Origin of the sequence: Pseudomonas sp. D1-36, from assembly GCF_051132205.1 — a bacterium.
In the GTDB taxonomy this organism is placed as follows: domain Bacteria; phylum Pseudomonadota; class Gammaproteobacteria; order Pseudomonadales; family Pseudomonadaceae; genus Aquipseudomonas.
Window position 1 is genome coordinate 458,843 of sequence record NZ_CP071674.1, and the last position, 115,343, is coordinate 574,185.

Sequence of the window (115,343 nt, forward strand, 5' to 3'; positions counted from 1 at the left end):
ATGCGCGGTCCGTTGGCTGAAGCCGCCGGTGGAATCACCGAGGGTGACGACGGAGCGCCGCCTCCGATCGAAGACACCAGCGACGTGCCACCTACTGTGACCACCACCGCGCCGCCTGCGGGCGTACCGGCCGGCCCTGCGCCGACGCCATCGCCGGCTCCGGCCGCCAAGCCGACCCCTGCGCCTACTCAGGTCGCCACCGCCAAGCCTGCTCCAGCACCTGCGCCAGCGGCCAAACCGGCGGCGCCAGCACCCGCGGCCAAGCCTGCTGCCCCGGCCAAGGCCGCGGGCGGTAGCTGGTACGCCGGCCAGGCTCCGGGCAACTATGTGGTGCAGATCCTCGGCACCAGCTCTGAAACCGCCGCGCAGAACTTCGTCAAGGAGCAAGGCGGCGAGTACCGTTATTTCAAGAAAGTACTCAACGGCAAGCCGCTGTATGTCATCACTTACGGCAGCTTTGCCAACCGTGACGCAGCCGTTTCCGCCATCAAGGCCTTGCCAGCGAAGGTTCAGGCTGGTAAACCTTGGCCTCGCACTGTCGCCAGCGTCCAACAGGAACTGGCAGCAACTCGCTGATGATTCGGCGGCCTTACCCAGGCCGCCTCTCCCGGCAACCTCAAAATTTCCGCAAGGGCGGGCGGCCTTTCAGGCCGCGCGCCTTGTGGTGTCTGCGTCACAGTAGTGTTTGAGTCGTAGCGGTCGAACCCAAAAAAGTTTTGACTAGCACAGCATATAGCTTTAAACCTTTCACAAATGCGACATGGATTTGCGACAGTTCGTCGTCAAATTTGTGGGCCTCTGTGTCGGTGTGTACAATGACCTCCCTTTTGCCCCCGCAAAGCTGGCGTACGTTCGGCGCGGTATGCAACTGGTTGAATTGAAAAGAAATTTGCCTCGTTAAGAGGCAGCCTGGTGAGAAAGTGTCTATGAAAGCAGGTCTGTACCAACCAGATGAATTCAAGGATAACTGCGGTTTCGGCCTGATAGCCCATATGCAGGGCGAGCCCAGTCATACCCTTTTGCAAACGGCCATTGAGGCCCTGACCTGCATGACCCACCGTGGTGGGATCAACGCCGACGGCAAGACCGGTGACGGTTGTGGCTTGCTGATTCAAAAGCCAGACGAGTTCCTGCGTGCCATTGCCCAGGAAACGTTTGGCGTGACCCTGCCCAAGCAGTACGCCGTGGGCATGGTGTTTTTCAATCAGGACCCGGTCAAGGCCCAGGCCGCTCGCGAGAACATGAACCGCGAGATCCTGGCCGCCGGCCTGCAACTCGTCGGCTGGCGCAAAGTGCCGATCGACACCAGCGTCCTCGGCCGCCTGGCCCTCGAGCGCCTGCCGCTGATCGAACAGGTGTTCATTGCCGGTGAAGGCCTGAGCGACCAGGAAATGGCGATCAAGCTGTTCAGCTCCCGTCGTCGTTCGTCCGTGGCCAACGCCGCCGACACCGATCACTACATCTGCAGCTTTTCCCACAAGACCATTATCTATAAAGGCCTGATGATGCCGGCGGACCTCACCGCCTTCTATCCGGACCTGAGCGACGAGCGCCTGAAAACCGCGATCTGCGTGTTTCACCAGCGCTTCTCCACCAACACCCTGCCGAAATGGCCACTGGCCCAGCCATTCCGCTTCCTCGCCCACAACGGCGAGATCAACACCATCACCGGCAACCGTAACTGGGCCCTGGCCCGTCGCACCAAGTTCGCCAACGATTTGATGCCGGACCTCGAAGAGCTTGGCCCGCTGGTCAACCGCGTCGGTTCGGACTCCTCGAGCATGGACAACATGCTGGAGCTGATGGTCACCGGCGGCATCGACCTGTTCCGTGGCGTGCGCATGCTCGTGCCGCCTGCCTGGCAGAACGTCGAGACCATGGACCCGGACCTGCGGGCCTTCTATGAATACAACTCCATGCACATGGAGCCGTGGGACGGCCCGGCCGGTATCGTCATGACCGACGGTCGCTATGCGGTGTGCCTGCTGGACCGTAACGGCCTGCGCCCGGCGCGCTGGGTCACCACGACCAATGGTTTCATCACCCTGGCCTCGGAAATCGGTGTCTGGAACTACCAGCCCGAAGACGTCATCGCCAAAGGCCGCGTAGGCCCTGGGCAGATCTTTGCCGTGGACACCGAGACCGGCCAGATCCTCGACACCGACGCCATCGACAACCGTCTCAAGTCCCGTCATCCATACAAGCAATGGCTGCGCAAGAATGCCCTGCGCATTCAGGCGACCATGGAAGACAACGACCACGGTTCGGCCTTTTATGACGTCGACCAGCTCAAGCAGTACATGAAGATGTACCAGGTGACGTTCGAAGAACGTGACCAGGTGCTTCGTCCGCTGGGCGAGCAGGGCTACGAAGCGGTCGGCTCCATGGGCGACGACACGCCGATGGCGGTACTGTCCCAGCGCGTGCGCACGCCGTACGACTACTTCCGCCAGCAGTTCGCCCAGGTGACCAACCCGCCGATCGACCCGCTGCGCGAAGCGATCGTGATGTCCCTGGAAATCTGCCTGGGCGCCGAGCGCAACATTTTCCAGGAATCGCCAGAGCATGCCTCGCGGGTGATCCTCAGCTCGCCGGTCATTTCGCCGGCCAAGTGGCGCTCGTTGACCAACCTCGAACGCCCTGGCTTCGAGCGTCAGGTCATCGACCTGAACTATGACGAAAGCGTCGGCCTGGAAGCAGCGATCCGCAACATCGCCGACCAGGCTGAAGAAGCCGCGCGCGCCGGCCGTACCCAGATCGTGCTGACTGACCGTCACATCGCCCCGGGCAAGCTGCCGATCCACGCCTCCCTGGCCACTGGCGCGGTGCACCATCGCCTGACCGAGAAAGGCCTGCGCTGCGATTCCAACATTCTGGTGGAAACCGCTACCGCACGTGACCCGCATCACTTTGCGGTGCTGATCGGCTTCGGCGCTTCGGCGGTCTATCCGTTCCTGGCCTACGAAGTGCTGGGCGACCTGATCCGTACCGGTGAAGTGCTGGGCGACCTCTACGAGGTGTTCAAGAACTACCGCAAAGGCATCACCAAGGGCCTGCTCAAGATCCTGTCGAAGATGGGCATCTCGACCATCGCTTCGTACCGTGGCGCGCAATTGTTCGAGGCCATCGGTCTCTCGGAAGAAGTTTGCGAACTGAGCTTCCGTGGCGTACCGAGCCGCATCAAGGGTGCGCGTTTCGTCGATATCGAAGCCGAGCAGAAAGCCCTGGCGGCCGAAGCCTGGAGCCCGCGCAAGCCGATCCAGCAAGGCGGCCTGTTGAAGTTCGTCCACGGTGGCGAATACCACGCCTACAACCCGGACGTGGTCAACACCCTGCAAGCGGCCGTGCAACAAGGCGACTACAGCAAGTTCAAGGAATACACCGCGCTGGTGGACAACCGTCCGGTGTCGATGATCCGCGACCTGCTCAAGGTCAAGACCCTCGACACGCCGCTGGACATCAGTGAAGTGGAACCGCTGGAATCGGTGCTCAAGCGCTTCGATTCGGCCGGTATCTCCCTGGGCGCGTTGTCCCCGGAAGCCCACGAAGCCCTGGCCGAAGCCATGAACCGCCTCGGTGCGCGTTCCAACTCCGGTGAAGGTGGTGAAGACCCGGCGCGCTACGGCACCATCAAGAGTTCGAAAATCAAGCAAGTGGCGACCGGCCGCTTCGGCGTTACGCCGGAATACCTGGTCAACGCCGAAGTGCTGCAGATCAAGGTTGCCCAAGGCGCCAAGCCCGGCGAAGGCGGCCAATTGCCCGGTGGCAAGGTCAACGGCCTGATTGCCAAGCTGCGCTATGCGGTTCCCGGCGTGACCCTGATCTCGCCACCACCGCACCACGACATCTACTCGATCGAAGACTTGTCGCAACTGATCTTCGACCTCAAGCAGGTGAACCCGAAGGCCCTGGTCTCGGTGAAACTGGTGGCGGAAGCGGGCGTAGGCACCATTGCCGCCGGCGTGGCGAAAGCCTATGCCGACCTGATCACCATCTCCGGCTATGACGGCGGCACCGGCGCATCGCCGCTGACTTCCATCAAATACGCTGGCGCGCCGTGGGAACTGGGCCTGGCCGAAACCCACCAGACCCTGCGCGGCAACGATTTGCGCGGCAAGGTCCGGGTGCAGACCGACGGTGGCCTGAAGACCGGCCTGGACGTGATCAAGGCCGCCATCCTCGGCGCCGAGAGCTTCGGCTTCGGCACCGCGCCGATGATCGCCCTGGGCTGCAAATACCTGCGCATCTGCCACCTGAACAACTGCGCCACCGGCGTGGCGACCCAGAACGACAAGCTGCGCAAGGACCACTACATCGGTACCGTCGACATGGTGGTGAATTTCTTCACCTACGTGGCCGAAGAGACCCGCGAGTGGCTGGCAAAGCTGGGCGTACGTTCGCTGGAAGAGCTGATCGGCCGTACCGATCTGCTGGAAGTGATCGAGGGCCAGACCGCCAAGCAGCATCACTTGGACCTGACCCCGTTGCTGGGCAGTGATCTGATTCCGGCGGACAAGCCACAGTTCTGCCATGTCGATCGCAACCCGCCGTTCGACAAGGGTGAGCTGGCCGAGAAGATGGTCGACATGGCCGCTGCGGCGATCAACGACCTGAGCGGTGCCGAATTCGAACTGGACATCTGCAACTGCGACCGTTCCATCGGCGCGCGGATCTCCGGGGAAATCGCTCGCAAACACGGCAACCAGGGCATGGCCCATGCGCCGATCACCTTCCGCTTCACGGGCACGGCCGGGCAAAGCTTTGGCGTCTGGAACGCTGGCGGCCTGAACATGTACCTGGAAGGTGATGCAAACGACTACGTGGGCAAGGGCATGACCGGTGGCAAGCTGGTCATCGTTCCGCCCAAGGGCAGCGTCTACAAGACCCAGGACAGTGCGATCATCGGCAACACCTGCCTGTACGGCGCCACGGGCGGCAAGTTGTTTGCCGCCGGCACCGCAGGCGAGCGTTTCGCCGTGCGTAACTCCGGCGCCCACACCGTGGTGGAAGGCACCGGGGATCACTGCTGCGAGTACATGACCGGTGGTTTCGTCTGCGTATTGGGCAAGACCGGTTACAACTTCGGTTCTGGCATGACCGGCGGTTTCGCCTACGTGCTTGACCAGGACAACACGTTCGTTGACCGGGTCAACCATGAACTGGTGGAAATCCAGCGCATCAGCGGCGAGGCGATGGAGGCCTACCGTAGCCACCTGCAACGCGTGCTGAACGAGTACGTCGAGGAAACCAACAGCGAGTGGGGTCGTGAACTCGCCGAGAACCTCGATGACTACGTGCGTCGTTTCTGGCTGGTCAAGCCGAAGGCGGCCAACCTGAAATCGTTGCTTTCCAGCACCCGTGCCAACCCGCAGTGATATGCGCCTGAAGAGTTTGATGAGGTTTTAACAATGGCTGAACGTCTGAATAACGACTTCCAGTTCATCGATGTCGGGCGCAAGGATCCGAAGAAGAAACTGTTGCGTCAACGCAAGAAAGAGTTCGTGGAAATCTACGAGCCTTTCAAACCCCAGCAGTCGGCCGACCAGGCCCACCGTTGCCTGGGTTGTGGTAACCCGTACTGCGAATGGAAGTGCCCGGTGCACAACTTCATTCCCAACTGGCTGAAGTTGGTGGCTGAGGGCAACATCCTCCAGGCCGCCGAGCTGTCCCACCAGACCAACACCCTGCCGGAAGTCTGCGGCCGGGTGTGCCCGCAGGATCGTCTGTGCGAAGGTGCCTGCACCCTCAACGACGGTTTCGGCGCGGTGACCATTGGTTCGGTGGAGAAGTACATCACCGATACCGCGTTTGCCATGGGCTGGCGCCCGGACATGTCCAAGGTCAAGCCGACCGGCAAGCGCGTGGCGATCATCGGCGCGGGCCCGGCGGGCCTTGGCTGTGCCGACGTGTTGGTACGTGGCGGCGTGACCCCGGTGGTGTTCGACAAAAACCCAGAAATTGGTGGCCTGCTGACCTTCGGCATCCCCGAGTTCAAGCTGGAAAAGACCGTGCTGAGCAATCGTCGCGAAGTCTTCACCGGCATGGGCATCGAGTTCCGCCTGAACACCGAGGTGGGCAAGGACGTGACCATGGAGCAACTGCTCGAAGAGTACGATGCGGTCTTCATGGGCATGGGCACCTACACCTACATGAAGGGCGGTTTTGCCGGTGAGGACCTGCCGGGCGTCTACGACGCGCTGGACTTCCTGATCGCCAACGTCAACCGCAACCTGGGCTTTGAAAAGTCGCCGGAAGATTTCGTCGACATGAAGGGCAAGAAGGTCGTGGTGCTCGGCGGTGGCGACACGGCGATGGACTGCAACCGCACGTCGATTCGCCAGGGCGCCAAGTCGGTGACCTGCGCCTATCGTCGTGACGAAGCGAACATGCCAGGCTCGCGCAAAGAGGTGAAGAACGCCAAGGAAGAAGGCGTGAAGTTCCTCTACAACCGCCAGCCGATCGCCATTGTCGGTGAGGACAAGGTCGAAGGCGTGAAGGTGGTCGAGACCCGTCTCGGTGAGCCGGACGCCCGCGGTCGCCGCAGCCCCGAGCCGATCCCCGGTTCCGAAGAGATCATCCCGGCGGACGCCGTGGTCATCGCCTTCGGCTTCCGCCCGAGCCCGGCGCCATGGTTCGAGCAGTTCAGCATCCAGACCGACAGCCAGGGCCGCGTCGTTGCCCCGGAGCAGGGTCGGTACAAGCACCAGACCAGCAACCCGAAGATCTTCGCCGGCGGCGACATGGTCCGGGGTTCCGACCTGGTGGTGACGGCGATCTTCGAAGGCCGCAATGCGGCGGAAGGGATCCTGGATTACTTGCAGGTCTGAACGCGATCCCGAGTTGAAATGCAGTAACCCTGTGGGAGCGAGCCTGCTCGCGAAAGCGGTCTGTCAGCCAACTTCAATATTGGATAGACCGACCTCTTCGCGAGCAGGCTCGCTCCCACAGTCGTTTTGTGGTGCTGCTGAAGTTGCTTGGCACCGCGACAAATTGCCCCGATAGATAAAAGGCACGGCTCTTGCCGTGCCTTTTACGTCGCGCTCTGAGAAAATGCCCGCACTTTTTTTCCGGATGCCGACATGACTGCCCTGAAGAACGACCGCTTCCTTCGCGCCCTGCTCAAGCAACCCGTAGACGTCACCCCTGTGTGGATGATGCGTCAGGCCGGTCGCTATTTGCCGGAGTACCGCGCCAGCCGCGCCAAGGCCGGTGACTTCATGAGCCTGTGCATGAATCCGCAGTTCGCCTGCGAAGTCACGATGCAGCCGCTGGACCGCTACCCGCAACTGGACGCGGCGATCCTGTTTTCCGACATCCTCACCATCCCCGACGCCATGGGCCAAGGCCTGTACTTTGAAACCGGCGAAGGTCCGCGCTTCAAGAAAGTCGTCAGCACCCTGGCCGACATCGAGGCCCTGCCGATCCCCGATCCGCAGAAGGACCTGGGCTACGTCATGGACGCGGTCAGCACCATCCGCCGTGAACTCAACGGTCGCGTCCCGTTGATCGGCTTTTCGGGCAGCCCTTGGACGCTGGCGACGTACATGGTCGAAGGCGGCTCGTCGAAGGATTTCCGCAAGACCAAGGCGATGCTCTACGACAATCCGCAAGCCATGCATCTGCTGTTGGACAAGCTGGCGCAGTCGGTCACGTCGTACCTCAACGGCCAGATCATGGCCGGTGCCCAGGCGGTGCAGATCTTCGATACGTGGGGCGGCAACCTGTCGGCGGCGGCATACCAGGAGTTCTCCCTGGCCTACATGCGCAAGATCGTCAGCGGCCTGATCCGAGAGCACGAAGGTCGCAAGGTCCCGGTGATCCTGTTCACCAAGAATGGTGGGCTGTGGTTGGAGAGTATCGCCGATGCCGGCGCCGATGCCTTGGGCCTGGACTGGACCTGCGACATCGGCAACGCCCGCCAGCGTGTCGGTCACAAGGTCGCGCTGCAAGGCAACATGGACCCGACCGTGCTGTATGCCAAGCCTGAAGCCATCCGTGCCGAAGTCGGACGCATCCTCGCCAGCTATGGCAAGGGCAGTGGCCACGTGTTCAATCTCGGCCACGGCATCACGCCGGAAGTCGACCCGGAACACGCCGGCGCTTTCCTGCGCGCGGTGCATGAGTTGTCGGGCCAATATCACGACTGATTTCAGCCCTGTCCTACCCGCCTGTCCGGCCCCTACCGGACAGGCTTTTTTATGTCTGGCTGTTTATGTGTTGCTCATTTCCCGGCAGCAGCGGCAGTTTCGCCAGTTTCACCGCCACCAACAATGCAATCACCAGCAACGTCCCGATGAACACGCCGACACCGTTCCAGCCTCCCAGGTGCCACGCCACGCCGCCCGCGGTGCCCGCGACGCTGGAGCCGGCGTAGTAGCTGAACAGATAAAGCGACGACGCCTGCCCCTTCGCCTTGAGGGCGCGACGGCCAATCCAGCTGCTGGCGACCGAGTGCGCCCCGAAGAAACCGAAGGTGAACACCAGCATGCCGATGACCACCAGCCATAGCGGCGAGAACAAGGTCAGGACGAGGCCCGCCAACATCAGGGCGATGGTCGCCCAGAGCATCTTGCGACGCCCGAGCTTGTCGGCCATGGCGCCCACCTTCGCCGAGCTGTAGATGCCGGAGAGGTACACCACTGAAAGCAGCCCGACGAATGCCTGGTCCAGGTGATAAGGCGCGGCCAGCAGGCGGTAGCCAATGTAGTTGAACAGCGTCACGAACGCGCCCATCAACACGAAGGCTTCAAGAAACAGCAGCGGCAGGCCGGCGTCGCGAAAGTGCATGATGAAACCGTCCAGCAGACTGCGTGGATGCAGCGACCGGGGGCGGAAATTGCGCGATTCAGGAAGAATCCGCCAAAACACCGCCGCCGCGATCAGGGCCAGGCCGCCGATTACCAGCATTGCGGTGTGCCAGCTGACGAAGTCGATCAACACGCCGGCGATCAGGCGCCCGCTCATGCCGCCAATCGCGTTGCCGGCGATATACAGCCCCATTGCCAGGCCGATGTGCTTGGGATGAATTTCTTCGCTCAGGTACGTCATCGCCACCGCGGCCAAGCCACTGAGCGACAACCCCACCAAGGCGCGCAGGACAAGGACGCCTTGCCAAGTGGGCATCATGGCACTGGCGATTGTGCAGAGCGCCGCGGCAAACAGCGCCGCCACCATGACCGATTTACGACCGATACGGTCGGAAATCGGGCCGGTGATCAACAGGCCGATGGCAAGCAGGCCGGTCGCCACCGACAGGATCAAGCTGCTCTGGGCGGCGTTGATTGAAAACTCCAGGGACAGCAGCGGCATCATCGGCTGCACGCAATACAGCAGGGCGAACGTCGCGAAGCCGCCACAGAACAAGGCGAGCACCGTACGCATGAACATCGGCGTGCCTTTTTCAATGAAGATGTCTTTGAGTTCGGCGCCGACGTTGTCCTCTGTGCGAGACGGGACTTCATGGGCCAGTGGAGCGGTAGCAGTTTTCACGGTGGACCTCGGGAGCACGACCAGGCAGGCGTTGAAAAAAGCATATAGCCGGCTAATGTTTCTATCCAATATATTATTCGACCTGTTTAAGACGTTTTGCGACCTATTGGATTACCCATGGAATTGCGCCACCTGCGTTACTTCATCGCCGTTGCCGAAGAATTGCATTTCGGCCGCGCCGCGCTGGCCCTGGGCATCTCTCAACCGCCCTTGAGCCAGCAGATCCAGGCGCTGGAAGAAGAAATCGGCGCGCGGTTGTTCGAGCGCACCAATCGTCGGGTCGAACTGAGCGAGGCCGGGCGGCTGTTCCTGGAAGAAGCCAGACGCGTGCTGGCGCAAGTCGACAAGGCGGCCGACGTAGCGCGCCGTGCCCAATTGGGAGAATTGGGCGAGCTGAAAATCGGTTTCACGTCCTCGGCACCGTTCAATTCGACCATTCCCCAAGCGATCTTCAATTTTCGCCAACGCTTCCCGGCTGTCCACCTCAACCTGCGAGAGATGAGTAGCACCCAAGTTTCCGATGCGTTGGTGGATGAAACCATCGAGGTGGGCATCATGCGGCCGTTGCCGTTGCCCGATTCACTGGTGGAAATCGAGCTCAGCCGCGAGCCCTTGGTGGCCGTGCTTGGCGCCAAGCACCCGCTTGCCCAGGGCAGCGACGAAGGCTTGTATCTGTCGGCGCTGGCCCACGAGCCTTTCGTATTTTTCCCACGAAGCTACGGCAGCGGTCTTTACGCCCAGCTATTGAATCTGGCCCGCGACGCCGGTTTCAGTCCGCACTTCGCCCAGGAAGCAGGGGAGGCCATGACCATCATCGGCCTGGTGGCGGCTGGCCTCGGGGTCTCGGTGTTGCCGGCGTCTTACCAACGCATGCGTATCGACGGCGTGGTCTATCGGCCGCTGCTAGACCCGGCGGCGGTTTCGGCGGTGTGGCTGGTCCAGCGCAAGGACCAGCGTTCGCCGATGGCCGCGGCGTTTGTGGCGTTGTTGACCGACGGAGCGGATTCACCCGGATCCTAGGCTCTGTACGCAATGTATCCGCGGTCCACGGGCTGACCTGGCACTCTTGCTCAATCCCCCCAGACCGTAGCGTTTCGGGTCGCGTGATAGTCGTAAAAACCTTGGAGAGTCCAGGTATCGCCGTGACGTTCGAACGCGGCGCGCCATGCGCCTCTTCCTCCGCCAAAACCCAACTGGGCCATGTCGTACCAGTAATATCGGTTGATTTTTTTTGTGGTGATCCTGCCGGCACGGAGGTCATCCATGATCTCCATGACCTTCACCCTGGCGGTTCCCGGGAAATTGTCATATGACATCTGCGCCTCAGCCAACGGGCTGATCGTCACCGTGTACCTGGGAATAACGGTGGGAGCCTGCGGCGTGATAGCGGCTGGAGCAGAAGCGGAGGCCTGCCCGGTGACCTTGTTGGAGGCGGCTTGGGTGACCAGCTCGATATCGAAAGGGCTGTAGTTTTCAAGGGTTCTGGTGAAATTGTTGATGTCTTCTTCAGTGGTGAAAAATGCGCTTCGCTGGGTCTTGCCTCGGTTGACGATAATGTAGGGGATCTTGAAATTCCTGATCTCGGTGAGTAACCCGGGTCTGTGTCGACGGGCCCTTTCTTTCCTGAATTCGTCGATGATCTTGGCCTGATACTCCGGCGAATCCAGGTACGCTTGCCTTGCGGCCGCCACAGCTGGCCCGTCCCCGGTAAACATCGTGTCCAACTTGGCGTCCATGGAGTTTTCCACGTACTTCACCGTGTCGGTAATATCCTTGGCTATCCTGTCGGCAGCCTCTTTTTTCTTTCCCGTTTTCGGGACGATCACAATGTATTTCGCACCCGTGACGTTGTCGGGCAATATCGTTGTGCTTACTTTGAGTTGATGGTCGAGGGTGAACTCATCCTTGTGCTTGACCAGCGTCTCATACAGCCGCATTTTTTGCGGCGGGGTGAGGGAAAAGTGTTTTCCTTTTTGAAGATTGTCATTCGTTCGCTCAACCAGTTCCCAAATACAGATTTTATTGGCCAGGTTCTTACGGTGAGCTTTATGCCTGGCAAAATTCTGTCGATTTACGGTTCTCATCAACGAGCGGTAAGTCTCGACGTCGGTCGCGCCAACGTCATCGATACTTTCCTTGAGTATGCGTTCGGCCAAGGTCTCAGGCATCGTGCGGACGACACGCTTCGTCATGTCGACGACTTCGCGAGGCAGGTCATGCCCGTTGGGCAGCACGCCCTCCACCAGTGCGTTGAAGGTTCGATCTTCGGCTCGCTCCGGATCCCGGCTGAAATACCCGCCTCCGCCGAGCAGACGCTGCCGCTCCTGCACGGTCCATTGGCCGTTTTCCCACGTCACTGCGCGCTGGTCCGTGCGGTTGCTCGGTGTGTAGATGACTTGTTCGCCGTTCTGGAAAGCCGTTTTGAAGTAATCCTTCCCGAGCTTCAGATAACCCTGTCCCTGCACATCCCTATAGAGGCTGCGCCCCTCGGGCAGCAGCCCCTTGCCATCGAAGCCTTTGAGCTGGAACGGCTTTAGCTGCGGGTCCGGCATGCGAGGCAGCGATGCCAAGGCCGGATGGACCTTGCCCCGACGCCGTGTCGCGCGGGCCATGATCAAGTCTTGCCCGCCCTCGGCCAGCACCTCACCCAGCCCGCGGATGAAATCGCTCGTCCACTGGCCGACGCTGCCGTCTTCATCCTGTATCGCCGAGACGGCGGCACCGCCTGCCAGGGTCGGCAAGATCGCTCGTCCCAATATCCCACCCAAGCGGCCCACCGGAACCATGGACATAGCCCCGGTCAACAGGGCTACACCGTTGCGACGCCCTTCCCGAGCCGCTGCGCTGTCGCGTTCGGCGTTGCTCACTGTCAGGGTCCGTACCGTTTTGAGGACATGGGTTATCTGCGTTTCATGCAACGCCTTCAACAGGTCTCCCTCGACCACGGGCGAAGTGACTTTGAAGGCGAAATCGTTTCGAGTCCTGTCCCTTGTCCATTTGAAAACCGATTGCGTAACCTTTTTTATTTTCGCTTGGACGGTCAGGTCATCTTCTGCCGGCAACATGCCTGCGACCTGAGCGGCTTGCTCCGGCAACGGAAGATGGGAGATCAGCCAGCGGGTCATCTCCGGGGTGGCCGTGAGGGTCTGCGCCAACGCTGTTTGCAACGCCCGTCCGCTGCCTGATGCATCCACGTCCCTGAAAGTTTTTCCGTCCGGCGCACCCGGCGTGTACAAGGTCAACGAAGGACGGCTGGCGAATGACTTCACTCCGAACGCAAGCAGGTCCTTCAACACGCTGTCGCCCCAATGCAATTGCCGGACGACCACTTCATGCCCGTTGACCTTGCCACGTCCCGCCGATCCAGGGCGGTCCAGTGCCGCCAGGACCAGCTTCAAGCCGGTGTTGTCCTTGTCGTGTCGCAGGTCTCCCGAGATATGGGCCGCCCACACCTGGGCCCGCATGTGCTTTGCTTTCACACCCATCCATTGAGTCTGTCGCTCCCGTGCCATGCGTTGCAGCACAGCCGGAAGGCGCGCACCCACGTCGGCCCGCTCGATGACATCGACAATCTGTGCAAAGCTCAACGGGCCAACGACGGTGTGGTGGGCTGCCTGGCGCTCATCATCCGTCAGGTTGGACATCGCCCAGTCCGTCAGCAAGCGCGTGTCGTCCTGGAACGCTTTGGCACTGCCCATTGAGACCCCAGACCCGAACGGTGAATGGCCCGTCGGCGCGTGCGGATCGACTGTCTCTTTTCGGATACTCAAGGTTATGTCGTCAGGATCTGCCGCTGGGTACTTCGCTTTGATGAAGCCGGCCAGCAGTGTGCGAGCCTGGTCCCGAATGGCCTGCGCAGTGCCCATTGAAACCGGGTCCGGCGGCGCCGCCATATCGGTGAGGGTTTCTTGTAAGGCCTGCGTCGCCTGCCACCACGCCAGACGGTCGCTGCCGATGATATGGGGGCTGGCGTGCAGCCAATGATGCAGGCTCTTGAGCTTCAGCCGAAACTCACGTTCGTCCAGGGCGCTTGCCAGATCCAATCGCATTCCAAGGTCCGCTGCGGCGTCCAGCCGATGCATCCAACCGGAGATGTTTTCCCCGTCGACAACATCGCTCGACAAGGCATCGCGGATGGCGGCTTTTTGCGTTGTCCGCACGTCCGTGACCAGACGCGTCAGGAAGTTTTGCTCCATCGGCACGAGTTCCACCTCATCTGCGGTGCTGTCGCCTATGAAGGAAATCTTCAGTTGCTTTGAGTCTTCGTAGACCTCCAACGGCCTACCGGGACGGTACAGCACGGCACCTCCCCAATCCACGTCCGCGTCATGTCGCGACAGGACAGCGGCGCTGGTTACCGGAACGGACAATCCCCAATCATTGAAAGCGGCGATCAGGCTGTACACCCCGGGCCTGGTACCCTCCGCCAGCTGGTTACGAGACGCCGCGTCCGGCGCCGACAGCGAATCCATTATCGCCTTATGCATCGGCGGGCTCAGCGTTTTGTCATGCAGATGAAGGTTCGCCAGTGCCGTGAGTTGCGCAGCGAGTTCGTTCGCCAACCAGTCACTGACGTTTCGTCCCTGGCTGAACGCGGCCGGCGTATCCCAGAAGTCATCCAGCGCTGTCATGAGCAGCTGTTCATAAGCGACTGGCGTGGTACCGAGCAGTCGCTGGAATTGTTTTTTCGCCGCGGGACTGTTCAGGGCGGTGGGCACTCGCTTGGAGCCGTCCATTTCCACGACTATTTCAAGGCTGTCCAGATCAGCAAAGCTATCGCTGATATCTACCTGGCCGGCAATGGCGCGCCAGAAAAAATGTTCAAGGCCGGCAATATCTTCTTTTTTTTGTCTGGAGCTCTGCCCGTTGGGTTCACGTTCCGATTGAGAGAGCCGGGCCTTCTGCGATGTGCGCACGAAAAGCTGATCGACCGTCATATCGCCCGCGACGGTGGGGAAGGTTCGCTTGAACCAATATTCCAAGTGTTGCCTGGTGACCCGGCAAGGACGTGGCGCGGCCTTGCTCAGGTTTATCATTTGCCGCTGCGAGGCGCTGACCTGGCGTGTCGATTCGGCACTGGGATCGCTGGCGCCATTGCCCTGTGGGATGTTGGGCTGGGGCGGTGAGTCGTTATCCAACATGGGCTCTTCCTGGGAAAGTTTCGGAAGAGGCAAGCTATTGGAGAACGCCGACGCAGGAGCGGTAAATAAATACCGCACGATGGGAAGGGCGACGGTGCAGTCGTCAGCTTCGGGTTACGAATTTCGGGGATGTGGAAATTCCTTGTATTGCAGGAATGCCAGAATTGCGTCGCGAGTAGCTTGCGGTTGCTCTTCAAGGAGCCAGTGCCCGGTATTTTTCAATATCAGCGAGTGTGGTTGCGCGGCAATGCAAGCGGCCTGCTCGGTCAGCGTCCGCCCTCGGGAATGATCGCCGCCGATGGTGAGTACCGGACCCGTCAGCTTGTTCCTGGAAAACTCCAGGTTGTCCTTGGCGTCGTATTCCACCCAGGCTGAGTAAAGTTTGAATGCGGCCTCCATTCGGCCAGGCCGGGCGTAGTCCGTTATCAGGGCCTGGCGCACTTCATCCGGCACTTTGTCGTTGCCTTCGAAGACAAAGTCATCGAAGAACATGTCCAGGTAGGTTCTTTCCTGCCCCTTGATCAAGGTGATAGCTGTTTTGCCAAAAAACCGGAAATGCCATTTGCTCGCGATGCCGGTTGACGGGTCGCCGTTGTAGGCACTTTCCCAGCCGGGAATACCGGGAAGGAATCCGTCCATCAATATCAGGTGCTTGGTGTCATCTGGATAAAGCGCGGCGTAGGCGTAGGCAATGATCAACCCCATATCGTGGCCAATGATATCGACTTGCTTGAGCTTCAGATGCATCACCAATTCGTGCAGGTCATGGGCCATGTTTTTCTTGTCATACCCGGCGCTGGAAATATCCGTTTCACCCGCGCCGCGATAGTCAGGAACGATGGGGGTAAAACCCGCCCGCACCAACGGCCCGATCAACGGCTCCCAGTTGCGCCAACTGCCCGGAAACCCATGCACCAGCAGGACCGGCTGCTCACCATCGCCGCAGATCACATAGTGCAGGCATATTCCATTCACATGTGCGTAAGCGTGCGTCAGCTTCACATCGTCAACCACCACGTTCTGCTCCCCGGCCGTGGTTGCGCTGTGGGGTGAGGAAGACGTGGAGACGACGCCCGACCAGGTTATCGTGTCCATCAATTTCTTATCCATCGGCGGGCCGTAGTTGTTAGAGATCAACATACGAGTGGTGGCTCGGAGGGCGAACAGCCGGCCGAACGTTGACCTAAAACATCCTTGGGGTTGAGGAATGTTTTTCGTGTTTAGAATCTGGAACCGCTTTGAAGCTTTTGGATACTGTCAGAGTTGACAGGTCCGACGGGCGGTGAATTCATGGCGAGATTTGGATTTTTGGCTGGTGGTCGGGAACGTGACCCTAGCGCGAGGTTCAAGGGTTTTGTTGTGGGAAGTTTCGGAAATTATGTACTCCGATTTCTGATCTTTGCTTGGCGTCTCCTGGCCCGAGGTTGAGCGCGAGAGCGCTGCTCAGCACGATGATCGCCCTATGATGATTATTGTGGACGGACGTTCAGCCAGCATCATTAAGGCCATCAGCAGAGTGGTTGGCGGTACCAGATAAAGGGCCATGGATGCCCAGCACATGTTGCACCTCGTTCGGCAGGCTCGGTGCGAATGTGTCGGAGAAGGAGTTTGAAAGGGGGGCCAGTTAGTCTGCTGGGGGCCGCTGCGCAGCCCAGCGGGAGCAAGCTCCCTCGCCACAAGGGCGCGTCTGGGTAGAGGCCTGTGGGAGCGAGCTTGCTCGCGATGACGTCAGTAGATCCGGCATCACCGGTACTGATTCACCGCTAAGCTCGCTGCCACAGTGGATTTAGCTATGTAAGCCCCAAATCCTGACTACTGCACCTTCGCCAGATCCCCTTTCAACGCAACCCCGGCCATGATTGCCCCAGCGTGGCATTCATAGGTCGTGGGGTCCTTGCGCTCGTTGCGCTTGTAGAAGCTGACGATGTTGGTGACGGCGTTGGCGCCGGCGTTTTTCGCGGCCTCGTGCAGGCTGATCAGGGCTGATTGCAGTACCCATTCGCAGGCCGCTTCGTCGGACTTGTTGAACGCGTTGGTTTTCTTGTTGGTGACCGCTCCCGGGCTGACCACGGAGACGTTGCCGGCCGGTTTGTGGCCGGCCAGGTAGAACTTCACGCTGCCGTCGATCTTGCCGGTGCGGATGGCTTCGGCGACCACTTTGTCGAATGGCAGGTACAACGCGGTATCACGGGCCTGGCTGAGGCTTGGCAAGGTGCCGAGCAACAGGGCGGCGGTTACAGCGATTTTCTTCAACGGCATCATGGTCTCCTTGACCAGAGGATTGATGGGAATCAATGCCAGCGACGGAAAATCAGCGAGGTATTGACCCCGCCGAAGGCAAAATTGTTGTTCATCACGTATTCGTTGCTCATCGCGCGAAACTCACTGCGCAAGTAGTCGAGTGTGCCGCATTCGGGGTCGACCTCATCGAGGTTGAGCGTGTGTACATACAGGTCGCGGTTGAGCATTTCGATGCTGAACCAGGACTCCAGCGCACCGCAGGCGCCCAGGGTGTGGCCCAAAAAGCTTTTCTGCGAGCTGATGGGCATGTGTTCGCCGAACAGGCTGCTGGTGGCCAGGGTCTCGGCGACGTCGCCCTGCTCGGTGGCCGTGCCGTGCCCGTTGACGTAGCCAATGGCGGCCGGTTCGAGGCCGGCATCCTCCAGGGCCAGTTCCATGGCCCGGCGCATGGTGCTCAACTCGGGACGGGTGGCGTGCTGGCCGTCGGCGTTGCTGCCAAATCCGACGATTTCGGCATGGATCCGTGCGCCACGGGCCAAGGCATGTTCCAGTTCTTCGAGCACCAGCATGCCGGCGCCTTCGCCGATCACCAGGCCATCGCGGCCCTTGTCGTAGGGGCGCGGGCTGGTCTGCGGGGCATCGTTTTTCAGGCTGGTGGCGTAGAGCGCATCGAAGACCATCGCTTCGGTCGGGCACAGTTCTTCCGCGCCGCCGGCGAGCATCAGCGGCAAGCGGCCGAACTTGATTGCCTCGTAGGCATAGCCGATGCCGTGACTGCCGCTGGTGCAGGCACTGGACGTTGGGATCAACCGTCCGGTCAGGCCGAAGAAGATGCTGATGTTGGCCGCCGTGGTGTGGGGCATCATCCGCACATAGGAGTTGGCGTTCAGCCCTTCGGCCACGCTGTTGAGCAGCATGTTGCCGAAGGCCTTGATCTCATCGGTGCTGCCAGTGGACGAGCCGCAGGATACGCCCATGCGCCCGTCCTTGATCGACGGGTCGCCCAGCAGGCCAGCGTCGGCCAGGGCCTGCTCAGCCGAGGCCACCGCCAGGCGTGAGACCCGGCCCATGCTGCGCAACTGCTTGCGCGTCCAATGGGCCGGGACCTGGAAATCGTCGATGGGCCCGGCCAGGCGAGTGTTCAGTTCGGTGAAACGGTCCCACTCATCCATGCGCCGGATGCCGCTGCGGTTGGCGGCGAAGTTGGCGGCGATGGTCTCCCAGTCGCTGCCGATGGAGGTGATGCCGGCCATGCCGGTGACGACGACGCGCTTCATCAGCACAAGCCTCCGTTGACGGCCAGGACTTGCCGAGTGATGTATCCAGCTTCGGCGGACATCAGGAAGTTCACCGCGCCGGCGACTTCTTCCGGGGTGCCCATGCGCTGGGCGGGGATCATCTTCATCAATTCTTCCACGGGTACGTTTTCATCGAGCATGGCGGTGTCGATCAACCCCGGCGCGACGCAATTGACCGTGATCTTGCGCTTGCCCAGTTCGATGGCCAACGCCTTGGCCGCGCCGATCAAGCCGGCTTTCGAGGCGCTGTAGTTGACCTGGCCACGGTTGCCGATCAGGCCGGACACTGACGTGATACAGACGATTCGTCCCGCGGCGCGGCGTCGGATCATCGGCATCATCACCGGGTGCAGCACGTTATAGAAACCGTCGAGGTTGGTGCGCAGCACGCTGTCCCAGTCGTCTTCGCTGAGGGCCGCAAAGGCGCCGTCGCGGGTCAGGCCGGCGTTGAGCACTACGCCGTAATAGGCGCCGTGGGTTTCGACGTCGGCTTCGAGGGCGGCCTTGCAGGCGGCGCGGTCGGACACGTCGAATTGCAGGACGCGGGCGTTGCGGCCCAGCGCTTGGATGTCTGCCAGGACCGCTTCGGCTTCGGCGCGGCCGCTGCGGCAATGCAAGACGATATCGTGCCCGGCCTGGGCCAGGCGCAAGGCGATGGCGCGGCCGATGCCACGGCTGGAGCCGGTGACCAGTACGGATTCAGTCATGGCTGGGTTCCTGTTGCGGAAGTTTCATTGAGGTACTGGGCAGCATGGGGCGGACGAAATACGTTCAGTCGCGCCGTGGCATGGATGCCCGGCGCGTGGATGTGGCATTCGAACACACCCATGCCGTTGTCGTCTTCCAGGGAGCGCACGCCATGGATGGCCAGTTCAGTGTCGAGAGGGAAATGCTCGACGTTGCATTCGAACTTGCGGGTCCCGAGCAAAAAGCCCAGCTCCACTGCATCGCCGCGCTGGCGAGCGTGGCAACCGGCGAACGCCGCGACGCTCTGGGCCATCAATTCGATGCCGACCCAGGCCGGCAGCGCGCCGTCTTCACGGTTGAACAAGCCGCCGGGCTTGACCGTGGCGAGTGCATGGATCTGTTCGTCATCGAAGGACACGACCCGGTCGATGAGAATCATGTCGCCCGCATGGGGCAGCAATTCGGCGAGCGGCCAGTCGATCATTGGGCGTCTCCGATAATGAGGCTGACGTTGTTGCCGCCGAAGGCAAACGAGTTGCTCATCAGGCGTCGGGGGAAGGTCGGGTTCAGGCGGGCACGGCTATCTATCCAGTCCAGCGCCGGCAGCTCGGGGTCCGCCTGGCCGTCCCAAAGGTGGGGTGGCAAGGCCTGGGCGACGTTGTCAGGGCTCAGGGTCAGCCAGCAGAAAGCCGCTTCCAACGCGCCCGCCGCCCCAAGCGTGTGGCCAGTCATGGGCTTGGTGGACGAGCAGGGCACGCCCGCCGGAAACAATCCAGCCACCGCATGGCTTTCCATGGCGTCGTTATGTTGCGTGGCGGTGCCGTGCAGGTTCAGGTAGTCGATCTGGCTGGCGTCCAGGCCGGCACAGCGCAGGGCTTTTTCCATCGCCTGGCGGGCGCCGCGACCGCTGGGTTCCGGCGCGGAAATGTGGTGCGCGTCAGAACTGGCGCCATCCCCGAGCAGGGCGATCGAATGGCCGTCGCCTGGCGTCTTGCTCATGAGAAACAGCACAGCCGCCTCGCCAATGTTGATACCGCTGCGGTTCACCGAAAACGGGTTGCAGCGCTCGTTCGACACCGCTTCCAGCGCAGAGAAACCGTTCAAGGTCAGTTTGCATAAACTGTCCACGCCACCGCACAGCACCGCATCGCACAAGCCCAGGTCCAGGAGGCGACGGGCGCTCATCAAGGCCCGCGCGCTGGAGGTGCAGGCGGTGGAGATCACATAGGAGGGCCCGCTCAAGCCAAGCCAGTCGGAAAGGAAATTGGCCGGCGCGCTGAGTTCTTGTTGCTGGTAATCGTAGCCTTCGGGGAACCGCTGCTCGCGCAGGTAATGGGCAATGCCCTGGCTGGCCTCGTCGATGCCCGAGGTGCTGGTGCCCAGAACGATACCGATGCGCGCGGGGCCGTACGCCTCGATGGCCTGGTCGATGTCAGCACGAATCTGCAACCCCGCTTCGAGCAGCAGTTGATTGTTGCGGCTGCGTTGCGCCGCCAGTGCCTCGGGGATGGGGGCCAGTTCTCCCCTTACCGCAGCCACCGGCAATGCCCGCTCGGCCACCCAGCCGGCTTCGACGCGCACGCCCGAGCAATCGCCGGCAAACAGGTTGCGCGCGACGTTTTGTTTGTCCCGGCCCAAGGAGCAGATGACCCCGAGGGCGTTCAGATAAGCGGTCATGGTGCGCTCTCGGTCAGCGGTGTGATGCGGTAGTGCGGGCCTTGGGGCAGGCGCAGCTCAAAATCCAGGGGCCGTTTGTAGCGCACCTGCCAACGCGCATCGAGGGCTCGTTCGACACCGTGTTGCCGGGCGACGGGGTAGCGATCGGCAAGCTCGGTTTCCGGGGTCAAGGCGAACAATAGCGCAGCGAACAATTCCCGCGCCTCGGCATTGGGCGGCAGCAGACCGTCGGCTTGCCATTGGTTGTCCACCAGGCGCTGGCGCGCCAGGGGAATGCCCAGCGGGTCCATCATCGACCAGCGTATGCCGGTGTTTTCACGCTGGATCACCAACAGCCAATCCTGGCGCTGGCCGTCCAGTTGCCGCTCGATGTGCAATTGCAGCGGCAGCGCCAGGGTTGGCATGCGCTCGGGCAGCGGCGCGTGGCTGGCGCAGGCACTGAGCAGCAGCAGGCAACCGATCAACAGGCAGCGGATCATGTGGCGGTCCCTTCGAGCGGCTTGCGTGCCACCACGTTGACCAAGGTTTCTTCGCGCTCGCCGAACGGCTTGGGCCGGCGCAGGCCCCAACGCTCCAGGAGGCCGAAGTCCTTGGCGCGGCTCCACCACAGGTACGGATAGGACACGTTGCGGTCCTCGAACTGGAAGCCTTGGTTGCGGATCATCGCCAAGTATTGCGCGGCGCTTTTCTGCACGTGCATGGGATGGCGGAACAGCCAGCGGATCACCCAGGTATCGATGTAGGCTTCGGTGGATTCGGCAAACAGCAGGTAGCCGCCGGGCTTGAGCACCCGATAGAACTCGGCGAGGGCTTTTTCCTGTTCCACCAGGTGGTGAAAGGTCTGGTGGCAGAACAGCAGGTCGACGCTGGCATCGGGCACGGCCAAGGTCGCGCAATCGCTGCCGATCAGTTCCACGGCCATGCCCTGGCGAGCGGCTTCTTGGGCGCTCAGGTCCAGGCTGTGGGGGTCGGCGTCCACGCCAATCAGGCGTTGCGGCGCGAATGCCTGGCGCAGGTACTGGAACGACTTGCCCTGGCCGCAACCGGCATCCAGCAGCACCGGATTGGAAGGCGGCGCGGTATTGAACAGACCGCGCAGATCCTCGACCGCCACGCGCAGCACATGATGCTGCCAGGTGTGGCTGCGCAGGAACCAGAAGCCGAAGCGGGTTTCTTGGACGTAGTTATCGCTCAGGTAGCTCATGGTTGTTTGCTCATGGCGCTGGGCTCGCGCAGATTTCCGAGAGCACGCGCAGGCGCCGCTTGGGTTCGCTGACGAACGGGTTGCGTTGATCCCAGGCATAGCCGGCGAGGATCGAACTGATCATCCGGCGGATGTCGGCGGAGCCTTCGGTGTAGTAGATCACGTCCTGGAACGTGCCGGCATACCAGCCTTCGACGTAGCAGCGGAACGTGTCGACGCCGCGTTTCAGTGGCTCGGCGAATTCGCCCTGCCAATCCACCTGCTCGCCTTGCAACTGACGATGCAGCACGCCGGCGGCCATGCTCGCCGAGCGCATGGCGATGGTCACGCCGGAAGAAAACACCGGATCGAGGAATTCCGCGGCGTTGCCCAGCAGGGCAAAGCCAGGGCCGTGCAGGGTCTTCACGTTGGCCGAGTAGCCACCGATGGTCCGCGCCGGAGTATCCCACGCAGCATTGGCCAGCACGCCGGACAGGCTTGGGGTCTCGTCGATAAAGCCGCGCAGGCAGGCATCGAGGTCATTGGTGCGGCCCGCGAAATGTTCCGCTGCCGCGACCACGCCCACCGAGCAACGCCCATCGCTGAAGGGGATGGTCCAGAACCACACGTCGCGTTTCGTCGGATGGGTGGTGATGAGGATCTTCTCGCGATCGAATACCGGGCTGTCGATGCGGTCCTCGATGTGAGTGAACACGGCCTGGCGCACCGGGAAATTGGACGGCGCCTCAAGGTCCAGCAGGCGCGGCAGGACCCGGCCATAGCCACTGGCGTCAAGGACGAAATCCGCCTCGACCCGGTACTCGCTGCCATCCTCGCGCTGCACGCCCAGTTGCGGCCTGGCGAGGCTGAAATCAACGTTGGCAATGGCCTGGCCGTAGCGAATTTCCACCCCTTGCAGGGCCGCCTGGTCGGCCAGCAACTTGTCGAAGTCGGCGCGCTGGACCTGGAACGTAGTGGGCTTGCCCTCGCTGAAAGTGTCGCCGAAATCGAAGGCGCTGTAGCGCTCGCCCCAGGCGAATGCAGCGCCGTTCTTGCGCTGGAACCCAGCGGCATTGACCGCGTCGAGCATGCCGGCTTCTTCGACAAAATCCAGACAGTGGGACAACAGGCTCTCGCCGATGGAGAACCGCGGGAAATGCTGGCGCTCGATGACCAGCACATCATGCCCCTTGCGCTTGAGCAGCGCGGCGGCGATGGCGCCGGAAGGGCCTGCGCCAATGATGACGACCTGTCGACGTTCCATTTCAACTGTTGACACTGGGGCTCCTGGCCGGGACGGCGTGCGAAGGAATACGGTGAAAACCGGCCAGGGCCGGCAGCAAAGTCGCGATCAAACCCATCAGCATCAGCGCGAAGTACAGCGCGTGGCTGATGAGTTGTTGTTGCAGCAGCAGATTGAGGAAGACGATTTCACTCAAGCCGCGAATATTCAGCAAGATACTTTCCCGCACGCGGCTGGCGCCGGCGAAGGACGCCCCGGCCCAGCCGAGCCCAAGCCAGTTGCCCAGCAGTTTGCTGGCAATGGGCAACAGCAGCAACGCCCCCAGCTGGGCCCAGCCGAGGCTGTCCATCGCGCTGTGCACGTTGATCTGCACGATACCGAACGTCAGGATCAACGGGATGGCCAGGTAGGTCTGCAACCTGTTCATCCACTCGGTGCCGAGGGGCAATACCAGCGGCACCTTGAGCGCGGCCATGCACAGCAGGTAGCCGATGCCGACGATGAGCGCATTGAGTCGGTAATGTTCGGCCACCACCAGCAGGGCGAAGAACAGGCCGCTGTGCAGCAACGGTTGGCGCAGGCCCGCCAATCGCAGCAGCATCGGCAGGCAGGCACCGGCCAGCGGCAGCAACAGGTTGCCCAGGTGCAGGCTGCCCTGGGCCAGGGCGAACAGGCTCCAGCAGATCAGGTCGATCAGGATGGCCGTCTGTACCAATCGGCGAGTGGCGGCGGGCGGGTAGGCGATATGGCGCAGGTACAGGTACAGCACCGGTATCGCCGTGATCGCGAACAGCAGCCCCACCGCCAGCGAGCTGATCCAGGGCTGGGGTGGCAGCAGCCAGAACGCGGTCGCCAAGCCACAGGCAAACGGTACGCCAAAGCTTGGCAGGGCAATCTTCACGCTCTGGCGGTCCAGGCGCAGGTCGATCACATCGCTGAGGATATGCCCCAGCAACAGGGCGAAGGCGAGGCTGTAGAGATTCTTCAACCACACGGGCTCGACCAGTTGCGCACCGCTGAGGTGCCAGCCCGGCTCGATCCAGCCATACATCAACAAGGGCAGGCCGAACGTCGCCAGCAGCAATTGGCTGACGATGGGGATCAGCCCGAAGCGTCGCCCGGCCAGCGTCGCCACGGCGAACAGCGCCAGGGCCATGACCCAGAACAGCGCCGTCATCATTGGACCGGCTCCGCAGCGCTGGACCCATGGGGTTGACGCCCGGCCCACGGTGCAAGCAGGAAGCTGAACGCCAATCCGAGGCTTACCGCCAGGCCGAAATTACTCACCGCCGGTGTGCTGGAAAGCGCCAGCAGGCCGAACGACAGCCAGGTGGTGATCGCCGCCAGCAGCGTACCCAGCAGGCTCACGGCGGCTCCGCCAATCTGCTCACGCATCAGGATCGCGTAGTCGACGCCGATGGCGGTCACCAGCAACAGGCCGAACAGGCTGAACAGCGTCAGCGGCTGTCCCAGCCAGCCGAGGCTCGCCAGACTGCACAGCGCTGCCAGGAGCGGCAGGGCGACAACGCGCAACGCGCCGCCAGCCCCGAACGGCCAGATCAGCACCAGGACGATCAGCACGCAGGAGGCCAGTTTCAATTCGGCGGCGCTGACCTGCGTGGCGGCAAAGACGCGATTGAGGTCACCCAGGCGATCGACCAATTGCACGCCGGGCAAGTCAACCGCCTGCACCCGCAGCAACGCGGCATCGTTCAAGCCTTGCAGGCTGACCACCGCCGCCACGCCTTGCGCTGTCGGGCCGAGCCAGAGGGTGCGATAGGGTTCTGCGAGCGGGCCGGTCAGCGCGGCGTCGATGTCGGTCACTGGCAGGGCCTGCAATTGCTGCAACTGCGCTTGCAACGCGGCAACCGGCACGCCGACGTCCAGCAATGGCTGCCAGAACGCCGGCAACCGGGCCAGGGCCTCACGGATTTTTTGTTGCTCGGCGGGCGGGCTGACCAGTTGATTGAGGGACAGGTAGCCCTGGAGTTTTTCCAAGCCGATCAACTGGTCCAGCCGCTCGTTGAGGGCGGTCTGGCGCTCCAGCAGTTGCGCTTGGTCGTCGGCACGGATCAGGAAAAACTGGCTGGTGGGCTGGAAACCGGTGATGCGAGCCACATCGCGGGCTTCGTCGGTCAGGTGCTGGGGCGTGCCGATCCACTGGCGGATGTCGTTCTTGCTGCTCAGTTGCCATAGGCCACCGCCACAGAAGGCCAACAGCAACGCCAACAGGACGGGCGTGCGCACCCGGGCCAGCAGCGCTTCTCGGCACTGGAGCATGGCTTCGCACACCCGCAGCGGCCACTGTGCGGGACGCAAGTCCGCCCGCTTGAGCAACGCCGGCAACAGGCAGACCGCCGTCAGGTAGGCGCCGACCAGGCCTGCGGCGGAGAAGATGGCGATCTGGGTCAGGGCCGGGAAAGGTGTCCAGGCCAGTGCGAGGTAGCCGATGCAGGTGGTCGCCAGGCTCAGGCTCAGGCCCGGCAGGGTCAAGCGCAGCGCCGGCCAGCTGCGCCACGGCTTGAGGCTCCAGCTCTTGGACAGATAATGCAGTGGGTAATCCACGGCGACGCCGATCAAGCTCGAACCCAAGACCAGGGTCATGACGTGCATGCGACCGAACACCGCCACGCAGGCCACCGCGCCGAACAACATGCCCACCAGCACCGGCACGAACGCCAGCCACACGGCAAAGCGGCGGAAGGCCAGCAACAACAACAACAGGATGCCCACCGTTGCGCCGCCGCCGACCCAAGTGATTTCCCGCGAGGCCTGTTGCTGTCCGCTGGCGGCGTAAAGCAGGCCGCTGGCCGCCAAGAGATTGCCCTGGGCCTGGCTCGCGTGCTCGCGGCTGCGTTGCAGCAGCTCGGCCACCTGCAGGGGCAGGTTCATGTCGAAGGCATTGCCCTGGGTGCGTGCCCGCAACATGACCCAATGCTTGCCGTCGGCTTCGGCAACCAGCGCACCGCTGCCGACGTCCAGCTCGATGGCGCCGCGCTGGGGCTGGCTGTTCTGGATGCGCCCGGTCAGGCCTAGCCAGTCGTCCTGGCTCGGCACCAGGCTGAAGCCACTGAACGGGTCGAACAGCGCTTGCACCCGTTGCTGGATAAATGCCTCGGGCTGGTCGATCAACTGTTGCCGATCAGTTGCCGACAGCATGGCCAGCCGGCCGTCGAGCAATTGCCTGCGCAGCGCAGGCAGGTCGGCTTCAAGCGTCCACTGGACCTTGTCGAACAGGCCGCTGGCCTGCCATTGCTCGCCCAGGCTGCGGGCCAGGGCGATGGCTTGCTGGCGGTCGGCGTGGCCGACGAGCACCAACACTTCGCGGTTCAGTGGTTCCTGCATGCGTTGTTCAGCGATCAGCTCCAGCGCATCCGGCGATGTGCCCGGCACCAGTTCCATCAGGTTCGCCGACAACGGCGCACCGTTGCGCCATTGCCAACCGGCGAGCGCCAGCACTGCCAGCAGCAGGATCAAGAACAGCCACGGCAGCCTCCGTTCACTCGGAAAAGTCATGTTGCTCCGCTTCGCTCAAGGGTTGCGTGCTGGTGCTCTCGCGCATAAGCAGGACGGTACTGTCGCCTTGGGCTTCCAGCAGTTCAATGCGCTGGACCAATTGGCCGCCGTCAATGTTGATCTGGTGGAAGACCTGCTTGAGCAGCGCCGAGCGTGGGGTCAGGGTGAGTCTCCATTGTTGCGGCTCCCCCGACAGGTTCAGTTCAAAGTCACGCTGCAAGCCACTGCTGTCGCCCTGCAACACCGCCAGGAACAACCGGTTCTGCTGGGCGCCGGCGCTTTTGTTCGGCAGTATCTGCCAGGTGCTGCCGTCCCGCCGGGCTATGCCTTTGGCGGTGATGCGATAGTCCTGTTGCAGCGGCGTTTGCAGCAGCCACAGCAGGCCCTGGTTTTTCGCCAGCACGAAGCGGCCCTTGCTGACGAGGGGCTGGGGCAGGGCGCGCAGGTGTTTTTCCTGGATGAACTGGCCGTGGATCACGTCCGGGCGCGCCAGTTGATCGCTCAATTGCTGCAGGTCGAACGCCTGGGCCAGCGGCGACAGGCTGCACAGCAGCAGCCAGGTGAGCAGGCGCTTCATGACAGTTTCCTCTCGACCGCTTCGACAAACACCCGAGGCGAGGCCAGCAGCATCTCGCGAGTGGCCATGTCCACGGCCACTTGCACGGAACTGGCGCGGGTGAAGCGTTCGCCGGTTGCGGCGTCACTGATCAGGTAGTTGATCTTCAGCCGGTTTTCCCACTCCACCAGACTGGCGCGCACGGTCAGGGTCTGGCCGAACACGGCACCGCGTACGTAGCGCAACTGCAGGTCGATCACCGGCCACGCATGCCCCGATTCGAGCATGTCGTTGTAGTTGTGGCCGATCAGGTCGAGCAGGGCACAGCGGGCCACTTCCAGGTATTTGACGTAGTGGCCGTGCCAGACCACGTTCATCGAGTCGACGTCAAAAAACGGCACCACGATCTGGGTGTCGACGTGCAGAACGCCTTGGCTACGCATGCAGCCTCCAGTGTTGTTCGGCAATGCGTTGCAGGCACAGGCGCAGTTCGCCTTCCAGGGCGCGGTCTTCAATGACCGGCGGGAAATCCTCGGTCAGTTGCTCGTGCATCGTGGCCAGGGCCGGTGGCAGCGGTCGTGCGTCTTCGGCGCGGCTGCGCAGCCAGACGCCCTGGTTGGCGGCCAACAAGGTGGCGGCGGCGACCTGTTCGGTCAGCTCCAGCACGCGGATCGCGTCTCGGGCAGCGATGGTGCCCATGCTCACCTTGTCTTGGTTGTGGCACTCGGTAGAGCGCGAGAACACGCTGGCCGGCATCGTGTTTTTCAGGGCTTCGGCGGTCCAGGCGCTGGTGCCGATCTGCACGGCCTTGAAGCCGTGGTTGAGCATCGCCCGCTCGGCGCTGGCGCCGGACAGGTTGCTAGGCAGGCCATGGTTGTATCGCTCGTCCACCAGCAGGGCGAGCTGGCGATCCAGCAGATCGGCGACGTTGGCCACCAGATTCTTCAGGCTGTCCATGGCGAAGGCGATGTGCCCACCGTAGAAGTGCCCGCCGTGGAGCACGCGCTCGGCTTCGGCGTCGATGATCGGATTGTCGTTGGCGCTGTTGAGTTCGGTTTCGATGAACCCGCGCAGCCAGCCCAGGCTGTCGGCCAATACCCCGAGCACATGCGGGGCGCAGCGCAGGGAGTAGCGATCTTGCAGACGATGCAACGGCGCGGTCGGGGCGTCGATGGCCAGGTCCTTGCGCAGCCACGCGGCGACCTGCATCTGCCCCGGGTGCGGCTTGGCGGCGAACAGGCGTTCGTCGAAGTGTTCCGGATTGCCTTGCAGGGCGACCACGTTCAGCGCGGTGATGCGGGTCGCCAGTTGCAGCAGGTAGTCGGCGCGGGCAAAGGCCAGGCAGGCCAGGCCGGTCATCACGGCGGTGCCGTTCATCAGCGCCAAGGCTTCCTTTGGCCGCAGCACCAGCGGCGTCCAGCCCAGCTCGCGGTGCACGTCGGCGGCCAGGCGGCGTTCGCCACGGAACATGACTTCCCGTTCACCGGACAACGTAGCGGCGACGTAGGACAGCGGAGTCAAATCGCCACTGGCGCCCACCGAACCTTCTTCCGGAATCAGCGGCAGGATGTCGTGCTTGAGGAAGGCCTGGAGCCGTTCCAGCAGTTCCACCCGCACCCCCGACACACCGTGGCACAGCGACTGCAAACGGGCCGCGAGCACGGCGCGAGTGGCTTGGGCATCGAGCAGTTTGCCCAGGCCGCAGCCGTGGAAGGTGTAGAGGTGACGGGGCAGGGCCTCGACGTGGTGCAACGGCACGGCCACCACGCAAGAGTCGCCGTAGCCGGTGGTCACGCCATAGATGACGCCTTCCTTGTCCAGCAGGGAATCGAGGAACTGCGCACCCTTGGCAATGCGCTGGCGGAACGTCGGATCATCCTGCAATTGCGTCGGCGCCTGACGGTTGGCCAGGGCCAGCACATCTTCAATGCGCAGGGGGCGTTCGCCGAAGGTTACCGGCTCAAGAGTGGGCATCGTCATCGGTCTTCCAGAAAGGGTAAAAGTTGAACCACTGTTGTGGCCCCTGGAGGCAGTATTGCGACAGGCGTTCGGCGTACAAGCCGGCCCAATGGGCAATCACGTGGTCGCGTTCGTTGCGCTTCCACACCACGGCATCGGCGAACGGTTCGAGGGTGACCCGATAGTGTCCTTCGTGCTTGAGACACATCAGCAGGTTGACCGGGCATTTCAGCAGGCCGGCCAACAGCCAGGGGCCTTGCGGGAATGCCGCCGGATACCCCATGAAGTCCACCGTCACGCTGCGCCCGCCATGCAGCGGTACGCGATCGCCAGCGATCGCCAGCCACTCGCCGCGCTCCAGGCGTTCGCTCAGTTGCAGCATGATCACCGGGTTTAGCTCGCTGACTTGGATCAGCCGCAAGTGCGTGGCGCCGGCTTCGCCCAGCAAGCGATTGAATTGCTCGGCGTGCTTGGTATGCACCAGCACGTTCATGGTGACCTTTTCACCCAGTTCGGCCAGGGCTCGGCACATTTCCAGGTTGCCCAGGTGTGCGCCGACCAACATCTGCCCGCGCGTGTCGCGCAAATGGTTGCGCAGCAGCGCCGGGTCGACGATTTCGATCTGCTCGATGCTTAGCTTGCCGTTCCAGACGTCGAGCTTGTCCAGCAGGGAGTCGGCGAAGGCCATGAATTGCCCAAAGACTCGACGGTGGGTCGGGCGCAACTCGGGGCGGCCGCTCCAGTCGGCGAGGCGCTGCTGATACTGCCAGGCCGCCTGCCGGGCGCTGCGACCAAAAACGAAGAAGTACAGGACGATGCCGTACAGCACCGGTGTCAGCAGCCGACGGCCCAACACCTTGGCGGCAAACGCGGTGAGTTTCATCAGCCAGAAACTACCGCGCTCCTGGCGATCCGCCCAGTGCTGCTGGTCAGTGTTCATGGGCGCCACCGTTGCCAGAGAATCACCGGCAAGCGCACCAGCATGCCGAAGAACAGCCGGGTGTGCATGCGAGAAATCAGCACATTGTCGTGGAACAGGCGAAAGTGCGAGACCCCGTCCAGAGGGTAATGGACCCGCGTGCGCAGCCAGCGCATCGGCTGGTTGCGCCAGGACAGGCGCACGAGGATGTCCGAGTCGAAATCCATGCGTTTGCCGATGTTTGCCGAGTCGATCAGTGCCAGGGTCGGTGCCAGGGGATAGACCCGGAAACCGCACATCGAATCGCGGATCTGCAGGGACAGGCTGTTGATCCAGACCATCACGTGGGTCAGGTAGCGTGCGTAAAGGCGGCCTTTCGGCACGCTGGCGTCGTACAGGGGGTAACCGCAGATCAGCGCGTCGGGATGAGCGCTGGATTGTTCGATGAAGGTGCGTACGTCGCCCAGGTCGTGCTGCCCGTCGGCGTCCACCTGCAAGGCGTGACTGAAACCCAGGCGCGCGGCCTCCCGCAGCCCGGTCATCACCGCGCCGCCCTTGCCCTGATTGACGGCCAGCCGCACCAGGTGAACCCGTTCGTTTTCAGCCAATTGTTCGAGCACCGCCGCGCAAGCCGCGCTACTGGCATCGTCCACCAGCACGCAGGGCAAGCCGTTGCCGAGCAATGCGTGGACCACCGTTGCGATGGCGGTTTCGTGGTTGTAGACCGGGATGACGGCGCAGGGGTTATGCATATTCTGCTCCTTCCACGGTTTCACTGTGCACAACCTTCCTGTGGCGAGGGGATTTATCCCCGCTGGGTTGCGCAGCGACCCCAAATTCTGTGCAACGACACAGACTGATGGTGAGCGCTTCGCACTCGAGCGGGGATAAATCCCCTCGCCACAGAAGCACAGCGGTGCGGTTAGTCATCGGCCACCCCCAACACAATCCGCCCACTGGAGCACGCCGCTGTGTCATTGCGAAAGGCAAAGTACAACTTGCCGCGCTCACGATCGAAGCGCAGGTGCAGCTGGATTTCATCACCGGGTCGCACCAGTTGCTGGAATTTCAGCACCTCCATGCCGACGAACCGGGGCGGCAAGTCCAGCAGTCGACGGCCCAGGTTCAAGGCCCAATCGACTTGCACCACCCCCGGAAGGACCGGCGCGGTGGGAAAATGGCCGCTGAAGTATGCAAGGTCGGGGGGCACCGCCAGGCGCAGGCTCCATTCGCCGTCGGTTTCAATTTGCTCAAGCACCTCAGGGGCTTTTGGACGCGGCGCCATCAACACGGCTTCGACTTCGGCCTGGGGCAGCTTGCCCTGTGCGTTTAACGGCAGTTGCCGCAGCCAGCGCCAGCGCCGGGGCAGCGCCAAGGTTTCACAGTGCCCGCTCAAGTGCTGGCGCAGGGCTTGGGTCACGGCCCGCCGGCCCAGATTGCGCAGGGCCAGCAAGCCGGCTTCGCTGAGCGCCAGCAGGGCACCGAGGGAGGCTCGGTTCTCCTGCACGACGCCCAGCCGTGCATCGCTGACCCATTCGTGGGCCGTCAACGCCTGTTCCAGCATGGGCAGCGAGATGCGCTTTTCTTCGAGCTTGACGATGCGGTCCAAGCGGCCGAGCAATTGGAAGCGCCCATCCGCCGCGATCCGCGCCGCGTCGGCGGTGTGTTCCACATGACCGGCCGGCAAATAAGGCGAGGCGATCAGCAAGGCGCCGTCACTGTCCTGGCTCAGCTCGACACCGGCGAACGGTTGCCACAAGTCGCCGCCCTGGCGCCAGGCAATGCCGCCGGTTTCCGAGCTGCCGAAAATTTCCGTCGGCCATTGTCCCAGGCGTTGTTCGAGACTCTGGGCCGCGTCGGCAGGCAAGGCGCCCCCAGAGGAAAACACTCGGCGCACGCTGCCCAAGGCTGGCCAGTCGAGGTTATCGCCCATGCGCTTGAGCAGCGCCGGGCTCGCGACCCAGGCAAACGCCGGATGCTCGCGACTGGCGCGCTGCATATCCTCCGGGAAGGCCAGTTGCCGACGAACGAAGGTGCGCCCGGCGCACAGCGGCCACAGCACCCGGAACAGCAAGCCGTAGATATGCTGGGCGGCGACGCTGCCGATCATGCAGGCGTCCGGGCCAAGGTCGGCACCCCACAACTGCTCCAGCGCCTGGACTTCATTGCTCAGCTGGCGCAGGGTTTTTTCGATGCGTTTGGGCTCGCCACTGGAACCGGAGGTGCACAGGGCCAGCCAGCATTGATCAAGATCCAGCTCAGCGGCTTCCAGCGGAGCCTGTCGCAGGTCATTGGGTTGGGTGTCGCCGGGCAGGTCGGTCAGCCACAAGTCGACATCGGCCGACCAGCGCTGGCGGGTCTGCGGTTGCAGGTCAGCGGGCAGCAGCACGCGCGCGCCGGCGCGCCAGGCGCCGAGCAGGGCAACCGCCAGGTCCGCTGCATCATCCAGATGCACGGCCAGGCGCCGGATGCCCCGGGCTTGCAATCCGGCGGCCAGGCTGAGCGCGTCTGTGCGCAGTTGCGCGTGGTCCAGTCCCGGCCCGACCGCTACCGCGCGGCCTGGCTGGGCCTCGAGCAGTATCTGCTCAAGCGTTATCCAATTCATGGGCGGCCTCTTACCCGTTGTCGTATGAGCCATTCAATGGCAAACAGCAGCCCCATCAATCCGTAGGAAATCAGGCCGGTGTACAACATCCACCAGCTCAGCGGCGCCCAAAGGGTCAGGGCGGCGGCGAGCAAACCGTTACACAGGAAAAACACACTCCAGGCCACCGTGACCTGGCGGGTATAAACCACCGCCTTGGCCGGCAACCGTGGTTCGCGCAGGCGGGCCAGACGCTCGATGATCGGCGGGCCGTACTTCAGGCTCAGCGTGAACAGCGCGAGCATGAACGCGCTGATCAACACCGGATACCAGCGCAGCAAGAGCGGGCTGTCGAATACCGCGAGCAACACGCAAAAAAAGATCGCCGTGACCGCCATCCAGCGTTTGCCGGGCCCGGCCTTGCCGAGGAACGCCCGGGCCAGCCACAGGCAGCCCAATAGAAGCCCGAACTGCCAGGGGGCGAAGTGCTCCATGCCGAAATACACCGCAAAAGGGTATAGCAGGCCCGCCAGCAGCAGGCCGAGGCCAATCAGCCGGCTCATGCGGCCGGCTGGACCAGTCGATAGACCGCCTCGACTACATCGTTGACGGTGCGCACCGATTTGAATTCTTCAGCGGCGATTTTCTTGCCGGTCTGGCGCTTGATGTGGTCGATCAGGTCGACTGCATCGATGCTGTCGATTTCCAGATCCTGATACAGGTTCGACTCCAGCGTTACACGCTCAGGGTCCAGCTCGAAGAGCTCGACCAGGGCATTGCGCAGGGTGTTGAAAATATCGTCACGAGTTTGCATGGTCGGTCTCAGGCGCTTTTTGCAGTGACGAAGGCCGCAAGGCTTGCCACGTTGCTGAAATGGTTACGGGTGTCCTTGGCATCGGCGTCGATCTTGATGCCATATTTTTTCTGGATCGCCAGGCCAAGCTCCAAGGCATCCACCGAGTCCAGGCCAAGGCCGTCGCCGAACAGGATCTGATCGTCGCCGATGTCGTCGATACCGATGTCCTCCAGGCCGAGGGCCTCGATGATCAGTTGTTTGATGTCACGGTGCAGATCGCTCATCTTCGGCGAGCTCCTTGATGAAATAGTGATGCAAATAATCGTTAAGCCGGCGTGAAGCCTGTGGCGCGGGGCCCAGCGCGGCGAAAGCCTGTGGGTCTATATCGGCACCGACGCGAAAACTGAAGTGCACGCGGCGCAGGGGGATGCGGTACCAGGGCTCGGCCTTGGTCAAGGTCGTGGGGCTGACCTTGATCGTCACCGGTGTGAGGATTTTCGCACCCCGCAGGGCAATGGCGGCGGCGCCTCGATGAAAGGCCGGCGCTTGGCCCGGCTGGGTGCGCGTGCCTTCGGGAAAAACAATCAGGCATTGGCCATCCTGCAGGGCGTTGCTGGCGGCATCGAGCATGTCCATGCTGCCGTCGTTGCTGATGTATTGGGTCGAACGCAGTGGGCCACGGGTGAAAGGGTTGTCCCACAGGCTTTGCTTGACCACGCAGTTGGCGTCGCGCACCAGCCCGATCAGGAACACCACGTCGATCAGCGACGGGTGGTTGGCGATGATCATCTGCCCCGGGCGGCCGAGTTTCTCCGCGCCATCGATCTGATAGGTGAGCACACCGGTGCGGGCCATGAATCGAATGAAGAACCAGAACAGGCGCCCGACTGTTCTACGGGCTCGCTGCCGATGGGTCTGCGAGTCGCCGGGCAGCGCGTTGAGCAACGGAAACACCAGCAACCGCAGGCACAGCCCACCCAGCCCGAAGAGAGCGAAGCTTGCGGCGGTCGCGAACAAGCGCCAGTAGTAGGCGTCGCGATGTTTACTGGTCACCGGTTGCGTTGCCAGGTCCATAGACGATTCTTCCAGGCATGTTGGCAGGTGAGTTGGTTGCCCAGCAGCGTACGCAACAGATCCAGGGCATGGGGCCAGTCGCTGACCGGCAGCGGGGCCGGCGGATTGGCTAATTGCAGTTGCCAGTCGTCGCCACGGGTCAGCAACAGCCCCACTGCGTAGGGAAACGGTACGTCGTCGACCCAAGGCGCGTAGACGCTGGGCGGTTGCTCTTCGGTGATGACCAGCAACACCGCTGGCGTGCCCTCGTCGAGCAAGGCGGCGGCCTCCAGCATGCCGTGTTCAAGGCCATCGCCCGTCGCGGCCAGGGCCGTCATCTCGCTGGTTTCGCCGCGCATGATCGACCACAAGCCAATCACCGCGTTGTGCACCGACAGGCTGAACTGGGTAGGAGACAGCGGTTGATCCCCGGCCAGGTCCTTGAGAATCTCAAAAGTGCGCGGGGTTTCGCCATGGCGGGAAATAAAGACCAACGGTAGGTCCGGTCGCCCCTCGGCCAGCGGCCAGGCGACACTGAAGGCCATGCGGGCCAGGCGGCTGAGGCGTCGGCGTTGCATGGCGGGCAGGAACGACACGTCAGGGGCCGCATCGCTGACGGGCGGCACGACCGGTTGTCGGCTCCATGCCTGCCAATCGTCCACGCTTTCGAGCCCAGGGGCCCACGCGCGCCATTGGGCGATATTGAAATTGATCACAGACTCATCCCACCCCTGCGGGCTTTTATTGTCACGGTTCAGTGGTTTGACCCGCGTCCAACCCTGCATGGCCTTGCGACCCAAGTGGCGCGCATTATCCCGGTGCGGTTGGCTTGTAGCAAATACTGGTTACATTTCGTCCAGGCAAAATCATCAAGGAACCAGACCCAACACGGGACCGCCATTGTGACGGTTAAAAAGTGATTGTCTGTCAGGCGCTTCCTTCATATACAGGCGAATTGACGCTCGGTTGTCTGAAAAAGCCACCGACGCCGTAATCCGATCATGGGGAAGGTAGCGAAGCGGTGTGTTGCGCTACTACACTCGGGAATCTTTGATACACGGAGGTTTTGTCATGCGGCGTGTGGTGTTCAATCAGAAAGGTGGCGTAGGCAAGTCCAGCATCGCCTGTAATCTGGCGGCGGTCAGCGCCAGCGAGGGGTATCGCACGCTATTGGTCGACCTGGATGCCCAGGCCAACTCCACTCAATACCTGACCGGCTTGACCGGCGATGACATTCCCGTGGGCATCGCGGATTTCTTCAAGCAGACCCTGTCGTCGGGGCCTTTCTCGAAAAAGAACAGGGTCGATATCTACGAAACGCCCTTCGACAACCTGCACGTCATCACGGCCACCGCAGAACTGACCGATCTGCAGCCCAAGCTCGAGGCAAAACACAAGATCAACAAGCTACGCAAGCTGCTCGAAGAGCTGGACGAGGATTACGACCGGATCTATCTGGATACTCCGCCGGCCCTCAACTTCTACGCGGTTTCAGCGTTGATCGCGGCAGATCGGGTATTGATTCCTTTCGACTGTGACAGTTTCTCCCGCCAGGCACTGTATGGCCTGCTGTCGGAAATCGCCGAGCTCAAGGACGATCACAATGAAGAACTGGAAATCGAAGGCATTGTCGTCAACCAGTTCCAGGCCCGCGCCAGCCTGCCCCAGCAGATACTCGACGAATTGATCGCCGAAGGCTTGCCGGTGCTGCCCGTTTACCTGAGCAGCTCCGTGCGCATGCGTGAGTCTCACCAGGCGAGCCTGCCACTGATCCACCTGGACCCACGGCATAAACTGACCCAGCAGTTCGTGGAGTTGCATGGGTTGCTGGAGAACGCCTGATTCAAATCCCCTGGCCGCGCAGCCAGCTCATCAACTGCGGCAAGGGGAACGCGCCGCTTTGGCGTGCTACTTCTCGGCCGTCCTTGAACAAGATCAGGCTGGGTATCGAGCGAATCCCCAACTGCGCCGACAATTGTTGATTGGCTTCGCTATCGAGCTTGGCCAACCGGCACTTGCCGGCCAGCTGCGCGGCGGCCTGTTCGAACACTGGCGCGAAGGATTTGCACGGGCCGCACCAATCCGCCCAGACATCTATCAATAACGGCAGGTCGCCCTTGATCTGGCTGGCGTAGTCGCCTTGCTTGAGTTCGAAGGGTTTGCTCGATAACACCTGGGCCTTGCAGCGCCCGCACTTGGGCTGGTCGCCCAGGCGTTCGGCGGGTATGCGGTTGAGCCCGTTGCAATGGGGGCACGGGATGAGCATCGGGTCGTCTCCTGGAATTTGGTTACTCAGGTTGGACACTATATAGAAACCAACACAAAAACCTGTGGGAGTAAGCCTGCTCGCGATGACGGTGTGCAGTCAGGAATCCTGGACTGGCAGACCGCTATCGCGAGCAGGCTCGCTCCCACAGGGTATCGGTGTTGCTGATTATTTGGCCTGGGTCAGCGTGTTGTAGCTGGTCATCAGGTTGCGGTAATCCGGGATGTGGTTGGAGAACAAGGTTGCCAGGCCTTCCACGTCGTTGCGCCAGTCGCGGTGCAGTTCACAGGCCAGGCCGAACCAGGTCATCAATTGCGCACCCGAGGAGGACATGCGGTCCCAGGCCGATTGGCGGGTCAGTTCGTTGAACGTGCCGGAGGCATCGGTGACCACGAACACATCGAAACCTTCGGCCAGCGCGGACAGTGCTGGGAAAGCTACGCAAACTTCAGTCACTACGCCGGCGATGATCAGTTGCTTCTTGCCGGTGGCCTTGATTGCCTTGACGAAGTCTTCGTTGTCCCAGGCGTTGATCTGGCCAGGGCGGGCAATGTACGGCGCGTCCGGGAACAGTGCCTTGAGCTCGGGTACCAGCGGGCCGTTGGGGCCGGTTTCGAAGCTTGTGGTCAGGATGGTCGGCAGTTCGAAGTACTTGGCCAGGTCCGCCAGGGCCAGCACGTTGTTCTTGAAACGGTCCGGGTCGATGTCGCGTACCAGCGACAGCAGGCCAGCCTGGTGGTCCACCAGCAGAACGGCGGCGTTATCTTTGTCGAGACGGTTGTAGGAAGTGGTCATGGCGTAGCCCTCATTAAGTTTTGGTTGCCGAAGGTTCGGCGTGGTTAAGGTTTTTAATGTCGGTACAGCGTTTATTCGGGATTCATCTGGCCGAAGCGCCGGCTTCAATCCGTGTTGCGTTTCGATGTGTGTAGATTAAAACTGGCACCTTTGACGCGCTAGACTGCAAAAATCAGCCTTAGCGTTCTATTTGGAGAACGATCATCGAAGACCTCAACACGCTGTACTACTTCACCCAGGTGGTTGAGCACCGTGGATTCGCCGCAGCGGGCCGGGCGCTGGACATACCCAAGTCAAAGCTCAGCCGGCGTATCGCCCAGTTGGAAGAGCGGCTAGGGGTGCGCTTGCTCCATCGCACAAGCCGGCATTGCACGTTGACGGAGATCGGCCAGGCCTATTACCAGCGCTGCCTGGCGATGCGTGTCGAGGCCGAGAGCGCCGCCGAGGTGATCGAGCGCAACCGCTCCGAGCCCCAGGGCCTGGTGCGCATCAGTTGCCCGACGGCGCTGCTCAACAGCTGGGTCGGGCCGATGCTGACCCGCTACATGCTCAAATATCCGCGGGTGGAGTTGTTCATCGAGAGCACCAACCGCCGAGTCGACCTGATCCACGAGGGGTTCGATATAGCGCTGCGGGTGCGCTTTCCGCCGCTGGAAAACACCGACATGGTCATGAAGGTACTGAGCAACAGCACCCAATGCCTGGTGGGCAGCCCTGCATTTGTAGAGCGATTGTCTTCGCCGGCTTCACCGGCGGACCTTAACGGCCTGCCCAGCGTGCATTGGGGCGGTGCGCAACGGGAGTATCAGTGGGAGTTGTTCGGGCCGGATGGCACCCGAGCGTTGATCCGACATGAGCCGCGCATGGTCACCGATGACCTGCTGGCCCTGCGGCACGCGGTGCTGGCTGGCATTGGTGTCGCTCACCTGCCGACCGTGGTGGTGCGCGAAGACATCGCCGCCGGGCGTCTGGTGGAGTTGGTCCCCGGCTGGACGCCGAAATGCGGGATTGTTCATGCAATCTTTGCGTCGCGGCGTGGGTTGCTACCGTCGGTGCGCACGTTGATCGATTTCCTGGCCGAGGAATTCAGCCACAGTGATATGGCTTAGTGCATTGGCCTCGGGTTGCCATTCATCAGGTGCGCCGCACTGACGGCGCGCCGCGCCCTCAAAACCATACCTGATCACAACCAGGAGGTCCCATGAGCATCCCTCAAGACCCAACCACCCCCAAGACACTGGACAACCCCAACGATGATGGCTTCGTCCTGGGCACCGCTGGCCGCGACGAAGACCCCAACGCCGCCCCGGCCTATGCCGTTGACAGTCGTCACGATCGGGACGAATTGACCCCGGATGACGCGCGTGGCATGCCCGGTTATCCGGAGGAAAAACCGGCAGCGCCGGCTGGGGAAGAGCCAGAATCAGGCATCGAGACGCCCGAACAGGGGAACGATAAGGCGGGATGAGCAGGCTGCGTTGACCTTCGCCCAGCCAATCTTTCACCCGTGGCGAGGGAGCTTGCTCCCGCTCGGCGGCGCAGCCGTCGTAAAACCGGTTGACGCGGTCAGTCTGAAAAAGCGCGTCAGTCCATTCTGGGGCCGCTTCGCAGCCCAGCGGGAGCAAGCTCCCTCGCCACAGGGTTATGTGTTTGGCGGGAGGGTTACGACGAGCAACTGATCTCCAGATGCTTGCCCCATTCCGGCGGCCGCTCGGCGTAGCTGCCCATCCCCGATTGTTCTTCAAAAGGATTGCTCAGCACGCTGTGCAGGCGGCGGACTTCTTCGTAATCGCCTGACTCGGCGGCGTCGATGGCTTTCTGGGCCAGGTAGTTGCGCAGCACGTAGAGCGGATTGACGGCGTGCATGCGAACGCGGCGCTGGTCCTGGTCGACCGGGCCCTCGCGGTTGACGCGGGCGACGTACAGCTCGGCCCAGGCATCGAAACCCTTGAGATCGACGAAGTCGTCGCGCAAGGCGGCAACGGCTTGTTCCGGAGCCTGGTCGCCCAGCCGGCGGAAGAACAGGCTGTAGTCGACGCCGCTGTTCTGCATCAGTTGCAGCAGGCGCTCCACCAGTTTCTGGTCCTCTTCTTCGGCGACGGTCAGGCCGAGGCGGCGGCGCATCAGGTCCAGGTAGTGGGCCTGGTACAGGGGAAGGTACAAGCCAAGGGTCTCGCGCAGGGCATCGACGCTGATAAAAGGCGTCAGGGCTTGGGCGAGGGCGCTGAGGTTCCACTGGCCGATGGGCATCTGGTTGCTGAACGAGTAACGGCCCTGGTCATCGGAATGGTTGCAGATGAAGTTGGCGTCGAAGTCATCAAGGAAGGCGAACGGCCCGAAATCGAAGGTGATGCCCAGGATCGACATGTTGTCGGTGTTCATCACGCCATGGCAGAAACCATAGGCCTGCCATTTCGCAATCAGTTCGGCGTTGCGCTCGACGATCTCGCGGTACATCGCCAGGTAGGGCTCGGGCTGCTCCCGGCATTGCGGAAAATGCAGGTTCAGCACGTGCTCGGCCAAGGCAGCATGCAGCTCCGGCTTCTTGGTGTAGTAGAAATATTCGAAGTGCCCGAAGCGCACATGGCTGGGGGCCAGGCGCAGCACCATGGCGGCGCGCTCCTGCTTTTCGCGCCACACCGGGGTGTCGGAGCCGATCACGCACAACGCGCGGGTGGTGGGGATGCCCAAGGCGTGCAGGGCCTCGGAGGCAAGGAATTCGCGAATCGAAGAGCGCAGCACCGCGCGCCCGTCGCCCATCCGGGAGAACGGCGTCTGGCCGGCGCCCTTGAGGTGCAGGTCCCAGTGCTCGCCGGCCTCGTTGTACACCTCGCCCAGCAGCAACCCGCGGCCGTCGCCCAGTTGCGGGTTGTAGTGACCGAATTGATGCCCTGAGTACACCATCGCCCGGGGCTCGGTTTCGGCCCACAGCTTGTGGCCGCCAAAGATCTCGGCGAACAGCGGTGTCTCGGCTTCTGCCGGCTCCAGGTCCAGCAGCGCCATGGCCGCCGGGCTGGCAACCACCAGCCGCGGGTTGTCGATGGGCTCGGGCAGCACATGGGCCGAGAAACCGTCGCCCAGGCGGGCGAAGCGGTTATCGAAGGTCAGCGTTTCCAGCGTTTTCATGGCCGTCTCCGACGGGCCGCCCGCAGGCAACCCGCTGTCAGTCGAGGGTGCCTTGCGGAGGCTCGGGCATCGGCTTGATGCTGGCGACCGTTGAAGGCACGGGCGTGATGGTCTTTTTGTCAGGCTCGGCAGGCACGAGCTTGTATTCCTGGCCTTGCAGGTTCTTCAAGTAGATTTCCATCTGCCGGAAGGAGATGTTGATGTGCTCCTTCTTGAATTCCCGGTTGATGAACCGATTGATCTCGTCCAGCACCGGGTTTCGATCACCGAGGTCGCGCACATGCATGCGCAGCTCATGGTCCAGGGTGCTTTCACCGAAGTTCAGGAAGTACACGATCGGCTCCGGTTCCTTCAGCACGCGGGGGTTATCGCGAGCGGCCTTGAGCAGCAACTCGCGCACCCGGTCCAGGTCCGAGCCATAGTCCACGCCTAATTTCAGGGTCACCCGGGTTACGGTGTCGGTCAACGACCAGTTGATCAACTGCCCGGTGATGAACGTCTTGTTCGGGACAATGATGTCCTTGCGGTCGAAATCGGTGATGGTGGTCGCGCGAATGCGGATCTTGCTCACGGTGCCCGACAGGTTACCGATGGTGATGGTGTCGCCGATGCGCACCGGGCGCTCGAACAGGATCATGATGCCGGAGATGAAGTTGGCGAAGATCTCTTGCATGCCGAAGCCCAAGCCTACCGACAGCGCCGCCACCAGCCATTGCAGCTTGTCCCAGCTCACACCCAGGGTGGACAGCGTCGTGACGAAGCCGACGCCGGCGATCACGTAGGACAGCAAGGTCGTGGTGGCATACGCGCTGCCCTGGGCCAGGTTCAGCTTCGACAGCACGAACACTTCCAACAGGCCCGGCAGGTTGCGGGCCAACGCGAAGGTGATACCGATGATGATCAGTGCCCCGAGCATGTCGCCGATGCTGATGGGCACCATGCTCATGTTGGCGCCGGTGCCGCTGGTGTATTCGTAGAGGGTGATGTTGTCCAGGTAGGAGAACACACTGATCAGGTCCGACCAGACCCAGTACAGCGCGGCCATGAAACCGCCCAGCAGGGCCAGGCGGATCAGGCGCAGGGACTGTTCGTTGACCTTTTCGATGTCCAGGGTCGGTTCCTCGACCACCGCTTCGCCGTCGCCGACCTCCTTGGCCGCCTGGCGCTTGGCCAGGGCACGCTGGTAGGCAAGGCGCCGCGCCGCGACCGAGAGGCCACGCACGAAGGTGGCCTCGATCACCAGCCAGAACATCAGTAGGTACAGCGTGTTGATCAAGCGGTCGCTGAGTTTCAGCGCGGTGTAGTAGTAGCCGAAGCAGACGGCGACGAACAGCGCGATCGGCAATGCGGTGAACAGCACGCCGACGGCCTTGCGGAACAGCGATGTGTTCTTGTGCGTCGGACTGCTGAGCAACAGCCGGCTGAGTAGCCAGGCCATCGAGGCGTAGCAGGTCAGCACCACCGGCATGCCGAGTACGTCATCGGCCAGGGCTGACGGCTGCAACTCCGCCACGGCCACCACGGCCACCAAGGCCAATACCACCAGCCCGAGCCGACGGATCCAGCCCTGGAGAAATTCGACCTGGGGTTTTTCCCAGCGGAAATGCAGCTCGGCAACGCCGCCTGGCGAGAGGATTCGATAGGCGGTGTAAAACACCAGCCAGGCCTGCCCGATCTGTAGCAAGGCCGCGCCGAGGTTGGTGTTCTGGCCGCGGGCGTCGATCTGCAAGGCGTAGCCGCACAAGGCAAGCGCCAGCGCCACCGGCATGGCCAAAAGGATGTTGATCAGGATCGCCTGGGGTGTGTGCCACTGGCTGTCGCGCTTGAAGTGGCCGACATCCTGGTGAACCTTGTTAAGGCGCGCATAGAGATTCTTGCGGCGCCACAGCAGCGCGCCGATCAACAGCGCCAGGGGCAGGAACAGCAGCGGCCGCTGGGTCAGGCCGTCAGCCAGTTCGCTGAGGCTCGAGGCCCAGGGCAGCGAATCGACTTGTTTTTCCAGGCGGGCCGGCACGCCACGCATCCACTCGAAATCCAGCGGTTTGTTGCTGGGAATCCAGAACATCTGTTCTTCAAGGGTGGCCCGCAGATTCTGTGCGGTGCTGAGCAGTTGTTTCTGGTTGAGCTGCAGCGTGATGGACTCGTTGAGCACCGCGCTCAATTCACGGTTCAGGCGGTCCAGCAGGTCGACCCGGGTCAGGGCCAGTTCAAGCAGGGTCTTGCGCAGCTGTGGGGTGACCTGCTCGGAGGGCTGGGACGCCAGCAGGTTGTCGACGTAGGCTGCGGGATTGTTCAGCAATTCACGTTGCTGGCTGACTTCGAACTGATACAGGCGGATGTCGGCGATCTGGTCGGCCAGGTTCTGGTCCAGCTTCAGGCGCGGCAAGGTCTGGCGCTGCTTGTAAAGAATCTTGGAGAGCAGCAGGCTGCCCTTGAGCACGCTGATCTGCTCGTCCAGGGCGGCATCGGTCTGGGTGACGCTGTCCAGCAGTTGCTTGGTCTGCAGGTTCTGCTGGGTGACCTCGTTGAGGCGGTCGGTGCTCTTGAGCAGATAATCGGAAAGCTTGAGGTTGGCCGTGCTTTCGGTCGCCAGCAGGCTGCTGCCGCCGGCTTTCTGCGCTTCGATGGATTGCTGCGTCACCGTTTCCTGGGACTGGGCCAGGCGTTTCTGGTTGATCAGGTTCTGCAGGTCCTGGATTTCCCGCTCCATGCGGTCGATCTTTTCCGAAAGCAGATCGTGCTGGCTATTGCCCAGGTCTTGCAGTTGGCTGTTGCCGGCCAGTTCCTGGCGGCGCAGTGGAATCAGCGCGTTGAGGGCCGCCAGTTCCGCATTGAGCTGGTCGCGCTGCTCGGCGCTCAGCGCCTTGCCCGCATCCCGTCCGGCTTTGAGGATGGCGTTGATCTGCTGGATCCGGGTCTGGCTGGCGGAGATTTCCGCCTGGGCGCGCTCGGGGCGGGTCTGGGCGGTGATGACCAGGCTGTTGGCGTCGGCCAGGGCCTTTTGCAGATCGCTCTGCTGGGTAGAGCGTTCCGTCAGCATTTGCTCTAGCTGGGGAATCGGCAGGTTGGCGTAGCGTTGCGCCACCGGCACCACATTGGTGCCCTTGAGCCGCGCCAGTTCGCGCTGGTTCTCGATGTTCTGTTTGGGCGCGTTGGCGAGTTGCTGCTTGAGGGCGAGCAGTTTCTGTTCGTAGTCGGCCTTGTTGGTCAACTGGGTCAGGGTGTTTTGCAACACGGCCTGCAAGGCTTTCTGGTCGGCTTCCGGGAGCTTGCGGTCGGCGATCTTGTCCAGGCTGGCCTGGACCGAGGTGCTGGTCGGAGGCTCAGCAGCCTGGACCGTGCAGATGGAAAGACCCAGGCCGAGCAGGGCGATGGCGAATAAGGAGCGCAGGGTAGGCATAGAGACCGGTCAAGCAAATGAGAGTGGGAGCAGTTTAGAGGAACAAGCCGGGACCCGGGCGACTTCCTTCGGGGAATCTGACGCCCACTTTGCCAATCTTGTTCCCGTCCATGGCCGCGACGGTCCACAGGGTGTTGTTCCAATCCACCTGGTCGCCAACCACGGGTGCACCGCCGACTTTCTGGGCAATGAAACGGCCCAGGGTCATGTCCGGATCGATGCCGTCCAGCTTCAACCCATACAGCGTGGCAACCGCGGCCAGCTGGGCGTCTCCTTCGAGTACGAAGTCGCCGAAGAAGCGCAAATCCAGGCCCCGTTGCGGTGCCTGGCTGAACAGTTTTCCAAGGGCTGGCAAATCATGTTCATGGCCGATCACGCAGAGCAAATCGTCCACTTCCAGCACCGTACTACCCGACGGATGGAGCAATTGCTGGCCCCGAAACAGGGCCGCGATGCGCGTTCCGTCGGGCATTTTCAAGTCCCGTAGAGGCGAACCGATGCACCACTTTTCCGCACCGAGGCGGTAGATAAACAGTTCCCACTCGCTCGTCACATGTACTTCCAGCGCCGCCCGGGAAATGGGCAGCGGTTCTGGCGGGACGGTCACGTGCAGCAGCTTGGCGACCCAGGGCAGGCTGGTGCCTTGTACCAGCAGTGACACCAGCACGATAAAGAACGCGAGGTTGAAATAGAGCTGCGCGTGAGGCAGGCCGGCCATCAGCGGGAACACCGCTAGGATGATCGGTACGGCGCCCCGCAGGCCGACCCAGGAAATGAAAGCCTTTTCGCGACCATGAAACGCCTTGAACGGCAACAGCCCGACCATGACCGACAGCGGGCGCGCGATCAGGATCATCCACAACGCCAGGCCCATGGCGGGTAAGGCGATGGGCAACAGGTCATGGGGCGTGACCAATAGCCCCAGCACGAGGAACATGCCGATCTGGGCGAGCCAGGCCATGCCGTCGAGCATGTGCAGGATGCCGTGGCGGCTGCGCACCGGGCGATTACCCAGCACGAGGCCGCACAAGTACACCGCCAGGAAGCCGCTGCCGTGCAGGGCGTTGGTCAGGGCGAACACCGCGAGGCCGCCGCTGATGACCAGGATCGGGTAGAGGCCGTTGGCCAGGTTGATGCGGTTGACCAGCTGCAGCATCAACCATCCGCCGCCCAGGCCGATCACCGCGCCGATGCCGAACTCGCGCACCAGATGCCCGAGCAGGCTCCAATGCAGCCCGGTCTCACCGCTGGCAAGCATGCCGATCAGGGTCACGGTGAGGAACACCGCCATGGGGTCGTTGCTGCCGGACTCGATTTCCAGGGTGGCGCTGACCCGCTCGTTCAGGCCTTTGCCACCGAGCAACGAGAACACCGCAGCGGCGTCGGTAGAGCCAACAATCGCGCCGATCAGCAAGCCTTGGATCAGGTTCAGGTTGAACAACCACGCGGCGGCCATGCCGGTCAGCCCGGTGGTGATCAACACGCCCACAGTGGCCAGCGACAACGCCGGCCACAGTGCCACGCGAAAGCTCGAGACCCGCGTGCGCAACCCACCGTCCAGCAGGATCACCGCCAACGCGAGGTTGCCCACCAGATACGCCGTGGCGTAGTTATCGAAAAGAATACCGGCGCCGTCGACGCCGGCAAGCATGCCCACGGCGAGGATGATCACCAGGATCGGGATGCCCAGGCGCGACGAAAGAGAACTCACCAGAATGCTCGCACCCACCAGCAACGCGCCGATCAAGAACAGGCTGTTGATGGTCGTCGCGGTCAAAGGCAGTACTCCGAAAAACTGAGGGCGGGCACAAACTGACCATGCAGTCTGCGTGCCAGCGATTCTAACCTGTTGAAATGTGATGCTGTCAAAAAAGGTTGGGGGACCGATAGGCATCGGCTCCCTTGAGCGGAAACATTGTGGCGAGGGAGCAAGCTCCCTCGCCACAAAAGCCAGGCGGAGGATTGCTCACGGTCTGTGAGCAGTCATCGTTACGTGGGTTAAAGGCTGAACCGCCCAACCATGCTGTTCAAATCCACCGCCAGGCGCGATAGCTCGGCGCTTGCAGCGCTGGTCTGATTCGCACCGGTGGCCGTCTGCACCGACAGGTCGCGGATGTTCACCAGGTTGCGGTCCACTTCGCGGGCCACCTGGGCCTGTTCTTCGGCGGCGCTGGCGATGACCAGGTTGCGTTCGTTGATCTCGACGATGGCCGTGTTGATGGTGTCGAGGGACATGCCGGCGCCGCGGGCGATGTTCAGTGTCGATTCGGCGCGTTCGGTGCTGTTGCGCATCGAGTCCACGGCCTGTTCGGTGCCGCTCTGGATGCTGCCGATCATGCGTTCGATCTCGCTGGTCGACTGCTGGGTGCGGTGGGCCAAGGCGCGGACTTCGTCGGCGACCACGGCGAAACCACGACCGGCTTCACCGGCACGGGCAGCTTCGATGGCGGCGTTCAGGGCCAGCAGGTTGGTCTGGTCGGCCAGACCGCGGATCACGTCGAGCACCTTGCCGATGTCTCGCGACTCATCGGCCAGGTTGCCGATCAGCGTGGCGGTGCTCTGGACGTCGGCGCTCATGCGCTCGATGGCACCGACGGTTTCCTGCACCAGGTCGCGACCGTCGCCAGCGGACGTGGTGGCGTGTTTCGACGCTTCCGACGTGCTGACCGCGTTGCGGGCAACTTCTTCCACGGCGCTCGTCATCTCGTTGACCGCGGTGGCGGCCTGCTCGATTTCGTTGTTCTGCTGGGTCAGGCCACGGGCGCTTTCGTCGGTGACGCTGTTGAGCTCTTCGGCGGCGGAGGCCAGTTGCGTGGCCGAGCCGGAGATCCGTTGCAGGGTGTCGCGCAGTTTTTCCTGCATGGTCGACATCGCCCGCAGCAGTCGGCCAGCCTCGTCGCTGCCGTCAACGGTGATCGGCCGGGTCAGGTTGCCCTTGGCGATTTCTTCGGCGGCATCCAACGCGTTGGCGATCGGCTTGGTGATGCTGTTGGTCAGCAGCCAGGCGAACAGCAGGGTCAGGCCGGTGGCGATGGCCAGAAGGGTGACGACCCAGATGAAGGCTGTGGAATATTGCTGTGCTGCGTTTTTGTTGAATGCTTCCGCTTGCTGGTTGTTGATGTCCGACAGGCGAGCGAGCGCTGCGTTGATAGCGTCGGAGTTGCTCGTCAACTCAGCGTTGAGCAGCGCTTGCAGTTCGTTGAGCTGATTGTTGCGCGACAGGGTTTTCATCCGCTCTTCGAGCTGACGGTACTGATTGAGCAGCTGCGTGAGTTGCTCATACGCGGACCGTTCTTCAGGCGCACTGATGAGTTTCTCATAAGACATCTGGGCGGCCCGGACCTGCTGGTTGCGTTGCTCGAACAGGTCCAGCGTTTTTTGCTGGGTATCCGCTTCGCGGTTGATCAGCAGGCGATAGGACAACACGCGCAGGCGCAGGGTGAGCTGGGTGACGTCATTCAGTGCTTTGATACTGGGCACGCTGTTCTGAGCGATGTTTTCGCCGGACGCGCGAATCTTGCTCATCTGGCTCAAGGCAAACACGCCGAGGGCCAGCATCAGGGCGCCGATCAGGGCAAACCCCAGGAACGCCCGCGGCGCGATGTTCATATTACGTAGGGACATGGAAGTTACCGTGAAGAAGCGCGTCCGTGCGGGGCTGTGACTGGTTTCAATGACTTATCGGTCTTGCGACTGAAGTCTTGAGGGCGCTGCGTGCTTTTGTCGCACTCCACCGGCAACGGCGCGACGAAGGGTCGGAACCAGATTCCTTGTTCGCAGTCTCTACAGCTCGCCAGTGGTGCGCCGCTGTTCTCTGAGTCGTGGCGTTGACGATGACTTTTCTTTATCGTACGCGCCCCTTGAAAAACCCTGGAAATCAATATGTTGGAAACATCCCTCAGCCAGCTGGAGCAATTGGTCAACGACCTGGTGCAACAGAACCGTCACCTCGCCGGCCTGAATGAAACCCTGGGCGCCGAACTGGCGAAGGCCAAGGATGAAAACGAAAGTCTGCAATTGAGCCTGATGGAGCAGGAAGAACTCCACGGCACCACCACCGCCCGGATCCAGGCGCTGATCGAGCGCGCCAGCACCGCAACGGCCAGCGCATGAGTCAACGTGTCGATGGGGTGACAGTCGTCTCGATTCTCGGGGAGGACTATTCGATCAAGGCGCCGGCCGGGCAGGAGCAAGCGTTGCTGGACGCTGCTTCGATGCTCAAGGCGGCCCTGGCCGATACCAAGCGTAAATACCCGACCTTGATCGGTGATCGCCTGCTGGTATTGGCGGCCATGAATTTGTGTTCGCAACAGATCGAAATGCAGAAGCAGCATCGGGCGGAACTCGACCGTTACCAGGAGCAGGTCAGCGCCACGGTCGAAGTGATCTCCAAGACGATTCAGCAGGCCTGAGGCCACGGTCCGGCTTATAAGCGGCGTTGCCCGCACTTAAGTCATCGCGAGCAGGCTCGCTCCCACATGGGGGCTAAGTGAACACGAAACTGCGTTCACCGCCGATCATTGTGGGAGAGAGGCTGCTCGCGATTGGATGTCAGCCGCGCTACAGGCGCTGGCTCAGAACCATTCATCCCGCATTCCCAGGCAGGTGTCATCCCGCGCTTCGAGCAGCGTCAGCTCATGCTGGCAACCCGGCACTTCCCAGGTCAGGAAGTAGCGCGCCGCTTGCAGCTTGCCTTGATAGAAATCGACATCCGCCGCGTTCCCCTTGGCCAAGCCTTCCTCGGCACGAATCGCCTGTTCCAGCCAGCGCCAGCCGATCACCATGTGCCCAAACACTTTTAGGTACAGCGCCGAATTGGCCAGGCTATCGTTGACCTTGCCTTGGGCCAGGTCGGTCAGCAGGCCGAGGGTGACTGTTTGCAGGCGTGCCACCAAGGCTTCCAACGGCTGACGCAAGGGTGTCAGCGATTCGTACGCTTGGGCGCGCTCAGTGGTGTCGGCCACCAGGCGGATCAATTGCTTGAGCCCGGCACCGCCGTTCTGCGCCAGTTTGCGCCCCAGCAAGTCCAGGGACTGGATACCGTGGGTGCCCTCATGGATGGGATTCAGGCGGTTGTCGCGGTAATACTGCTCAACTGGGTATTCGCGGGTGTAACCATGGCCGCCGAGAATCTGGATGGCCAGCTCGTTGGCCTTCAGGCAGAACTCCGAGGGCCACGACTTGACGATGGGCGTGAGCAAGTCCAGCAACTCATGGGCGCGCCGACGCTCGGCTTCGCTTTCCAGCGTGGTGGTGTCGTCGAACAGGCGCGCCGCGTACAGGCCCAGGTCGAACGAACCTTCCACGTAGGCCTTTTGGGTCAGCAGCATGCGGCGCACGTCGGCGTGCTGGATGATCGCCACGGGGGCGGTGGTCGGGTCCTTGCTGTCAGGCACGCGGCCCTGCGGGCGTTCGCGGGCATATTCAAGGGAATACAGGTAGCCGGCGTAACCCAGCATCACCGCCCCCATGCCGACGCCGATGCGAGCCTCGTTCATCATCTGGAACATATAACTCAGGCCGTGGTGCGGTTTTCCTACGAGATAACCCACGCATTCGCCGTTGTCGCCGAAGTTCAGCGCCGTGGATGTGGTGCCGCGCCAGCCCATCTTGTGGAACAGACCGGCCAGCAGCACGTCGTTACGCTGGCCGAGGCTGCCATCATCGTTGACCAGGAACTTCGGTACGATAAACAGCGAAATACCCTTCACGCCCGGCGGCGCATCCGGCAGTTTCGCCAAGACCATGTGCACGATGTTTTCCGACAACGGATGGTCGCCGCCGGAAATGAAAATCTTGTTGCCCTTGAGCCGATAGGTACCGTCGGACGCCGGCTCCGCGCGTGTACGAATATCCGACAACGATGAACCCGCATGGGGCTCGGTCAGGGCCATGGTGCCGAAGAAGCGACCATCGATCATCGGTTGCAGAAAGCGCTGTTTCTGATCATCGCTGCCGAAGCTTTCGATCAGGTTCGCCGCGCCCATGGTCAGGAAGGGGTAGGACGTCGAAGCGGCGTTGGCCGACTGGAAGTGCGCAAAGCAAGCCTGGGACAGCAACGTTGGCAGTTGCATGCCGCCGGCCTCGAAACTGCGTGCGGCGTTGAGAAAACCAGCCTCCAGGAACGCATCCACCGCCGGCTTCACTTCCGGGATCAGGATCGCCTCGCCGTTTTCATAGCGTGGTTCGTTTTCGTCGTTCTTGCGGTTGTGTGGCGCGAAATGCTTTTCGGCAATGTTGCGTGCCGTGCCGATGGCCGCCTCGAAGGTTTCGCGATTGTGCTCGGCAAACCGTTCGCGCTGGGTCAGGCCTTCGGCATCAAGGACTTCATACAGCTCGAAAGCCAGATTGCGGGAACTGAGCAGCGTCTCGGACATGGCGGCCTACCTTTTCTTGGGATGGGCCGAGTCTAGGTCTGGGAATGGAGGCTGAACAGGATGATTGATTTGGGTGATGGAGCAGAAGGGGCGACGCTAATCTGAAAATGTGGGAGCGAGCCTGCTCGCGATAGCGGTGGGTCAGTCAGAGATGATTTCAACTGGCACACCGCTATCGCGAGCAAGCTCGCTCCCACAGGGATTTCGACGACCAGGCACCTATTGCAGATGCCTGGTTTGCAGCGTTTAGCCGATGGTCATCAGGCTGGCGTTACCACCGGCCGCGGCGGTGTTGACGCTCAGTGCCCGTTCGATGACCAGGCGCTCCAGCGCGATGTTGGTTTCGCCTTGGGACAAGCCATGCACGCCGACGATGGCACCGGCTCGCTTGGCCACTTGCTGGCAGACACCGCGCAGTTGATCCGAATCGCCGTGATGCAGGACGGCGTCGAACAGCACGTCGTCCTTGGTCCAGTCGGCAACGCGCTGGATGCGTGCCTGGATTTCCTTCGGCAAGCGTGCGAACACGGCCTTGCTGGTGTCGGACTCCGGCCATACCGCCGAGCCGCCGACGGCCAGTACGGCTGCCAGTTGTGTAAGCAAGTCGCCTTCCACATCCGCCAGGCACAGCACGTGCTCGCGGGGCAGGATGGCGTAGCTGTTACGTTCGCCTGTCGGGCCGGTGAGCTGGCGGGTGATGCCGCTTTGCGACTGGGCGGCGAACTGCACGCACAGGGCGCTCAGTTCGGCAAGCTTCTGGCTGTCGGCCCAGGTTTGCAGGGCGGTCAGCGGCTTGCTCATGGCGTCGCGCAGGCGCAGGTCTGGCGCGGCCAGGGCGTCGCCACGTACGAAGGATTGCTGGATCGCATCGGTAGGACGGGTCGACAGCAGGCGGTACAAGTACAGCGGGCCGCCGGCCTTCGGACCGGTGCCCGACAAGCCTTCGCCGCCGAACGGCTGCACACCGACCACCGCACCGACGATGTTGCGGTTCACGTAGACGTTGCCGGCATGAACGTTGTCGATCACCTTGGCGATGGTCTCGTCGATTCGGGTGTGCACGCCCAGCGTCAGGCCGTAGCCGGAGGCGTTGATCTGGTTGATCAACTGGTCCAGCTCCTTGCGCTTGTAGCGAACCACGTGCAGCACGGGGCCGAAGATCTCCCGTTGTAGCTCATCGAAGCTTTCCAGCTCGATCAGCGTCGGCATCACGAAGGTGCCGCGCTTGCATTCGTCGCTGTCGGCAATCGCCATCTGGTACACAGTGCGACCTTTATCGCGCATGGCCTGGATGTGCTTCTCGATACCAGCCTTGGCTTCGGCGTCGATCACCGGGCCGATGTCCACCGACAGACGCTCCGGGTTGCCGAGGCGCGATTCGGCCATGGCGCCCTTGAGCATTTCGATGACGCGGTCGGCGGAATCTTCCTGCAGGCACAGCACGCGCAGGGCCGAGCAACGCTGGCCGGCGCTGTCGAAGGCCGAAGACACCACATCGATGACCACTTGTTCGGTCAGCGCCGAGGAGTCGACGATCATCGCGTTCTGGCCGCCGGTCTCGGCGATCAGCGGGATTGGACGGCCCTGGTTGTCCAGGCGCCCGGCGATGTTGCGCTGCAACAGGCGGGCGACTTCAGTAGAGCCGGTGAACATCACGCCTTTGACGCGATCGTCACCCACCAGGCGGGCACCAACGGTTTCACCGCGGCCCGGCAGCAATTGCAGGACGCCTTCCGGAATACCGGCTTCGAGCAACAGGCGTACAGCCTGGGCCGCTACCAGCGGAGTCTGCTCGGCGGGCTTGGCCAGTACCGGGTTGCCGGCGGCCAATGCGGCGGCGACCTGGCCGCTGAAGATTGCCAGCGGGAAGTTCCACGGGCTGATGCAGACCACTGGACCCAGGGGGCGGTGGGCATCGTTGGTGAAATCGTTGCGGGCCTGCACCGCGTAGTAACGCAGGAAGTCCACGGCTTCGCGTACTTCGGCGATGGCGTTGGCGAAGGTCTTGCCGGCTTCACGGGCCAGCAGGCCCATCAGCGGCTGGATCTCGGCTTCCATCAGGTCGGCGGCGCGCTCGAGGATGGCGGCGCGTTCGGCCGGTGGCGTCGCCTGCCAGATTGGCGCGGCGTTGAGGGCGCATTGGATGGCGTTGTCGACGTCTTCGACCGTGGCTTCCTGGACGTGACCGACCACATCGCGATGATCGGCCGGGTTCAGCACCGGCGCCGGCGCTTCTTCGCTAGCGGCGCAACCGAGCATCGGCGCGGCTTTCCAGTTGTTGTGAGCAGTAGCCAGCAGGGCGCAGGACAACGAGGCCAGGCGATGTTCGTTGGCCAGGTCGATGCCGCTGGAGTTGGCGCGTTCGCTGCCGTACAGGTCGCGTGGCAGCGGGATGCGTGGATGCGGCAGGCCAAAACCGCCTTCCAGGGTAGCCATCTGCTCAATGCTTGCCACCGGATCGGCCACCAATTCCTGAATGGAAATGGACTGGTCGGCGATGCGGTTGACGAACGAGGTGTTGGCGCCGTTTTCCAGCAAGCGACGCACCAGGTAGGCCAACAGCGTTTCGTGGGTGCCGACCGGAGCGTACACACGGCACGGACGGTTCAGCTTGCCTTCGGAGACTTTACCTACAACTTGCTCGTACAACGGTTCACCCATGCCGTGCAGGCACTGGAACTCGTACTGGCCCGGGTAATAGTTCTGACCGGCGATGTGGTAGATGGCCGACAGGGTATGGGCGTTGTGCGTGGCAAATTGCGGGTAGATGACTTCTGGCACCGACAGCAATTTGCGTGCGCAAGCAATGTAGGAAACGTCGGTGTAAACCTTGCGGGTGTACACCGGGTAGCCCTCCAGGCCTTCGACCTGGGCGCGCTTGATCTCGCTGTCCCAGTACGCGCCTTTTACCAGGCGGATCATCAGGCGGTGACGGCTGCGACGGGCGAGGTCGATCACATAGTCGATTACGTATGGGCAACGCTTCTGGTACGCCTGGATCACAAAGCCGATGCCGTTCCAGCCGGTCAATTGCGGCTCGAAGCACAGGCGCTCGAGCAGGTCCAGGGACAGTTCGAGGCGGTCGGCCTCTTCGGCGTCGATGTTGAGGCCGATGTCGTATTGCTTGGCCAGCAGAGTCAGCGACAGCAGGCGCGGGTACAGCTCGTCCATCACCCGCTCGTACTGGGCGCGGCTGTAGCGCGGGTGCAGGGCCGAGAGCTTGATGGAGATGCCCGGGCCTTCATAAATCCCACGGCCATGAGACGCTTTGCCGATGGAATGGATAGCCTGTTCGTACGAGGCCAGGTACTTCTGGGCGTCATGCTCGGTGAGTGCGGCTTCACCCAGCATGTCGTAGGAATAGCGGAAACCCTTGGATTCGAACTTGCTGGCGTTGGCCAGGGCTTCGGCAATGGTTTCGCCGGTAACGAACTGCTCGCCCATCAGGCGCATGGCCATGTCGACGCCCTTGCGGATCATCGGCTCGCCGCTCTTACCGATGATGCGGCTCAGGGACGAGGTCAGGCCCGCTTCGTTATGGGTGGCGACCAGTTTGCCGGTCAGCAGCAGGCCCCAGGTAGCGGCGTTGACGAACAGCGACGGGCTGTTGCCCAGGTGCGGCTGCCAGTTGCCGGTGCTGATCTTGTCGCGGATCAGCGCGTCGCGAGTGCCCTTGTCCGGGATACGCAGCAACGCTTCGGCGAGGCACATCAGTGCCACGCCTTCCTGGGACGACAGGGAAAATTCCTGCAGCAAGCCCTGAACAATACCGGCACGACCGCCGGCACTCTTCTGGTTACGCAGCTTCTCAGCAATAGAAGCCGCCAGCTTGTTGGTGGCTTCGGCCATTTCGGCCGGCAGGCGCGCTTGCTCGATCAGCATCGGCACCACTTCCGGCTCTGGGCGACGGTAAGCGGCGGTGATGGAGGCGCGCAGGACCGATTGCGGCAGGATGCTCTCGGCGAATTCCAGGAAGCATTGATGAGCGTGGTCCGCTTGGACTTCGCCGGCATCGTCATTGTCGGCGCGGCTTGAACCGTTCAGCTCGGTCAGGGTTGCACCACCCTCGAGTTTCTCCAGGTAATTGAAAATTGCCTGCTTGATCAGCCAGTGCGGCGTGCGATCAATCGAAGTCGCGGCCGCCTTGAGACGTTCGCGGGTCGGGTCGTCGAGTTTGACCCCAAGGGTGGTGGTAGCCATATTTTTATCCTCATGTTTGCCACGTACCGCGTGGCATCAGCTGGCGGCAAGATTAGCTGCGAGCCGGGGGAGGTGCAACCGGGTGCAACCGGTTTTTTGTCGAAATTATGAGCAGTTCATCCGGATGGTCTGTAGTCCCTTTCATGAGAGCACCTGTTTGGTGCGAAAAATCTTGCAAAAGCTTCCTTCGATGCACCAATAGCGGGCAATAATTGCCATCCGTACGATTATTCCGACTGGGTGCAACTTATTTGAACGAAACTGGTTGCACCTTATTTGGATTGTTGAATAGCATTCGCGGCCAAGGTGCAACCGGTTCTGGGTACAAAAACCGGGTCGAGCTGCATCGGCTGATGGCTTTCCTGGGGAAACATCAGTCATAAAATTCGCGGGTCCACAAAACGTCCGCACAACGTTCGCGTTGTCGACGCTTTCAACTGCCACCGCACCATAAAAACAAAGCCAGGGCGTAACTCATGAGTGTTAGCAATCCCACCCTGATCACCTTCGTGATCTATATCGCAGCCATGGTCCTGATCGGCCTGATGGCTTATCGCTCCACCAACAACCTTTCCGACTACATCCTGGGCGGTCGCAGCCTGGGCAGTGTCGTGACGGCGCTTTCTGCCGGCGCTTCCGACATGAGCGGCTGGTTGTTGATGGGTTTGCCCGGTGCAATCTACATGTCCGGCCTGTCGGAGAGCTGGATCGCCATCGGCCTGATCATCGGTGCCTACCTGAACTGGCTGTTCGTGGCCGGTCGCCTGCGGGTCCAGACCGAGCACAATGGCGATGCGTTGACGCTGCCGGATTATTTCTCCAGCCGTTTTGAAGACACCAGTGGCTTGCTGCGGATCATCTCTGCGGTGGTGATCCTCGTGTTCTTCACCATCTATTGCGCTTCCGGCATCGTGGCCGGTGCACGCTTGTTCGAAAGCACCTTTGGCATGTCCTACGAGACGGCGCTGTGGGCCGGTGCTGCCGCGACCATCGCCTACACCTTCATCGGTGGTTTCCTGGCGGTCAGCTGGACCGATACCGTACAAGCCACGCTGATGATCTTCGCGCTGATCCTGACGCCGATCATCGTGCTGCTGGCCACGGGCGGCGTGGATACCACGTTCCTGGCGATCGAAGCGAAAGACCCGACTTCGTTCGACATGCTGAAAAACACCACCTTCATCGGGATCATCTCGCTGATGGGCTGGGGCCTGGGCTACTTCGGCCAGCCGCACATCCTGGCGCGCTTCATGGCGGCGGATTCGGTCAAGTCGATCGCCAAGGCGCGTCGCATCTCCATGGCCTGGATGATCCTGTGCCTGGGTGGCACCGTTGCCGTTGGCTTCTTCGGTATCGCGTACTTCTCGGCTAACCCAGAGGTGGCCGGTCCAGTGACCGAAAACCCTGAGCGTGTATTCATCGAGCTGGCGAAAATCCTGTTCAACCCATGGGTTGCCGGTGTACTGCTGTCGGCCATCCTCGCGGCAGTCATGAGCACTCTGAGCTGCCAGTTGCTGGTGTGCTCCAGCGCCCTGACCGAAGACTTCTACAAGACTTTCCTGCGCAAGAGCGCTTCCCAGGTAGAGCTGGTCTGGGTCGGCCGTGCCATGGTGCTGCTGGTGGCCCTGATCGCCATCGCCCTGGCCGCGAATCCGGAAAACCGCGTTCTGGGCCTGGTGAGCTACGCCTGGGCCGGTTTCGGTGCCGCCTTCGGTCCGGTGGTCCTGATCTCCGTGGTCTGGAAGAACATGACTCGCAACGGCGCCTTGGCCGGTATCCTGGTCGGTGCGATCACCGTGGTGGTCTGGAAGCATTTCGAGCTGCTGGGTCTGTACGAAATCATTCCGGGCTTCATTTTCGCCAGCCTGGCCATCTACTTCGTCAGCAAGATGGGCACGCCCACCACCGGCATGCTGCAGCGCTTCGAAGCGGCTGAGAAAGATTTCCGCTTGAACCAGTAAGGCTTTGGCGAGCCTGCAATGGCTCGCTCAAAACAGTAAAAAACGGCCCGCCTCCATTGGAGCGGGCCGTTTTTTATGGCTGAGGGTCCAAGTTGTCGGGCTGGTTGAGAAAAATCAGTACGCCCAGCAGCGCCATGTAGAACCTGAACGCGGCATCCTGGCCATTCCAGATCTCGGATTGCCACATCAGGAACCACTCGCCGCCAACGACCATGAAGCCGAAAAACCAGACGAAGAATCCGACCGTCAGCCCAACGATGGGCCATTTTTTTGCCCGATTGAAAGCCAGGCCATCCGCCCTGCGTGCCCGCCAGAGTGTCAGCCCGCCATAGGCCAGCAGCACGGTGGTGATTGCTTCGCCGAGGATGATCAGCCCATAAGCCCCGTGCCACATCCAGGGCTTGTCAATGGCCCGATATCGGGCGGCGTTGTTGGGAAAGGTGGTGTCCATGCTCAGCACATGCTGGACGAAATTGAAGTTGGAGCTGTAGTCCGTGACGTTGTTGAACACGGTCAGGAAGGCGAAGGCGGCAAGCGCCAGGATCATGGCGATTTTTGTATAGCGGAGGGTCATGGTTGCGTCCTTGGCTTTTACGACCAAACGACGTTATCACGCCTTTGCTCGATAGAAGGCCGGTCGCTGTGTAAGAAGCAGCTGATTACTTCGTACGAAGGCTTTCAGGATCGCGGTGTATGGATTGTCCATCGGAAAATGCAGCGTGCCTTGCAGCTTTTTGACTCTTGGGTGTAGGGGAAATCTGTTTTTCCTGACAATGGATCAACACTGCCAGTGGCTCGTGCAGAATCGCCCGTCTCATTCAGCAGAGGCACATCGGATGTTCGCGCCTGCCAATTCACCACGTTTCACGCTGGCGTTCGACAGCGGGCCAAATGACCTCAAGGTGCTTGAGTTCAAGGGCAAGGAAGCCATCAGCCAACCCTATTGCTTTGATCTGGAGCTGGTCAGCGATCGGCCCGACCTGGTGCTGGAGGACCTTCTGCATCGCCAGGCTTACCTGGGTTTCGATCACCGCGGCGGTGGGATACATGGCCAGGTCTACAGCGTGGCCCAAGGCGACTCGGGCAAGCGCCTGACCCGTTACCAGATCACCCTCGTGCCACGCCTGGCGTACTTGCGCCACCGCATCAACCGGCGAATTTTCCAGCATCTGAATGTGCCCGCCATCGTTGGCCTCGTCCTGAAGGATCACGGCATCCTGGCCGATGCATTCCAGTTCAGTCTGGGTGGGCAATACCCCGAGCGTGAATATTGCGTGCAGTACGGTGAAAGCGATCTGGACTTCATCGAGCGGCTATGTGCCGAGGTCGGCATCCATTACCACTTCCAGCACAGCCCTGACGGGCATCTGCTGGTGTTTGGCGACGACCAGACGATGTTCAAGCGTTTACCCGAGTCTACGCCGTACCTGCCGGGCAGCGGGATGGCTGGCGCTGCGCCGGCCATCAAGCGCTTGGCGGTACGGCACCAGGCGCGAACCACTGCGGTGACGCTACGCGACTATGACTTCCGCAAGCCTGGCCTGCTGCTGCAAGCCGGTCTCGGTGGGCAAGCGCCAGCTTCGCTTGAGGATTATCAATATCCCGGCCAATTCATCGACCGTGCCGATGGCAGCCACCTGGCCCGACGTTCCCTCGAGCGACACGGCGCGGACCACCTTTTGGCGGAGGGCAGCAGTGACGACAGCGCTTTCGCCAGCGGACATTTCATGCGCATCGAGGAGCATCCCCGCCCGCAATGGAATGATCTCTGGCTGTTGACGCAGGTCGATCACCGTGGCCGGCAGCCGCAAGTGCTGGAAGAGAACGCTTCGGTCGGCCCGGGTGAATTCCAGGGCTACGGCAATACCTTCCTGGCGACGCCCTGGGACGTTTTTTTCCGTCCGCCTTTGCAGCACAAGAAGCCGTCGATCAGTGGCTACCAGTCAGCGGTAGTGACCGGACCGGTGGGCAGCGAGATCCATTGCGATGAGTTCGGGCGGGTCAAGGTGCAACTGGTCTGGGATCGCGACGGTGCAGGTGATGAGCATTCCAGCTGCTGGCTGCGCGTGGCCACCGGCTGGGCGCACGATCGTTACGGCAGTGTGATGATTCCTCGGGTCGGCATGGAAGTGCTGGTCGGGTTCATGGACGGCGACGTCGACAAGCCGCTGGTGGTCGGTTGCCTGCCGAACGGAGCCAACCCGCTGCCGCTCGACCTGCCGGCCGACAAGACCCGCAGTATCCTGCGCAGCCAGAGCAGCCCCGGTGGTAGCGGCTATAACGAATTGCGCATCGAAGACCGCAAGGGCGCCGAGGAGATCTACCTTCGAGCCCAGCGCAACTGGACCCAGCATGTGCTGCATGACCAGCGCGTGCAGGTCGATCATGAGCGCAGCATCTTCGTTGCCGGCTTGTCCCGGCACGAACTCAAGGACGGCGAGCAGCGCATCACCCGGGGGCGACGGCAGGTTGAAGTTCGCCAGGACGATCACCTGATGGTGACGGGCGACCGGCATATCCGCGTCGCCAACCAGGCCCTGAGCGCTGCTGGGCGGTTTCATGTCAGCGCCGGCCAACAGATCGTGCTGGAGGGCGGCGCCACTGCGACCATCCAGGCCGGCGGGCACTGGATCAACATCGGACCGGGCGGAATCTTCAGCAGCGTACCCATCCAGGTCGGCGGCGCGCCGATGGTGGCGATGGGCGCCGAACCCGTTGCAGCGGGCGCTCCGGATAAACTTGCCGCCGCGCTGGCGCCACCGCTGTCCTTGGCGCAAATACTCAGTTTGAAAAGTCCTGCGCCGTTCTGTGAGGAGTGCGAACGCTGCAAGGAGGGTTCCTGTGCCGTGCCGTTGGCTGCGCTTGGGAGATAAGTTCAGAGATGCGCAGTGCAGCGTGAGCAAGCTCCCTCGCTACGGGGCGCTGTTCGTCCACTCGGCCGCCAACCCCTGACGTTGGGCGCGCTTCGAGGTAAACTCGTCGCCCTTCGCAGGAGCCGCCATGAATTATCGCCACGCCTTCCACGCCGGCAATCACGCCGATGTGTTCAAACACCTGACCTTGACCCGCCTCATCGCCTTGATGTCGCGCAAGGAGCAGCCCTTCGCCTACCTCGATACCCACGCAGGCATCGGGCTTTACGACTTGCAGGGCGACCAGGCCAGCCGTACCGGTGAATACCTGGAAGGCATCGCACGGTTGTGGGACCAGGACGACCTCCCGCCCCTGACCGCCGATTACATGAAAGTGCTGCGCGAGATGAACCCGGACGGCCAGTTGCGCTATTACCCGGGCTCGCCGGAGTTGGCACGGCGCCTGACCCGACCGCAGGACCGAGTATTGCTCAACGAGAAGCATCCGGAGGACGGCGTGCTGCTCAAGGACAACATGAAGGGCGACCGTCGCGTGGCGGTCCACTTGGGCGAAGGCTGGCATGTTCCTCGTGCGTTGTTGCCGGTGGCAGAGAAGCGCGCTCTGATGTTGATCGATCCGCCGTTCGAACAGCTGGATGAGATGCAGCGTTGCGCCGCGTCGCTCAAGGAAGCCGTCAGTCGGATGCGCCAGACCGTGGCGGCGATCTGGTACCCGGTAAAGGACCAGCGCATGTTGCGTCGTTTCTACCAGGACTTGGCCGGCACGGGCGCGCCTAAATTGTTGCGGGTGGAGTTGCTGGTGCACCCGCTGGCCACGCCCAACAGCCTGAACGGCTCGGGCCTGGCCATTGCCAATCCGCCGTGGGGGCTTGAGGAGGAACTGCGCGAGCTGCTGCCGTGGTTGTCCAGGAAACTTGGGCAGACCCAGGGTGGGTGGCAGATGGATTGGTTGATTGCTGAAAGCTGATCGCTGAGCCGATGCATTCAGGTCGTCAGGCAGGACGCCTTCGCGAGCAAGCCCGCTCCCACATGGGGTGTCGAGGTGTACGCGACATCTGTGTCCGCCCCGGGCCCCTGTGGGAGCGAGCTTGCTCGCGATGGCGGCGGCACATCCAACATCACCGCCCCAGATCCACCGCTATCGCGAGCAAGCTCGCTCCCACATGGGGATCTGAGGCGTACGCAAGAGTTATGTACGCCACCGGACCTGTGGGAGCGAGCTGGCTCCGGGCGGCGATCCGACGAAGCTTTTCAGGGCCCGACCGTCAGATCGGGCAGGTCACGCCCGTGCCGCCAATCCCGCAATAGCCTTCAGGGTTCTTCGCCAGGTATTGCTGGTGATACGCCTCGGCAAAGTAAAACGTCGGCGCTTCGTCGATTTCGGTGGTGATTTCTCCCAGCCCGGCCTTGCCCAGCTCAGCCTGGAACACTTCCTTGCTCTTCTTCGCCGCTTCCAGTTGCTCGGGCGTGGTGCAGTAGATCACTGAGCGGTACTGGGTGCCGATGTCGTTGCCCTGGCGCATGCCCTGGGTCGGGTTGTGCAATTCCCAGAACATCTTCAGCAAGTCGTCATAGCTGACTTTCTCCGGCTCGTAGACCACCAGCACGACTTCGCTGTGGCCGGTCAGGCCGGAGCATACTTCTTCATATGTCGGGTTTGGCGTAAAGCCGCCCGCATAACCCACCGCCGTGCTGACAACGCCTTCCCGTTGCCAGAACCTGCGCTCCGCGCCCCAGAAGCAGCCGAGGCCGAAGATGGCGAAGTCCACATTGGTGACGAATGGGCCCAACAGCGGCGCGTCGAGGACAAAGTGTTTTTCCGGCACGGCCATTGGGGTTTCACGGCCAGGGAGAGCTTGATCGGGAGTAGGAAGCACGTTTTTGTTCACCAGAATTTCCGAGCGCAAGACCATCATCAGTCCTCTCAGTCAGATTGAGTTGAGCGAAATAGACCGTCAGTGTGCCTCACAAAAGCCGCTGCAAGCTATAAGCGGCTGTCAGACCAGCGGACCGCGCGGGTAGCGCTTGAGCTTCTCGACGAGCTCTGCGCCGGGGATCGGCCGGTCGAAGAGGTAGCCTTGGCCGACGTCACAGCGGTGGCGCCGCAGGAAGGCGAGCTGCTGGGCGGTCTCGATGCCTTCGGCCACGACCTTGAGCTTCAGATTGTGGGCCATGGCAATCACCGCGGAGGTGATCTCCATGTCGTCCTGGTTGTCCGGGATTTCATGGATAAAGCTGCGATCGATCTTGATGATGTCGATCGGGAATTTCTTCAGGTAGCTCAGGGATGAATAACCGGTGCCAAAGTCATCCATCGCCAGGGTCAGGCCCAGGCGCTTGAGCTGGTCGAGTTGCAGGTGGGTGTCTTCGGTGGCTTCGAGCAGCAGGCCTTCGGTCAGTTCAAGTTCCAGCAGCCGCGCGGGCAATTGTTCTTCCTTGAGGATGCTGGCGATCGAGGCCACCAGGTCCGGGTCGGAAAACTGCTTGGGCGACAGGTTGATCGCCACTTGCAGATTGCCCAGGCCAGCCGCGGTCAGCTGTTTGCTCATGCGGCAGGCCTGGCGGGCGATCCATTTGCCGATGGGGATGATCAGGCCGGTTTCCTCGGCCACGCTGATGAACTGGTCAGGACGGATCATGCCTTTTTCCGGATGATTCCAGCGCAGCAGCGCTTCCATGCCCAGCAAGCGACCGCTGCGCAGACACAGCTTGGGCTGGTAGAACACGTCCAGTTCGTTCTGGGTCAAGGCGCGTCGAAGGTTGTTTTCCACGAACAGCTTGTAGCTGGCCTCGGCGTTCAGCGCCTCGGTGAACACCTGGACCTGGTGCTTGCCGTTGGCCTTGGCCTTGTGCAGAGCGAGGCCGGCGTTGCGCATGAGGGTCTGTGGGTCGCGGCCATGCAAAGGCGCGCAGGCCAGGCCCACGGAGCCGGTCACGCTGATCAACTGGTTATCGACGAACATCGGCTTGTCGAGCGTCATCAGCAGCTGGCTGGCGATCTGTTGGCCGGCCTCAAGGTCGGTGTCGTCCAGCAGCACCGCAAATTCGTTACTGGCGAAGCGCGCCAGGCTGCCGCTGGAGCTCAGGCTATTGCGCAGGCGCCGGGCCAGGCTGATCAGCAGTTTGTCGCCGGTCTGATGGCCGAGGCTGTCGTTGATGCGCTTGAAGTTGTCGATGTCCACCAGCAGCAGGCTGATGGGCGAATTGCTGTCGCGGGCGAAGCGTTCATCCAGGTTGCGGATAAAAGCCGGACGGTTGCCCAGGTTGGTCAGGTTGTCGGTGTAGGCCAGGCGTTCGATGCGCTGCTGGGCCAGTTTGGTCTGCGTGATGTCTTCGTAGATGCCGATGTAGTGGGTCAGCTCGCGGTTGTCGCCATAGACCTTGGAGATCGACAACTGGCCCCAGTAGGGTTCGAGGTTCTTGCGTCGGCTCTTGAATTCGCCCTGCCAGCTGTTGCTCTGGGCCAGGGCCGATGGCGCATCGAACAGCAGTTCGCTGAGGTTCTCCAGGGCCGGCAGTTCCGAGAGGCGCTGGCCGTGGACTTCTTCGGTGGTGTACTGGGTGATGGCGGTGAAGCTTGGGTTGACGTACTCCACCACACCGTCGCAATTGACCAGCAGGAACGCGTTGGCGCTCTGTTCCACGGCGCGCTGGAACAGGTGCAGGGCGCTGGTGGCGGTGCGGCGATTATGGTTGTTGATGACTTGGGCGAATTGGTCAGCCAGTTCGCCGGCGAAGGCGATTTCGTCCGACTGCCAGGCGCGGGTCGCGCCTACTTGCTCCAGGCAGAGCACCCCGACGACTTGCCCGTCGATACGGATGCTGGCGTCGAGGATGGCATTGACGTCCCGGGCCCGGAGGTTCTCGGCCAATTCCCGCGTGCGAGGGTCGCGCATCGCGTTATGGGCATCGATGGCGCGGCAGGTCTGCAACGCTTCCATGTAGTCTGGAAATTCGCTGGCGTTGATCACCTTTGGCAGGAAATGTTCCTGGGAGGCGCGATTATAGGCGGAGATCGGCAGCAGCTTGCCATCCTCCAGATTCCAGATGCTCGCGCAATCGATCTGGTAGATGTCACACGCGCTGCGCGTAATCAGCTCGGCGGCTTCTTGCAGGGATTTGTTGGCGCTGTAGCGCTGGCGAGTCAACAACAGGATCAGGTCTTGCTGGGCGCGGACCCGGTCCAGGTGCTGGAGTTGCTCCTGCTGCGCGCGTTGATTCAATTCCAGGGCGATCTGGAGCCTGGAGTTCTGGGTTTCCAGGTCCACGGCAGGCATGGATGGCCCGTCCTGCAGCAGGTCGTCCACCACCATCAGATAGCCGCGCAGCAGATGGCGATTGTGCTGCCTGTAGGCTTCACCGGTCTCCAGCAGGTTCATCGGCCCTTTGGCGGTGTGCAGTGTGTAGCGGATCAGATAGTGGGACGCCTGGGCCAACTGCTGTTGGATCGCGTCATGCAACTGATAGCGCGCTTCAGGCTCCATCAGGCTGGCGAAGGGAGAGCTGACCAGCGAGCAAAGCTCAACGGCCGGCAGGCCGAAGTAGCGTTCGCAGTTTGGATCGAGGAACAGCAACGCCCAGCTTGCTTCATTCAGCCGTTCGAAACGCAGCATACCGAGCCGCGAGGGCACCGGTAACTGCGTCACTACCTCGGCCGCCATACGACTGGCGGCATCGGGTTGGCTTTTCATGGGGAGACTCGCTTCGAAAATGCTGATCGCGCCGGGCTGACGCCCTCGTTATTACGGATTGCCGCAAGGTTGCATCATTGCGGCACTGGCTGACAAGAGACATGAAGGCCAAGTGCTATAAACCTTTTATCGGCCGACGAGGGGATTTCTCCAGTTGTCGGCCGATCAGAGGTGTTCCCTGGGCTACGCAAGCTCAGCGCAACGGTATGTCGACGACCTCCAAGGGATCTCCGTCACGGTCATGAAACGTCACTTGAACGCTCTGGGCCGTGACTTTCAGCTGGGCAAAGTTGTCCTGGCTGATCACCTTGCCGGTCAGCTCGTATTGATACTCACCGCTTGGAGCCCGAGCCATGGGTTTGCCGGGAATAAAAGTCGAGGCATTGGCGTAAGGCAACAGCCTGCTGTTGCAAAATGGCGACGAGACGACTGTGTGGATTTGGAAGTCAGGATCCTGGCTGTGGGTCAGCATGCTCGTCAGGGAACCGTGCACGTCACCAGAGACGAAGATCACATTCTTGATCCGATGGCTGCGGATGGTTTCAAGCAAGCGTAGCCGTTGCTCTGGAAACGCTTGCCAGGCATCCCCTGCGTTGAATTTGCGGTCGGGGTAGAACATGACACCGGTGACGACGAATTTGACCCGGTAGGGGCTGTCGATCAGCCATGTCAGCAGCGAATGTTCCTGTTCTTCATCCAGGATGCGCCGGTTGTTTGCCGACAGGTTGCGTCGAGTCCGGCTGTCGGTAACGAACCATCCTGTATTGCCATGGGCAAATGTATACCAGTAGCGGGTGAGTGGCCTTAACGTGCCGTCATCCAGAAGTTCATGGGCCGGGCTGTGACTGGCTTGATAAAGCTCGTAAGTATCAAGAGCGTTTGTATAGAGAGTTTCGTCTTGGTGATTCTTCTTGGCGGGCCAGTTGTCCTTTATTTCATGATCGTCGAGCATCATGTAAGTCGGCACGCTGGACATCAGTTTTTTAATATGGGGTTGGGAAAAGGCAGTTCGGTACTTGAATAACATGTCCTTGAGGTTGCGGTCCGGCGCAATGAAATTCAGGTCGTCGAGATACACTTGGTCGCCGGTCATCACTACTGCGCTGATGGGTGGGTTGGCTCGCTCCACGATTCGGTTGATACCCGCGAATGTGCGATCCCCCCGTTCCGGTGTCGCCGGGACACCCGCGGTAATGCGCAGGTATCGACACGAGCCGACGATATAGCTGCGTGGGGCGTCGGTCTCGCTGGAGGGCGTGCGCAACTGGTAAATCTCCTTGGGCCACTGCAGCGGCAGCTCCAGTATGGTCTCTGGAGTGTGCGCCGGGCTCAATGTGCTTTTCCAGCCGGCCTGGTATTCATAGAAGGTGTCGGGCTCAAGGCCCTTCAATACGATGACACCGGCTAAGTCGCGATAAGAAACCAGTCGGATGAACTGTCCCCTGGACCAGGCCGTATCGCCTTTTCGGCGGTAGCGGATACCGGCGAATAAAGGATTGTCGGTGTTCCCATCGCCTCGTAGAAAGATACGAGCGTGGTGGGTTGTCGTGTGGCCAATAATAGGGCCTACCGTTGGCTTTAACATGTTCGAATCCATTCGAAGTTTATATTTTCGTCAGCGCCAAAGTTGTTGGGCGCGCTGGATTCATGCTAAAGCCGCAAGCAGGTTAAATATCGGTAGGGCAGGGGGCGGTAGTTGTGGGCAACGACTACCAGAGCAAGTAGTCTTTTATGCGCAAGGGGGTAGGAAAAACCGTTGGTGAAATACGGTTTTAGCCCGAGCAAAAAAAGCCCCGCCAAACGGGCGGGGTTGAGGTACGAGCGTGGCGCTCGGAAAACAGCAGTCAAACGGCCCTCCGCAAGGGAGGGCCGTTCGGTATTACAGCAGGATGGTGCGGATGTCGCCCAGCAGGTCACTCAAGCGCTTGGTGAAGCGCGCTGCGGCGGCGCCGTTGATCACGCGGTGATCGTAGGACAGCGACAGTGGCAGCATCAGCTTCGGCTGGAAGGCTTTACCGTCCCAGACTGGCTGGATGGTGGCCTTGGAAACACCCAGGATCGCCACCTCCGGCGCGTTGACGATCGGCGTGAAGCCGGTGCCGCCAATGTGGCCGAGGCTGGAGATGGTGAAGCAGGCGCCCTGCATGTCGTCGGCGGTGAGCTTCTTGTTCCGGGCTTTTTCGGCCAGGGCAGCGGCTTCGCCAGCCAGTTGCAGCAGGCTCTTCTGGTCGACGTTGCGGATGACCGGTACCAGCAGGCCTTCCGGGGTGTCGACGGCAAAGCCGATGTGCACGTATTTCTTGCGGATCACAGCCTTGCCGCTTGGAGCCAGGGAGCTGTTGAAGTCCGGCAGTTCCTTGAGCAGGTGCGCGCAGGCCTTGAGCAGCAGCGGCAAGACCGTCAGTTTCACGCCGGCCTTTTCCGCCACGGCTTTCTGCGCAACGCGGAAAGCTTCCAGCTCGGTGATGTCAGCCTGGTCGAACTGAGTCACGTGCGGGATGTTCAGCCAGCTGCGGTGCAGGCTCGACGCGCCGATCTGCATCAGGCGAGTCATGGCCACTTCTTCGGTTTCGCCGAAGCGGCTGAAGTCCACCGCCGGGATCGGCGGGATGCCCGCGCCGCCGGTGGCGCCTTCGGCCGGTGCGCTCTTGGCCTTCTGCATCATGGCTTTGACGTAGGCTTGCACGTCTTCCTTGAGCACACGACCGTGAGGGCCGCTCGGGCCTACGGCGGACAGCTCGACACCGAATTCACGGGCCAGCTGACGCACCGCAGGGCCAGCGTGCACCTTGGCACCGCTAGGCGCAGGCGCCGCGGCGACAGGGGCAGGAGCCGCTTCGGCCTTGGCGGCGGGGGCGGCGGCTGGCGCTGGCGCTGGGGCGGCTTCGGCCTTGGCAGCAGGCGCAGCAGCCGGGGCTGGCGCGGCAGGCGCCGAGGCACCGGCCACTTTCAGCTTCAGGATCAGGTCACCGGTGCCGACTTCGTCTTCCAGCTTGATCTCGACGCTTTCCACCACACCGGCGGCCGGCGATGGGATTTCCATGCTGGCCTTGTCGGATTCCAGGGTGATCAGCGACTGGTCGGCTTCGACGGTGTCGCCGGCCTTGACCAGTACTTCGATGATCTTGGCCTTGCCCGACGAACCGATGTCCGGGACATGGATGTCCTGAACAGTGGCGGCGGCAGGCGCGGCGGCCGGAGCTGGAGCCGCTTCGGGAGCGGGCGCAGCGGCAGGCTTTTCAGCCGCCGCCGGGGCAGCAGCAGGGGCGGCCGCTTCAGGTGCCGCGGCGGCGCCCTCGACTTCCAGCTCCAGCAACTCGTCGCCTTCCTTCAGGCGATCGCCCAGCTTCACTTTCAGGCTCCTGATGACACCGGCCTTCGGCGCAGGCACTTCCATGCTGGCCTTGTCCGATTCAAGCGTCAGGATGCTCTGGTCGGCTTCGATGCGGTCGCCGACCTTCACAAACAGTTCAATTACTTCACCTTCACCGCTGCCGATGTCAGGTACGCGAATGAGTTCGCTCACGAAAATTCTCCTCAGCAGTCCAGTGGGTTGCGTTTTTCCGGATCGATGCCGAACTTGGCGATGGCTTCGGCCACCACTTTAGGTTCGATATCGCCGCGGTCAGCCAGGGCTTCCAAGGCTGCCAACACAACGAACTTACGGTCGACTTCGAAGAAGTGACGCAGCTTCTTGCGGCTGTCGCTACGGCCGAAACCATCGGTGCCCAGCACTTTGAATTCCTTGGAAGGAACCCACTGGCGGATCTGTTCGGCGAACAGCTTCATGTAGTCGGTAGAGGCGATGACCGGACCTTTGCGGCCGTTCAGGCACTCTTCGACGTAGCTCAGCTTTGGCTTCTGGCCAGGGTGCAGGCGGTTGCTGCGCTCCACGGCCAGGCCGTCGCGACGCAGTTCGTTGAAGCTGGTGACGCTCCAGACGTCGGCGCCGACGTTGAATTCTTCACGCAGGATCTTCGCCGCTTCACGCACTTCGCGCAGGATGGTGCCGGAGCCCATCAGCTGGACGTGGTGCGCCGCTTCGCGGGTGTCTTCTTCGAGCAGGTACATGCCCTTGACGATGCCTGCCTCTACGCCGGCCGGCATGGCTGGCTGCTGGTAGGACTCGTTCATCACGGTGATGTAGTAGAAGACGTCCTGTTGCTCTTCGGTCATCTTCTTCATGCCGTCCTGAATGATCACCGCCAGCTCGTAGCCGTAGGTCGGATCATAGGTGCGGCAGTTCGGGATGGTCCCGGCCAGCATGTGGCTGTGGCCGTCTTCGTGCTGCAGGCCTTCACCGTTGAGGGTGGTCCGGCCGGCGGTGCCGCCGATCAGGAAGCCACGAGTACGGCTGTCGCCAGCGGCCCAGGCCAGGTCGCCGATACGCTGGAAGCCGAACATCGAGTAGAAGATGTAGAACGGCAGCATCGGCTGGTTGTGGCTGGAGTACGAAGTACCGGCGGCAATGAAGGAGCTCATGGCGCCCGCTTCGTTGATGCCTTCCTCGAGGATCTGGCCCTTCTTGTCTTCCTTGTAGAACATCACCTGGTCTTTATCGACTGGCTCGTAGAGTTGGCCGACGGACGAGTAGATGCCCAACTGGCGGAACATGCCTTCCATGCCGAAGGTACGGGCCTCGTCCGGAATGATCGGGACGATGCGCGAGCCGATTTCCTTGTCCTTGACCAGTTGCGCGAGGATCCGCACGAAAGCCATGGTGGTGGAGATTTCGCGGTCGCCCGAGCCGTCCAGGATGGCCTTGAGGGTATCGAGTGGCGGCGTCGGGATGCTGAAGCTCTTGGCGCGACGCTGCGGCACGAAACCACCCAGGGCGGCGCGGCGCTCGGCCAGGTAACGGGCTTCGGCGCTGCCTTCTTCCGGCTTGAAGAACGGCAGGTTTTCCAGTTCGCTGTCCTTGACCGGGATGTCGAAGCGGTCACGGAACAGCTTCAGGCTCTCGACGTCGACCTTCTTGGTGTTGTGCGCGGTGTTCTTCGCTTCGCCGGCACCGGTGCCATAACCCTTGATGGTCTTGGCCAGGATGACGGTCGGTTGCTCTTTGTGATTGACCGCCTGATGGTACGCCGCGTAGACCTTGTACGGGTCGTGGCCGCCACGGTTGAGCTTCCAGATCTCGTCGTCGGACAGGTCGGCAACCATCGCCTTGAGTTCAGGCGAGTTGAAGAAGTGCTCACGGACGAACGCGCCGTCCTTGGCCTTGTAGTTCTGGTACTCGCCGTCGATGACTTCGTCCATGCGGCGTTGCAGGATGCCGTCGACGTCCTTGGCCAGCAGTGGGTCCCAGAAACGGCCCCAGATGACTTTGTTGACGTTCCACTGGGCACCACGGAACACGCCTTCGAGTTCCTGGATGATCTTGGCGTTGCCGCGAACCGGGCCGTCGAGGCGCTGCAGGTTGCAGTTGATGACGAAGATCAGGTTGTCCAGCTTCTCGCGGCCGGCCAGGGAGATCGCACCCAGGGATTCCGGCTCGTCGCATTCACCGTCACCCATGAAGCACCAGACTTTCTGCTTGCCTGGCTGGATGAAGCCACGGGCTTCGAGATACTTCATGAAGCGCGCCTGGTAGATCGCCTGGATCGGGCCCAGGCCCATGGAAACGGTCGGGAACTGCCAGAAATCAGGCATCAGCCAAGGGTGCGGGTACGAGGACAGGCCGTTGCCGTCCACTTCCTGGCGGAAGTTGTTCATCTGGTCTTCGGTGATGCGGCCTTCCATGAACGCACGGGCGTAGACGCCTGGCGATGCGTGACCCTGGAAGTAGATCAGGTCGCCGCCATGTTCGTCGGTCGGGGCCTGGAAGAAGTAGTTGAAGCCGATGTCATACAGCGTCGCACTGGAGGCGAAGCTGGAGATGTGACCGCCCAGGTCAGAATCTTTCAGGTTGGTACGCATGACCATGGCCAACGCGTTCCAGCGCACCAGCGAGCGAATGCGGCGTTCCATGAACAGGTCGCCAGGCATGCGTGCTTCGTGGGTGACAGGGATCGTGTTGCGGTATGGCGTGGTGATGGCGTAGGGCAGTTGCGAACCGCTGCGGGTTGCGAGTTCACCCATACGGGTCATCAGATAATGAGCACGGTCTTCGCCTTCTTTGTCGAGAACCGATTCCAGGGCGTCCAGCCATTCCTGGGTTTCGACGGGATCGAGGTCTTGCATGGCTTGCTCCAGGGCGGAAAGGCTACCAGAATCGGTTGCCTGAGTTTGCGACTGGCCTTGTGGGCAGACGATATAAATTCTTGGATTGCCGAAGGTTGTCTCGGCGGCGTGTAGTTTTACTACAAATCGTTGGCCGTTTCAGCCTTTCGAATGTATAGACGAGTAGTAAAACTACACATGAGCGGCTTATGGCCCCTCGTTTCGTTGTGAGAATAATCGTTACTGTTGGTCATTAGCCAACTCGAACAGGTAAAAACTTGATGCCGGCTGCCAATAAAACCAGAAAATCAGCTATTTATCATCTTTGTTCGACAGTCGATCAGGTAGTGGCATTCGAAAAAACACTACATCCAGCCTTTCCCGCGCCGATCAAGGATAGACCATGAGCCTGCCCTCGCTTGCCGAAATACCGGCGATTCTCCAGTCATTGGTCAGTCGGGCCGAGCAGTCGTTCCGCGCGGCGGTCGCCACTCTGGACGACGACCATGGGCTCTCTGCCTGGACGCCGCAGCGCTGGGCCGAGTTCAATCGCGTCGTCGCGGCCAGCGACTTTGTCATCGAGCAAAGTGTACGAGACCCGTCGATGCTCTTGGAACTGGTGCACAGCGGCGAGCTGGACCGCAGCCTGGCCCCCGGTGAAATGTGCGCGCAGATCGGCGCCGCCGTCCAGGCCGCCGAAACCGAAGATGAGTTGGGTCGCGTGCTGCGTCGCCAGCGCACCCGCCAGCAGGTGCGCATCATTTGGCGTGACCTGACCCGCCAGGCGGACCTGGTCCAGACCTGTCGCGATCTCTCGGACATGGCCGACACTTGCATCGACCAGGCCTATCGATGGTTGTACCAACGCCTGAGCCAGCAATTGGGCATACCCACCGGCCGGCGCAGTGGCGAGCCGCAGCAGATGGTCATCCTGGGCATGGGCAAGCTAGGCGCCGTCGAGCTGAACCTGTCGTCGGACATCGACCTTATCTTCGCCTATCCCGAAGGCGGCGAAACCGTCGGCGCGAAGCGGCCGCTGGATAACCAGGAATTTTTCATCCGCCTTGGCCAGCGCCTGATCAAGGCCCTCGATCCGATGACCGTCGATGGCTTTGTATTTCGTGTCGACATGCGTCTGCGTCCCTATGGCTCGGCCGGCGCGCTGGTGCTGAGCTTCAATGCCCTGGAGCAGTATTACCAGGACCAGGGGCGCGACTGGGAACGCTACGCGATGATCAAGGCGCGGGTGGTGGCGGGCGACCAGGTGGCCGGCGCGCAACTGCTCGACATGCTGCGCCCGTTCGTCTATCGCCGTTACCTGGATTTTTCCGCCATCGAAGCGTTGCGCACCATGAAGCAGTTGATCCAGCAGGAGGTGCGGCGCAAGGGCATGGCCGACAACATCAAGCTGGGTTCGGGCGGCATCCGCGAGGTGGAATTCATCGCCCAGGCGTTCCAGTTGATCCATGGCGGTCGCGACCTGAGCTTGCAGCAACGACCGTTGTTGAAGGTGCTTGGCACATTGGAGGGCCAGGGCTACCTGCCGTCCAAGGTGATCGACGAGTTGCGCCAGGGTTATGAGTTCCTGCGTTACACCGAACATGCGATCCAGGCCATTGCCGACCGCCAGACGCAGATGCTGCCGGACACTGCGCAGGATCAGGCGCGCATTGCGTTCATGCTGGGCTTCGCCGACTGGTCGGCGTTCCACGAACAGCTGATGCATTGGCGTGGGCGCGTGGCCTGGCATTTCGGCCAGGTCATCGCCGATCCGGACGAAGAAGAGGGCAGCGAAGGCGAAGTCGCGGTGGGTGGAGAATGGCTGCCGCTGTGGGAAGACAGCCAGGATGAGGAAGCGGCGTGTCGCCAGTTGGAGGCGGGCGGTTTCACCGATGCGTCCAAGGCGCTGAGGGCCTTGGCTGCCTTGCGCGCCAGCCCGCAATTGCGCGCGATGCAACGTTTGGGGCGCGAGCGCCTGGATGCGTTCATTCCCCGCCTGTTGGCTCAGGCGGTGGAGCACGCCAATCCGGACCTGGTGCTGGAACGGGTATTGCCATTGGTTGAAGCCGTGGCCCGCCGTTCGGCTTATCTGGTGCTGCTGACCGAGAACCCTGGCGCGTTGCGGCGTTTGCTGACGTTGTGTGCGGCGAGCCCATGGATTGCCGAGCAGATCACCCGTTTTCCGCTGTTGCTCGATGAGTTGCTCAACGAAGGCCGTTTGTTCAAGCCGCCGTTGGCGCCTGAGCTGGCGGCGGAATTGCGCGAGCGGCTGACGCGCATCCCCGAGGACGATCTCGAACAACAGATGGAAGCCTTGCGGCATTTCAAGCTGGCCCACCGCCTGCGCGTCGCTGCCTCGGAAATCGCCGGCAGCCTGCCGTTGATGAAAGTCAGCGACTACCTGACGTGGCTGGCCGAAGCCATCCTCGAGCAGGTGCTGGCCCTGGCCTGGCGCCAGACAGTCGCCAAGCATGGCGTACCGTTGCGCACCGATGGGAGCCCGTGCGATCCGGGGTTCATCATTGTCGGCTATGGGAAAGTCGGTGGCCTGGAATTGGGGCATGGTTCCGACCTGGACCTGGTGTTCATCCACGATGGCGACCCGCAGGCTGAAACCGACGGCCCGAAACCCATCGACGGCGCTCAATTCTTCACCCGGCTTGGCCAGCGGATCATTCACTTGTTGACGGCCCAGACGAACTCCGGGCAGTTGTATGAAGTGGACATGCGTCTGCGGCCGTCCGGAGCGTCGGGCTTGCTGGTCAGTTCCCTGGGAGCGTTTGCCCGCTATCAGGAAAACGAAGCCTGGACCTGGGAGCATCAGGCGTTGGTGCGTGCGCGAGTGCTGGTGGGCAGCCAGGACGTCGGCCAAGCGTTCGAAAAAGTCCGCGCCCAGGTGTTGGGACGCACCCGTGATTTGCCGACGCTGCGCCAGGAAGTCAGCGAGATGCGCGCCAAGATGCGCGACAACCTTGGCAGCAAGGCCACCGCCGCCGGGACCGCGCCGAATGCCTTCGAAGCCACGGCGCCCTTTGACCTCAAGCAGGACGCCGGAGGTATCGTCGATATTGAATTTATGGTGCAATACGCGGCCCTGGCCTGGTCCGAGGCGTACCCTTCACTGGTGCGCTACACCGATAACATCCGCATCCTGGACGGATTGCAGGAGGTCGGATTGATGCCTGCCGAGGATGCCACGCTGTTGCGCGAAGCCTACAAGGCCTACCGCTCCGCCGCCCACCGCCAGGCCTTGCAGAAAGACACTGGGGTGATTGCAGGCGATCAGTTCGTGGATGAGCGTCGACAGGTGATGCGGATCTGGCGAGAGCTGGGGCTGAGTTGAAGGATTGAATGTAGGAGCGAGCTTGCTCGCGATAGCGGTGGGTCAGGCGACATCGACGTTGGATGTGCTGGCCCCATCGCGAGCGGGCTCGCTCCCACAGTTGATTGGCGGTGCCGCACGGTATTGGATACTTGTGCGCAACCCCTGTGGGAGCGAGCTTGCTCGCGATAGCGGTAGGTCAGGCGACATCGATGTTGGATGTGCTGGCCCCATCGCGAGCAAGCTCGCTCCCACAGTTGATTGGCGGTGTCGCACGGTATTGGATACTTGTGCGCAACCCCTGTGGGAGCGAGCCTGCTCGCGATAGCGGTGGGTCAGGCGACATCGACGTTGGATGTGCTGGCCCCATCGCGAGCAAGCTCGCTCCCACAGTTGATTGGCGGTGCCGCACGGTATTGGATACTTGTGCGCAACCCCTGTGGGAGCGAGCTTGCTCGCGATAGCGGTGGGTCAGGCGACATCGATGTTAGATGTGCTGGCCCCATCGCGAGCAAGCTCGCTCCCACAGTTGATTGGCGGTGTCGCACGGTATTGGATACTTGTGCGCAACCCCTGTGGGAGCGAGCCTGCTCGCGATAGCGGTGGGTCAGACAACATCGACGTTGGATGTGCTGGCCCCATCGCGAGCAAGCTCGCACCCACAGTTGATTGGCGGTGCCGCACGGTATTGGATACTTGTGCGCAACCCCTGTGGGAGCGAGCTTGCTCGCGATAGCGGTGGGTCAGGCGACATCGATGTTAGATGTGGTGGCCCCATCGCGAGCAAGCTCGCTCCCACAGTTGATTGGCGGTGTCGCACGGTATTGGATACTTGTGCGCAACCCCTGTGGGAGCGAGCCTGCTCGCGATAGCGGTGGGTCAGACAACATCGACGTTGGATGTGCTGGCCCCATCGCGAGCAAGCTCGCACCCACAGTTGATTGGCGGTGCCGCACGGTATTGGATATTTATGCGGAACTCTTGTGGGAGCGAGCCTGCTCGCGATAGCGGTAGGTCAGGCGACATCGACGTTGGATGTGCTGGCCCCATCGCGAGCGGGCTCGCTCCCACAGTTGAATGGCGGTGCCGCACGGTATTGGATACTTGTGCGCAACCCTTGTGGGAGCGAGCCTGCTCGCGATAGCGGTAGGTCAGGCGACATCGACGTTGGATGTGCTGGCCCCATCGCGAGCAAGCTCGCTCCCACAGTTGATTGGCGGTGTCGCACGGTATTGGATACTTGTGCGCAACCCCTGTGGGAGCGAGCCTGCTCGCGATAGCGGTGGGTCAGGCGACATCAATGTTGGATGTGCTGGCCCCATCGCGAGCGGGCTCGCTCCCACAGTTGATTGGCGGTGTCGCACGGTGTTGGATACTTGTGCGCAACCCTTGTGGGAGCGAGCCTGCTCGCGATAACGGTGGGTCAGGCGACATCGATGTTGGATGTGCTGGCCCCATCGCGAGCAAGCTCGCTCCCACAGTTGATTGGCGGTGCCGCACGGTATTGGATACTTGTGCGCAACCCCTGTGGGAGCGAGCCTGCTCGCGATAGCGGTGGGTCAGGCGACATCGATGTTGGATGTGCTGGCCCCATCGCGAGCAGGCTCGCTCCCACAGTTGATTGGCGGTGTGTTGTAGATTAAGGCCACAGGCAACGACCTAAGCCACAGTGATTCTCGAGGCGGGGAGGCGTAGGCCTCCCCGTATCGTTTTTGGAAAGCACATGAATATTCTGATCGTTGGGCCCAGTTGGGTCGGTGACATGGTGATGGCCCAGACACTGTTCCAGTGTCTGAAGCTGCGTCATCCGCAGTGCGAAATCGACGTTCTGGCCCCTGAATGGAGCCGTCCGATCCTTGAGCGCATGCCCGAGGTGCGCAAGGCCTTGAGCTTTCCGCTCGGCCATGGCGTGCTGGAGCTGGCGACTCGCCGGCGCATCGGCAAATCCCTGGTCGGCCACTACGACCAGGCGATCCTGTTGCCCAATTCGCTGAAATCGGCGCTGGTGCCGTTCTTTGCCGGCATTCCCAAGCGCACAGGCTGGCGCGGCGAGTTTCGCTATGGCTTGCTCAATGACGTGCGCACGCTGGACAAAGATCGTTATCCATTGATGATCGAGCGCTTCATGGCCCTGGCCTACGAGCCGGGGGCCGAATTGCCCAAGCCGTATCCTCGGCCGAGCCTGCAAATCGATCCGGTAACGCGCGAAACGGCCCTGGCCAAGTTCGGTCTGACCCTGGATCGCCCGGTATTGGCCCTGTGCCCGGGCGCCGAGTTCGGTGAGTCCAAGCGCTGGCCGGCGGAGCATTACGCCCAGGTTGCCGAGGCGAAGATCCGTGAAGGCTGGCAAGTCTGGCTGTTCGGTTCGAAAAACGATCACTCGGTGGGCGAAGACATCCGTTCGCGGCTGATTCCGGGCCTGCGGGAAGAGTCGGTCAACCTCAGCGGCGACACGTCCCTGGCCGAGGCGATTGACCTGTTATCCTGCGCCGATTCGGTGGTGTCCAATGACTCCGGCTTGATGCACGTCGCGGCCGCGCTGAACCGTCCGTTGGTTGCGGTCTACGGCTCGACTTCGCCGGGTTTTACTCCGCCGTTGGCCGATCAGGTCGAAGTCGTGCGCCTGGGCATCGAGTGCAGTCCATGCTTCGACCGTACCTGCCGCTTCGGCCATTACAACTGCCTGCGCCAGCTGATGCCGCTGGCGGTGAACGAGGCCCTGGAGCGTTTGCAGGGCACTCCCGTGGAGGTCCGGTAACTTGCGGGTATTGTTGATCAAGACCTCTTCGCTGGGGGATGTGGTCCACACGTTGCCAGCGCTGACCGATGCGACGCGGGCAATTCCTGGCATCACATTCGACTGGGTGGTGGAAGAGGGTTTCGCCGAAATCCCTACCTGGCATCCGGCCGTGGGCAAGGTCATCCCGGTGGCGATCCGGCGCTGGCGCAAGAACCTCTGGCAAACCCTCAAAAGCGGTGAATGGCGACGCTTCAATCAGAGCATTCGCGCCGAAAAATATGATTTGGTGATCGATGCCCAAGGCCTGCTGAAAAGTGCCTGGCTGACCCGCTACGTCAAGGCACCGGTGGCTGGGCTGGATAAGGATTCGGCGCGTGAACCGCTCGCGGCGCGCTTCTATTCGCGTCGCCTGGCGGTCGCTCGTGGTCAGCATGCGGTGGAGCGTGTACGTCAACTGTTCGCCTTGGCGCTGGGCTATGACTTGCCGCAAACCCAGGGCAGCTATGGCCTGGACATCGACCGACTGGTTGAATTGCCGCGCCCATACCCCTACGTGGTGTTCCTGCATGGCACGACGTGGGAATCCAAACATTGGCCTGAGCTCTACTGGCGTCAGCTCACCGAGCGCATGGGGCAATTCGGCGTGGTGGTGAAACTGCCGTGGGGCAACCCGGCCGAGAAGGCCAGGGCCGAGCGCATCGCCAACGGGCTGCGCAATGCCTTGGTGCTGCCGAAATTGAACCTGGGCGGCATGGGCAAGGTGCTCGCCGGTGCCCAGGCCTGCGTGGCCGTGGATACGGGCCTCGGGCATCTGGCCGCCGCTCTGGATGTGCCGACCATCTCGCTGCTCGGTCCGACCAATCCCGTGCTGACCGGCGCCTATGGCAAGGGCCAGATTCATCTCGCCAGCGATTTTCCTTGCGCGCCGTGCATGCAGAAACAATGCACTTACCCACCGACCGCCGAAGATGCCCGGCGGTTCGACCTGAAACGCGAGCAGCCCCTGTGCTTCACGCGTCTGAATCCCGAGCGTGTTGCCAGCCACCTGAGCACGTTATTGGCTGAGGAGCCGCGCTGATGCAATTGGCTTTTGTCCTTTACAAATATTTCCCCTTCGGCGGCCTGCAGCGTGACTTCATGCGCATCGCCTTGGAGTGTCAGCGACGCGGTCACCAGATCCGCGTCTACACGCTGATTTGGGAAGGTGACGTCCCGCCCGGCTTCGAAGTGCTGGTGGCGCCGGTCAAGGCGCTGTTCAATCACCGCCGCAACGAGAAACTCAGCGCGTGGATGGAGGCCGACCTGGCCAAGCGCCCGGTGGACCGGTTGATCGGCTTCAACAAAATGCCCGGCCTGGACGTGTACTACGCCGCCGACGGCTGCTTCGAAGACAAGGCGCAGAACCTGCGCAATTCGCTGTACCGACGCTGGGGGCGCTACCGGCATTTCGCCGAGTACGAGCGGGCCGTGTTCGCCAAGGACGCCAAGACCGAAGTCCTGATGATTTCCGAAGTCCAGCAGCCGCTGTTCATCAAGCACTACGACACGCCGCTGGAGCGCTTTCACCTGCTGCCGCCGGGCATTGCCCACGACCGTCGTCGGCCCGCCGATGCCGATGAGATCCGGGCGGCGTTCCGAGCCGAATTCGAGCTGGCCGACGACGATTTGTTGTTGGTGCAGATCGGCTCCGGGTTCAAGACCAAGGGCGTCGACCGCAGCCTCAAGGCCCTGGCCGCGCTGCCCACGCAATTGAAAAAACGCACTCGGCTGTTTGTAATCGGCCAGGACGACCCCAAGGTATTCCAGATGCAGAGCGCTGCGCTGGGTCTGGGCGATAATGTGCGGTTCCTCAAGGGTCGCAGCGATATCCCGCGTTTCCTGCTCGGTGCCGACCTGTTAATCCACCCGGCCTACAACGAAAACACCGGCACGGTACTGCTCGAAGCGCTGGTGGCCGGGTTGCCGGTGCTGGTCAGCGCGGTGTGCGGGTACGCTCACTACATCGCCGAGGCCGACAGCGGCCTGGTGCTGGATGAGCCGTTCGAACAGGCGCAGTTGACCGAATATCTGAGCCGGATGCTTAGTGATCCGCAAGCGAGGGCGGCCTGGAGCCGCAATGGTCTGGCCTTCGCCGAGACGGCCGACCTCTACAGCATGCCGCAGCACGCGGCCGATGTGATATTGGCGGAGCACGCTTAATGAAATTGATGCTGGCCGAACCGTTCAAGAGCCTTTGGGCCGGGCGCGATGCGTTCGTCGAAGTCGAAGCGCTCCAGGGCGAGGTCTACCGTGAGCTCGAAGCCCGGCGCACCCTGCGCACGGAGGTAGAGGGTCGCGGTTTTTTCGTGAAAATCCATCGTGGCATCGGCTGGGGCGAGATTTTCAAGAACCTGCTCACCGCCAAGCTGCCGGTGCTGGGCGCGGGCCAGGAATGGAAGGCCATCCAACGGCTGCAGGAAGTCGGCGTGCCAACCATGACCGCCGTTGCCTATGGAGAGAAGGGCAACAATCCGGCGGACCAGCATTCCTTTATTGTTACCGAGGAGCTGGCGCCTACCATAAGCCTTGAAGACTTCAGCCTCGACTGGGTCAAGCAGCCTCCGCAGCCCCGGCTAAAGCGAGCACTGATCGCCGAAGTGGCGCGCATGACCGGCATGATGCACCGCGCTGGGGTCAACCATCGCGACTGCTACATCTGCCACTTTCTGCTGCACACCGACAAACCGGTGACGCCCGAGGATTTCAAACTCTCGGTGATCGACCTGCACCGCGCCCAGACCCGTCCGGCTATCACCACGCGCTGGCGTAACAAAGACTTGGCGGCGCTGTATTTCTCCGCGCTGGACATTGGCTTGACCCGGCGCGACAAGCTGCGTTTTCTCAAGGGCTATTTCCAGCAGCCGCTGCGCCAGATCCTGGCGCAAGAGGCTGCGTTGCTGGCCTGGCTCGAAGGCAAGGCCAAGAAACTGTATGAGCGCAAACAGCGGTACGGGGATGCGCTCTGATGTCGGGTTGGAATTTGGAACCCGCCTACGCTGAGCTGGCACAGGATTTCGGCAGCCTCGACGCGGTGTTCGCCCTCCAGGGCGAGCGCCTGACCCGCGATCCACTGTCAGAGGTGATCCGCGTACAACGCAACGGCGTGAATTATTACGTCAAGCGCTATACCGGCGCCGGCAAGGGCTTGCGTCGTTATCTGGGCAAGCCACGGGTCAAGTCGGAATGGCAGAACCTCAAGCGTTTCGCCAAGTGGGGTATTCCCACAGCGGAAATTGTCGCCTGGGGGCTGGAACGACGGGGTGCGGCCTATGATCGCGGCGCGATGATCACCCGCGAATTGCCGCGCACCGAAGACCTTTCAGCCCTGGCCGAGCGGCACGATTCGCGGCTCGACGATCGCGCCTGGGTCGATGGCGTGAGCCGGCAGCTCGCCGGTTATACCCGGACCATGCACGATCACCGTTTCACCCATAACGACTTGAAATGGCGCAACCTGCTGATCGACGACCGGGCGCGTCTGTTCCTGATCGACTGCCCGAACGGTGACTTCTGGCGCGGCTTCTGGCTCAAGTACCGGATCACCAAAGACCTGGCATGCCTGGACAAAGTCGCCAAATATCATTTGTCGGCCACCCAGCGCCTGCGTTTTTACCTGCAATATCGCCAGCGCGACCGGCTCGATGCGTGCGACAAGAAACGTATTCGCCACGTGGTGAGATTTTTCGAGGGGCGTGAATGACCGATTTCCTGGCCGCCGAAGACCGGGCCTTGCTGGAGCGCCATGGCCTGGACAGCTTCGAAGCCCTCTGGTTGCGCAAGCTGGACGCAGTGGACGAGCCCAATACGGCTGGCGATGGCTGGAGCAGTGTGTTCCGGCTGGAGCTCGAGGGGCAGGGTTATTACCTCAAGCGCCAGAGCAATTACCTGACCCGGACGCTATCGCACCCTTTTGGCGAACCCAGTTTTTCCCGGGAGTTTCGCAACATCAGCCGGTATCGCCAGTTGGGTATCCCAGCGTTGCAGGCGGTCTTCTACGGGCGGCGGAAAGTGGACGGCGAGGTTCGGGCGATTCTGTTGACCCGCGCCTTGGACGGCTGGGATGACCTGGATTCGCTCCTGGAGCGCTGGCCGTCCCTGACGACCGTGCAACGCACCACCATCGTTCAGGCCTGTGGTCACCTGGCGCGGCGACTGCACGACATGCATCAGGTGCATGGCTGTTTCTATCCCAAGCATATTTTTCTGCAGGCCACTGCCGGCGGTCACCAGGCACAGTTGATCGACCTGGAAAAGACCCGTCCGCTGCTGTTCGGGCAGCGTGACCGGGTCAAGGACCTGGAGCCGTTGCTGCGCCGGGCCCGGGCCTGGAGTGAAGAGGATGTGCGTCAGCTGCTGTCTACCTATCTGGACCAACCGCTTGACGGTGCGCTGGTCGATCGATGGTTGGCCCGCCTGAGCGCTCGACGCACTCATAAGGAGACCCGCTGATGCATTTGTCGGAATTGAAAGGCGCTGGCCGCAGCCCGAGCCTGCCCCTGAGCCTGGAGCTGGCGGATGCCGCTGGCCCGGCGCAATTGCAACTGTTGTCACTGTTGCGGGTGCTGCCTGGGCAGCGTTACGTCGGCGCCGGTATCTGGCGCGGCCGGCCCGTGCTGGCCAAGTTACTGGTGGGCAGCAAGGCGCCGCGGCATTTCCAACGAGAGCTGCAAGGTGTTCGCCTCCTCGCGGAACAGGGGCTGACGACCCCATTGCTGCTGGCCGATGGCTTGAAAGAAGGCGAGGGTGGCTGGCTGCTGTTCGAGCTGCTGGAAGGCGCTGAGAGTCTTGGCGATGCCTGGAAGCAGGTCGAACATCTCCCCATGTTGGCGGACGAACAAACGGCGGTGCTGGCCGAGGCGCTGGGCGCTATTGCGCAGCTGCACGGCAAGGGCCTGTGGCAAGAAGATCTGCACCTGGACAATCTGCTGCGCCATGGCGACAAGCTCTATCTCATCGATGGGGCCGGCATTCGCGCCGAAACCCCCGGCCAGCCATTGTCGCGGCAAAAGGTCTTGGAAAACCTGGGGGTGTTTTTCGCCCAGCTTCCAAAATCCATCGAGCCGTTCAATGAAGAGTTGCTGGTGCATTACCTGTTGAGTAACGCCGAACACGCCCTGCCGATGGAAGCGCTGCAAAAACAGATCGACAAGGTCCACGCCTGGCGGCTGAAAGACTTCCTTGAAAAGGTCGGGCGCGAATGCAGCTTGTTCAGCGTGCAGCGCGGGCCGTTCGGCCTGCGGGCTATTCGTCGCGATGAAGAAACGGCCATGGTCCCGGTGCTGGAGCATGCCGATGCGTTGCTTGACCAGGGTCACTTGTACAAGACCGGTGGTGCCGCCAGTGTCGGTAAGGTCGAATCGAACGGTCGCACCCTGGTAATCAAACGCTACAACATCAAGGGCTTCGCCCACTGGCTCAAGCGCTTCTGGCGCCCGAGCCGAGCCTGGCATTCCTGGCGCGAAGGCCATCGGCTGGCCTTCCTCGGCATCGCCACGCCCAAGCCACTGGCGTTGCTGGAAAAGCGTTTCCTGTGGTTGCGTCGTGGCGCCTATCTGGTCACTGAACACCTGTCTGGCCCGGACATCATCGAACGCTTCGCCCCGCATGTGGAAAGCGGCGAAGCCCCTGAGTCCGAGCTGTTGGCGCTGGATCGCTTGTTCGCCGACCTGATCCGCGAGCGCATCAGCCACGGTGACTTCAAAGGACACAACCTGTTCTGGCAAGACGACCGCTGGGCATTGATCGACCTTGATTCCATGTGCCAACACCGGACCCAGGCCAGCTTCGCCCAAGCCTACGCCCGGGATCGCGCACGGTTCATGCGTAATTGGCCTGAGGGAAGTGCGCTGTATCGGGTGATCGATCAGCGGTTGCCGAAGGCAGTCGATAACACGTCGGCTATCGTGTAACCGCTCACCGTGGCGAGGGAGCTTGCTCCCGCTGGGCTGCGCAGCAGCCCCGACGCCATTCAACGCGCAGTACCAGGAAAAAACGATTTGCAGTTCCTGTGACGGCTGCGCCGCCGAGCGGGAGCAAGCTCCCTCGCCACGGACCGTGTAAACCCTACGACTCCGCTAGAGGCTTAAGATCGCTTTTAAGCTATAATCCCGCCCTTTAGCTGCCCCGTACCCTTGATGCGTGGCACATCATTTTTTCGCGGCGCTTGTCGCCCGTATGCAGACATAAGAGGCTAGACCCCTGTGGCATTGACGATTCTTGGCCTGTCCGGCGCCCTTAGCCATGATCCTTCCGCAGCGCTGTACATCGACGGCAAGCTGATCGCGGCGGCCGAGGAAGAGCGCTTCGTACGCGATAAACATGCAAAGAACCGCATGCCCTACGAGTCGGCGAAGTTCTGCCTGGAGCAAGCCGGCATCAAGCCGTCCGACGTTGACGTGGTGGCGATACCCTTTGCCCCGATCAGCCTGTTCGGCGAGGCGCGCTGGCACTACGCCAAGCGCTACTGGTACGCCCCGGACCGTGCCCTCGATGCGATTCTGATGGGCAATCGTCGCTACAAACGTTATCGCCGCAAGATCGTCTGGTGCCTGGAACAACTGGGTTTCGACCCGAAAAAAATCAAGATCGAGCCGGTCGAGCACCACCTGGCCCATGCCTCCAGTGCCTATCACTGCTCGGGCTTCCAGGAAAAAACCGCCATCCTCGGCATCGACGGCAAGGGCGAATACGCCACGACCTTCTTCGGCTATGGCGAAAACGGCAAGATCCACAAGATCAAGGAATTCTACGACCCGGACTCCCTGGGTGGCCTGTACGGCGCGATCACCGAGTTCCTCGGCTTCGAGATGCTTGATGGCGAATTCAAGGTCATGGGCATGGCGCCCTACGGCGACGCCAGCAAATACGATTTCTCGCGCCTGGCCTCGTTCGAAAACGGCCAATTAGTGATCAATACCGATTACGCCAACGTGATCGGCCTGCGCCGCTATAAAGAGAAAGGCAAGGGTTTCTACTTCTCGCCAAAGCTGATCGAGTGGCTCGGTCCGAAACGCGAAGGCGACATCGCCGACGAGCCGTACATTCACTACGCGGCCAGCATGCAAGCGCTGTTCGAGAAGCTTGCGCTGCAAATGATCGATCACTACCTGGGCGACGTGCTCAAGGAAACCGGCAAGCTGGCGTTCGCCGGCGGCTGTGCATTGAACGTCAAGCTGAACCAGAAAATCATCGCCCGCGATGACGTCAAGGAGCTGTTCGTGCAACCGGCTTCCGGCGACGCCGGTACGGCGGTGGGCGCGGCGGCTTATGTGTCCCACGCCCGTGGCGTGCCGGTGGAGAAGATGGAACACGTCTACCTCGGCCCAGCCTATAGCAACGAAGATGTGATCGCCGCCTGCGCCCGTCACCCGAGCAAGCCGGCGTGGCGCAAGATCGACAACACCCCTGAGCGCATCGCCAAGATCATGGTCGACGGCAACCCGGTGGCCTGGTTCCAGGGCCGCATGGAGTTTGGCCCGCGGGCCTTGGGCGGTCGTTCGATCATCGGTTGCCCAAGCGCCAGCGGCGTGGCCGACCGCATCAACGAACAGATCAAGTTCCGCGAACGCTGGAGGCCTTTCTGCCCGTCGATGCTCGACACCGTTGCGCCGCAGATGATCAAGGTCGACCACCCGGCACCGTTCATGACCTTCACGTTCGAAGTGGCTGAGGAATGGAAAACCCGCGTGCCGGAAGTGGTCCATGAAGACGGCACCTCCCGGGCCCAAGTGCTCAAGCGTGAATACAACCCGCGTTACTACGACATGATGAAAGCCCTGGAAGTCCTGACCGGCAATGGCGTGTCGCTGAACACCTCACTCAACCGTCGCGGCGAACCCATGATCTGCTCGCCCACCGACGCGCTGAACATGTTCTATGGTTCCGACCTGCAATACCTGATCATGGAGGACATCCTGGTGGTCAAGGACGGCGTGGACGCTTATGACACGCTCGGCTGAGCGACATGTGCTGCAGTTCTGCCACGGTTATGACGGGCCGTTCCTGGACTGCGCCCGTCAGTACGCCAGTCTGTTCGCCGGAACCGGTTATCGTGTGACCACGGTGTTTCTCACCGGCTCGGCGGACGCCGAGGTTGCCGCTGCCTGTGCCTCGGACGAGGTGTTGTTCATGGAGTACAGCTCCAGTGCCATTCGCGGCCTGAAGCTGGGTGCCATCAGCGATCTGCGCAAGATCGCCGCCTCGCGCAATTTCAGTTTCTGCATCGCGCACCGGTTCAAGCCGATCTACATCGCCCTGCTCGGCACCGGGTTGCCGGTGATCGGCGTGCACCATGCCTTTGGCGATTATCAACGGCGTACCCGCCGATTGTTCGCCCAGGTTTTTCGCAAGCGCCTGAGCTTGCTCGGGGTGTCCGACGCCGTGCGCGACGACATGCGTCGCTGCCTGCCAAAATGGCCGGTCGGCAGGATCCAGACCCTCTACAACCGTATCGATCTGGAGGCCTTGCAGGCCAGCCAGGTTTCCCGGGAGCAGGCGCGACAAACCCTTGGGCTGGAAGCGAACGCCTGGATTGTCGGCAACGTCGGACGCCTGCATCCGGACAAGGACCAGGCCACCCTGCTTCGTGGTTTTGGCGCTGCGCTGGCGTACCTGCCAAGCCACAGCCAACTGGCGATTCTGGGCAAGGGGCGCCTGGAACAGGACCTCAAGGCTCTGGCGCGAGAGTTGGGCATTGCCGACCGCGTGCTGTTTCTCGGCCAGGTGCCAGAGGCCCGTCGTTATTTCCGTGCCTTCGACGCGTTTGCGCTGAGCTCTGATCACGAGCCGTTCGGCATGGTGCTGCTCGAAGCCATGGCTGCCGGCGTGCCGTTGCTGGCCACGGCCTGCGGTGGCGCAAAGGAGGTCGTCGAGGGCGTCGGCATCCTGTTCCCGCTCGGTGACGCCGAGCACATGGCCCAAGGGCTGCAACACCTGGCTGCGATGGACGAATTGCAGCGGCGCCAATGCGCCGAATTGATGCTGGAGCGCTTGCGCGAACGTTTTTCCGATCGCGCCGTACGCGAGGCATTCTGGCGCTTGCCCCAAGTGACTGAACTGGCGCCGAGGAACTGATGCTCAACCGATTCCAAGGCTGGCGAGAGCGCGGCTGGACCACCACGGATGCCTCGAGCTACGCCCAGGCGTGGCAACGTTTTGGCGGCAGTGTGGCGACACACCCCCTGGTCGTGGAGCGCCTGGCCGCCCTGGCTGGGATTCCCGTGCGTTACCTGGCATTCGAGCAGGGCGGCGAGCTGAAGGCGGCAATTCCGACCTGGGGCCGCGATCTGGCGCTGTCGAAGGACGTGCTCAAGCGCAGCGGAAAAAAAGGCCTGTTCGACCTGGGCAATGCCGAGTTGATCCTGCCGGCCGCGCCCGACACCCAGGCACCGTTGCGTCATCGAGGACGGTATCTGTCGGCGCTCAATGAAGGTCGCTTCAGCGGTTTGAAACTGCAGAAAGAGCAGCTGGCCATGGCTCGCCTGCCGGAAGAACTGTCCAAGAAGTTCCGCTACAACCAGCGCCGTGAATTGCGTCTTCTGGAGGAAGCCGGCGGGCAGGTGCGGCCGGTCGGCGAGTTCTCCAGTACCGAGTTGGCGTCGATCTACTGTGATCTGTTCCAGCGTCGCTGGGGTTTTCCCGCCACCGGTGCCGAGCGCATGGGCGAGGTGGTCGAGCTGCTGCGCGAGCTGCTGATCGGCTCGGTGATTTTTCTCAACGATGCGCCCATCGCCATCCAACTGGTCTATCGCGTCGAAGCGCCTGAATGGATCAGCGTCGAATACATCAATGGCGGCGTCGACCCGCAGACTCGCGAATTCAGCCCGGGCAGCGTCTTGAGCTTCCTCAATACGCAAGGCGCCTGGGAGCACGCCCGGGCCGCGGGCAAGCCGTTGCGGTTTTCCTTTGGCCGGGCGGATCGCGAATACAAGGATCGCTGGTGCAACCCCGTGCCGGTATTCAGCGTATGAACCCGCCGATGAATCGAAAACAACAACTGCTCAAGCGCCATCGTCGCAACAAGCGCGTGGGGCTGTTGTGCGCCCTTGTCGTATTGGGGCTGATAGGCGTTTGGGTGGCCTGGTGGCTGCCGCTGGTGCTGGCGCTGTTGGGCTGGGTAGCCCACGAGGCGTGGTTCGCCGATCATCTGTTCTATTCGCCCAAGGATGACTACCAGTACGATTTCCCCCCCTTCACGCAGCAACCGAAGGTTCACCTCAATGCAGGGCGACTGCGCCTGGATGAAGGTGTGATTCTCGATGACGGCGCGACTCTGGTCCTGGCCTTGCGGATCAAAAGCACCTGGCTGGGGCGTTTCTTCGATCCGAGCGTCGAGTTGTCGGGCGGTGAAGCGGCGGACCGACAAACATTCGAGCGTGGAGTCAACGGCCTGCGCTACCTCAACCTCAGTGAGCAGGGCGCGGTGCTGTCCCGGGGTGAATTGCGCTTGCGCGGACGCTTTTGTCGCTTGTCGGGCGAGCCGATGCTGTGGTCGTTTGCGCCGATGGAGCTACAGCGTCCACGGCTGATGGTTATCGCGCCCCACGCCGACGATGCGGAACTGGCCGCTTACGGACTCTACAGCCAGGCCGAAGAGGCCTGGATCGTCACCCTGACGGCCGGGGAAATCGAAGCACAACATTACCAGCGCATGGGCCTGGGACGTGCCGAAGCTGCGCGGCTCAAGGGCCGATTGCGCGCCTGGGACAGCCTCGCCGTGCCGCGTTGGGCCGGTGTGCCGCAGGAACACTGCGTGCAACTGGGGTATTTCTGCCTGCAACTGGCGGCGATGCAAGCCGCGCCCGGCCAACCCCAGGGCTCCCGCGAGGCGGATCTGAGCGATACCCGGCTGTTTCGCCAACTGAACCCGTTTACCTTGCCCGGCGATGCAGATGGCGCGCCGACCTGGAACAACCTGCTGGCGGACTTGCGCGAAGTGCTGCTCAAGGCGCGTCCCGAAGTGATTGTGCTGCCTCACCCGACGCTCGATCCGCATCCCGATCATCTTTGTGCCCACCAGGCTGTCTTGCAGGCGCTGGAAGGACTGGAGTGGCAGCCCTCCGTGCTGCTGGGATACGCCAACCACCTGCACGACAACGATCGTTGGCCCATGGGTGATACCGGCATGGGCGTCGCGTTGCCGCCCCATTTCGACCCGGCCCGGCCGATGCATCCGTTCAGCCTGGGCCTGACCCTGGCCGGGCAACGTGACAAGGCCATGGCGCTGGGCATGATGCATGACCTGCAGCCGCCTGCTCCGTTCAAGCGTCGGTTGCGTCGTGGTATCCAGCGTCTGTTGGCCGGGCGCCGGGAGTCGCCCTATGGCGAGAATGAATTCTTTCGCAAGGCTGTACGCCGTCATGAACTGTTCTGGCGGCTTTAAGGGCCCAGGGGGCTACAAGGCCTCCGGTTATCTATCAAGTCGTTCGGTGCCGCAAGGAAGACGATGAAAGTTCTGTTTCTGGTGCAGAAAGAACAACGGGCCATCCTGGATCGGCTCTATGAAGGTGTCGCCGCCCATTGCGAGTGCGACCTGCGCTGGCTCGACAGCCAGGAGCAACGCAACCTGCGAGGCTATTTCCGGAGACACGTGGACGTCTCCCGCTACGACCGGATTGTATTTTTCCTGCGCTTCAAGCAGGAAATCCGCCAGGCGGGGTTCATCCGCACGATCCCCAACCTGGTGATCCTGGAGCATGACGCCTACCAGAACTACATCCCTTGCAAATACACCGGCAAGTTCAGCGCCCATTACCGACGCCTGCCGTGGGTGCGGGTCATCAGCTCCGGGTTCATGGTGACCGAACGCTTGCGTGCCGAAGGGTTCGATGCGGTTTTCGTACCCAAGGGCTATGATCAATCGCTGTTGCAAGACCAGCAGCGCGAGCGGGATATCGAGCTGGCGTTTGTCGGCAGTACCAACAGCGTCGCCTATAGCGGGCGCAAGGCATTGCTGGACGAGCTGGCGCGCGTCGAGCCGCTGGTCGTCACCCGTACCAAGTCCGGCGAAGAGTATTGCGAAACCCTCAATCGGATCCGCTTCTTCGTCAGTGCCGATGTGGGCATGGGCGAGTACATGATCAAGAATTTCGAGGCGATGGCCTGCGGTTGTGTGCTGCTGGCCTATGATCAAGGCGCCGAGGAAGCGCGGGCGCTAGGGTTGCAGGACATGCATAACGTGGTGTTGTATCGGGACATCCCGCAACTTCAGGAAAAACTTTCCCGGCTGCGCGCCGAGCCCGAACTGGCGCAAAGTATCGCCCGCAACGGCCACAGGCTGGCATTGGAGCAGTTCAGCTTCGCGCGTATCGGACAAAAAATCGTGGAAGCGCTGGAACCTCCGCTGCGACCGCGCGAACCGTTGAGTCTGCTAGAGTCCTTGCGCCAGAAACTGGGCATTTAACAAAAACCGCGATGCCATCCAACGACCTGGGTGGCATTTGACTAAATGGTATTTCAGTGCAGTTTTCCGACGATAGTGACATCACCCTGGTGGTCACCAGTTGCGGCCGGCTCGACCTGCTCAAGCGGACGCTCGAGAGTTTCGACCGTTTCAATACTGCGCCTATCCGCGAAGTGTTCATTACCGAAGATGCGGGCGACGATGGGGTGCATGAGGTCCTTCCTGCCCATTGGAAGGCGCACTGCACGGTTTTCATCAATCGGCCGAAGCTGGGGCAGCTGGCGTCGATCGATCTGGCCTACGGACACGTCAAGACAGCGTATATCTTCCACTGCGAGGATGACTGGGAGTTCTACCGCCCGGGGTTCGTGGAGGACTCTCTGACGGTCCTGCAACTGCGGCCCGAGATTCTCCAGGTATGGCTGCGCAATTATGTCTACGACCTGTGTGTCCACAGTCCCTACATTCGCTTGGGCGAGCGTCAGCTGATCGGCGGCGTGCCGTGCTATCCACTGATATCCGACAAGCCTGAATGGCAGAGTTTTTCCCTCAACCCTGGCCTGCGCCGTTTGAAGGAATACCAGTTGTGCGCCCCGTTTGCCGGTTTTGGTGGCGAAAAGGCCCTGTCGCTTCGTTACGCTCAACTGAACTTGACCGCGGTCACCCTCGAAGGGGATGCTGTTTTACACACCGGATTCGGTGTCCATGTCGAAGTACCTGTCGAACGCCAGCGCAAGGCGCGTCGCAGGCGCCGTGAGCAAATCAAGCTCTTTCTGATCCTTTTGCTCGGAGTCTGTGTTGGCTGGCTTATCAATTATTGAGTTTCTCGAAGCACGAGTTCGGGTCCGCGATCAAAGGTTTGCTGCTCGATGAGCATTATTAATGTTATGTGGGCAGGCGGTTCGCCATTCGCTTCGGTGCATAAGGTCCATCGCCAGATACTTTCACAAATCGACCCGGCGATGCCTGTCAGGACATGGCTCTTGCAGGGCTCGGAATCTGCGTGCCTGGAGGGCGTGGGTCCGGCGCGTGAATGGAACCTGACCTCGGCGAAACTCAAGGGGCGGCACTTCTGGCGCCTGTTCAGGCCCTGGATGCACAGCCGTTTTCGCCAGGCGCTGCTCGACAGCGCTGCCCAAGTGGTCCTGCTCGACGGCCTCGGTGTGGCTCGTACCCTGTTGCCAGTATTGAAGGACATGCCGCACATCCATGTGGTGGTGATATTCCACGGGGCGACACGGCTCAATGCCGTGGGCCGGGATCTGCTGCGCGGCTTTGCGCCCTCGCGCCTGGCCCTGGCTGCGGTGTCGCAGACATTGGCGGCATCGCTGCAGGAAGCGCTGGGGTTGCCGGTCACTGCGTTGCGCAGTGCATTCGATCCGGCTGGATTCCAGGCCTGCCTCCTGCCACGTGAAGAGGCTCGTGCCCGGATGCACTTGCCTTTGGCGGGCCCCCGCATATTCGGCGCCGTGGGGCGGCTGGTGGACAAGAAGGGCTTCGCCAGTTTGCTCGATGCCTTTGCCCTGGCGGCTGTCGCGCAGCCTGACTGGCGCTTGGTGATCGTCGGCGAAGGGCCTGCACGGGAAGCACTGCAGGCGCGCATCGACCAGCCGGACCTGGTCGACAAGGTATTGCTTGCGGGGCATCTGGAAGACGTGGCGAAGCTCTATAGAGCGTTCGACTGGGTGCTGGTCCCCTCCTTTGAAGAGGGCCTTGGCCTGATTCTCCAGGAGGCGATCCTGGCCGGCGTTCCGGTGCTGGCCAGTAACCTGGCGGTGTTCCGCGAACAGCTGGCCGATGCCGGTTGGTATGCGCCTGCCGGCGATGAGAGTGCCTGGGGCGAGGCGATCACGCGGGCTTCAGAGGCTTCGGCCGAAGCCGTCGCGGCGGCGCAATACCAGGCATTGGCGCCTGACGAGGCATGGGCGGGTTTCTGCCGGACCGCCCGGGAATTGATCTCAGGCAGGCAGTAGGGCGTTTTCCAGCGCTTGCATCGGAAAGCTCCCGTTCAGGTTTTCCCGCGCAATATAACGAGCGAAATGCTGCAAGTTGCGGCGCGCCAGATAGCGCGGCAATGGCGAGCGCAGGAAGCGCATGTCGGCGACATCGATCAGCCCCAGGGTGTTTTCCGGAGTGACGACGATATTGCCCAAGTGCAACGAACGAAAATAGACACCACGGGCGTGGAGGCTGCGGATCAGTTCGATCAGGTCCGGAAGGCGCTGTTGCCAGCTGAAGCTCTCCTGATTCGACAATTGGCGCAGGGTTTTTCCCGGAAGCGGCCGATACAGTACGGCGGTCATGCCGGGCTTTTGCAGTTTGTAGTAGGCAAGCACTTCGAGAGTCGGTACGCCGAGTTCTTGCAAGCGGGCCGCGTTTTTGATGAATCGCGTCGAATAGGGCCTGAACAGGGCCGACGAAAATAGCCGCTTGCGGCGAAACAGTTTGAGGATGTTTCCATCCTGCAACAGATAGACTTTTGGGCCGTAGCTGTCGGCCTCCAGAATGCTGGCGCCTTCAATCAATTGATTCAAAGCGGCTTGGGGAAGCCGTGAGGATTGCATCGTAGGGAAACCTTGTTGAAAGAACCGGTGCCGTGGCGGGCCATGATGCCCAAAAGTTTTTGTTTTAACCATGCCGGTTTGGCTGGTACATCGATTAGGAGCTTTGGATGCAAGCAACACGTTGGGCGCAGGTATGGATGGCCTTTGGCTTGTCATGGTTTTTGCTGGCGATCGCACTGGCACCCGCCAACAAGGTTTATCAACAAGGAATGATCGCATTCGTCTGGTTGCCCGCGATCCTGTTCGCCTGGCCCGCGCGGCACAGGCTGGTGGAGTTATGGCGCGCCCAGCGCTTGATCTACACGGCGTTGCTGGCATTGATGGCGTGGGCATTGATCACCCTGTTCTGGGCCGAGTCGCCGGAGCCCGTGCGCGAAGCCAAGCGGTTGTTGTACATCCTGATATTCCTGATGTTCTTCCCGATTTTCGCTGACGGTCGACCTGAGCGGGTGATCCGTATCATGCAGTGGGGCGGTGTTGGGCTAGCCCTGACGGCCTTGATGGCAATGATTCATTTCTATGGGATCGAGAACCAGCGCTGGGTGGCGCGTCTCGAGGGGCTGGGCGAGTTGTCCCATCCGATCCTGGGTGGCTACGTGATTGGCCTCGCGGCGATCTGGATGCTGCATTGGGTGCCGCGTCGTATCGGGCTGCAAGCTGTTTGTGCCGTGGCCTTGGCTCTGCTGGGCTTGTTCGTGGTCATGAGCCAGAGTCGCGGCGCGGCCCTGGCCTTGTTGCTCAGCGTACTGGCCATGCCGCTTTACTGCCGGGACTCGCGTACTCGTTTGATTGCCGCCGCGGCGCTGGTGCTGGCGATGGTGACTTTCTGGTTGCTGGAACCCTTGGTGATGGCCCGCGGAGCTTCCTATCGTCCGGAAATTTTTGCGTCCAGCCTGCAGATTATTTCCGAGCATCCCTGGGGTGGTCTGGGATTGGCAGGCGACTACCGGGTTCCTGTCGGTGGCCGTTTGTTCGACCACTCGCATAACCTGTTCACCCACGTTGCCATTCAGTTGGGCCTGCCCGGAATGTTGATATGGTGCGTGGTCTGGTTCGCGGTGCTGCGCGAGGCCTGGCGTGCCCGTGACACCCTGCTGGGCCGAGGCGTGCTGGGCATGTGGGTGTTTTCGTTCCTGGCGATGCAGTTCGACGCGGCGAGCCTGACGGGCACCCCGCGCGCCGAGTGGTTCATCACTTGGCTGCCGGTCGGCATGGCCAGCCTTTTGACCTGGGCGCGGGCCAATCCCGATGGCTGTGATAAAATCCCGCGCTCTTCCTAACCAGTGAGCTCGACGATGAGTGACGCACCGCCTAAAGCGGAACAGGATTCCAGCCTGAAAATCTATTTCCGGCTGCTGGGATACGTCAAACCCTACTTGGGCATTTTCCTGCTGAGTATCGTGGGCTTCGTGATATTTGCGTCCACCCAGCCCATGCTGGCCGGGATACTCAAATATTTTGTCGACGGGTTGAGCAATCCCGATGCGGTACTGTTTCCCAGCGTGCCGTATCTCAAGGATTTGAAGCTGCTGATGGCCGTGCCGCTGCTGATCATCCTGATCGCTGCCTGGCAGGGCCTGGGGTCGTTCCTGGGCAACTATTACCTGGCCAAGGTCTCGCTGGGGCTGGTGCATGATCTGCGGGTCGAGTTGTTCAACAAGCTGCTGGTCCTGCCCAACCGCTATTTCGACACCCACAATTCCGGTCATCTGATTTCTCGGATCACCTTCAACGTGACCATGGTCACCGGTGCTGCCACGGACGCCATCAAGGTGGTGATTCGCGAAGGCCTCACCGTGGTGTTCCTCTTCGCTTACCTTGTGTGGATGAACTGGAAACTGACCTTGGTGATGCTGGCGATCCTGCCATTGATTGCAGTGATGGTCAGCAGCACTAGCAAGAAATTCCGCAAGCAAAGCAAAAAGATCCAGGTGGCCATGGGCGACGTGACCCACGTCGCCTCCGAGACCATCCAGGGTTATCGGGTGGTGCGCAGCTTCGGTGGCGAGGCCTATGAAGAACAGCGTTTTGCCAGCGCCAGCCAAGGCAATACCGACAAACAACTGCGCATGACCCGCACCGGCGCGGTCTACACGCCGATGCTGCAATTGGTGATTTACACCGCCATGGCCGCGCTGATGTTCCTGGTACTGTTCCTGCGCGGTGACGCGACAGCGGGCGATCTGGTGGCCTACATCACCGCGGCGGGCCTGCTGCCCAAGCCGATTCGCCAACTCTCGGAAGTCAGCTCCACGATCCAGAAGGGCGTGGCGGGCGCCGAAAGCATCTTCGAGCAACTGGACGTCGAGCCCGAAGTGGATAAAGGCACGGTCGAGCAGGAGCGCGTGAGCGGCCGTCTCGATGTGCGCAACCTGAGCTTTACCTACCCTGGCGCCGATCGGGAAGTGCTCAAGGACATCAGCTTCACCGCTGACCCTGGGCAGATGATCGCCCTGGTAGGGCGGTCGGGCAGCGGCAAGTCGACCCTGGCCAGCCTGATCCCGCGTTTCTATCACCACGAAGTCGGTCAGATCCTGCTCGATGACGTGGAAATCGAAGATTATCGACTGCGCAACCTGCGCCGGCATGTGGCCCAGGTGACCCAGCACGTCACGTTGTTCAACGATACGGTGGCCAACAATATCGCCTACGGCGACCTGGCCGGCGCGCCGCGGGCCGACATCGAAAAAGCCGCCCAGGACGCCTACGCGATGGACTTCATCGCGCAGCTTCCCCACGGCCTGGACACCGAGGTCGGCGAAAACGGCGTGCTGTTGTCCGGTGGCCAGCGCCAACGGCTGGCGATTGCCCGGGCATTGTTGAAAAACGCGCCGCTGTTGATCCTCGATGAGGCCACCTCGGCACTGGACACCGAGTCCGAGCGGCATATCCAGGCCGCGCTGGACCAAGTCATGAAAGGCCGTACGACCCTGGTCATTGCGCATCGGCTGTCGACCATCGAAAAGGCCGACATGATCCTGGTCATGGACCAGGGGCGCATCGTCGAACGCGGCACCCATGGCGAACTGCTCGCGCAAAATGGCTATTACGCGCGTCTTCATGCCATGGGCTTGCATGTTCCCACCCAGGACATCGCCTGAATACGAGGCCAAGGCTATGCTCTTGTGCATGACGACGATGGAATGCTCGACATGGATGAGACAACAAGGGCATCAAAGCAACAATCGCAGGCTCAGCCGGGCGCGCTGACACTTTCGCCCTCGGACCGGGCGGCCATCAAGATCCAGCGGCCTCGCTGTTTCTGGTTGACCGGGCTGTCGGGGGCTGGAAAGTCGACCTTGGCCAATGCCCTGGAAGTTCGCCTTCACCAGCAAGGCCTGCATACCGCTTTGCTGGACGGCGACAACCTGCGCAGGGGGCTTTGCAGTGACCTTGGGATGGATGCCGGCTCCCGAAAGGAAAACGTGCGGCGAATAGCCGAAGTGGCGCGCTTGATGGTCGAAGCAGGGCTGATTGTCATCGTCGCGGCGATTTCGCCGTTTCGGGCCGATCGAGACGCGGCACGACGGCTCTTTTCCCATAATGACTTCATCGAAGTCTACGTCAGTACGCCGTTCGACGTGTGTGCCGAGCGCGACCCCAAGGGGCTGTACCGCGAAGCCCTCGCCGGGCGGATCAAGCATTTCACCGGTCTCGATAGTCCTTACGAGGCGCCGCTGGCGGCCGAATGCGAAATCGATACCAGCGAGATGGAGCTGGCCCAGGCCTGCGCGCAGATGATGGCATTGCTGTGTGAAAACAATGAAAGCGCGGCTTGATACTTCCGGTCACCGCCATGGACGAGCCTCCCCCAACCCTGTGCTAATATCGCGCCCCTGTTCATTTTGTATGTGGGATGTTCCATGAAGTTGTCCATGCCGCGATTCGATCAAGCCCCTGTATTGGTGGTCGGCGATGTCATGCTCGACCGCTATTGGCATGGCGGTACATCACGGATTTCCCCCGAGGCGCCGGTACCGGTGGTCAGGGTCGAGCACATCGAGGACCGTCCCGGCGGTGCCGCCAACGTTGCCCTGAACATCGCCGCCCTCGGCGCCCCGGCTTCCCTGGTCGGCGTGACCGGTGACGATGAAGCGGCAGAGAGCCTGGCCAACAGCCTGGAAGGCGCTGGCGTGCGGGCGATCTTCCAGCGCATCGCGCACCAGCCGACCATCGTCAAGCTGCGGGTCATCAGTCGTCACCAGCAACTGCTGCGCATCGACTTCGAAGAACCGTTCGCCACCGACCCGCTGTCCCTGGGCGCCGAGGTCGACAACCTGCTCGACGGTATCAAGGTCCTGGTGTTGTCGGACTACGGCAAGGGCGCGTTGAAGAACCATCAAGTGCTGATCCAGGCTGCCCGTGCCCGCGGTATTCCCGTGCTGGCCGACCCCAAGGGCAAGGATTTTTCCATCTACCGTGGCGCGAGCCTGATTACCCCTAACCTCAGCGAGTTCGAAGCCATCGTCGGTGGTTGCGCCGATGAGCACGAACTGGTGAGCAAGGGCGCACAGCTGATGCACGACCTGGATCTTGGGGCGTTGCTGGTTACCCGCGGCGAGCACGGCATGACCCTGCTGCGTCCCGATCATCCGGCCCTGCACCTTCCGGCCCGTGCCCGCGAAGTATTTGACGTGACGGGCGCCGGTGACACGGTGATCTCCACCCTGGCCGCGGCGATTGCCGCCGGCGAGGAACTGCCCCACGCGGTTGCCCTGGCGAACCTGGCGGCGGGCATTGTCGTCGGCAAGCTGGGTACGGCGGCGATCAGCGCCCCGGAACTGCGGCGCGCGATCCAGCGCGAAGAGGGATCGGAGCGCGGTGTGCTGGGGCTGGAGCAACTATTGCTGGCTGTCGATGACGCGCGCGCCCATAAAGAGAAAATCGTTTTCACCAACGGTTGTTTCGACATCCTCCATGCTGGCCATGTGACCTACCTCGAGCAGGCCCGGGCCCAGGGTGATCGCTTGATCGTCGCGGTCAATGACGATGCTTCCGTGAGCCGCTTGAAAGGGCCGGGCCGGCCGATCAACAGCGTCGACCGCCGCATGGCGGTCCTGGCCGGCCTTGGCGCGGTGGATTGGGTGATCAGCTTCAGCGAAGGCACGCCGGAAAACCTGTTGCGCCAGGTCAAGCCGGATGTGCTGGTCAAGGGCGGCGACTACGGTATCGACCAGGTCGTGGGTGCCGACATCGTTTCCGCCTATGGGGGCACGGTGAAGGTGCTGGGGCTGGTGGAAAACAGCTCGACGACGGCGATTGTGGAAAAGATCCGCAATAACTGATTTATCTGACAAAGCGCAGCACTTGTGGATGCGAGCACGCTCGCTCCCACAAGGGTTCGTTGTCCGGTCAGAAAAATCGGCGTCAGGCCTAACGAGCCACCTTGCTCGGGACGATTTTCTTGAGCAGTTGCCGCGCCTTGCCCTTGAGCCGGGTCAGCCCGGACTCCTTGCCCGGTGTCGTCAGCCCTTGCTGGCGTAACCAGTCCTTCCAGCGAATCCGCTCGTCACGCACCAGCCAACCGTCCTGCCGGGCGAAGCTCTCCGCCAGGTATAAGCCGCGGGTGCTGGCCGCAAGCAGCTGATCTTTCTTCAATGTATACAGTTCGGGCAGCGGTTGTCCGTCCTGCAGCGGCATCAGGTAAAGATCGGGTCGCTTGCGGTCCAGGCGCGCCACCAATTGGTCGCCCTCCAGACGCTCATCGACATGAAACAGGCTCAGTGACTTGGCTTCCTTGGGCACGTCCAGGCGCAAGTCATAAATCAATTGCAGGGAGGCCGTCGGCAGATGCACGTAGGCCCGTGGTCGTTCGATCAGTTGCAGATTGGCGCAGCGCACCGGCCGGGCCGAGCCGGACAGCGGAGCCAGGCGAAACGGCAAGGCTTCGCGATAATGCAGTGCGCTCGAATAAGGCGCCGGGAGCCAGGTGTCGTTGAAGCGTCCGCCGAGCCAACCTTCCGGTGTTTCTAAAAGGCATTCTTCGGCTATTTCGTTGATGGCGGTAAGCAGCGGCAGGTTCAGCTCATGGGCCGGGACATAGCCGGAGATCAGCTTGAGCACCACGTCGCCGCGATCCTGGCGACGCTGACGCACCAATACCCAATACTCGCGGTTCTGCCAGTGCAGGGTCAGGCGCACCGAGACGCCCAGGTTCGCAAGCTCCACGGAGAAACGCTCGGCATCGTCCACAGCCACGGGACGCCGCCGCTGCAAGGTCTGGGCAAAATTGAGCGGCATTCCCACGCTCTGGTAAGTCAGGCCTTCGGGAGTCGCTTCGACGGAAAGGGGCAGAGTCTTGAAGTTACTTGGATTTTTTCTGATGAGCGTACGCGGCATGTCGGCTCCTTCCTTAAGGCCGCGTAGGGCGGCGTCAGTTTCTGCGTAGGACCTTGGCTACGGTCGCAACGTTGTGGGCGAGGTGCAGCGGATTGATGGTGCCGACAATAGCACTGGCAACCCCGGGATGCCCAAACAACAGTTCAAAGCTGGCGCGAACCGGGTCCTCACCGGGGCTCAGGCAGGCATGACCGCTGGCCAGGGCTTTTTTCACCAGGATCGCCTTGCCGTGCTCGGCCGCGTACTCAATGACCGCCTTTTCGCTTCGTTCGTTCAGATTGTAGGTGACCATCGCGCAATCACCTTGCTCCAGGGCTTTCAAGCCACCGTCGACGGTCTTGCCAGAGAATCCGAAGCCGCCGATCTTGCCCTCGCGCTTGAGCGCCGCCAGGGTCGGGTAGACCTCGCTGTCGTCGAGGATCGCCAGGTCATTGCCGTCCGAATGCACCAGTACCAGGTCGATGTAGTCCGTTTCCAGGCGCTGGAGGCTGCGTTCAACCGAGAGCCGCGTATGAGCAGCGCTGAAGTCATGACGGGACTGGCCATCGCTGAATTCCTCGCCGACTTTGCTGACGATCACCCAGTCGTGACGCTGGCCGCGCAACAGCGGCCCGAGGCGTTCCTCGCTGCGGCCATAGGCAGGCGCGGTGTCGATCAGGTTGATGCCCAGGTCGCGCGCCAGCTTGAGCAGCATGCGCGCTTCGGTGTCATCCGGAATCTGGAAACCGCTGGGGTACTTGACGCCCTGGTCGCGGCCCAGCTTGACCGTGCCCAGGCCCAGGGGCGAAACCAACGGGCCGTTTTTGCCCAGCGGGCGACGCAGATCGTGGAGTGTCGGCTGGCTCATGGCAGCAGTTGCTCCCAGGCGGGAACGCCCATGGGCGGCTTGGGCAGGTCCGGCAGCGGGGTGGTATGGCTGGGCTGGATACCATCGCGTTGCAGCGCGGCGATCACCCGGTCGGAGAAGTCCGGGGCCAAGGCGAGCTTGGTCGGCCAGCCCACCAGCAGGCGACCCTGCTCGGCGACAAAGGCGTTATCCGGGCGGGTCAGGCCCGATTGCAGCGGCTCGGCGCGGGCGACCCGCAACGTGGCCCATTGTGCGGTGCTCAGGTCGATCCACGGCAGCAACTGGCCGAGCTCTTTCTGGGCGACGGCGATCTGCGCAGCGGGCTCGCGGGCGACGGCATCCCCCTCGGCAAGATCGCCTCCCAGATACCAGACCCATTGGCCATCGGCGGCCGGATGGGTGGTCACAGTCACCCGGGGCTTCGGCCCGCCACCCAGGCAATGGGCGTAAAGCGGCTTGAGGCTGGGGCCCTTCGCCAGGACCATGTGCAACGGCCGGGTCTGCATGGCCGGCTGGTCGAGGCCCAGGGCGCGGAGCAGGTCGGCGGTGCCGCCGCCGGCACTGAGGACGATGCGCTGGGCGCGGATTTCGCGACCGTCGACCTTCAGTCCGACAAGTTGGCCTTCCTCGTGCAACGGTTCGACCTGCTGCCCGGCCAGCAGGCTGTCGCCGGCCAGGTCTGCCAGGCGCGCGATCAGGCTGGGAACATCCACCACCAACTCGGCCAGGCGGTAGACTTTGCCTTTGAAACGCTTGTCTTGCAGGGCTGGCGGCAGTTGGTCGCCCTTGACCTGGTCGACGCGCCCGCGCACGGCCTTGCTGGCGAAAAAGCTCGTAAGGTTGCCGGCCAGGGTGCCTGGGGACCAGAGGTAATGGGCGTCGGACAACATGCGTACCCCCGACAGGTCCAGCTCACCGTCGCCCTTGAGGGCCTCGCGCCAACGGCGCGGCATGTCGGCAATGGCTTCCGAGGCGCCAGTCAGGGCTCCGTGCAACGCATACTTGGCGCCGCCATGGATGATGCCCTGGGATTTGACGCTCTGCCCGCCGCCAAGGCTGGCGCTTTCCACCAGCACGGTTGAAAACCCCTGGCGGCGCAAGCGCGCATTCAGCCAGAGGCCGGCGACTCCGGCGCCGACAATGAGGACGTCGGTGGAAATAACGGATGGCATGCAGCGACCTCGGAGGAAATTAAGCGGCAAGTTTCAAGCTTCGAGCTGCAAGTTACAAGCGAGAGGGTATCGCTTGTGCTTGCAGCTTGAGGCTTGGAGCTGCGCTGCTTCAATGTCCTGCAGTCTTGGAAAACAACTGGATCACCACCACCCCCAACACAATCAACGCCATCCCCAGCATCGCCGGCACGTCCAGTTTCTGCCCATAGATAAACAGCGCCGCGACGCTGACCATCACGATCCCCAAGCCGGCCCAGACCGCATAGGCCACCCCCACTGGAACGGTGCGCACCACCAGCGTCAGCATCCAGAACGCAGTGCCATAGCCGGCGATGACCAACAACAAGGGCAGGGGCGTGCTCAAGCCCTTGATCGCTTTCATCGATACGGTGGCGATCACTTCGGCGCAGATGGCGATGGCGAGGTAGTAATAGGCGTTCATGAGCGATTCCTCTCGGGTCGTTGCGTCGTTCGATGGGCCCATTCTAGGGAATGGCCAAATGGGGTAAAGTCATTACCTATCTGCGATAGAGATAGGTTGAGCGATGAATGTTCAATGGAACCTGGAGCAATTGCGACTGTTCGTCGGTGTCGCCGAGAAGCGGTCGTTTTCCGCGGTGGCCCGGGATCAGCGCAAGGCTCAGTCGGCTGTCAGCAGTGCGATTGCACTGCTGGAAGAGGACCTGGGGGTGAGCCTGTTCGAGCGCAGCAGTGGTCGCCAGCCCAAACTCACCGATGCGGGCGTGGCGCTGCTTGAGGAGGCCCGGGAAGTGTTACGCCAATGCGAACGCCTCAACGGCCGGGCCTTGGCCCTGATGCGCGGGCAGGAGGCATCGCTACGCCTGGCCCAGGACGAGGCCATGCCCTATCAGCCCGTTATCGACAGCCTGGCGGCGCTGGCCGAACGGTTTCCCACCCTAGAAGTGCAACTGGCCAGCGCCGCCCAGGGCGATGTGGCGCGCAAGCTGGTGGAGCGTCGCGCCGATCTCGGGTTGTTGTTTTATCACGATCAGATTCCCGAGGCGCTGGAGCGCCGGGTATTGGGTAGCGTCGAGATGGTCACGGTGTGCGGCCGGGGGCATCCCTTGGCGAGCCATGATTACGTGACCTGCCTGGAGATGGCCCGGCACCGGCAATTGCTGATGGCGACCCAATCCAGCGTCTATCCCGGCAGCGAGCAGGCCAGCCCGCAAGTCTGGCGGGCCGACAGCTTCTACGTGCTGGCCGAGTGGTTGAGAAGTGGGCTGGGCTGGGCCTGGCTGCCGCGGCACGTCGTGCAGTACCCGGCGTACCTGGGGGACATGGTCGAGCTCAACAGTGAATGGACCCCGCCGGCCCTGGTGGTGGAGCTGGTCTGGCGCCGCGACGAACCCCTGGGCCCGGCGGCCCGTTGGCTGGCGGAACGTTTTGCCGTGCAGTTGCAGGCGCTCGGCTGAAAAACCGATAAACTCCGCCGCCATGAACAGAACTCTCTATAGCGCATTGTTTTATCTGGGGCTGCCACTGGTGGCGATTCGGCTGTGGCTGCGGGCTCGCAAGGCACCGGCGTATGCGCGGCGTATCGGCGAGCGTTTCTCGTGGGGCTTGCCGACGATGGCGCCGGGCGGCATCTGGGTCCACGCGGTGTCAGTGGGCGAGAGCATTGCCGCTGCGCCGATGATTCGCGCGTTGTTGCAACGCTACCCACAACTGCCGATCACGGTGACGTGCATGACGCCCACCGGTTCGGAGCGGATCAGGGCGTTGTTCGCCGATGAGCCGCGCATCCAGCATTGCTACCTGCCTTATGACCTGCCGTGCGCGGCCAAGCGTTTTCTCGACCAGGTCCGGCCGAAACTGGCGGTGATCATGGAAACCGAACTGTGGCCCAACCACATCCATCAATGCGCCCTGCGCGGTATCCCCGTGGCGTTGGCCAACGCGCGGCTGTCGGAGCGTTCGGCGCGCGGTTATGCCCGTTTTCCCAAGCTGACCCGGCCGATGCTTGCTGAGATGGGCCTGTTTGCCGTGCAGACCGAAGCCGAGGCAGAGCGCTTTCGTCAACTCGGTGCCAGGGCGGAAACCGTTGAAGTGACCGGCTCCATCAAGTTCGACCTGACCATCGACCCGCAACTGCTGGAAAGCGCCAGTGCCTTGCGCCGTCAATGGCAAGCGGTGGAGCGCCCGGTGTGGATCGCCGCCAGTACCCATGAGGGTGAGGACGAAGTGGTGCTGGCCGCCCATCGTCGGTTGCTCGACAGCTACCCGGATGCGTTGCTGATTTTGGTGCCGCGTCATCCGGAACGGTTCGATGCGGTGGCGCAACTGTGCGAGCGTGAGGGCTTCGCCACGGTCCGGCGCTCCAGTGCCCGACCGGTCGACGCACAAACTTCGGTGCTGCTGGGCGACACCATGGGTGAACTGTTGTTTCTCTATGCCTTGGCTGACAGTGCGTTTGTCGGCGGAAGTCTGGTAGCCAACGGCGGGCACAACCTGCTGGAGCCGGCGGCGCTGGCAAAACCGGTGCTCAGCGGGCCGCACCTGTTCAACTTCCTTGAAATTGCCGCCCAACTGCGCGCGGCCGGAGCCTTGGCGGAAGTGGAAGATGCCCACGGCCTGGCCCTGGCCGTGCAGCGTCTGTTCGAACTGCCCCGGGATGCCCAGCGCATGGCCGAGTCGGGGTTGGCGGTGATGCGTCGCAACCAGGGCGCGTTGCAGCGGTTGTTGGATGGGTTGGGGCGCTTGCTCGACTGAGCTCTGTGGCGAGGGAGCAAGCTCCCTCGCCACAGGGGATTTGTCGCAGCTGTGCTACTGCGCCGGCCGCGAGCGCAACTGTTGTGCCGCCGCTTGTGCCAGGTCTGGCGGCAGGAAGTCCTTGTCCGGGTTGTAATCGGGCTTGAGGTAGCGGGACAGGGCTTGCAGGTCTTCCGGGCTCAAGGTCCCGGCGGCTTGCTTGAGGCGCAGGTTGTCCAGGATGTAGTCATAGCGGGCGTTATTGTAGTCGCGCACCGAGGTGTACAGCTGGCGCTGGGCGTCGAGTACATCGACGATGTTGCGAGTGCCCACCTGGTAGCCGATCTCCGTGGCGTCCACCGCGCTCTGGTTCGAGATGATCGACTGGCGCCGGGCCTGGACCTGCTCCACATCGGTGTTCACCGCGCGATGCAGGTTGCGGGTGTTTTCCACCACCTGCCGGCGCAGGCCTTCGCGCTGCTGCTCGGTCTGGGTGAGTTGCGAGTAGGACTCGCGAACCTGGGAGCTGGTCAGCCCGCCGCTGTAGATCGGAATGCTCAATTGCAGGCCAATGGTGCGTTGCTCGGCGTCGCCACCGTAGCGCTGGCCGGTGGGGCTTGGGTTGGTGAAGCCGAGGCCGTCGTTGTCACCTTTGCGGTACTGGGCAATTGCATCGAGGGTCGGCGCGTGGCCGGCCTTGCGCTGGCGAACGGTGTCTTCGGCGGCATCGACGGCATAGTTGCTGGCCAGCAGGTTGAGGTTCTGCCTGGCGGCGGTGTCGACCCAGGCCTTGGCGTCGTTGGGCGCCGGCGGCAGGATCGGCAGGGTATGAACGACGCCCTGGATCGAATTGTACTGGCGGTTGGTCAGGGTGATCAGCGCTTCGAAGGCATCTTCGACCTGACGCTGGGCGATGATCCGATTGGCCCGGGCGGTGTCGTAGCTGGCCTGGGATTGCAGCACGTCGGTCTTGTCCGACAGGCCCACGTCGAAACGTTCGTTGGACTGGTCGAGCTGACGCTTGAACGCGGCTTCCTCGGCCTTGGTCGAGGCCAGGTTGTCCTGGCTGCGCAGCACGTTGAAATAGGCTTCAGCGCTTTGCAGGATCAGGTTCTGCTCGGTGGCGGACAGCTGCAGCGATGCTTGTTCATTGACCGATTTGGCCGCTTGCAGCTGGAACCAGCGGTCGGCGCGGAAGATCGGCTGCGACAAGGTGGCCTGGTAAACCGTTGAGCTGCGGTTGGCGGTCATCGCCGGTTGGTCGAGCTCGGTACGGGTGTTGTTCAGGTCGGCGCCGGCCGACAGGTTGGGCAGCAGCCCGGCTCGGGCCTGGGGCACCACTTCCTTCTGAGCACCATACTGGGCACGAGCGGCGGCCAGGTCGGCGTTGTTGTCCACCGCTTCCTGGTACACGCTGACCAGATCGGTCTTGGTGGATAAAGGCGCTTCGGCGGCCCAGGCCATTCCATTGGACGCACAAGACACGGCCAGGGCCAGTGAGAGTTTGCGCAGCATGAGGCGATCCCTTACGTTCAAATTGAATGCGCATAACAGGCGCGCGGCGTAGCGAGTGTAGTTGTGCGTACGCACGGCAACAATCCTGTATTTGCGCCATTCATCACGGCTTTTGCCCAGGCGATGGCGTTCTGCGCCGGTTGTGTCTAGACTGGCCGGGTTCTTGTCGGGGTGCCTTGCTATGAGGCTGAGATCGAATAATTTCGGATCCCGTTGAACCTGATCAGGTTAGCGCCTGCGTAGGGAACAAGATTTCTCGTCACCCGGCGAGTCCTCTTGTGCTTCGTCCGGGATGTTGTTCGACAATCGATTTCCGATGTTCGAACAGGCTCGAGCAGCAAGCACAGCGTCCGCACTGTCGTGCAGGGGCGCGTCCATTCGTTACAGGTTCGCTCCGACAAAAATCCACTGCCTGGATGTGTGTCTGGAGAGCCCGTGATGACGACAAAATCAAAAAACGCGACCAACCTCAGTGAATCGGCCCAGGTCGATCAGCAATCGGTTCAGCCCTTTACCCGCTCGCAAAAAATCTACGTCCAGGGCAGCCGCCCGGATATCCGCGTGCCCATGCGCGAAATCAGCCTCGACGTGACCCCCACCGACTTCGGCGGCGAAATCAACGCGCCGGTAGTGGTCTACGACACCTCGGGCCCCTACACCGACCCGAATGTGGTTATCGACGTGCGCAAAGGCCTGGCCGACGTGCGTTCGCCCTGGATCGAAGCCCGTGGCGACACCGAGCGCCTGGCGGGCCTGAGTTCCAACTTCGGCCAGGAGCGCCTGGCCGACCCCGAGCTGACCCAACTGCGCTTCGCCCACGTGAACAACCCGCGTCGCGCCAAGCCGGGCGCCAACGTCAGCCAGATGCACTATGCGCGCAAAGGCATCATCACCGCCGAGATGGAATACGTCGCCATCCGCGAGAACATGAAGCTGGAAGTGGCCCGCGCCGCCGGCCTGCTTGACCAGCAACACGCCGGCCACAGCTTCGGCGCCAGCGTGCCGAAAGTCATTACCCCGGAGTTCGTGCGGGACGAAATCGCCCGTGGTCGCGCGATCATCCCAGCCAACATCAACCACACTGAACTGGAACCGATGATCATCGGCCGTAACTTCCTGGTGAAGATCAACGGCAACATCGGCAACAGTGCCCTGGGTTCGTCCATCGAAGAAGAAGTGGCGAAGCTGACCTGGGGCATCCGCTGGGGTTCGGACACGGTCATGGACCTGTCCACCGGCAAGCACATCCATGAAACCCGCGAATGGATCATCCGCAATTCGCCCGTGCCCATCGGCACCGTGCCGATCTACCAGGCCCTGGAAAAGGTCGGCGGCGTGGCCGAAGACCTGACCTGGGAACTGTTCCGCGACACGCTGATCGAGCAGGCCGAGCAGGGCGTCGACTACTTCACCATCCACGCGGGCGTGTTGCTGCGCTATGTGCCGATGACCGCCAAGCGCGTCACCGGTATCGTCAGCCGTGGCGGTTCGATCATGGCCAAGTGGTGCCTGGCGCACCACAAGGAAAACTTCCTCTACACCCATTTCGAAGACATCTGTGAAATCATGAAGGCCTACGACGTCAGCTTCTCGCTGGGCGATGGCCTGCGTCCGGGCTCGATTGCCGACGCCAACGATGAAGCGCAGTTCGGCGAGCTGGAAACCCTTGGCGAGCTGACCAAGATCGCCTGGAAGCACGACGTGCAGTGCATGATCGAAGGCCCCGGCCATGTGCCGATGCAGTTGATCAAAGAGAACATGGACAAGCAGCTCGAGTGCTGCGACGAGGCGCCGTTCTACACCCTCGGCCCGCTGACCACCGACATCGCGCCGGGCTACGACCACATCACCTCCGGTATCGGTGCGGCGATGATCGGCTGGTTCGGTTGCGCCATGCTTTGCTACGTCACGCCGAAGGAGCACCTCGGCTTGCCGAACAAGGATGACGTGAAGACCGGGATCATCACGTACAAGATCGCCGCCCACGCCGCCGACCTTGCCAAGGGCCACCCGGGCGCGCAGATCCGCGACAACGCCTTGAGCAAGGCGCGTTTCGAGTTCCGCTGGGAAGACCAGTTCAACCTCGGCCTGGACCCGGACACCGCCCGTTCGTACCACGATGAAACCCTGCCGAAGGACTCGGCCAAGGTGGCGCATTTCTGCTCGATGTGCGGGCCGAAATTCTGCTCGATGAAAATCACCCAGGAAGTGCGTGAGTACGCGGCGAACCAGCGCATTGAAGCGGTGGATGTCGAAGTCGCCCAGGGGATGGCCGAGCAGGCGGAGCGGTTCAAGCAGGAAGGTAGTCAGCTTTACAAGAAAGTGTGATTTGAGCTGGGGGCGGTGGTGACTTTACTGCCGCCTTCGCGAGCAGGCTCGCTCCCACAGTGGAACTCGGTCGTTCACAAAACTTGTGTTCACCGCAGGTCCATTGTGGGAGCGAGCCTGCTCGCGAAAGCCATCACCAGAACAACAAAATATCCCTCTGAGATAACAACCCTTGAACATCCAACCCAGCACCTACTCCCCAGACGCCGCCGTGCCTTTGGACAAACGCGTCTTCGGCGCTCGCGATCTGTTTTCTTTGTGGTTCTCTCTCGGCATCGGCCTGATGGTCTTGCAGGTCGGTGCCTTGCTCGCGCCGGGCCTGGGCCTGAGCGGTTCGTTGCTGGCGATTTTCCTCGGCACGCTGGTGGGCGTCCTGCTGCTGGCGGCGGTCGGGGTGATCGGCAGCGACACTGGCCTGTCGGCCATGGCCGCGCTCAAGCTCAGCCTTGGCGGCAAGGGCGCGAGCGTGCCGGCGGTATTGAACCTGCTGCAGCTGATCGGTTGGGGGTCGTTCGAAATCATCGTCATGCGCGACGCCGCCAGCCTGCTCGGTGCCCGGGCCTTCAGCGAAGGCAGCCTGGGCTCCAACCCACTGCTGTGGACGCTGTTCTTCGGCGCCCTGGCGACCCTGCTTGCCGTCAGCGGGCCGCTGACCTTTGTGCGTAAGGTGCTGCGTAAATGGGGCATCTGGCTGCTGTTGGCCGCGTGCATCTGGCTGACTTGGAACCTGTTCGCCAAGGCTGACCTGGCGGCACTCTGGGCCCAGGCGGGCGACGGCTCGATGCCGCTGGCGGTGGGGTTCGACATCGCCATCGCGATGCCGCTGTCTTGGTTGCCGCTGATCGCCGACTACTCACGCTTCGGCAAACGCGCCAAGAATGTCTTCGGCGGTACGGCCGTGGGCTTCTTCATCGGTAACTTCTGGCTGATGAGCCTGGGCGTCGCCTACACTCTGGCATTCGCGCCGAGCGGCGAAGTCAACGCATTGCTGCTGGCCCTGGCCGGCGCCGGACTGGGCATCCCACTGCTGCTGATTCTGTTGGACGAGTCGGAAAACGCCTTCGCCGACATCCACTCGGCGGCGGTGTCCAGCGGCATGCTGTCAGGGTTGAAAGTCGAGCACCTGGCCTTGGCGATTGGCGTCATCTGCACCTTGATCGCCTGCTTCGCGCCGTTGGCGCAGTATCAGAACTTCCTGTTGCTGATCGGCTCGGTGTTCGCGCCGCTGTTCGGCGTGGTGCTGGTGGACCACTTCATCCTGCGCAAGCGCAGCAGCCAAGTGGTGTCAGCCGCGTTGCGCTGGCCGGCCCTGTTGGCCTGGTTGGGTGGGGTGAGCACTTATCACCTGCTGGCCAACTTCTACCCGGACATCGGTGCAACCCTGCCATCGTTGATCCTGGCAGGGTTGCTGCAACTGTTGCTGGGCCGGGCCTTCAGCTACGGCCGGGAAACAGCTCGGGCTTGAGGATGCCGTTGAGGCGTGGGTAGGCGATCTTCAATTCGATGTGGCCCAGGGCGTACGGCGCGATGGTGCTCACTTCGTACTTGAGGATCACCCCGCCGTAGGTCAGCGCGATGTGTGGGGTTTTCTGAAAGGACCACTGTTTCAGGAACTCGGGTTCCTGATCCAGCTTGGTACTGATCAGCCAGCTGTTGTGAGCCACTTGCGCGGCTTTCCAAAAGGCTTCCTCCTGGCCCGGCAGCAGCATGTCCGACAGCGTCAGCACTTTGTGCTGCTGGCGCGAATAGTTGATGAAACCGCGACCCGGCGTGCCATGGGCGCCGCCAGTGTCCAGATAGCTGGACAATTCGATAATCACCAAGCCGTCATGCTGCTCGCGTACCTTGGCCTGCAAATAGCTGCTGTTGCGCGGTGCGGCGCTGCGCAGGAACTGCTCGCGATAGGCGGCCAGCGTCGGAGCCGCAGGGGCGTCCGGGCTGGTGCGGGTCATTTGCAACAGGCGTTTTTCGATGATGCCGTCCAGGGCCGGCTCGGCGGGAAAGCGCAGGGTGTCGATGTTCACCAGCGGGCAGTCGGCACTGGCGCAACCGGGCTGCAATTGCTCCGACGCATCGCGAGTCGCCTCCAGGGGCGCTCGGTAATTGGGTTGGAAGAGGCTTTGGCAAGCACCCAGGGTCAGGGCGATGGCGGCCAGGGAAGCGATTCTAAAAAGCGACATGGGCGTCCTTCGTGGAACAGGGAAAGGCAAAAAGTTACCCGCTTCGACTGTCGGCAGGGCAATCAGTTCGCCACTAAGCTCATTAGAGTAATTTTAAAGGCAGCCGTCTATCCCGATGACCGGAAAGGGGCTGCATCAAACGGTACGGGCGCGTTAGGATGGCGCGAAGCCGAGGTTGGAACCTCGTACTGGACCACCGCACACGAGGATTGTCATGACTGATTTCGCCAACGCCACACCGAGCGCCGTGGAGATCGTCAAGCGCGAAAATTGCTTCAAGGGTTTCTACAAACTTGATCGCGTGCACCTGCGCCACGAATTGTTCGCCGGTGGAATGAGCCGCGAAATCAGCCGCGAGCTGTTCGTTCGCCATGACGCGGTGTGCGTGCTGCCCTACGACCCACAGCGCGATGAGGTGGTGCTTATCGAACAGTTCCGCGTCGGTGCCATGGGCAAGACTGCCAATCCCTGGCTGGTGGAACTGGTGGCCGGCCTGATCGACAAGGACGAGCAGCCGGAAGAAGTTGCTCATCGTGAGGCGCAGGAGGAAGCTGGGCTTGTCTTCGCCGCGCTCTGGCCGATGACTCAATATTTCCCATCGCCGGGCGGCAGTGACGAGTACGTGCATCTTTTTTTGGGGCGTTGCGACAGCTCGGGGGCGGGCGGCCTGCATGGCCTGCTGGAAGAGGCTGAAGATATCCGCGTGAAGGCCTGGGCTTTTGAAGATGCCCTTCAAGCGGTGCGCGACGGGCGAATTTGCAACGCGGCCAGCATCATTGCCTTGCAATGGCTGGCCTTGAACCGTGATGAAGTGAGGGGGCTATGGTCCTGAACAAGTTGCGCGATCGTTATCGCGTCGATCTGGTGGGGTTGCAGGCCGCCTGCGAGGCCAACTACGCCCGCCTGATGCGCTTGTTGCCGGACATGCGCAACGATCCGGCACCGCGCCGCATCGCTGTAACCCACGGCGACCAGATGCTGGGTGTATTGGCCCTGGAAGTGCTGCAAACCTGTCCTTACACCACCACTTTGCAGGTGCGCCAGGAACACAGCTTGCCCTGGCTGCCGGTGCCGCAGTTGGAAGTGCAGGTCTATCACGATGCGCGCATGGCCGAAGTCGTCAGCGCCGAACATGCACGACGCTTTCGCGGCATCTATCCTTATCCCAATGCGTCGATGCACCAGCCAGATGAAAAAGCCCAGTTGAACCTGTTCCTGGGGGAATGGCTGAGTCATTGCCTGGCGCTGGGCCACGAGTTCGAAGTCGTACGGTAGTTGTGAACCGGTTCCGGTTCGCGGGTTTCCCCTTTCGATCATCCCCCAGCATAATTGCCGCTTCATGCAACGGCGTGATTGCGCCTGGGAGAGAGCGATTTGCCGAGCGTATCCAGCTTGACCACGGCCGATGCGGTGCTGTTGGTCCAACTGTCTGACAGCCATTTGTTCGCCGATGCCGATGCATCGTTGCTGGGCATGAACACCCGTGACAGCTTGCGGTCGGTCATCGATTTGTTGCTCAAGCAACAGCCGGCCATCGACCTGATGCTCGCCACCGGCGACCTGTCCCAGGACGGCACGTTGCAATCCTACGAGTCGTTTCGACAACTGACAGCGCGTATCGATGCGCCGACGCGGTGGATTCCCGGCAACCATGATGAGCCGCAGGTGATGCTTGAGGCGGCGGTCAAGAGTACGTTGCTCGATCCGGTGGTGGACATCGGAAACTGGCGGGTAACGATGCTCGATTCCGCCGTGCCAGGTTCGGTGCCGGGTTTCTTGGCCGAGGAGCAATTGATTCTGTTGGCCAATGCCTTGAGCGAAGCGCCGGAGCGGCATCATCTGGTGTGTCTGCACCACCATCCGGTGTCGATTGGGTGCGCGTGGATGGAACCGATCGGGTTGCGTAATCCCGAGGCTTTGTTTGCGGTACTGGATCGCTTTCCCCAAGTGCGAGCGGTGTTGTGGGGGCATGTGCATCAGGAGATTGACGAGGTGCGCGAGGGGGTTCGTTTGTTGGCTTCGCCTTCGACCTGTATTCAATTCGAACCGGGCAGCGAGGATTTTGCGGTGGGCTCGCAGGCGCCAGGGTATCGGTGGTTGCGGCTATTGCCGGATGGGCGGTTGGAGACGGGGGTAGAGCGGGTGGTTGGGTTTGCTTTCACTCCGGACTATGGCTCCAACGGATATTGAGGACGAGGCGGCCTGACAGCCTGCCCATTTCTCACTGCTGTACTCCGATCCAATTGTGGGAGCGAGCCTGCTCGCGATGGCGGCTTGACGGAGTACATATCCATTTCTGCGGTAATGGCGACTTGGGTTCCGCCCTTACGGCGGCTCACTTTTTTTCAAACGCCAAAAAAAGTAAGCAAAAAAGGCTTGGCCCCACCACTCGGTGTCTCGCCAAGGCTCGGCATGCCCTCACTCCGGCCATCGTGGTTAACGGGGCCCCTAGATCAAAAGCCAAGCCGAGGCGGCCTTAGGGCCGACCTGGCTCTCGGTGGGACCGTGTTTCCCCTGTGGGAGCGAGCCTGCTCGCGAAGACGGCGGCACATACAATATGGATGCAAGCTGACCCACCGCCATCGCGAGCAAGCTCGGCTCCCACAGCAATCGGCGGTGGACACTGATCTTATAAACGACCAAAAACCTTCGTCGAGCCGAGACTATGAGGATTCAAGGCTGACAAAGCCCCCGTGGCGAGGGAGCTTGCTCCCGCTGGCCTGCGGAGCAGGCCCCAGACCAGGCACAGCGTTCTGTCAGCCAGATGGGGCATTACCAGTTTGGGGCTACTGCGTAGCCCAGCGGGAGCAAGCTCCCTCGCCACTAAGGCGAAGTGTTATCGAAATCACCCCAAACCCCCACAAACTCCCTGTAAACTCCGGCCTTTGCCCAGCACCCAGGGAGTCGGCAATGTCGGGTTCGATCCTTTATATCCATGGCTTCAACAGCGCCCCGGCGTCGACCAAAGCCTGTCAATTGGTCGACGTGATGGCTCGCCTTGGCCTCAGCGACCAATTGCGGGTGCCTGCCTTGCATCACCACCCTCGCCAAGCGATGGAGCAGATGGAGCAGGCGATTGCAGAACTGGGCCGGCCGCTGCTGGTCGGCAGCTCGCTCGGCGGCTACTATGCGACTCACTTGGCCGAGCGCCACGGGCTCAAGGCCTTGTTGGTCAATCCTGCCGTGAGCCCGCATCGGATGTTCGACGGGTACCTGGGAACGCAGAACAATTTGTACACCGACGAAACCTGGGAGTTGACCCACGACCACGTCACGGCCCTGGCCGAGCTGGAAGTGCCGGCGCCCCGGGATCCGCAGCGCTTTCAGGTATGGTTGCAAACCGGTGACGAAACGCTGGATTATCGCCACGCCCAGCAATATTACCGGGCCTGTGCCTTGCGCATCCAGGCCGGCGGTGACCACAGTTTTCAGGGGTTTGCCCGACAGTTGCCGGCGTTGTTGAGTTTTGCCGGCATTGGCGCCGATTTGTATCAGGCGATCGACTTCACGTCGCTGTGAGCCATCGCCCCCTTTTTCATTGAACACTGACGACGAGACCCCATGGCCACTCCCAGCGCTAGCTCTTATAACGCAGACGCCATCGAAGTCCTCTCGGGCCTCGACCCGGTGCGCAAGCGCCCCGGCATGTACACCGACACCAGTCGGCCGAACCACCTTGCCCAGGAAGTCATCGACAACAGTGTCGACGAAGCCTTGGCCGGGCATGCGAAGTCGGTGCAGGTCATCCTGCACGCCGATCACTCGCTGGAAGTCAGCGATGACGGTCGCGGCATGCCTGTGGACATTCACCCTGAAGAGGGCGTGTCGGGCGTCGAGCTGATCCTCACCAAGCTCCACGCCGGCGGCAAGTTTTCCAACAAGAACTACCAGTTCTCCGGCGGTCTGCACGGGGTGGGTATTTCCGTGGTCAACGCCTTGTCGACCCAGGTGCGGGTGCGGGTCAAGCGTGATGGCAACGAATACCAGATGACCTTCGCCGATGGCTATAAGGCCACCGAGCTAGAAGTGGTCGGCACTGTCGGTAAGCGCAACACCGGGACCAGCGTGTATTTCGCCCCGGACCCCAAGTATTTCGATTCGCCGAAGTTCTCCGTCACCCGCCTCAAGCACGTGCTCAAGGCCAAGGCCGTGTTGTGCCCGGGGCTGTTGGTCAGTTTCGAAGACAAGGCCACCGGCGAGAAGGTCGAATGGCATTACGAGGACGGCCTGCGTTCCTACCTGGTGGACGCGGTCAACGGTTTCGAATGCCTGCCCACCGAGCCGTTCTGCGGCAGCCTGGCCGGTAACAAGGAAGCCGTGGATTGGGCGTTGTTGTGGCTGCCCGAAGGTGGCGAAAGCGTTCAGGAAAGTTACGTCAACCTGATTCCGACGGCCCAGGGCGGCACGCACGTCAACGGCTTGCGCCAAGGCTTGCTCGACGCGATGCGCGAGTTCTGCGAGTTCCGTAACCTGCTGCCCCGTGGCGTGAAGCTGGCGCCGGAAGACGTCTGGGAGCGCATCGCCTTCGTTCTGTCGATGAAGATGCAGGAGCCGCAATTCTCCGGCCAGACCAAGGAGCGACTGTCGTCCCGTGAGGCGGCGGCCTTCGTTTCCGGCGTGGTCAAGGACGCGTTCAGCCTCTGGCTCAACGCCAACCCGGAAACCGGCCTGGCCCTGGCGGAGCTGGCGATCAACAACGCCGGCCGTCGTCTCAAGGCCAGCAAGAAAGTCGAGCGCAAGCGCATCACCCAAGGACCGGCGTTGCCGGGCAAGCTCGCCGATTGCGCCGGGCAGGATCCGATGCGCTCCGAGTTGTTCCTGGTGGAAGGTGACTCCGCCGGTGGTTCGGCCAAGCAGGCGCGGGACAAGGAGTTCCAGGCGATCCTGCCGCTGCGGGGCAAGATCCTCAACACCTGGGAAGTGGACGGCAGCGAAGTGCTGGCCAGCCAGGAAGTGCATAACATCGCGGTGGCCATTGGCGTCGACCCCGGCGCCGAGGACATGAGCCAGCTGCGCTACGGCAAGATCTGCATCCTTGCCGACGCCGACTCTGACGGCCTGCACATCGCCACGTTGCTCTGCGCCTTGTTCGTCCAGCATTTCCGCCCGCTGGTGGATGCCGGCCACGTCTATGTGGCGATGCCGCCGCTGTACCGCATCGACTTGGGCAAGGAAATCTACTACGCCCTGGACGAAGCGGAGCGCGACGGCATTCTCGACCGCCTGGTCGCCGAGAAGAAACGCGGCAAGCCGCAGGTCACCCGATTCAAAGGCCTGGGCGAGATGAACCCACCGCAGCTGCGTGAAACCACCATGGACCCGAACACCCGTCGCCTGGTGCAGTTGACCCTGGACGACTTCGCGGCAACGTCGGAAATCATGGACATGCTGCTGGCGAAAAAACGTGCAGGCGACCGCAAGACCTGGCTCGAATCCAAGGGTGACCTGGCTGAGGTCCTGGCCTGATGCGCAAGGGTTTCGCCCTGGCGCTGTTGCTGTGGGCGGGGGGGGTAGTGGCCGAGCCGGCGCCGGAGCTCACGTTGTTGTCCGAGCATGTCGTCGAAGGCATGCGCGGCGGCAATTTGTCTGGGCTGGCCCTGTGTGGCAACGAAATGTGGACTGTGTCCGATCGCGACGATGACCGGATCTATCGCCTCCAGCCGGTCGATGCGCCAGTCTGGGCGGCCGAAGTGGTCGAGATCGAGGTGCCGATGGTGCCGGACAGCGATTTGCCGTGGGGCTTGAGGTCCCGCACATGGGCGGCGTCGTTCCTGCGCGGTGGCGAATTGGATTTCGAAGGCATCAGTTGCGACAGCGCAGGCAATCGCTATGTGGTCAGCGAGTCCCATGCCGCCGTCCTGCAAATCCCGCCGACAGGCGCTGCATCGTGGTTGAAAATCGCCCCGACGATGATTCGTCAAGCCCGGGGCAGTGGCATGTTGTTGCATTTCAATTCGCTGTTCGAAGGCCTTGCGGTCAACCCGGCCGGGGATCACATCTGGCTGGCGGCCGAGCGTGAACGGCGCGGCCTGCTGTTGATCAAGCGCCAGCAAACGGTCTGGGACTGCGACGGCAATTGTGTGTTGCTTAGCGAAGCGGGGCAGCAGATGCAGCCGCCTCAATTCCCCAAGGCCAAGGCGGTTTCACGGGATTTTGCCGATCTGTCATTGTTCAACGGCAAGCTGTTTACCCTGGAGCGCAACGCCTTCCAGATTTGCAGGCGGGATGCGCGGACGGCCGAGGTCGAGCGCTGCTGGTCGTTCGCAGCCGAGGCCTTGCAGGACGCTCGTCGTTTTTCCCAGCCCTACGGACTGGCCGAAGCGCTGGTGGTGGACGCCACCGGCGCGTGGATTGGCCTGGACAACAACGATGGAGCCCGTGCCGATGGCGAGCGGCGGCCGGTGATCTGGCGCTTCGCCGCGCCGGACAGCGGCTGGGGCGCCTCGCCATGACCCGGCAATCGCCGGGCACCAGCGCCCTCCAAGCATTTGAATTTATCCTGCGCGACGGCAATGCGCCGTTGCGCCAGACAACGAACTGATGAGGCCCGCATGAGCGATATTCTTGCAGACAGCTTGGACGGCGTAGAACGCCGGTCGCTGGCTGACTTCACCGAAAACGCCTACCTCAATTACTCCATGTACGTGATCATGGACCGCGCCTTGCCGCACATCGGCGATGGCCTGAAACCGGTTCAACGGCGGATCGTCTACGCCATGAGCGAATTGGGGCTGGATGCTGACTCCAAGCACAAGAAATCGGCCCGTACCGTCGGTGACGTGCTCGGTAAGTTCCACCCCCACGGCGACTCGGCCTGCTACGAAGCGATGGTGCTGATGGCCCAGCCGTTCAGCTATCGCTACACGCTGGTGGACGGGCAGGGCAACTGGGGTGCGCCGGATGATCCCAAGTCCTTCGCGGCCATGCGCTACACCGAGGCGCGGTTGTCGCGCTATTCCGAGGTGCTGCTCAGCGAACTGGGCCAGGGCACC

The 115,343-nt window shown here is 61.9% G+C and carries 88 protein-coding genes, 1 pseudogene and 1 riboswitch (2 of these 90 running past the window's edge); of the genes and pseudogenes, 43 read left to right on the forward strand and 46 right to left on the reverse strand.

All coding sequences use genetic code 11. The annotated features are described in order from the left end of the window. From J3P76_RS02090 to hemE, 4 genes are all read left to right on the forward strand, one after another. Window positions 1-576 carry the 3' portion of an AAA family ATPase gene (locus J3P76_RS02090; protein ID WP_420767045.1) on the forward strand. The gene continues 1,008 nt to the left of window position 1, outside the view, so only the last 576 of its 1,584 coding nucleotides appear in the window; the start codon falls outside the window, past its left edge; the stop codon is at window positions 574-576. A gap of 350 nt (window positions 577-926) precedes the next feature. After that, window positions 927-5,375 (forward strand): glutamate synthase large subunit, encoded by a 4,449-nt coding sequence (gltB, locus tag J3P76_RS02095; RefSeq protein ID WP_420767046.1) that lies wholly within the window; start codon window positions 927-929, stop codon window positions 5,373-5,375. 33 nt (window positions 5,376-5,408) lie between these two features. After that, window positions 5,409-6,827 carry an FAD-dependent oxidoreductase gene (locus J3P76_RS02100; protein WP_434608195.1) on the forward strand — a complete coding sequence of 473 codons (1,419 nt, stop codon included), beginning with the start codon at window positions 5,409-5,411 and terminating at the stop codon, window positions 6,825-6,827. A gap of 252 nt (window positions 6,828-7,079) precedes the next feature. Further along, window positions 7,080-8,147, forward strand: a complete 1,068-nt coding sequence (hemE, locus tag J3P76_RS02105) for a uroporphyrinogen decarboxylase (RefSeq protein ID WP_434561064.1) — start codon at window positions 7,080-7,082, stop codon at window positions 8,145-8,147. 49 nt (window positions 8,148-8,196) lie between these two features. Here hemE and J3P76_RS02110 read toward each other — a convergent pair whose 3' ends face one another. Further along, window positions 8,197-9,468 (reverse strand): MFS transporter, encoded by a 1,272-nt coding sequence (locus J3P76_RS02110; RefSeq protein WP_434611678.1) that lies wholly within the window; start codon window positions 9,466-9,468, stop codon window positions 8,197-8,199. Window positions 9,469-9,606: 138 nt separating this feature from the next. Here J3P76_RS02110 and J3P76_RS02115 point away from each other — a divergent pair, with 138 nt between their 5' ends. Further along, complete coding sequence (locus J3P76_RS02115; RefSeq protein ID WP_420767060.1) at window positions 9,607-10,509, forward strand: LysR family transcriptional regulator; 903 nt, start codon at window positions 9,607-9,609, stop codon at window positions 10,507-10,509. Between the two features lie 50 nt (window positions 10,510-10,559). Here the strand turns inward: J3P76_RS02115 and J3P76_RS02120 are convergent, their stop codons facing one another. From J3P76_RS02120 to J3P76_RS02230, 23 genes are all read right to left on the reverse strand, one after another. Further along, window positions 10,560-14,630, reverse strand: coding sequence for a dermonecrotic toxin domain-containing protein (locus tag J3P76_RS02120; protein WP_434701451.1), 4,071 nt, complete (start codon window positions 14,628-14,630; stop codon window positions 10,560-10,562). A 114-nt stretch (window positions 14,631-14,744) separates the two neighbouring features. Then, the gene (locus J3P76_RS02125) at window positions 14,745-15,725 is read right to left on the reverse strand and encodes an alpha/beta fold hydrolase (RefSeq protein WP_434608191.1); all 981 of its coding nucleotides are present in this window, start codon (window positions 15,723-15,725) and stop codon (window positions 14,745-14,747) included. Window positions 15,726-16,442: 717 nt separating this feature from the next. Beyond that, window positions 16,443-16,889, reverse strand: coding sequence for an excinuclease (locus J3P76_RS02130; RefSeq protein WP_434608189.1), 447 nt, complete (start codon window positions 16,887-16,889; stop codon window positions 16,443-16,445). A gap of 32 nt (window positions 16,890-16,921) precedes the next feature. After that, a complete protein-coding gene (locus J3P76_RS02135) occupies window positions 16,922-18,148 on the reverse strand; it encodes a beta-ketoacyl-ACP synthase (RefSeq protein WP_434608187.1) in 1,227 nt (408 codons plus the stop codon). Continuing rightward, window positions 18,148-18,876 carry a 3-oxoacyl-ACP reductase FabG gene (gene fabG / locus J3P76_RS02140; protein WP_420767069.1) on the reverse strand — a complete coding sequence of 243 codons (729 nt, stop codon included), beginning with the start codon at window positions 18,874-18,876 and terminating at the stop codon, window positions 18,148-18,150. The genes J3P76_RS02135 and fabG overlap by 1 nt, the downstream gene beginning before the upstream one ends. Beyond that, window positions 18,873-19,340 (reverse strand): hotdog family protein, encoded by a 468-nt coding sequence (locus tag J3P76_RS02145; RefSeq protein ID WP_420767070.1) that lies wholly within the window; start codon window positions 19,338-19,340, stop codon window positions 18,873-18,875. Before J3P76_RS02145 ends, fabG begins: the two co-directional genes overlap by 4 nt. After that, window positions 19,337-20,533 carry a beta-ketoacyl-[acyl-carrier-protein] synthase family protein gene (locus J3P76_RS02150; RefSeq protein WP_434608185.1) on the reverse strand — a complete coding sequence of 399 codons (1,197 nt, stop codon included), beginning with the start codon at window positions 20,531-20,533 and terminating at the stop codon, window positions 19,337-19,339. The genes J3P76_RS02145 and J3P76_RS02150 overlap by 4 nt, the downstream gene beginning before the upstream one ends. After that, entirely contained in the window at window positions 20,530-21,012 is a 483-nt protein-coding gene (locus J3P76_RS02155; protein WP_420767072.1) for a DUF3261 domain-containing protein, read from the reverse strand. Before J3P76_RS02155 ends, J3P76_RS02150 begins: the two co-directional genes overlap by 4 nt. After that, entirely contained in the window at window positions 21,009-21,737 is a 729-nt protein-coding gene (locus J3P76_RS02160) for a class I SAM-dependent methyltransferase (RefSeq protein ID WP_420767073.1), read from the reverse strand. The genes J3P76_RS02155 and J3P76_RS02160 overlap by 4 nt, the downstream gene beginning before the upstream one ends. A 10-nt stretch (window positions 21,738-21,747) precedes the next feature. After that, entirely contained in the window at window positions 21,748-22,995 is a 1,248-nt protein-coding gene (locus J3P76_RS02165) for an NAD(P)/FAD-dependent oxidoreductase (RefSeq protein ID WP_434561048.1), read from the reverse strand. Continuing rightward, window positions 22,982-24,139, reverse strand: coding sequence for a sodium:proton antiporter (locus tag J3P76_RS02170; RefSeq protein ID WP_434701452.1), 1,158 nt, complete (start codon window positions 24,137-24,139; stop codon window positions 22,982-22,984). Before J3P76_RS02170 ends, J3P76_RS02165 begins: the two co-directional genes overlap by 14 nt. Beyond that, window positions 24,136-26,475, reverse strand: coding sequence for an MMPL family transporter (locus tag J3P76_RS02175; RefSeq protein ID WP_434608179.1), 2,340 nt, complete (start codon window positions 26,473-26,475; stop codon window positions 24,136-24,138). The genes J3P76_RS02170 and J3P76_RS02175 overlap by 4 nt, the downstream gene beginning before the upstream one ends. Next, window positions 26,459-27,052: an outer membrane lipoprotein carrier protein LolA gene (locus J3P76_RS02180; RefSeq protein WP_434608177.1), complete on the reverse strand. Its 594-nt coding sequence runs from the start codon at window positions 27,050-27,052 to the stop codon at window positions 26,459-26,461. Before J3P76_RS02180 ends, J3P76_RS02175 begins: the two co-directional genes overlap by 17 nt. Next, on the reverse strand, window positions 27,049-27,474 hold the full coding sequence (locus J3P76_RS02185; protein ID WP_030140957.1) for an acyl-CoA thioesterase: 426 nt from the start codon (window positions 27,472-27,474) through the stop codon (window positions 27,049-27,051). The genes J3P76_RS02180 and J3P76_RS02185 overlap by 4 nt, the downstream gene beginning before the upstream one ends. After that, complete coding sequence (locus J3P76_RS02190) at window positions 27,467-29,011, reverse strand: HAL/PAL/TAL family ammonia-lyase (protein WP_420767079.1); 1,545 nt, start codon at window positions 29,009-29,011, stop codon at window positions 27,467-27,469. Before J3P76_RS02190 ends, J3P76_RS02185 begins: the two co-directional genes overlap by 8 nt. Then, window positions 28,992-29,930: a glycosyl transferase gene (locus J3P76_RS02195; RefSeq protein WP_434608175.1), complete on the reverse strand. Its 939-nt coding sequence runs from the start codon at window positions 29,928-29,930 to the stop codon at window positions 28,992-28,994. Before J3P76_RS02195 ends, J3P76_RS02190 begins: the two co-directional genes overlap by 20 nt. Then, on the reverse strand, window positions 29,927-30,661 hold the full coding sequence (locus J3P76_RS02200) for a glycosyltransferase family 2 protein (protein ID WP_434608173.1): 735 nt from the start codon (window positions 30,659-30,661) through the stop codon (window positions 29,927-29,929). Before J3P76_RS02200 ends, J3P76_RS02195 begins: the two co-directional genes overlap by 4 nt. A 170-nt stretch (window positions 30,662-30,831) precedes the next feature. Further along, window positions 30,832-32,514, reverse strand: a complete 1,683-nt coding sequence (locus J3P76_RS02205; RefSeq protein WP_434627967.1) for an AMP-binding protein — start codon at window positions 32,512-32,514, stop codon at window positions 30,832-30,834. Continuing rightward, the gene (locus J3P76_RS02210; RefSeq protein ID WP_420767083.1) at window positions 32,511-33,056 is read right to left on the reverse strand and encodes a hypothetical protein; all 546 of its coding nucleotides are present in this window, start codon (window positions 33,054-33,056) and stop codon (window positions 32,511-32,513) included. The genes J3P76_RS02205 and J3P76_RS02210 overlap by 4 nt, the downstream gene beginning before the upstream one ends. Further along, window positions 33,053-33,307: an acyl carrier protein gene (locus J3P76_RS02215; RefSeq protein ID WP_264427453.1), complete on the reverse strand. Its 255-nt coding sequence runs from the start codon at window positions 33,305-33,307 to the stop codon at window positions 33,053-33,055. The genes J3P76_RS02210 and J3P76_RS02215 overlap by 4 nt, the downstream gene beginning before the upstream one ends. A gap of 8 nt (window positions 33,308-33,315) precedes the next feature. Continuing rightward, window positions 33,316-33,573, reverse strand: coding sequence for a phosphopantetheine-binding protein (locus J3P76_RS02220; protein WP_420767084.1), 258 nt, complete (start codon window positions 33,571-33,573; stop codon window positions 33,316-33,318). Beyond that, a complete protein-coding gene (locus tag J3P76_RS02225) occupies window positions 33,554-34,363 on the reverse strand; it encodes a lysophospholipid acyltransferase family protein (protein WP_434608168.1) in 810 nt (269 codons plus the stop codon). The genes J3P76_RS02220 and J3P76_RS02225 overlap by 20 nt, the downstream gene beginning before the upstream one ends. Continuing rightward, window positions 34,339-35,058, reverse strand: coding sequence for a beta-ketoacyl synthase chain length factor (locus J3P76_RS02230; RefSeq protein WP_420767086.1), 720 nt, complete (start codon window positions 35,056-35,058; stop codon window positions 34,339-34,341). Before J3P76_RS02230 ends, J3P76_RS02225 begins: the two co-directional genes overlap by 25 nt. Before the next feature lie 355 nt (window positions 35,059-35,413). Here J3P76_RS02230 and J3P76_RS02235 point away from each other — a divergent pair, with 355 nt between their 5' ends. After that, a complete protein-coding gene (locus tag J3P76_RS02235; RefSeq protein ID WP_434561032.1) occupies window positions 35,414-36,184 on the forward strand; it encodes a ParA family protein in 771 nt (256 codons plus the stop codon). A 1-nt stretch (window position 36,185) separates the two neighbouring features. On the opposite strand, the gene trxC is transcribed toward J3P76_RS02235, so the two are convergent. Together trxC and ycaC are read right to left on the reverse strand one after the other, a co-directional pair. Then, window positions 36,186-36,608: a thioredoxin TrxC gene (gene trxC / locus J3P76_RS02240; protein WP_420767088.1), complete on the reverse strand. Its 423-nt coding sequence runs from the start codon at window positions 36,606-36,608 to the stop codon at window positions 36,186-36,188. A 168-nt stretch (window positions 36,609-36,776) separates the two neighbouring features. After that, window positions 36,777-37,403, reverse strand: coding sequence for an isochorismate family cysteine hydrolase YcaC (ycaC, locus tag J3P76_RS02245; RefSeq protein ID WP_420767089.1), 627 nt, complete (start codon window positions 37,401-37,403; stop codon window positions 36,777-36,779). Window positions 37,404-37,606: 203 nt separating this feature from the next. Here ycaC and J3P76_RS02250 point away from each other — a divergent pair, with 203 nt between their 5' ends. Both J3P76_RS02250 and J3P76_RS02255 read left to right on the forward strand, forming a co-directional pair. Beyond that, window positions 37,607-38,512, forward strand: coding sequence for a LysR family transcriptional regulator (locus J3P76_RS02250; RefSeq protein WP_434564158.1), 906 nt, complete (start codon window positions 37,607-37,609; stop codon window positions 38,510-38,512). Between the two features lie 92 nt (window positions 38,513-38,604). Continuing rightward, window positions 38,605-38,871, forward strand: coding sequence for a hypothetical protein (locus J3P76_RS02255; RefSeq protein ID WP_434608165.1), 267 nt, complete (start codon window positions 38,605-38,607; stop codon window positions 38,869-38,871). A 194-nt stretch (window positions 38,872-39,065) separates the two neighbouring features. Here the strand turns inward: J3P76_RS02255 and selO are convergent, their stop codons facing one another. The 5 genes and pseudogenes from selO to J3P76_RS02280 all read right to left on the reverse strand — a co-directional run. Continuing rightward, window positions 39,066-40,529, reverse strand: coding sequence for a protein adenylyltransferase SelO (gene selO, locus J3P76_RS02260; RefSeq protein ID WP_434608163.1), 1,464 nt, complete (start codon window positions 40,527-40,529; stop codon window positions 39,066-39,068). A 37-nt stretch (window positions 40,530-40,566) separates the two neighbouring features. After that, window positions 40,567-43,929, reverse strand: coding sequence for a mechanosensitive channel MscK (gene mscK / locus J3P76_RS02265; protein ID WP_420767092.1), 3,363 nt, complete (start codon window positions 43,927-43,929; stop codon window positions 40,567-40,569). A 34-nt stretch (window positions 43,930-43,963) separates the two neighbouring features. Continuing rightward, window positions 43,964-45,706, reverse strand: coding sequence for a potassium/proton antiporter (locus J3P76_RS02270; protein WP_420767093.1), 1,743 nt, complete (start codon window positions 45,704-45,706; stop codon window positions 43,964-43,966). A gap of 221 nt (window positions 45,707-45,927) precedes the next feature. Beyond that, the gene (locus tag J3P76_RS02275) at window positions 45,928-46,800 is read right to left on the reverse strand and encodes a methyl-accepting chemotaxis protein (RefSeq protein WP_420767102.1); all 873 of its coding nucleotides are present in this window, start codon (window positions 46,798-46,800) and stop codon (window positions 45,928-45,930) included. Between the two features lie 30 nt (window positions 46,801-46,830). Beyond that, window positions 46,831-47,553, reverse strand: a pseudogene (locus tag J3P76_RS02280) (MCP four helix bundle domain-containing protein); the annotation flags it as partial. Between the two features lie 258 nt (window positions 47,554-47,811). Here J3P76_RS02280 and J3P76_RS02285 point away from each other — a divergent pair. Both J3P76_RS02285 and J3P76_RS02290 read left to right on the forward strand, forming a co-directional pair. Then, entirely contained in the window at window positions 47,812-48,042 is a 231-nt protein-coding gene (locus J3P76_RS02285) for a hypothetical protein (RefSeq protein ID WP_420767094.1), read from the forward strand. Beyond that, the gene (locus J3P76_RS02290; RefSeq protein ID WP_420767095.1) at window positions 48,039-48,341 is read left to right on the forward strand and encodes a cell division protein ZapA; all 303 of its coding nucleotides are present in this window, start codon (window positions 48,039-48,041) and stop codon (window positions 48,339-48,341) included. The genes J3P76_RS02285 and J3P76_RS02290 overlap by 4 nt, the downstream gene beginning before the upstream one ends. Before the next feature lie 162 nt (window positions 48,342-48,503). On the opposite strand, the gene J3P76_RS02295 is transcribed toward J3P76_RS02290, so the two are convergent. Both J3P76_RS02295 and putA read right to left on the reverse strand, forming a co-directional pair. Then, window positions 48,504-50,306, reverse strand: coding sequence for an acyl-CoA dehydrogenase (locus J3P76_RS02295; RefSeq protein ID WP_434608160.1), 1,803 nt, complete (start codon window positions 50,304-50,306; stop codon window positions 48,504-48,506). Between the two features lie 246 nt (window positions 50,307-50,552). Beyond that, a complete protein-coding gene (putA, locus tag J3P76_RS02300; protein WP_434561026.1) occupies window positions 50,553-54,506 on the reverse strand; it encodes a trifunctional transcriptional regulator/proline dehydrogenase/L-glutamate gamma-semialdehyde dehydrogenase in 3,954 nt (1,317 codons plus the stop codon). Window positions 54,507-54,982: 476 nt separating this feature from the next. On the opposite strand from putA, the gene putP reads away from it, so the two are divergent. Further along, window positions 54,983-56,467, forward strand: a complete 1,485-nt coding sequence (gene putP / locus J3P76_RS02305; protein WP_434608157.1) for a sodium/proline symporter PutP — start codon at window positions 54,983-54,985, stop codon at window positions 56,465-56,467. A 73-nt stretch (window positions 56,468-56,540) separates the two neighbouring features. Here putP and J3P76_RS02310 read toward each other — a convergent pair whose 3' ends face one another. Beyond that, window positions 56,541-57,041, reverse strand: a complete 501-nt coding sequence (locus J3P76_RS02310) for a DUF2165 family protein (protein WP_434608154.1) — start codon at window positions 57,039-57,041, stop codon at window positions 56,541-56,543. A 262-nt stretch (window positions 57,042-57,303) separates the two neighbouring features. On the opposite strand from J3P76_RS02310, the gene J3P76_RS02315 reads away from it, so the two are divergent. Both J3P76_RS02315 and J3P76_RS02320 read left to right on the forward strand, forming a co-directional pair. Beyond that, complete coding sequence (locus J3P76_RS02315) at window positions 57,304-59,340, forward strand: type VI secretion system tip protein VgrG (RefSeq protein WP_434608152.1); 2,037 nt, start codon at window positions 57,304-57,306, stop codon at window positions 59,338-59,340. Between the two features lie 127 nt (window positions 59,341-59,467). Beyond that, window positions 59,468-60,307 (forward strand): 23S rRNA (adenine(2030)-N(6))-methyltransferase RlmJ, encoded by an 840-nt coding sequence (locus J3P76_RS02320; protein WP_420766135.1) that lies wholly within the window; start codon window positions 59,468-59,470, stop codon window positions 60,305-60,307. 298 nt (window positions 60,308-60,605) lie between these two features. Here J3P76_RS02320 and msrA read toward each other — a convergent pair whose 3' ends face one another. The 5 genes from msrA to aceE all read right to left on the reverse strand — a co-directional run bounded on the left by msrA (window position 60,606) and on the right by aceE (window position 70,214). Continuing rightward, the gene (gene msrA, locus J3P76_RS02325; protein ID WP_420766136.1) at window positions 60,606-61,253 is read right to left on the reverse strand and encodes a peptide-methionine (S)-S-oxide reductase MsrA; all 648 of its coding nucleotides are present in this window, start codon (window positions 61,251-61,253) and stop codon (window positions 60,606-60,608) included. Between the two features lie 84 nt (window positions 61,254-61,337). Next, window positions 61,338-64,031 carry an EAL domain-containing protein gene (locus J3P76_RS02330; RefSeq protein WP_434608150.1) on the reverse strand — a complete coding sequence of 898 codons (2,694 nt, stop codon included), beginning with the start codon at window positions 64,029-64,031 and terminating at the stop codon, window positions 61,338-61,340. Between the two features lie 193 nt (window positions 64,032-64,224). Continuing rightward, complete coding sequence (locus J3P76_RS02335; RefSeq protein ID WP_434608148.1) at window positions 64,225-65,616, reverse strand: alkaline phosphatase D family protein; 1,392 nt, start codon at window positions 65,614-65,616, stop codon at window positions 64,225-64,227. Window positions 65,617-65,910: 294 nt separating this feature from the next. Next, entirely contained in the window at window positions 65,911-67,557 is a 1,647-nt protein-coding gene (gene aceF, locus J3P76_RS02340; RefSeq protein WP_434608146.1) for a dihydrolipoyllysine-residue acetyltransferase, read from the reverse strand. A gap of 11 nt (window positions 67,558-67,568) precedes the next feature. After that, a complete protein-coding gene (aceE, locus tag J3P76_RS02345; protein ID WP_420766140.1) occupies window positions 67,569-70,214 on the reverse strand; it encodes a pyruvate dehydrogenase (acetyl-transferring), homodimeric type in 2,646 nt (881 codons plus the stop codon). Window positions 70,215-70,596: 382 nt separating this feature from the next. Between aceE and glnE the strand changes: the two genes are divergently transcribed. The 15 genes from glnE (at window position 70,597) to J3P76_RS02420 (ending at window position 90,667) form a co-directional block, all read left to right on the forward strand. After that, window positions 70,597-73,536: a bifunctional [glutamate--ammonia ligase]-adenylyl-L-tyrosine phosphorylase/[glutamate--ammonia-ligase] adenylyltransferase gene (glnE, locus tag J3P76_RS02350; protein WP_420766141.1), complete on the forward strand. Its 2,940-nt coding sequence runs from the start codon at window positions 70,597-70,599 to the stop codon at window positions 73,534-73,536. Window positions 73,537-75,238: 1,702 nt separating this feature from the next. Continuing rightward, complete coding sequence (waaF, locus tag J3P76_RS02355; RefSeq protein WP_434608143.1) at window positions 75,239-76,273, forward strand: lipopolysaccharide heptosyltransferase II; 1,035 nt, start codon at window positions 75,239-75,241, stop codon at window positions 76,271-76,273. A gap of 1 nt (window position 76,274) precedes the next feature. Beyond that, the gene (waaC, locus tag J3P76_RS02360; protein WP_434608140.1) at window positions 76,275-77,333 is read left to right on the forward strand and encodes a lipopolysaccharide heptosyltransferase I; all 1,059 of its coding nucleotides are present in this window, start codon (window positions 76,275-76,277) and stop codon (window positions 77,331-77,333) included. Further along, window positions 77,333-78,454, forward strand: coding sequence for a glycosyltransferase family 4 protein (locus J3P76_RS02365; protein WP_434561010.1), 1,122 nt, complete (start codon window positions 77,333-77,335; stop codon window positions 78,452-78,454). The genes waaC and J3P76_RS02365 overlap by 1 nt, the downstream gene beginning before the upstream one ends. Further along, window positions 78,454-79,260, forward strand: a complete 807-nt coding sequence (gene rfaP / locus J3P76_RS02370) for a lipopolysaccharide core heptose(I) kinase RfaP (protein WP_420766145.1) — start codon at window positions 78,454-78,456, stop codon at window positions 79,258-79,260. Before J3P76_RS02365 ends, rfaP begins: the two co-directional genes overlap by 1 nt. Continuing rightward, on the forward strand, window positions 79,260-79,994 hold the full coding sequence (locus J3P76_RS02375) for a lipopolysaccharide kinase InaA family protein (RefSeq protein ID WP_434561006.1): 735 nt from the start codon (window positions 79,260-79,262) through the stop codon (window positions 79,992-79,994). Before rfaP ends, J3P76_RS02375 begins: the two co-directional genes overlap by 1 nt. Next, window positions 79,991-80,743 (forward strand): lipopolysaccharide kinase InaA family protein, encoded by a 753-nt coding sequence (locus J3P76_RS02380; protein WP_420766147.1) that lies wholly within the window; start codon window positions 79,991-79,993, stop codon window positions 80,741-80,743. The genes J3P76_RS02375 and J3P76_RS02380 overlap by 4 nt, the downstream gene beginning before the upstream one ends. Beyond that, window positions 80,743-82,203, forward strand: coding sequence for a lipopolysaccharide kinase InaA family protein (locus tag J3P76_RS02385; protein ID WP_434608137.1), 1,461 nt, complete (start codon window positions 80,743-80,745; stop codon window positions 82,201-82,203). Before J3P76_RS02380 ends, J3P76_RS02385 begins: the two co-directional genes overlap by 1 nt. Window positions 82,204-82,494: 291 nt before the next feature. Further along, on the forward strand, window positions 82,495-84,252 hold the full coding sequence (locus tag J3P76_RS02390; protein WP_420766149.1) for a carbamoyltransferase family protein: 1,758 nt from the start codon (window positions 82,495-82,497) through the stop codon (window positions 84,250-84,252). Next, window positions 84,236-85,366, forward strand: a complete 1,131-nt coding sequence (locus tag J3P76_RS02395) for a glycosyltransferase (RefSeq protein ID WP_434608134.1) — start codon at window positions 84,236-84,238, stop codon at window positions 85,364-85,366. Before J3P76_RS02390 ends, J3P76_RS02395 begins: the two co-directional genes overlap by 17 nt. Further along, window positions 85,366-86,262, forward strand: a complete 897-nt coding sequence (locus tag J3P76_RS02400) for an antimicrobial resistance protein Mig-14 (RefSeq protein WP_420766151.1) — start codon at window positions 85,366-85,368, stop codon at window positions 86,260-86,262. The genes J3P76_RS02395 and J3P76_RS02400 overlap by 1 nt, the downstream gene beginning before the upstream one ends. A gap of 8 nt (window positions 86,263-86,270) precedes the next feature. Then, window positions 86,271-87,674 carry a PIG-L deacetylase family protein gene (locus J3P76_RS02405; RefSeq protein WP_434608132.1) on the forward strand — a complete coding sequence of 468 codons (1,404 nt, stop codon included), beginning with the start codon at window positions 86,271-86,273 and terminating at the stop codon, window positions 87,672-87,674. Between the two features lie 63 nt (window positions 87,675-87,737). Further along, window positions 87,738-88,694, forward strand: coding sequence for a glycosyltransferase family protein (locus J3P76_RS02410; RefSeq protein WP_434561000.1), 957 nt, complete (start codon window positions 87,738-87,740; stop codon window positions 88,692-88,694). 56 nt (window positions 88,695-88,750) lie between these two features. Continuing rightward, on the forward strand, window positions 88,751-89,515 hold the full coding sequence (locus J3P76_RS02415) for a glycosyltransferase family 2 protein (RefSeq protein WP_420766154.1): 765 nt from the start codon (window positions 88,751-88,753) through the stop codon (window positions 89,513-89,515). A 48-nt stretch (window positions 89,516-89,563) separates the two neighbouring features. After that, window positions 89,564-90,667: a glycosyltransferase gene (locus J3P76_RS02420; RefSeq protein WP_434701453.1), complete on the forward strand. Its 1,104-nt coding sequence runs from the start codon at window positions 89,564-89,566 to the stop codon at window positions 90,665-90,667. On the opposite strand, the gene J3P76_RS02425 is transcribed toward J3P76_RS02420, so the two are convergent. After that, window positions 90,653-91,258 carry a toluene tolerance protein gene (locus J3P76_RS02425; protein WP_434611677.1) on the reverse strand — a complete coding sequence of 202 codons (606 nt, stop codon included), beginning with the start codon at window positions 91,256-91,258 and terminating at the stop codon, window positions 90,653-90,655. The two genes, J3P76_RS02420 and J3P76_RS02425, sit on opposite strands and share 15 nt — an antisense overlap. A 107-nt stretch (window positions 91,259-91,365) precedes the next feature. Here J3P76_RS02425 and J3P76_RS02430 point away from each other — a divergent pair, with 107 nt between their 5' ends. The 4 genes from J3P76_RS02430 to hldE all read left to right on the forward strand — a co-directional run bounded on the left by J3P76_RS02430 (window position 91,366) and on the right by hldE (window position 96,543). Next, complete coding sequence (locus J3P76_RS02430; protein ID WP_420766156.1) at window positions 91,366-92,538, forward strand: O-antigen ligase family protein; 1,173 nt, start codon at window positions 91,366-91,368, stop codon at window positions 92,536-92,538. 15 nt (window positions 92,539-92,553) lie between these two features. Beyond that, window positions 92,554-94,359 carry a lipid A export permease/ATP-binding protein MsbA gene (gene msbA, locus J3P76_RS02435; protein ID WP_434608126.1) on the forward strand — a complete coding sequence of 602 codons (1,806 nt, stop codon included), beginning with the start codon at window positions 92,554-92,556 and terminating at the stop codon, window positions 94,357-94,359. 51 nt (window positions 94,360-94,410) lie between these two features. After that, a complete protein-coding gene (cysC, locus tag J3P76_RS02440; RefSeq protein ID WP_434608124.1) occupies window positions 94,411-95,037 on the forward strand; it encodes an adenylyl-sulfate kinase in 627 nt (208 codons plus the stop codon). An 84-nt stretch (window positions 95,038-95,121) separates the two neighbouring features. Then, window positions 95,122-96,543: a bifunctional D-glycero-beta-D-manno-heptose-7-phosphate kinase/D-glycero-beta-D-manno-heptose 1-phosphate adenylyltransferase HldE gene (gene hldE / locus J3P76_RS02445; RefSeq protein ID WP_420766159.1), complete on the forward strand. Its 1,422-nt coding sequence runs from the start codon at window positions 95,122-95,124 to the stop codon at window positions 96,541-96,543. An 88-nt stretch (window positions 96,544-96,631) separates the two neighbouring features. Here the strand turns inward: hldE and J3P76_RS02450 are convergent, their stop codons facing one another. The 4 genes from J3P76_RS02450 to J3P76_RS02465 all read right to left on the reverse strand — a co-directional run bounded on the left by J3P76_RS02450 (window position 96,632) and on the right by J3P76_RS02465 (window position 100,058). Then, window positions 96,632-97,597 carry a metal ABC transporter ATPase gene (locus J3P76_RS02450; protein ID WP_434608122.1) on the reverse strand — a complete coding sequence of 322 codons (966 nt, stop codon included), beginning with the start codon at window positions 97,595-97,597 and terminating at the stop codon, window positions 96,632-96,634. 34 nt (window positions 97,598-97,631) lie between these two features. Further along, on the reverse strand, window positions 97,632-98,444 hold the full coding sequence (locus J3P76_RS02455; RefSeq protein WP_434608119.1) for an aldo/keto reductase: 813 nt from the start codon (window positions 98,442-98,444) through the stop codon (window positions 97,632-97,634). Further along, window positions 98,441-99,616, reverse strand: a complete 1,176-nt coding sequence (locus J3P76_RS02460) for an NAD(P)/FAD-dependent oxidoreductase (protein WP_434608116.1) — start codon at window positions 99,614-99,616, stop codon at window positions 98,441-98,443. Before J3P76_RS02460 ends, J3P76_RS02455 begins: the two co-directional genes overlap by 4 nt. A 109-nt stretch (window positions 99,617-99,725) precedes the next feature. Then, the gene (locus J3P76_RS02465; RefSeq protein WP_109752132.1) at window positions 99,726-100,058 is read right to left on the reverse strand and encodes a DMT family transporter; all 333 of its coding nucleotides are present in this window, start codon (window positions 100,056-100,058) and stop codon (window positions 99,726-99,728) included. A gap of 103 nt (window positions 100,059-100,161) precedes the next feature. Between J3P76_RS02465 and J3P76_RS02470 the strand changes: the two genes are divergently transcribed. Both J3P76_RS02470 and waaA read left to right on the forward strand, forming a co-directional pair. Then, the gene (locus J3P76_RS02470; protein WP_420766163.1) at window positions 100,162-101,052 is read left to right on the forward strand and encodes a LysR family transcriptional regulator; all 891 of its coding nucleotides are present in this window, start codon (window positions 100,162-100,164) and stop codon (window positions 101,050-101,052) included. Between the two features lie 22 nt (window positions 101,053-101,074). Next, window positions 101,075-102,349 (forward strand): lipid IV(A) 3-deoxy-D-manno-octulosonic acid transferase, encoded by a 1,275-nt coding sequence (waaA, locus tag J3P76_RS02475; protein ID WP_434608113.1) that lies wholly within the window; start codon window positions 101,075-101,077, stop codon window positions 102,347-102,349. Window positions 102,350-102,403: 54 nt separating this feature from the next. Here the strand turns inward: waaA and J3P76_RS02480 are convergent, their stop codons facing one another. After that, a complete protein-coding gene (locus J3P76_RS02480; RefSeq protein WP_434564157.1) occupies window positions 102,404-103,843 on the reverse strand; it encodes a TolC family outer membrane protein in 1,440 nt (479 codons plus the stop codon). A gap of 157 nt (window positions 103,844-104,000) precedes the next feature. Beyond that, a riboswitch (TPP riboswitch) is annotated at window positions 104,001-104,106 on the forward strand. Between the two features lie 175 nt (window positions 104,107-104,281). Here J3P76_RS02480 and thiC point away from each other — a divergent pair. Both thiC and cytX read left to right on the forward strand, forming a co-directional pair. Beyond that, window positions 104,282-106,171 carry a phosphomethylpyrimidine synthase ThiC gene (thiC, locus tag J3P76_RS02485; protein WP_420766165.1) on the forward strand — a complete coding sequence of 630 codons (1,890 nt, stop codon included), beginning with the start codon at window positions 104,282-104,284 and terminating at the stop codon, window positions 106,169-106,171. A 172-nt stretch (window positions 106,172-106,343) separates the two neighbouring features. Continuing rightward, complete coding sequence (gene cytX, locus J3P76_RS02490) at window positions 106,344-107,636, forward strand: putative hydroxymethylpyrimidine transporter CytX (protein ID WP_434560986.1); 1,293 nt, start codon at window positions 106,344-106,346, stop codon at window positions 107,634-107,636. Here cytX and J3P76_RS02495 read toward each other — a convergent pair. After that, the gene (locus J3P76_RS02495) at window positions 107,605-108,351 is read right to left on the reverse strand and encodes a DUF3298 domain-containing protein (protein ID WP_434608111.1); all 747 of its coding nucleotides are present in this window, start codon (window positions 108,349-108,351) and stop codon (window positions 107,605-107,607) included. The two genes, cytX and J3P76_RS02495, sit on opposite strands and share 32 nt — an antisense overlap. A 214-nt stretch (window positions 108,352-108,565) precedes the next feature. On the opposite strand from J3P76_RS02495, the gene J3P76_RS02500 reads away from it, so the two are divergent. The 7 genes from J3P76_RS02500 to parC all read left to right on the forward strand — a co-directional run. Then, window positions 108,566-109,183: an NUDIX domain-containing protein gene (locus J3P76_RS02500; protein ID WP_420766168.1), complete on the forward strand. Its 618-nt coding sequence runs from the start codon at window positions 108,566-108,568 to the stop codon at window positions 109,181-109,183. Then, window positions 109,174-109,626 (forward strand): DUF1249 domain-containing protein, encoded by a 453-nt coding sequence (locus J3P76_RS02505; RefSeq protein ID WP_003186471.1) that lies wholly within the window; start codon window positions 109,174-109,176, stop codon window positions 109,624-109,626. Before J3P76_RS02500 ends, J3P76_RS02505 begins: the two co-directional genes overlap by 10 nt. A 99-nt stretch (window positions 109,627-109,725) precedes the next feature. Then, window positions 109,726-110,541: a 3',5'-cyclic-AMP phosphodiesterase gene (gene cpdA, locus J3P76_RS02510; RefSeq protein ID WP_434608109.1), complete on the forward strand. Its 816-nt coding sequence runs from the start codon at window positions 109,726-109,728 to the stop codon at window positions 110,539-110,541. 720 nt (window positions 110,542-111,261) lie between these two features. Beyond that, window positions 111,262-111,870 (forward strand): YqiA/YcfP family alpha/beta fold hydrolase, encoded by a 609-nt coding sequence (locus tag J3P76_RS02515; protein WP_434701454.1) that lies wholly within the window; start codon window positions 111,262-111,264, stop codon window positions 111,868-111,870. A gap of 42 nt (window positions 111,871-111,912) precedes the next feature. After that, window positions 111,913-113,817: a DNA topoisomerase IV subunit B gene (parE, locus tag J3P76_RS02520; protein ID WP_420766171.1), complete on the forward strand. Its 1,905-nt coding sequence runs from the start codon at window positions 111,913-111,915 to the stop codon at window positions 113,815-113,817. Continuing rightward, a complete protein-coding gene (locus tag J3P76_RS02525; RefSeq protein ID WP_434608103.1) occupies window positions 113,817-114,803 on the forward strand; it encodes an esterase-like activity of phytase family protein in 987 nt (328 codons plus the stop codon). Before parE ends, J3P76_RS02525 begins: the two co-directional genes overlap by 1 nt. A gap of 99 nt (window positions 114,804-114,902) precedes the next feature. Then, window positions 114,903-115,343: the beginning of a DNA topoisomerase IV subunit A gene (gene parC, locus J3P76_RS02530; protein WP_420766173.1), read on the forward strand. 1,824 nt of this gene lie beyond the right edge of the window; 441 of the gene's 2,265 nt are visible here — the first part of the coding sequence; the start codon lies at window positions 114,903-114,905; its stop codon lies off the right edge, out of view.

Excerpts from the sequence above, each read along its gene's own strand:
- J3P76_RS02160 (WP_420767073.1), bottom strand. The coding sequence starts at position 21,737 with ATGAGCTACCTGAGCGATAACTACGTCCAAGAAACCCGCTTCGGCTTC.
- aceE (WP_420766140.1), bottom strand. The coding sequence starts at position 70,214 with ATGCAAGACCTCGATCCCGTCGAAACCCAGGAATGGCTGGACGCCCTG.
- J3P76_RS02150 (WP_434608185.1), bottom strand. The coding sequence starts at position 20,533 with ATGACCGCTTATCTGAACGCCCTCGGGGTCATCTGCTCCTTGGGCCGG.
- J3P76_RS02465 (WP_109752132.1), bottom strand. The coding sequence starts at position 100,058 with ATGAACGCCTATTACTACCTCGCCATCGCCATCTGCGCCGAAGTGATC.
- J3P76_RS02190 (WP_420767079.1), bottom strand. The coding sequence starts at position 29,011 with ATGACGATGCCCACTCTTGAGCCGGTAACCTTCGGCGAACGCCCCCTG.
- hldE (WP_420766159.1), top strand. The coding sequence starts at position 95,122 with ATGAAGTTGTCCATGCCGCGATTCGATCAAGCCCCTGTATTGGTGGTC.
- J3P76_RS02365 (WP_434561010.1), top strand. The coding sequence starts at position 77,333 with ATGCAATTGGCTTTTGTCCTTTACAAATATTTCCCCTTCGGCGGCCTG.
- J3P76_RS02310 (WP_434608154.1), bottom strand. The coding sequence starts at position 57,041 with ATGACCCTCCGCTATACAAAAATCGCCATGATCCTGGCGCTTGCCGCC.
- J3P76_RS02130 (WP_434608189.1), bottom strand. The coding sequence starts at position 16,889 with ATGCCGTTGAAGAAAATCGCTGTAACCGCCGCCCTGTTGCTCGGCACC.
- J3P76_RS02180 (WP_434608177.1), bottom strand. The coding sequence starts at position 27,052 with ATGAAGCGCCTGCTCACCTGGCTGCTGCTGTGCAGCCTGTCGCCGCTG.
- J3P76_RS02200 (WP_434608173.1), bottom strand. The coding sequence starts at position 30,661 with ATGCATAACCCCTGCGCCGTCATCCCGGTCTACAACCACGAAACCGCC.
- J3P76_RS02315 (WP_434608152.1), top strand. The coding sequence starts at position 57,304 with ATGTTCGCGCCTGCCAATTCACCACGTTTCACGCTGGCGTTCGACAGC.
- J3P76_RS02470 (WP_420766163.1), top strand. The coding sequence starts at position 100,162 with ATGAATGTTCAATGGAACCTGGAGCAATTGCGACTGTTCGTCGGTGTC.
- J3P76_RS02275 (WP_420767102.1), bottom strand. The coding sequence starts at position 46,800 with ATGTCGACCATGCAGGAAAAACTGCGCGACACCCTGCAACGGATCTCC.
- J3P76_RS02380 (WP_420766147.1), top strand. The coding sequence starts at position 79,991 with ATGACCGATTTCCTGGCCGCCGAAGACCGGGCCTTGCTGGAGCGCCAT.
- J3P76_RS02155 (WP_420767072.1), bottom strand. The coding sequence starts at position 21,012 with ATGATCCGCTGCCTGTTGATCGGTTGCCTGCTGCTGCTCAGTGCCTGC.
- J3P76_RS02515 (WP_434701454.1), top strand. The coding sequence starts at position 111,262 with ATGTCGGGTTCGATCCTTTATATCCATGGCTTCAACAGCGCCCCGGCG.
- J3P76_RS02100 (WP_434608195.1), top strand. The coding sequence starts at position 5,409 with ATGGCTGAACGTCTGAATAACGACTTCCAGTTCATCGATGTCGGGCGC.
- J3P76_RS02330 (WP_434608150.1), bottom strand. The coding sequence starts at position 64,031 with ATGAAAAGCCAACCCGATGCCGCCAGTCGTATGGCGGCCGAGGTAGTG.
- J3P76_RS02405 (WP_434608132.1), top strand. The coding sequence starts at position 86,271 with ATGAATCGAAAACAACAACTGCTCAAGCGCCATCGTCGCAACAAGCGC.
- J3P76_RS02450 (WP_434608122.1), bottom strand. The coding sequence starts at position 97,597 with ATGCCGCGTACGCTCATCAGAAAAAATCCAAGTAACTTCAAGACTCTG.
- glnE (WP_420766141.1), top strand. The coding sequence starts at position 70,597 with ATGAGCCTGCCCTCGCTTGCCGAAATACCGGCGATTCTCCAGTCATTG.
- J3P76_RS02210 (WP_420767083.1), bottom strand. The coding sequence starts at position 33,056 with ATGAGCCGGCTGATTGGCCTCGGCCTGCTGCTGGCGGGCCTGCTATAC.
- J3P76_RS02125 (WP_434608191.1), bottom strand. The coding sequence starts at position 15,725 with ATGGACACGATAACCTGGTCGGGCGTCGTCTCCACGTCTTCCTCACCC.
- J3P76_RS02255 (WP_434608165.1), top strand. The coding sequence starts at position 38,605 with ATGAGCATCCCTCAAGACCCAACCACCCCCAAGACACTGGACAACCCC.
- J3P76_RS02225 (WP_434608168.1), bottom strand. The coding sequence starts at position 34,363 with ATGGACCTGGCAACGCAACCGGTGACCAGTAAACATCGCGACGCCTAC.
- hemE (WP_434561064.1), top strand. The coding sequence starts at position 7,080 with ATGACTGCCCTGAAGAACGACCGCTTCCTTCGCGCCCTGCTCAAGCAA.
- J3P76_RS02460 (WP_434608116.1), bottom strand. The coding sequence starts at position 99,616 with ATGCCATCCGTTATTTCCACCGACGTCCTCATTGTCGGCGCCGGAGTC.
- J3P76_RS02285 (WP_420767094.1), top strand. The coding sequence starts at position 47,812 with ATGTTGGAAACATCCCTCAGCCAGCTGGAGCAATTGGTCAACGACCTG.
- J3P76_RS02215 (WP_264427453.1), bottom strand. The coding sequence starts at position 33,307 with ATGCAAACTCGTGACGATATTTTCAACACCCTGCGCAATGCCCTGGTC.
- J3P76_RS02205 (WP_434627967.1), bottom strand. The coding sequence starts at position 32,514 with ATGAATTGGATAACGCTTGAGCAGATACTGCTCGAGGCCCAGCCAGGC.
- putA (WP_434561026.1), bottom strand. The coding sequence starts at position 54,506 with ATGGCTACCACCACCCTTGGGGTCAAACTCGACGACCCGACCCGCGAA.
- J3P76_RS02410 (WP_434561000.1), top strand. The coding sequence starts at position 87,738 with ATGAAAGTTCTGTTTCTGGTGCAGAAAGAACAACGGGCCATCCTGGAT.
- selO (WP_434608163.1), bottom strand. The coding sequence starts at position 40,529 with ATGAAAACGCTGGAAACGCTGACCTTCGATAACCGCTTCGCCCGCCTG.
- msrA (WP_420766136.1), bottom strand. The coding sequence starts at position 61,253 with ATGGTCTTGCGCTCGGAAATTCTGGTGAACAAAAACGTGCTTCCTACT.
- J3P76_RS02175 (WP_434608179.1), bottom strand. The coding sequence starts at position 26,475 with ATGACTTTTCCGAGTGAACGGAGGCTGCCGTGGCTGTTCTTGATCCTG.
- msbA (WP_434608126.1), top strand. The coding sequence starts at position 92,554 with ATGAGTGACGCACCGCCTAAAGCGGAACAGGATTCCAGCCTGAAAATC.
- J3P76_RS02375 (WP_434561006.1), top strand. The coding sequence starts at position 79,260 with ATGTCGGGTTGGAATTTGGAACCCGCCTACGCTGAGCTGGCACAGGAT.
- waaA (WP_434608113.1), top strand. The coding sequence starts at position 101,075 with ATGAACAGAACTCTCTATAGCGCATTGTTTTATCTGGGGCTGCCACTG.
- J3P76_RS02185 (WP_030140957.1), bottom strand. The coding sequence starts at position 27,474 with ATGCGTAGCCAAGGCGTTCTGCACGTCGACACCCAGATCGTGGTGCCG.
- trxC (WP_420767088.1), bottom strand. The coding sequence starts at position 36,608 with ATGCTCATCCCGTGCCCCCATTGCAACGGGCTCAACCGCATACCCGCC.
- J3P76_RS02480 (WP_434564157.1), bottom strand. The coding sequence starts at position 103,843 with ATGCTGCGCAAACTCTCACTGGCCCTGGCCGTGTCTTGTGCGTCCAAT.
- J3P76_RS02395 (WP_434608134.1), top strand. The coding sequence starts at position 84,236 with ATGACACGCTCGGCTGAGCGACATGTGCTGCAGTTCTGCCACGGTTAT.
- J3P76_RS02335 (WP_434608148.1), bottom strand. The coding sequence starts at position 65,616 with ATGTTAAAGCCAACGGTAGGCCCTATTATTGGCCACACGACAACCCAC.
- J3P76_RS02320 (WP_420766135.1), top strand. The coding sequence starts at position 59,468 with ATGAATTATCGCCACGCCTTCCACGCCGGCAATCACGCCGATGTGTTC.
- cysC (WP_434608124.1), top strand. The coding sequence starts at position 94,411 with ATGGATGAGACAACAAGGGCATCAAAGCAACAATCGCAGGCTCAGCCG.
- J3P76_RS02120 (WP_434701451.1), bottom strand. The coding sequence starts at position 14,630 with ATGTTGGATAACGACTCACCGCCCCAGCCCAACATCCCACAGGGCAAT.
- J3P76_RS02295 (WP_434608160.1), bottom strand. The coding sequence starts at position 50,306 with ATGTCCGAGACGCTGCTCAGTTCCCGCAATCTGGCTTTCGAGCTGTAT.
- mscK (WP_420767092.1), bottom strand. The coding sequence starts at position 43,929 with ATGCCTACCCTGCGCTCCTTATTCGCCATCGCCCTGCTCGGCCTGGGT.
- ycaC (WP_420767089.1), bottom strand. The coding sequence starts at position 37,403 with ATGACCACTTCCTACAACCGTCTCGACAAAGATAACGCCGCCGTTCTG.
- J3P76_RS02430 (WP_420766156.1), top strand. The coding sequence starts at position 91,366 with ATGCAAGCAACACGTTGGGCGCAGGTATGGATGGCCTTTGGCTTGTCA.
- J3P76_RS02400 (WP_420766151.1), top strand. The coding sequence starts at position 85,366 with ATGCTCAACCGATTCCAAGGCTGGCGAGAGCGCGGCTGGACCACCACG.
- J3P76_RS02495 (WP_434608111.1), bottom strand. The coding sequence starts at position 108,351 with ATGTCGCTTTTTAGAATCGCTTCCCTGGCCGCCATCGCCCTGACCCTG.
- parE (WP_420766171.1), top strand. The coding sequence starts at position 111,913 with ATGGCCACTCCCAGCGCTAGCTCTTATAACGCAGACGCCATCGAAGTC.
- fabG (WP_420767069.1), bottom strand. The coding sequence starts at position 18,876 with ATGACTGAATCCGTACTGGTCACCGGCTCCAGCCGTGGCATCGGCCGC.
- J3P76_RS02500 (WP_420766168.1), top strand. The coding sequence starts at position 108,566 with ATGACTGATTTCGCCAACGCCACACCGAGCGCCGTGGAGATCGTCAAG.
- J3P76_RS02170 (WP_434701452.1), bottom strand. The coding sequence starts at position 24,139 with ATGATGACGGCGCTGTTCTGGGTCATGGCCCTGGCGCTGTTCGCCGTG.
- J3P76_RS02220 (WP_420767084.1), bottom strand. The coding sequence starts at position 33,573 with ATGAGCGATCTGCACCGTGACATCAAACAACTGATCATCGAGGCCCTC.
- waaF (WP_434608143.1), top strand. The coding sequence starts at position 75,239 with ATGAATATTCTGATCGTTGGGCCCAGTTGGGTCGGTGACATGGTGATG.
- J3P76_RS02115 (WP_420767060.1), top strand. The coding sequence starts at position 9,607 with ATGGAATTGCGCCACCTGCGTTACTTCATCGCCGTTGCCGAAGAATTG.
- rfaP (WP_420766145.1), top strand. The coding sequence starts at position 78,454 with ATGAAATTGATGCTGGCCGAACCGTTCAAGAGCCTTTGGGCCGGGCGC.
- J3P76_RS02455 (WP_434608119.1), bottom strand. The coding sequence starts at position 98,444 with ATGAGCCAGCCGACACTCCACGATCTGCGTCGCCCGCTGGGCAAAAAC.
- J3P76_RS02195 (WP_434608175.1), bottom strand. The coding sequence starts at position 29,930 with ATGAACACTGACCAGCAGCACTGGGCGGATCGCCAGGAGCGCGGTAGT.
- J3P76_RS02525 (WP_434608103.1), top strand. The coding sequence starts at position 113,817 with ATGCGCAAGGGTTTCGCCCTGGCGCTGTTGCTGTGGGCGGGGGGGGTA.
- J3P76_RS02385 (WP_434608137.1), top strand. The coding sequence starts at position 80,743 with ATGCATTTGTCGGAATTGAAAGGCGCTGGCCGCAGCCCGAGCCTGCCC.
- J3P76_RS02420 (WP_434701453.1), top strand. The coding sequence starts at position 89,564 with ATGAGCATTATTAATGTTATGTGGGCAGGCGGTTCGCCATTCGCTTCG.
- J3P76_RS02235 (WP_434561032.1), top strand. The coding sequence starts at position 35,414 with ATGCGGCGTGTGGTGTTCAATCAGAAAGGTGGCGTAGGCAAGTCCAGC.
- thiC (WP_420766165.1), top strand. The coding sequence starts at position 104,282 with ATGACGACAAAATCAAAAAACGCGACCAACCTCAGTGAATCGGCCCAG.
- J3P76_RS02425 (WP_434611677.1), bottom strand. The coding sequence starts at position 91,258 with ATGCAATCCTCACGGCTTCCCCAAGCCGCTTTGAATCAATTGATTGAA.
- J3P76_RS02145 (WP_420767070.1), bottom strand. The coding sequence starts at position 19,340 with ATGATCGACTGGCCGCTCGCCGAATTGCTGCCCCATGCGGGCGACATG.
- J3P76_RS02290 (WP_420767095.1), top strand. The coding sequence starts at position 48,039 with ATGAGTCAACGTGTCGATGGGGTGACAGTCGTCTCGATTCTCGGGGAG.
- J3P76_RS02505 (WP_003186471.1), top strand. The coding sequence starts at position 109,174 with ATGGTCCTGAACAAGTTGCGCGATCGTTATCGCGTCGATCTGGTGGGG.
- J3P76_RS02135 (WP_434608187.1), bottom strand. The coding sequence starts at position 18,148 with ATGAAGCGCGTCGTCGTCACCGGCATGGCCGGCATCACCTCCATCGGC.
- putP (WP_434608157.1), top strand. The coding sequence starts at position 54,983 with ATGAGTGTTAGCAATCCCACCCTGATCACCTTCGTGATCTATATCGCA.
- gltB (WP_420767046.1), top strand. The coding sequence starts at position 927 with ATGAAAGCAGGTCTGTACCAACCAGATGAATTCAAGGATAACTGCGGT.